The sequence below is a fragment of the Kribbella sp. VKM Ac-2571 genome, from assembly GCF_004362255.1.
In the GTDB taxonomy this organism is placed as follows: Bacteria; Actinomycetota; Actinomycetes; order Propionibacteriales; family Kribbellaceae; genus Kribbella; species Kribbella pratensis.
In genome coordinates, this window is the sequence record NZ_SNWS01000007.1 from 113,006 (window position 1) to 228,348 (window position 115,343).

Below are 115,343 nucleotides of genomic sequence, written 5' to 3' on the forward strand. Positions count from 1 at the left end.
ATCGGCACCGGTCCGAGCACGGTACGACGGTGCTCGACATCCGGGGGCCGAACGAGACGCTGACCGTGGAGATCGCGCTGCCGGGTGACTTCAATGTCGCCAATGCCCTGCTCGCCACGGCGATGCTGCGGCAGGTCGACGTACCCGCCGAGGCGATCGCGGCCGGGTTGCGGACCGCCGCCGTACCGGGGCGGATGGAGACGTTCACCCGTGCGGACGGGCTGGCGGTGATCGTGGACTACGCGCACACGCCGGACGCGGTCGGGCTGGCGTTGAGGGCCGCGCGGACTGCGACGAAGGGCCGGTTGTTCGCGGTCGTCGGCTGCGGTGGTGACCGGGACCCGGGGAAGCGGCCCGCGATGGGCGCCGAGGCGGCCAGGGCCGCGGACGTGGTGATCGTCACCGACGACAACCCGCGCAGCGAGGACCCGGCCGCGATCCGGGCCGCCGCGCTCGCGGGAGCCCGGGAGGCGGTTCCGGGCGCCGACCTGCACGAGATCGGCGACCGCCGGCAGGCGATCGCGTCCGCGATCGAGCTGGCCGGGCCGGGCGACACCGTCGTCGTCCTCGGGAAGGGTCATGAGACGGGCCAGGACGTCGGCGGTGTGATCCACCCGTTCGACGACCGTGAAACTGTGCGTGAGTTGTTGGAGGCAGACCGGTGATCCCTGTCAGTTGCGGCGAGATCGCCGACGCCGTCCGCGGTGAGCTCGTGGGCGTCGAGTCCGCGGCCCCAAGAAGTGTCATGGTGGACGGCGCGGTAACGATCGACTCACGAGCCGCTGGGCCGGGTGGACTGTTCGTCGCCCTGCCCGGCGAACGCGTGGACGGCCACGACTTCGTCGGTGCGGCGACCGCGGCCGGCGTCACCGTCTCGCTGACCACGCGGCCGATCGAGGGCAGCCCGTGCATCGTCGTCGACGACGCGCAGCGGGCGCTCGGCGACCTGGCGCGCCACGTCATCGGCAAGCTGCCCGATCTGACCGTGATCGCGCTGACCGGCTCGTCGGGCAAGACCAGCACCAAGGACCTGATCGGGCAGCTGATCCGCCCGTACGGCGAGACCGTGGTGCCGGAAGGCTCGTTCAACAACGAGATCGGGCACCCGCTGACCGCGCTGCAGGCGACCGCGACGACGAAGTACCTGATCGCCGAGATGGGTGTGCGGAGCCTGGGGGACATCACCTACCTGACCGGGATCACGCCGCCGCAGATCGGTCTGGTGCTGAACGTCGGCACCTCGCACATCGGCAAGCTCGGGTCCCAGGACAACATCGCGCTGGCGAAGGGCGAGCTGATCGAGGCCGTCAGGCCGGGCGGCACCGCGATCCTGAACGCCGACGACCACCGGGTCGCCGCGATGCGCGGCCGGACCCAGCAGCAGGTGCTGACGTTCGGCGAGGCGCCGGAGTCCGAGGTCCGGGCCACGGACGTGAAGATCGACGGCGAGGGACGGCCTGCGTTCACGCTGCAGATCGGCGATTTCAGCGCCCCGGTCCAGCTGCAGTTCATCGGTGAGCACTACGTCTCGAACGCGCTGGCCGCCGCGGCGGTCTGTGTCGCGATCGGCCTGACGCCGGAGCAGATCACCGACGGCCTGAACGCCGCGGAGCGGGTGTCCGCGGCGCGGATGGAGCTGACCGAGCGGCCGGACGGCGTCACGATCATCAACGACGCGTTCAACGCGAACCCGGAGTCGACCCGCGCGGCCCTGAAGTCCTTGGCCGCGATCGGCCGTTCTCGCGGTGCGCGGACCTGGGCGGTGCTCGGCGAGATGCTCGAGCTCGGCGACACCTCGGCCGACGAGCACGACGCGATCGGCCGGCTGGCCGTCCGGCTGGACGTGAACCGGCTGCTCGTGGTGGGCGAGGGCGCGAAACCGATCCACCTCGGCGCCTCGCTGGAAGGTTCGTGGGGCAAGGAGTCCGCGTTCGTCGAGACCATCCCCGAGGCGCTGGAGTTGCTGCGCCGAGAGCTCCGCGCGGGTGACGTCGTACTGGTGAAGTCCTCGAAGGCGGCGAAGCTGCGCAGCCTCGCCGACGCGCTGGTGGAGGACGCCCAGTGATCTCGATCCTGTTCGGCGGCGCCGTCGCGATGGTGCTGACACTGCTCGGCACCCGGTACGCGATCAAGTGGCTGGCCAGCCGCGGCTACGGCCAGGAGATCCGGGACGACGGGCTGAAGTCGCATCAGGTCAAGCGCGGTACGCCGACCATGGGCGGCACCGTGTTCATCGCCGCGACCATCGTCGGGTACTTCGCGGCGAAGTTGTTCACGATGACGCCGCCGAGCGCCTCGGCGATCCTGGTGCTGTTCCTGTTCGCCGGCATGGGCGCGGTCGGCTTCGTGGACGACTTCATCAAGATCTTCCGGCAGCGCAGCCTCGGCCTGCGCAGCAAGGCGAAACTGGCCGGCCAGACCATGGTCGCGGTGGTGTTCGCGGTGCTCGCGCTGCAGTTCCCCGACGACCGCGGGCAGCGGCCGGCGTCGCCGTTCATCTCGTTCATCCGCGACATCGGCTGGCTGGAACTGCCGGTGATCGTGGTGGTGATCTGGATCCTGCTGCTGATCGCCGGCATGTCGAACGGCGTCAACCTCGCCGACGGCCTGGACGGGCTGGCCACCGGCGCGTCGATGATGGTGTTCGGCGCCTACACGCTGATCTGCATCTGGCAGTTCGGCCAGAGCTGCCAGACCGCTCCGGGCACCAAGTGTTACGAGGTGCGAGATCCGCACGACCTCGCCGTGGTCGCCGCCTGTCTGACCGGAGCGCTGTTCGGGTTCCTGTGGTGGAACGCGTCACCGGCCAAGATTTTCATGGGCGACACCGGGTCGCTGTCCTTGGGCGGCGCGCTGGCCGGTATGGCCGTGATGACCCGGACCGAGCTGCTGGTGCTGTTGCTCGGCGGCCTGTTCGTCCTCATCACCGCGTCGGTGATCCTCCAGGTCGGCTACTTCAAGATCACCAAACGCACCGCCGGCGTCGGCAAACGGCTCTTCCGGATGGCGCCGTTGCAGCATCACTTCGAGATGCTCGGCTGGGAACAGGTGAACGTGGTGATCCGCTTCTGGATCATCCAAGGGCTGTTCGTGGTGATCGGCCTCGGGGTCTTCTACGCGGAATGGGTAACCGGATGAGCTGTGTTGAATTGCCGCGACTCCGTCGCGGCGGGTCACGGGGCTGTTGCTCCCGGTCTTCCCTCGTCGCTCTGGTCGCTTCGCTCCCGCCGCTCCTCAGTCCAGACCGGGAGGCCCCGTGACCATGGAGAACCGCACCGATGACGGCTGGGTGACGACCCGGTTCGTCGTGCTCGGCTTCGGTACGGCGGGCTACGCCTGCGCCGACTCCCTGATCCAGGCCGGCGCCGAGCACCTCGTCGTGCTCGACGACCGGGACACCGAGGCACTCCGCGAGAAGGCGCAGATCCTCGAGACGCTCGGCGCCACGATCACCCTCGGCCCGGGCAGTACGGCGGAACTCCCGAAGGACGTCGATGTCGTCGTCACGTCGCCCGGCGTACCGCCGCACGCACCGCTGCTCGCGCAGGCGGCCGAGCGGGATGTGCCGATCTGGAGCGAGATCGAGCTGGCCTGGCGACTGCGGGATCCGGCCAACGCCGCGCCGTGGCTGTGCATCACCGGCACCAACGGCAAGACCACGACCGTGCAGATGCTGACCGCGATCCTGCAGGCGGCCGGCCACCGTGCCGTTGCCGCGGGCAACGTCGGGCTTCCGTTGCTCGAGGTCGTGATGGATCCCGAGCCGTACGACGTGATCGCGGTCGAGCTCTCGTCGTACCAGCTGCACTTCACGCACTCGATGTCGGCGCACTCGGCCGCCGTGCTGAACATCGCGCCGGATCACGTCGACTGGCACGGTTCGCTCGAGGCGTACGCGCAGGACAAGGGCCGGATCTACGAGAACTGCCAGGTCGCGTGCGTGTACAACGTCGCTGATCCGGCCACCGAGCACCTGGTCGAGGAAGCCGATGTGATCGAGGGCTGCCGCGCGATCGGCTTCACCCTCGGTACGCCAGGCCTCTCGATGCTCGGCCTCGTCGACGACCTGCTCGTAGACCGCGCGTTCGTGGAGCAGCGCGCCACGTCGGCACTGGAGCTTGCGAGCTTGTCCGACATCACCCCGCCCGCGCCGCACAACGTGGCGAACGCGTTGGCGGCCGCGGCGCTCGCTCGCGCTTTCGGCGTTCCGGCGACCGCGATCCGCGACGGGCTGCGCGGGTTCCGGCCCGACAAGCACCGGATCGCGCACGTCGCGGAAGTTGCCGGGGTCAACTATGTCGACGACTCGAAGGCGACCAACCCGCATGCCGCGCAGGCGTCGTTGCTTGCCTACGAGCACGTAGTGTGGATCGCCGGCGGTCAGGCGAAGGGCGCGACGTTCGACGAGCTCGTCATCGCGGCACGCCAACGCCTGCGCGCCGTCGTACTGCTGGGACAGGACAAGGACGTGATCGCCGAAGCTCTGCAGCGACACGCACCGGATGTCCCGAGGATCGTCGTCGAGTCAACGGACACTGGAGCCATGGAGATCGTGGTGGGGGAGGCGGCGAAGCTCGCACAGGTGGGTGACACCGTGCTGCTCGCACCCGGCTGCGCATCCTGGGACATGTTCGCCAACTACGGAGCCCGCGGCGACGCCTTCGCCGAAGCAGTTCGCTCCCTGAGCAACTGATCCGGAGGTGATCGCGTGACGTCGATCGCAGATCAGCCGGACCAGAAGAAGCAGACCAGCGAGCGTGCCTGGATCGCCGCGATCAAGGACGTGCTCGATCGGCCGCTGACGTCGTACCACATCGTGCTCGGCGCGACCGGCCTGCTGCTGGTGCTCGGTCTGATGATGGTGCTGTCGGCGTCCAGCGTGCTGTCGCTGCGCGTCAACGGGAACAGCTACACGATCTTCGTCCGGCAGCTGATCTGGGTCGGTGTCGGCCTGCCGATGGCGTACGTCGCCTCGCGGATGACGCCGCGGCACTTCCGGATGCTCGCGTACGTCGCGCTGCTCGGGTCGATGTTCCTGCTGGTGCTGACCTACATCCCGGGCCTCGGTGTCGGCGTGAACGGCAACACCAACTGGCTCAACCTCGGCGGTCCGCTGCAGATCCAGCCGAGCGAGTTCGCCAAGTTGGCGATGGTGATGTGGTGCGCGGATCTCTATGCACGCAAGGAGAAGCTGCTCACCCAGTGGAAGCATCTGCTGGTCCCGATGGTGCCGGTCTGCGGTCTGGTGATCGCGCTGGTGGTCGGGCAGCACGACCTCGGTACGGCGCTGGTGCTGATGGCCGTGATGATCGGCATGATCTGGATCGTCGGGGCGCCGACCCGGCTGTTCGTCGCCACCATCGCGGTGGTCGGCACGGTCGCGGCGTACTTCGTGAACGCGGAGAAGTACCGCCTGGACCGGGTGACGTCGTTCCTGGACCCGTTCGCGAACCCGACCACCGTCGGCTGGCAGGCCTACCACTCGTTCTACGCGCTCTCGACCGGCGGCTGGTGGGGCGTCGGGATCGGCAACAGCCGGCAGAAGTGGAGCAACCTGCCGGAGGCGCACACCGACTTCATCTTCTCGGTGATCGGTGAGGAGCTCGGCCTGGTCGGGTCGCTCACCGTGCTCGCCCTGTTCCTCACCCTGGCCTACGCCGGGGTGCGGATCGCGACCCGCAACACCGAGCCGTTCGTCCGCTATGCGGCGGCCGGGATCACGATCTGGATCATGGCGCAGACGCTGGTCAACCTCGGCGCCGTGATCGGACTGCTACCCATCGTGGGTATCCCGCTCCCGCTTTTGTCGTACGGTGGTTCCGCACTGCTGCCGACGCTGATCGCGATCGGCATGCTGCTGTCCTTCGCGAAGGCCGAGCCCGGCGCGCAGGCCGCCCTGAAAGAGACCCGGCGACCTCGTTTCGGCTGGTTGCCTTCGCGGCGTACTGCGTACAAATGAAGTACAAATGAACCCGCGGGAGCGTTGAAAGCTGTGCCCAGCATTGTCCTGGCAGGTGGCGGTAGCGCCGGCCACACCTCACCCCTGATCGCCACCGCAGACGCCCTGCGCCGGATCGACCCGACGATCGAGATCATCGCCCTCGGGACCGAGCGCGGTCTCGAGACCCGCGTGATCCCCGAGGCCGGGTACCGGCTCGAGCTGATCCCGCCGGTGCCGCTGCCGCGCAAGCCCACGCCCGCGCTGTTGGCTGTTCCCGGAAAGCTGCTGTCCTCGGTGAGCGCGGCCCGGAAGGTGCTCGACGAGGCGAAGGCGGACGTGCTGGTCGGCTTCGGCGGCTACGTCTCCACCCCGGCGTACGTCGCTGCCTGGCGGCGGAAGACCCCGATCGTGGTGCACGAGGGGAACGCCGTCCCGGGAATCGCGAACAAGTTCGCCGCCCGGTACTGCACGCAGCACGTGAAGACGTCGTTCCCGGGCACCGACCTGCCGCATGCCGAGTACGTCGGCCTGCCGATCCGGCGGGCGATCTCCACGCTGGACCGGGCCGCGCTGCGCGCCGAGGCCAGGCAGTTCTTCGGCCTCGACCCGGACGCGCCGACACTGTTCGTGACCGGTGGCTCACAGGGCGCGCAGCGGATCAACGAGTCCGTCTCGGGCGCCGCCGCGGACCTGCAGGCGGCCGGTATCCAGGTGCTGCACGCGATCGGCCCGAAGAACACCCTCGAGGTGCCGCAGACCGGTCCGTTGCCGTACGTCGTACTGAACTACGTCGACCGGATGGATCTCGCGTACGCCGCCGCGGACCTGGTGGTCTGCCGCTCGGGCGCGAACACGGTCACCGAGGTGTCCGGTGTCGGCCTGCCCGCGATCTACGTCCCGCTGCCGATCGGTAACGGTGAGCAGCGGCTGAACGCGAAGCCGGTGGTCGACGTAGGTGGAGGTGTGCTGATCGACAACGCCGAGCTGACCGCGGACTGGGTGCGCGCGAACGTGCCGCAACTTCTGCTCGACCGCGAGCGTCTGACAGCCATGTCCACAGCTGCGACCGGTGTGATCCGGACCGACGCCGACGACCGATTGGCGCGGATCATCCTCGATGTGGTGAGGTCTGCGTCGTGATCGTCACCGCACCTGACACGCTGCAACCGGCCGAGAAGCTGGGCAGGGTGCACTTCGTGGGAATCGGCGGCGCCGGCATGTCCGGGATCGCCCGGATCATGGCGTCGCGCGGGATCGAGGTGTCCGGCTCGGACGCCAAGGACGGCAAGGTGCTGGGAGCGCTCCGGGCGCTCGGCGCGACCTGCTGGGTCGGCCACGCCGCCGAGCACGTGAAGGACGTCGACACCGTGGTGGTGTCGACCGCTATCCGCGAGACCAACCCAGAGGTCGTCGCCGCCCGCGCGGCCGGGATCCCGATCCTGCCGCGGGCCGCCGCGCTCGCGTCGGTGATGGTCGGCCGCCGGACGATCGCGGTCGCCGGCACGCACGGCAAGACCACGACCACCTCGATGCTGACCGTAGCGCTGCAGCACTGCGGCGCGGACCCGTCGTACGCGATCGGCGGCAACCTGAACGAGTCCGGGTCGAACGCCCACGACGGCACCGGCGACCTGTTCGTCGCCGAGGCGGACGAGTCGGACAAGTCGTTCCTGACCTACGCGCCCGAGGTGTCGATCGTCACGTCGGTCGAGCCGGACCACCTGGACAACTACGGCGACGAGGCCAGCTACCGGAAGGCGTTCGAGGAGTTCTGCGGCCGGGTGCTGCCCGGCGGGTTCATGGTGATCTGCCAGGACGACGCGGGCGCCCGCGCGCTGGCGTCGTACGCGCGGGACCGCGGGATCGACGTCCGGACGTACGGCGAGGCCCAGGACGCGGACCTGCGCGTCACCGAGATCACCGCGACCGGGGCGATTCAGTCGTTCGTGCCGGTGTACCGCGGACGCAAGCTGCCCGTCGTGAACCTGCAGCAGGCCGGTAAGCACAACGCGCTGAACGCGTCGGCGGCGTTGACCGTCGGCCTCGGGCTCGGGTTCTCCGCGGCCGACCTGGCCGAGGGACTGGCGTCGTTCACCGGCACCGGCCGGCGGTTCGAGTTCAAGGGTCTCGAGGACGGGGTGCGGGTGTTCGACTCGTACGCGCACCACCCGACCGAGCTCGCCGTCGACCTGACCGCGGCCCGCCAGGTGGCAGGGGAGGGGCGTGTGATCGCGTGTTTCCAGCCGCACCTGTTCAGCCGGACCCGGATCTTCGCCACCGAGTTCTCCGAGGCGCTGGCACTGGCCGACGAGGTCGTGGTGATGGACATCTTCGCGGCCCGCGAGGACCCGGAGCCCGGTGTCACCGGCGCCCTGATCGCGAACCATGTGCCGCTGAAGCCCGAGCAGGTGCGGTTCGAGCCGTCGTGGTCCGCCGTACCGCAACTGGTCGCGGACCTCGCCCAGGCGGGCGACCTGGTGGTGACGCTGGGCGCGGGCGACGTGACGCTGATCGGCCCGGAAGTCGTTGGTTTGCTGGCCGAACGCGCCAGTGCTCGTGAATCGGCCCGCGAGCCTTCCGAGGCAACGCCGGTACCTGTGGTGGAGTAAAAGGGTGGGGTTTGTTGAATGAGCCAGAGCGTCGATCTGGCTCGGGCACAGCAGAAGTTCGCGCGCCGGCAACGGCTGGTGCGGTGGCGGAGCTGGTTGCCCTGGGCCGTCGGCGGCGGACTGGTCGTGCTGGCCGGTCTGGTCGTCTGGCTGTTCTACTTCTCCTCCGCGTTCGCGGTCTCGGGGGTCCGGATCAGCGGTGCCGACACGGTGCCGGTGGCAACGATCGAGCAGGTCGCGGCCGCGCCGACGGGTACACCGCTGGCCAAGGTCGACCTGCGGTCGATCGCGGACCGGGTGCGGACGATCCCGGCGGTCGCGGACGCGCAGGTGACGCGGGCGTGGCCGCGCAAGATCGTGATCGTGGTCACCGAGCGGGTCCCGGTCGTGGTGGTGACCGACGGCTCGCGGTACGAGTTGGTGGACGCGACGGGTACGACGTACCGCACGGTCCCGGACCGGCCGGGCGGCCTGCCGGAGGCGAAGGTGACCGGGATCCGGCGCGACGTCACGATCCACTCGGTGGTGACGGTGTCGGCGGCCCTGCCGGACACGTTGCGGGCGCAGGTGGGCTCGATCTCGGCGGCGTCGCCGGACTCGATCACCCTCAACCTCAGCGCCGGGGTCAAGGTCGTTTGGGGTAGTTCCGATGACAGCGAGCGCAAGGCCGAGGTACTCAGCGTGCTGATGAAGCGGCAGGCGAAGGTGTACGACGTCTCGGCGCCCGATCTTCCTGTCACCAAAGGAGAAAAGCGGTGACTGATCACATCGCGGTATGGGCGGCGAGGCGCGTGGACATCGCCAGAAGCCGTCCCGTAGCGTGCGACGTAATCTAAAGTTGACATAAGTCTAAGCATCCACTTGAGGTTCAGTCTTTTCGCTGGACAACGGGAAACGAACGAGGCGAGAGGCGCGGACGTGGCGGCACCGCAGAACTACCTGGCACTCATCAAGGTCGTCGGCATCGGCGGCGGCGGCGTGAACGCCGTCAACCGGATGATCGAGCACGGGTTGAAAGGCGTGGAGTTCATCGCCATCAACACCGACGCCCAGGCGCTGCTGATGAGCGACGCGGACGTCAAGCTCGACATCGGCCGCGAGGAGACCCGCGGCCTGGGCGCCGGTGCGAACCCGGCGATCGGGCAGAAGGCCGCGGAGGACCACGCCGAGGAGATCGAGGAGGCGCTGAAGGGCGCCGACATGGTCTTCGTCACCGCCGGCGAGGGCGGCGGCACCGGCACCGGCGGCGCACCCGTGGTGGCGCGGATCGCCCGGTCGCTCGGCGCGTTGACCATAGGTGTCGTCACGCGGCCGTTCTCCTTCGAAGGAAAGCGGCGCGCGACCCAGGCCGAGGACGGCATCGCCACCCTCCGCGAAGAAGTCGACACCCTGATCGTCATCCCGAACGACCGGCTGCTGACCATCTCCGACCGCGCCGTGTCCGTGCTGGACGCGTTCAAGCAGGCCGACCAGGTGCTGCTGCAGGGTGTTTCCGGTATCACCGACCTGATCACCACGCCCGGCCTGATCAACGTGGACTTCGCCGACGTCAAGGCGGTCATGTCGAACGCCGGCTCGGCGCTGATGGGCATCGGCTCGTCGCGCGGCGAGGACCGTGCGGTCGCGGCCGCCGAGGCGGCCATCTCGTCGCCGTTGCTGGAGGCAAGTATCGAGGGTGCGCACGGCGTGCTGCTGTCGATCGCGGGCGGGTCCGATCTCGGCCTGTTCGAGATCAACGAGGCGGCCCAGCTGGTCTCGGAGTCCGCGCACTCGGACGCGAACATCATCTTCGGCGCGGTCATCGACGACGCCCTCGGTGACGAGGTGCGGGTCACGGTGATCGCGGCCGGGTTCGACGGCGGGATGCCGAAACGCCGCGAGCAGGCGATGAACCAGGCCCGCCCGCAGTCGTCCCGCCCGGCCACACAGAGCTACTCGGCGCCGATGGCAGGCGGCACGACACCACCGGCAAACCAGCAGTCCGGCCAGCCCGCCGGCCCGTCGGGCGGCCAGCCGTCGAGCGCACAGCCGGGCGGAGGACAGCAGTCCGGTGGTCAGTTCTCCGGCGGCCAGTTCTCGGGTGGTCAGACCCAGTCCGGCCAGGTGCCGGGTGGTCAGCCTTCCGCTCAAGCCGGACCGAGCCAGTCGGGTCCGACGCCCGGAGCCGGTCAGGGCGCGGGGCAGCCGCAGTCAGGTGCCGGCCAGCCGTCAGGCGTGACGCCCGGCAACCCGGCCACCCCGACCGACGACACCGTGCCGGTGCCCGCACCGACCGAGCCGCGGCCCGGCGCCGGGACGACGAACTCCGCGCGCCCGCAGGCGGGTGACGGCGTCCGCACCGTGCAGTCCGGCCAGCAGTCGGCCCAGCCGGCCCCGCACACCCCGGCCTCGCCGTCGACCCAGCACTCCTGGCCCACCCACGGCCCGAGCAACGCCGCCGGTCAGACCGGTCAGACTGGTCAGTCGGCCCAGTCTGCGCAGCCGAGCCAGCCGGTCAAGCCGAAGAAGCCGGAGCCCGAGGAAGACCTCGACATCCCCGACTTCCTCAAGTAGTCAGCCGCCCTCGCCGGGCGTCGTGGCCTGGCAAGGACGGTAGACGGACACGACCACGCCGTACCGCGATTCTCCTGGGCCCGCATCGGCGAGGTCGTCGGCCAGCTGCTGCAGCGTCGCGGCGAGTTCCTCCGCCTGCGCTGCGGTCAGCCGCAGGTTCCGCACGGTGAACATCGGGTCGGGGTCGGCGGACTCCAGATCAGCTGCGACTGCCTGCAGCGCGACGGTGTTGTTCGCCCGCGCGCCTTCGCCGGAGAAGCCGAACCGCCGCACCGACCGCCGGTAGTACTGCTCGGTCCCACCCCGCACCTGCCGCGTCTCGGCCACGTGCACCATCCCGGCGTCGCGGAGCACGCCCAGATGGTGGGCGACGTTGCCTTTCGCCGTCCCGAGCGCAACGGCCAGCTGGCTGATCGTGGCCGCCTCCTGCCCGAGTGCGAACAGCAGGCGGTGCCGGAGCGGGTGCCCGAGCGCCTTGAACTGCGCGGCGCTCGACACGTCCAGGTGATCGATGATCTCGGCCATGCATCAAGCGTCGAGAATTCTTGACGCTTTGTCAACTCGTCTGCTCTACTCCTCGTCATGCACACCGAAGAGATCAGGACCGTCATCGGCCGCCTGGGCGCGCTGGTCGCCGAGCACTACGTCTTTCCGGAGGTCGGCGCCGAGGTCGCGAACCGGCTCGCCGCAGCGACCGACGAGGGCCGATACGACGAGCTTCAGGCGCCGGAGCAGCTGGCCGAGCGGGTCACGGCCGACCTGCAGCTCGGCAACCTCGACAAGCACCTGCGGCTCAAGTTCCATCAGGACGGGCCGCCGGACGAGACCGACCCGGTGGCCGAGGAAGCACACTGGCGCCGGTTGGCCGAGCGCGACGCCGGCGGGATCGCGCGGGTCGAACGGCTGGACGGGAACGTCGGCCTGCTGGAGCTCCGGCCGTTGCTGTACGACCCGACCCATGCAGGTGCGGCCCTGACCGCCGCGATGACGCTGCTCGCGTCGGCGGACGCGCTGATCCTCGACCTGCGCCGCTGCGTGGGCGGTTCGCCCGATCAGGTCGCCTTCGTCTGCAGCCACCTGTTCGACTCCGGCGAACCGATCCATCTGCAGGACCTGGTCAAGCCGTCCGAGGGGACGCTACGACAGTTCTGGACCGTGCCGTACGTGCCGGGGCCGCGCTTCGGCGGCACCAAGCCGATCTGGGTGCTGACCAGCTCGGCGACCTTCTCCGGCGGTGAAGAGCTGGCGTACAACCTGCAGCAACTCGAGCGCGCGACGATCGTCGGCGAGCGGACGGGCGGCGGCGCGCATCCCCGGCAGGGCTTCAGACTGCATGATCAGCTGGAGGCGACCGTTCCGGTGGCGCGTTCTGTCAATCAGATCTCCGGGACCAACTGGGAAGGTACCGGCGTCGTTCCCGACGTCGACGTCCCCGCGGCCGACGCCTTCACCGAGGCCTACCGCCGCGCGACGGCTGCCGCTGGGTAACCTTCAGGCGTGTTCGGCTACGACGAGGTTCGCCAGGGTGTTCGGTTCGCGTTCACCGATCGGTTCGGCGGCGCCAGCAAACCGCCGTACGGCGAACTGAACCTGGGCAGTGCCTCGGGGCCGGACGCCGACGGGGTGATCGCGAACTTCGGGCTGATCGCGTCCGAGTTCGGGGTGCCCGCGGGGAACGTGGTGCGGGTCAGCCAGGTGCACGGCCGCGACGTGCACGTCGTACGGCCCGGCGACGAACTTCCCACTCGGCCGATGCCGAAGGCCGACGGTCTGGTGACGACGCGATCCGATGTGGTGCTGGCCGTTCGCGCGGCCGACTGCCTGCCGGTGCTGCTGTCCGGCGACGGCGTGATCGGCGCCGCGCACTCCGGCCGCAAGGGCATGTACGTCGGCATCGTCCCGGCGACCGTCGACGCGATGCGGGAACTCGGTGCGGCGACGATCACCGCCGTCCTCGGACCGTCTGCGTGCGGGAAGTGCTACGAGGTCCCCGACGATATGCGCGCCGAGGTCGCGGAGCGGGTGCCGGCGTCGTACTCCGAGACCAGTTGGGGAACGCCCGCGATCGATGTGGCCGCCGGTGTGAAGGCGCAACTGGCCGAGCTCGGCGTCGAGGTGGTCGACGCGACTGCCTGCACGATCAAGTCCGAGAACCTGTACTCGTACCGCCGCGAAGGTCCGGAGAGCGGGCGGATGGCAGGACTGATCAAGGTGGTCGCCCAGTGACCACGCGAGCCGACGAGCTCCGCGAGAACCTCGAGCAGGTGCGGGAGCGGATCGAGAAGGCCTGTCAGGCGGCCGGGAGAGCCGTGGACGAGGTCACCCTCGTGGCGATCACCAAAACCTTCCCAGTCAGCGACGTACGGGCGCTCGCGGGCCTCGGGATCCAGGACGTCGGGGAGAACCGCGAGCAGGAGTTGAAGACGAAGGCGCCGGACTGCCCGGACCTCACCTGGCACTTCGTCGGTCAGTTGCAGTCGAAGAAGTCCCGCTCGGTCGCGCGGTACGCGTCGGTCGTGCACTCGGTCGACCGGTCGTCACTCGTCGAGCCGCTGTCCAAGGCCGCGGTCGCCGAGGCGAAGACGTTGCGCTGCCTGATCCAGGTGAGCCTTGCGGCGTACGGATCCGCGGACGCGGCGACCGGCGCGAGCCGGGGCGGTGTCGCGCCGGCCGACGTACCCGAACTGGCCGCGGAGATCGCGTCGGCCGACGGCCTCGAACTCGGGGGAGTGATGGCCGTCGCGCCCCTCGGTTCGGACCCCGAGGAGGCCTTCGCCGGACTCCGTGAAGTAGCGTCGCGGCTACGCTCCGAACACCCCGGCGCCGACTGGATCTCGGCCGGGATGACCGGCGATCTGGAGGCCGCGATCAAGCACGGTGCGACACACGTGCGGCTCGGGCGCGCCTTACTCGGTACGCGTCCTCCACTCGGTTAGTGTCGACATCGAGCAGGTTTTTGCTTCCTGCTCACCGTTGTCGTCGAACCGGATCGAGGTGCTGGAGGGCCATGAGCGGCGCACTGCGCAAGATGGGTGTGTACCTCGGCTTGGTCGAGGACGGGGAGCGCTACAACGCGCGGTACGACGACACCTACGACGACGAGTACGACGAGTACGACGACGAAGCCGTCGACGGGGACTCCCACGAGACCGAGCCGGTACCCGCCGGCCGGGAGAGCCGCGAGCCTCGCACCGAGCCCCAGGGCCGCGAGGACCACAGCGGCGCCACGGTCAGCAAGTTCCCAGACCGGCGCGGTGTCGCGTCGTCCCCGGAGGTTACCGAGTTGGCCCGCATCACCACCGTGCACCCGCGCAGCTACAACGAGGCGCGCGTGATCGGTGAGCACTTCCGCGACGGTACGCCCGTCATCATGAACCTGACCGAGATGGACCACTCCGACGCCAAGCGGCTGGTGGACTTCGCGGCCGGCCTGATCTTCTGCTGCCGGGGCTCGATCGAGCGGATCACCACCAAGGTGTTCCTGGTCTGCCCGCCGAACGTGACGGTGGCTGCCGAGGAGAAGGAAAAGATCGCTGCGGACGGGTTCTACAACCAGAGCTGAGGCCGGCGCTTCCGCCGTCTTCTACACTCGTTGTCGACATGGATGCTCTCGCGCTCGTCCTCATCGTTCTGTACTGGGTCCTGCTCGCCTTCTTCCTGGTGCTGGTGGCACGGTTCGTACTCAGTCTGATCGTCATGTTCGCTCCGCAGTGGCATCCCAAGGGGCCGCTGCTGCTGTTCTTCGAGCTGATCTACTCGATCACGGACCCGTTCCTGAAGCCGCTGCGGCGGATCCTGCCCCCGATCGGGGCCGGTGGAATCCGCATCGACCTGTCGATGCTGATGCTGTTCGTCATGGTGTCGGTGGCGATGGCGATCAACTCGACGGCCCTTCGATCGTTGTGAGGGTGAGGACCGCGAAGACTGGGTAGATAGAGCCCGGATTCCGTCATAAGACAACGAAGCGATAACGTGATCTACTGAGTCGCCAAGGCGAGGGCCACGGGGACTCCGCCAAGACACAGACAAACGAGGTGAAAGATGCCGCTGACGCCGGATGACGTCCGCTCGAAGCAGTTCACGCCCGTCCGACTACGGGAGGGCTACGACGTCACAGAGGTCGACTCCTTCCTCGACGAGGTGGAAGCTGAGCTCGAGCGACTTCTCGCCGAGAACGAGGAGCTGCGGGCCAAGCTCGCGGCGGCTCAGCGCGCTGGTGCTGACCAGCAGCGCCCGGTCGACCAGACCGCCGCGCTGCCGCCAGTCGTGCAGCAGCCGAAGCCCCCGGTCGTGGTCGAGAAGCCCGAGGAGAAGCCGCCGGTGGTGGCCGCTCCGACCGCGGCCGCGGCGGCCGGCACTGTCGGTGACGCCTCTAGCTCCGCGGTGCGGCTGCTGGAGATGGCCACCAAGCACTCCGACGACCTGGTCCAGGAGGCGAAGGATACCGCCGACAAGATCATCGGCGAGGCCCGCGCCAAGGCGGAGCGCCTGGAGAACGAGGCCCGCGGCAAGGCCGACCGGATGACCGGTGAGGCCCGCGCCCGCGCCGAGAAGCTCGACGGCGAGATCGCCGAGCGCCGCGCGCAGATGCTCGGCACGCTGGAGAAGCAGAAGGGTCAGCTCGAGCGCACGATCGACGACCTGCACGCCTACGAGCGTGAGTACCGCAGCCGCCTGAAGACGTACTTCACCGAGCAGTTGAAGGCGCTCGGCAACGGCGACGACACGCTCAGCCCGCGCAACGGCTTCCGGCCGGAGGCGCGTGCGCAGGCCCACGGTCACGGCGTCTAAAAACACGTAGTCGCAGTTGTTGTTTGTTGAAGAGGCGGTGCTTTCCGGCGGCACCGCCTCTTCGCCATGTCTGGCCACCTCTGACACAGGGTCCTTCACCGGTGACTCGGAGTCAGTGCCAGACGGGCGGAACCTTCCGGGTGGTGTTCCAGCATCTGGTCGGCGGGCCGGTGATGATCAGCACACTCGCGGAGCAGTTGGGCGTGACCCAGCAGGCCGCCTCGACGTCGGTCGCCTGAGCGACCTCATCAACCGGCTCGGCGCGAGCCCGTTGTTGCGGGCTCGCGCCGTCCGGTCACCTTGTCAGGCCTTGGTCAGCCAGTAGGTGAGTTGCAGGTCCTCTTCGGTGCCTTCGGCAACGTCGACGAGCGTGTCGAGAGGCGCGGTCTGCGTGAGTTCGACGGCGAGGACCTCGCGGGCGATCTCGTCGGCGTGCTTGCCGAGGGCATCGGTCAGCTCGGCGTCGGTCGAGGTCAGCCAGACCTTGATCCGGTCCGACACCTCGAGGCCGGCAGTCTTCCGGGCCTCCTGCAGGGTGCGGACCACCTCACGCGCCAACCCGGCCTGCTTGAGCTCCGGCGTGACTTCGAGGTCGAGGGCAACGGTCTCGCCCTGCTCGTTGACCACCGACCAGCCTTCCTTCGGCCGCTCGGACACCAGTACCTCGGCCTCGCCGACCTGGACGTCTTCGCCGTCGACCACGACAGTCGCCGTACCCGACTCCTTCAATGCGGCAGCCAGCGCGCCCGCGTCGGCAGCCGCGATCGCCGCCGCCACCACCGGGGTCTGCTTGGCGAACCGCTTGCCGAGCTCCCGGAAGTTGCCCTTCGCGGAGAACTCGACCAGATCCGCGCCCGCCGAGGACAACGGTGCGACCGTGCCCACATTGAGCTCATCGGCGATCTCCCGCAGCAGCTCGGGAGAGAGGTCAGCGATCGCGGCCGACCCGACCAGTGCGCGGGCCAGCGGCTGCCGCGTCTTCACCTTCGCCTCGGCGCGGGCCGACCGGCCGAGCTCGACGACCCGGCGCGCCATCGACACGTGCTGCGCCAGTACGTCGTCGATCAGCGTCTCGTCGTACGTCGGGAAGCTCGTCAGGTGCACCGATTCGGGCAGACCGGACGTGACCGGGCGGAACACGTCCTGCCAGACCCGCTCGGTGACGAACGGCGTCAGCGGCGCCATCACCCGGGTGAGGACCTCGAGCGTCTCGTGCAAGGTGGCCAGCGCGCCGGCGTCACCGGACCAGAACCGGCGGCGCGAGCGGCGGACGTACCAGTTCGAGAGCACGTCGACGAACGAGTTGATCAGCTGACCGAGCCGCTGCGTGTCGTATGCCTCGTACGCCTCGTCGGTGTCGCGGACCAGCCGGTGCGTCTCGCTGACCAGCCAGCGGTCCAGCACCGAGCGATCCGCGACGGCCGGGGCGTCGGTGGGCGACCAGTCCGCGAGCCGCGCGTACAGCGCGTGGAACGCGACCGTGTTCCAGTAGGTGAGCAGCACCTTCCGGACGATCTCGTTCAGCACGTTCGGTCCGATGCCGCGCGCCTTCCACGGCGACCCGGACGCGGCCATGAACCAGCGCACCGCATCCGCGCTGTGGTCGTCCATCAGCGGGATCGGCTCCAGGATGTTGCCCAGATGCTTGGACATCTTCCGGCCGTCCTCGGCGAGGATGTGCCCGAGGCAGACGACGTTGCGGTACGACGACTCGTCGAACACCAGCGTGCCGACCGCCATCAGCGTGTAGAACCAGCCACGCGTCTGGTCGATCGCCTCGGAGATGAAGTCCGCCGGGTAGGTCTCCGCGAACTTCTCCTTCGACCCCTCCACCCACGGGTAGCCCCACTGCGCGAACGGCATCGAGCCCGAGTCGTACCAGGCGTCGATCACCTCCGGCACGCGGCGCGCCTCGGCACCACAGGTGGGGCAGTCGAACGTGATGTCGTCGACGTACGGCCGGTGCGGGTCGGTCGCGCTCAGGTCGCGGCCGGCCAGCTCACCGAGCTCCGCCAGCGATCCGACGCACACCTGGTGGTCCTCACCGCAGCGCCAGATCGGCAGCGGCGTACCCCAGTAGCGCGAGCGGGAGACGGCCCAGTCGATGTTGTTGCGCAGCCAGTCGCCGTACCGGCCCCACTTGACCGAGTCCGGGTACCAGTTGGTCTTCTCGTTCTCGCGGAGCAGGGCGTCCTTCACCTGGGTCGTGCGGATGTACCAGGACGGGAGCGCGTAGTACATGACTGGGGTGTGGCAGCGCCAGCAGTGCGGGTACGGGTGCTCGTACGGCACGTGCTTGAACAGCAGGCCGCGGTCCTTCAGGTCCTTGACCAGGTCCTCGTCGGCCTTCTTGAAGAACTGCCCGCCGACCAGCGGTACGTCGGCGTTGAAGTGACCGGTGGTGTCCACCGGGTTCACCACCGGCAGGTTGTACGCGCGGCCCACTGCGAGGTCATCCGCACCGAAAGCGGGGGACTGGTGCACCAGACCGGTGCCGTCCTCCGTGGTGACGTAGTCCGCCAGGACGACGTAGTGCGCCGGCTCGTCGAACGGCACGAGCTCGAACGGCCGCTGGTACGTCCACCGCTCCATCTCGCGACCGCCGTACTCACCGGTGACCGTCCAGCCCTCGCCGAGTCGGTCCAGCAGCGGCTTGGCGACAACCAGTGACTCGGTGCCGTCGGTGGCGACGACGTACTCGACCTCTGGGTGTACGGCGACTGCGGTGTTTGAAACGAGTGTCCACGGGGTCGTCGTCCAGACCAGCAGCGATGCCTGGCCGGCCAGCGGGCCGGAGGTGAGCGGGAAGCGGACGTAGACAGACGGATCGACGACGGTCTCGTACCCCTGGGCGAGCTCGTGGTCGGACAGGCCGGTGCCACAGCGCGGGCAGTACGGCGTGATCCGGTAGTCCTCGACCAGCAGGCCCTTGTCGTGGATCTGCTTGAGCGACCACCAGACCGACTGGACGTACTCCGGGTCCATCGTCTTGTACGGGTGCTCGAGGTCGACCCAGTAGCCCATGCGGGTGGTGAGCTCGTTGAACGCGTCGACGTGCCGCAGCACGGACTCGCGGCACTTGGCGTTGAACTCGGCGATGCCGTACGCCTCGATGTCGGGCTTGCCGTTGAAGCCGAGCTCCTTCTCGACCGCGACCTCGACCGGGAGGCCGTGGCAGTCCCAGCCGGCCTTGCGCTCGACCCAGAAACCCTTCATGGTCCGGTAGCGCGGGAACACGTCCTTGAAGACGCGGGCCTCGATGTGGTGGGTGCCGGGCATGCCGTTCGCGGTCGGCGGACCCTCGTAGAACGTCCACGGCTGACCGCCGACGGACTGCTCGAGGCTCTTGGCGAAGGTGTCGTGCTCGTCCCAGAGGGTGAGCACCTCGCGCTCGAGCGCGGGGAAGTCGACCTGGGCGGGAACCTGCCGCCACGGGGTACCGGGGTGATGCGCTTCCGCCATCTTCTGCGTCCTTCGTCCGTGCCTGCTGACTGGACGAGGGACGAAGTGCCGGGCCTGTCGCCTGGCTACCGCGCGGTACCACCCTCCTTGGCGACCGAAAGGTCCGGCCACCCACTTCCTTGACGACACGCTGCCGGTTCTAATAGGTCCCTGCGGACTGTTCTTCCGGCGGCTCCGGGGTGATGGCCCCATCACTGCCTTGCGGTTCGCGGTCATCAGTGTACGGCGTCGTACGAGGTGACTACGAATCGTTAATGACTGGTGTGGCGGGAGCTCCGGTACGACAATACTGCTGCAGGTTCGGCTGGGGGACGGGGATCGTTACGGACAGTGATGTCCGCAATGTGGTTGTGACGCGCGGAACATCGAGCGGACTTGAAGAACCGACTACCGTATGTCCACGGTCTGCGCGTCGGACTGGCACGCGGTGTTCGCGTGGCCTACTGTCTTGCGACCAGTCCGCTTCAGTCTCCGACGGAAGGCAGGGGGTAGCTGACATGGCTACATCGGCACGGAAGAAGTCCGCCCCCCAAAGTTCTGCCGCGGCCAAGAAGAGCGCCGCCGGCAAGCAGTCCGAACCGGTCCAGAAGACGACGGCTCGCAACGGTGCGGCGAAGACCTCGCCGGCCAAGAAGACCTCCGCGGTGAAGAAGTCGTCATCGACCACCGCGGCCAAGAAGACAGCGGCTAAGACCCCTGCCAAGAAAGCTCCGACGAAGAGGGTGGCCATGAAGACGAACGAGAACAGGACACCGGCGACGGCGCCGGCGAAGTCCGCAGCACACACGGCCGAGACCTTCAAGGTGAAGCCGGGGGAAGACCCGTGGACCGCTGCCGAGCTGGCCGAGCTGCGCGCGGAGCTGGAGGGTGAGGTCGACCACCTCAAGCAGGAGATCAAGGACGCCGAGCAGGAGATCGCGGGCCTGTTCCGCGACGGCAGCGACGGCGCCGGCAACGACCAGGCGGACGTCGGCTCCACCACCCTCGAGCGGTACCACGAGCTGACGCTGGCCAACAACGCCCGCGACATGCTGAACCAGATCGAGTTCGCGCTGACCCGGATCGACGACGGCACGTACGGCGTCTGCGACAACTGCGGCAACGCGATCGGCAAGGGTCGGCTGCAGGCGTTCCCGCGTGCGACACTGTGCGTCTCATGCAAAGAACGCCAGGAACGCCGCTGAACGACACCGCCTCGTCCCACCAACAGGGGGACGCAGCCTCACCGGAACCGGCCGAAACCCCATCGGCCGGTTCTCCGTCGTCCCCGGAGTCTGCTGCCGGCCCACCACCGGCGCGGTCGTGGAAGTGGACTGTGGTGTTCGGTGGGGTTGGGTTGCTGGTTCTGTTGCTGGATCAGGTGACCAAGGCGATTGCGCTGGCGCACTTGACGCCGGGGGAGCCGGTGAATGTGGTCGGTTCGTTGCTCAAGTTCAACCTGATCCGGAACTCGGGCGCCGCGTTCAGCCTCGGCGCCGGCTACACGCCGTACATCGCCGCGATCCAGATCACCGTGGCGCTCGGCGTGGTCTACCTGTCCCGCAAGCTGGGGTCGGCGGGCTGGGCGGTCGCGTTCGGCCTGCTCTTCGGCGGTGCGGTCGGGAACATCCTGGACCGGATCTTCCGCGAGCCGTCGCCGTTCCACGGGCACGTGGTCGACTTCCTGCAGACCCCGCACTGGGCGATCTTCAACGTCGCGGACATGGCGGTCACATCAGCCGCCGTACTGCTGGTGATCCAGACGCTCCGCGGGATCAAGCTCGACGGGACCAGGGAGCACCGGCAGTGACATCAGGGAGCTCCCGGACCGTGATGGTGCCCGACGGTCTCGCGGGCGAGCGCCTGGACGCGGCCCTGTCCCGGCTGTTCGGTGTCTCCCGGACGAAGGCCGCCGAGCTGATCGAGTCCGGCCTGGTCCAGGTCGACGGGGCCACCGCGCCGAAGTCGTCCCGGGTCGCGGCCGGGGTCCTGCTCGACGTCGAGCTGCCGGCGCCGCCGTCCGAGGTGACCGTCGTACCGGAGACCGTCGACAACCTGCGGATCGTGTACGACGACGACGAGATCGTCGTCGTGGACAAGCCGGTCGGTGTCGCCGCGCACCCGTCGCCCGGGTGGACCGGCCCGACCGTGATCGGGCACCTGGCCGGCGCCGGGTTCAACATCTCCACGAGCGGCGCGGCCGAGCGCAAGGGCATCGTGCACCGGCTGGACGTCGGCACGTCCGGGCTCATGGTGGTCGCGAAGACCGAGTACGCGTACACGGTCCTGAAGCGCGCCTTCAAGGAGCGCACGGTGAAGAAGATCTACCACGCGCTTGTGCAGGGTCATCCCGACCCGTTCACCGGTACGGTCGACGCGCCGATCGACCGGCACCCGCACCACGACTACAAGTTCGGCGTGGTGGCCGGCGGGAAGCCGAGCATCACGCACTACGAGACCCTCGAGGCGTTCCGGTACGGGACCCTCCTGGAGATCACCCTGGAGACCGGCCGCACCCACCAGATCCGCGTCCACATGTCCGCGATCGGCCACCCGTGCTGCGGCGACCTGACGTACGGCGCCGACCCGGTGCTCGCCGAACGCCTCGGCCTCACCCGCCAGTGGCTGCACGCGATGCGCCTGGGCTTCACCCACCCTGGCACAGGCGAGTACGTCGAGTTCACCTCGAAGTACCCCGACGACCTCGACCACGCGCTCGATCTGCTCGTCGACACGCATTAGCGCTGCATGCCGATCCGCCCACCGAGTCCATCCCAGCGAAGGAGTTTGCCGACGTGTCCTTCTACATTTCCGGTCTGGAGTTGAGCCGTCGGTTCTATGAAGAGGCGGTTCGGCCGATCCTGGACGCCGATTTTGCCGGCCTCCGGCACAGCGCGGCGCTGATCGGGCGAGGTTCCGAAGTGCTCGGCTTCGACGACGAGATGTCGACGGATCACAACTGCGAGGCCCGGGTCGTGCTCTTTCTGGGCGAGGCGGACCACGAGACCCACGGTGCCGCTGTCGGTGAGGCGCTGAGCAATCACCTGCCGTCGACCTTTGCTGATCGGCCGACGGCGCATGAGCTCTACACCCTGCGTGACTACGTTCGGCGAAACCTCGACTTCGATGTCGAGCGCGACATCGAGGTGGATGACTGGATCACCTTCGCGGAGCAGCGGCTGCTGATGCTGACGGCGGGGGAGGTCTATCACGACGAGGTCGGCCTGGAAGCCCTGCGCCGACGGTTTGCCTACTATCCGCATGACCTGTGGCTGTACCTTCTGCTGGCTGGCTGGTGGCGCATCCATCCCGAGGCGAACCTGGTCGGACGGACCGGATCGGTCGGCGACGAGCTCGGGTCATCGGTGATCGGCTCCGGGATCGTGCTCGACGTGATGCGCCTTTGCTTCCTGATGGAGCGTCAGTACGCACCGTATTCGAAGTGGTTGGGTACGGCATTTTCCCGCCTCACCTGCGGCCCCCAGCTCGCGCCCCTGCTCTTGGAGGTGCAGCGGGCGACGACGTGGCAGGACCGGGAGAACGCGCTGCTGCCGGTCTACGAGAAGTTGTCGGAGATGCACAATGCGCTGAGCGTTACCGATCCGGTTGCCACCGGGATCGTCCAGATGTGGGACCGACCGTTCAAGGTCCTGTGGGGAGACTTCCCGGCAGCGCTGCGCGACCGGATCGAGGACCCGGCGGTGAAAGAGCTGGCAGGACAGTGGCCGGTCGGAGGTGCCGACAAGTTTCGCGAGATGATGACGCCGCCGTCATACCGGAGCCGGTTGCGCCGGGTGTTTGAGTAGTCAGCGCATCCGCGAGAGAACCGTGACCGCAGGGTCGGTGCCCGTCGCTTGTCGGTCTGCTCGTGCGAACGCCTGGCACGCCGGCGCAGAGCTGGGGAGCCCGCGGATCGCGTCGACCAAGGGTCCGACTCGGAGAAGCTCGTGCGGGAGGACCCTGCCCAGGCCCAGGTACTCGACCAGAGCTCCGGTGCGTTTGGCGTCGGTCACTGGACCGGATACTGGCAGGACAAGCGAGGGTACGCCAGCCGCCGCGGCCTCCTTCACAGTGTTGAACCCACCGTGCGAGATCACCAGCGCAGCACGCTGAATCAACTGGAGTTGTGGAGCCTCACGACAGTGGACGACGTTGTCGGGGAGGTCACGTGGGATCGCCGAGCTCCCGGTTGCGAGCACTACCTGATGGCCTGGCAGCTCCGATGCCGCTTCTGCGACGACGTCGAACGCTTGGTCGTGCGTGCCTCCCTCGAGGCGTTCGGTGCCGAAGGCACAATAGACCAGCTTTCGCCCGGAATCGAGCTCGCCCCAGGCGAAGTCGGTCGGCGGACGCCGGCTTTCAATCAACAGACCCAACCGATGGATGCCGCGAACCCGGGTTCGCCGGAAGTCGAAGGCCGTACTGGTGAAGACGAACTCGTCAGCGTCCGGCGGACGGGGGAGCGGGTAGGGCGGCAAGCTGACGGGCGCCGGCGGACGGCCGAGCTGAACGCCGTACCTGTCCGCCAGTTGTGACATCGAGGTGGCGAAGGCTTCTTGGACGGGGAGGCGGGCGGATGCTGTGCGCGCCTGACGTCGGCTCGCGTACAAGAGCGCCGACCAAGCCAGCAGCAGCCGGGCTGAGGAAAGGCTGCTTCCCGGAACGATGCCCGAGTTGACCGGCGGCACGCGCAGGTCAACCCGGTTGGGCAGATCTGTGCACAACGCACCAGCCGGGATGCGCAGCAACCTGGCGAGCAGGGCGGCCTGCGGCACATATCGGTCGTACAGGATCGCCGGCTGATGGCTGTCGGCGACCGTGTCGCCCAAGGCGGCCCAGACCTCTGTCATCTGTTGGGCCCACTCCTCTGTGGTCCAGCCTGATGGACAAGGTAGGACCACGACCTGGAAATCGAGAGCGAGATGCCCGAGCAGCCTTGCAGCGGGAGAGTCTGCCGTGAATGTACCGGTGAAACCGACCAGCACATACCGGACTCTAACGCCGCAGGCCGTGAGTCTGGATGCCAGGTTCGTGGTCGGCACGACGTGTCCGTAGTTGAGTGGAACGATGATCCAAACGGAACCGATTGGGTTGCGCATCAGCGGGGCGGTCGCCGGATGGTCGCGATCATCGCCAGCGCGTCGCGCACGCCACTGGCCGTCGCTCGTAGCGAACGCTGGGCAAGGTAACGCGTGGCGTCCTGGCCCGGCGCTGCCAGTCGCAGCAGGTCCCGGGCGTGAGGCGGGAGTTGGTCCCACACATCGATCGGCAGTCGTCGCTTGGCCAGCCGATCGGTCGCGGCTGCCCTGAGGAACTCGATGCTCGCGACGTCTGCGGCGGCGAAGAATGAGGCGCCGGATTCCCGTCCTGCTGAAGACAATCGCATTCCGCGACGTCGCATCGCGCTGGTGATCGACAGTGCCGTGCTGGCGATGGACCGGTAAGCGATCGGGGCGATGTCATCGATCAGCGAGTAGTTGTAGCTCAGCATCGGTCGGTCCTGTTCCGATCGGTTCGCCGTACCGCGGTGGATCATGCGCTGATCCCGGATCACGACGGTGCCGGCTGGAACCGTCAGCAGTTGCGAGTCCCGCTCCGCAGACAGCCGGATCCATTCGTCAGGTGAGAGCGGCACGTCACGGAGGAACTCATGTGGATCCGGTGCGACGGCGTGCACGGCCGAATGCTGATGAGTGCCTGGCCAGACCTCGGTCGGTCCCGACTCCTCGCCGACCTCGGTGAGGAACAGGTTGCAGGTGACGTCGAAGGTGCCAACGTCACGGTGGGGAAGCTGATCGACGGAACCGGGCAGACAAATGTCCGATCCGGCGAGCCGGAGGACCCAACGACGCTGGTCACCGAGGCGTTTCCGGATGCCCTCGAGCACCGCCAGGATCGGCGGGGCGGCGATCAGATCGGCGGCGAGGAAGTCCGTAGTGGACGGGAGCAACGCGTTCCATCGGCTCTTGCCATGGTTCGCCAGATCGGAGCCTGTCATCCGGGCGCGGCGCTGTTTGGCGGCGAAGAAGCGGGTGAACGCCTCGGCCACCTGGCTGAGCCGCTCGTCGGTGACAGCCCGCTCCACAGCGCAGTACCCATCCCTGAAGAACTCGTCGACCCTTGCATCGGCTGTCGCCCGAGCGATGGAGTCGGCCGTCGTGCTAGACATGCACAGACTCCAGCAACCCGACGCCGCGTGCCATCGGCATCGCCAGAGCGCCAAGCATGACCGGACACATGAACCGCTCCAGGCCGGGCACAACAACGGTCGTGACGGCAATGCCCTGCAATGATCCGGTCCATTCGCGATGGTACGCCGTGAGACCTGCTCCATGGAGGATGCGCGTCAACTGCATGAGCTGCTCCCATGAGCTGCCGACCGCAACGTCGTGATCGAGGTGCTCGGCGTCCAGCGGCACGGTCGGCAGTTTCTCGAACGGAAGATCGAGGTGGTAGATCCGGTCCAGCACCGGCCAGGGAGCAAAAATCTCACCGCGCTCGATGCGCGACGGCTGTAGATCTTTCCACTCAGTGATGTACAGAATCTGTAGTAGCTCACTGAGTGCCCGCTCGGCCGCATAGTGTGATGAGAGAGAACTACCGCCGCCGAACTTTCCGACCCGGTCGTGACCTCCCGAGAGTGCAAAGTAGGTCGGAACGCCGAGATCTGTGGTGATGCGGAGCAGTAGCGGATCGGTGCCATCCAGCTCCGCGATCTGACGCCGGAGAGTGGCGAGGTCCTCGGGCAGCGACCGCGGGTCGACGATTGCGATCGAAACGCCGGGACTGCTCTGATCGGTGGGTGCCTGATCGGTGGCGAGGCTCAGGAGTGCGAGCGAGATCGCGTCGCGCTCGATGCACTCCAGTAGACCGTGCAGCAGTGCGTCGTCGAGCTCCATGCCGCTGGCCGATCCGGTGGTACTGGCGTACTTCACGTAGGCCCAGTACTTGTCCTGAGTGTCGCCGGCGGCTGGCCGCTCGGAGAAGACCGGGTTCGCAAATACTGCTGGGTACCACATCTCCGCATCCCCATGGATTTCTCCGAACCGGACACAGGCGAGCTGCGAATCGGCGCAATCTCGTGCCAGTCGATGAAGGTGATGTTCTAACGCGAGGGCGTCCTGCTGGACCATATCCGGAGCCGGGAACAATTGCAGGGAGTCTGTTTCGTAACGGGTCGCGGTAGCAAGCTGAAAATGCTCCAGGGCTTCGAATAGGGCACTGGCCTCGCATTGCATACCGACGCCTTTACCCGCCCCAGTGCAAACTTGGTTTCCGTCGGGGTCGTGGACATCGAGGAATGTGACGCCGAACTGGTCGGATGCGATGAACTGTGGCGTGAACCGCAACCCTAGCCGGGCTGCCTCCGCGTAGCCGTGCCGGACAGCCGCTTCCAGGTCCGCTGATCGTTCTGCTTGTGCTCTGCTGTGCGCCATACGCAACGGTCCGCCTCCGTTCAGTAATGCCGGAAGCGGTGTGCGCTGCCGACGGCGATCAGTCCAAGGGGTGCGCGGACGAGCCGGCGTACCGGCCCGCCCGCGGTCGTGCCTTAACGGGCCGAGTTGGCCGCGGTGAACCTGCTACGTAGGCGGGATTTCGCACCCGCCGCGAACGAGCCGAACAGCCGGGTCATTTCCGAATGCTCTGCCCTGGCCACCGTCTGAGCCGCGGCCAGATCGATCAGGTGTTCTTTGGTGGAGTCAGCGTCCGACGTCGGTGATTTGACGACGGCACCCCATTCCCCATATCCCATGAATGACACCTCCGTGATGTGGATGAAACGATGGGCGGCCCATCACCGAGTGACACATGAGAGTGTATGTTCAACTGCGAAGCGTGGTCAATGGGTTTCCGGCTAATTGCACGTTGTTGCAATTAAGTTGCCAATAGCAAATTGTTGGCACGGGTTGGCGGCGCTACGCAGGCGCGTTGTCGACCGGACATCGAGTCCCCTGGCCGGTTGCCGGCCAGCGACTCGAAACTGTCCGAGGGCCGGTCCAGGGTTGCCTTTGTCCACCTCGTTCACGTCCTGGGAGGTCTAGGTCGATATGGCGTCCAGCGACAGTCGGTGTGCATCTACAGATGGAGATGGGCCAGCCGGACATCGCGACCACCGACCGGGGTACGTCATCGATGTGTGGCACCAGTGGCTGCACGCGATGCGGCTGGGCTTCACCCACCCCGGCACGGGCGAGTACGTCGAGTTCACCTCGAAGTACCCCGACGACCTCGACCACGCGCTCGATCTGCTCGTCGACGCCCAGTAGCCGCGTCGAGCGGCAGAGATCCGGCCGGACCTGGCCTACGCTGAGGCATGGCCGAGTCCAAGGTCACGGGGACGGCTCGTGGACGGCTTCCGGCCGAGCTGACGAGTTTCGTCGGGCGGCGTCGCGAGCTGACTGCCACCAGGCGACTGTTGTCGAGCAGCCGGCTGCTGACCCTGACCGGTTCCGGTGGGGTCGGCAAGACCCGGCTGGCGCTCCGGATGGCCACGGAGGTACGGCGTACCTTCGCCGACGGCGTGTGGTTCGTCGAGCTTGCTGCGCTGCACGACGCCGGTCTGCTCGGGCTCACGCTGGCGAACGCGCTCGAGCTGAGTCAGGTGTCGGCGAACCCGACGGCGGATCTCGCGGAGTACTTGGAGGACAAGCACCTGCTGCTGGTGCTCGACAACTGTGAGCAGGTCGCGGAGGCATGCGCCGTGACCGTCAGCAAGCTGCTCGCGGCCGCACCCCAGCTCCGGATTCTCGCCACCAGCCGCCATGTGCTCGGAGTGGAAGGCGAGCAGGTCCTGTCGGTGCCTCCGCTGTCGACGCCACCCGAGGAGAGCCCGGCCGCCGACGCCGACCAGTACGAGTCACTGGTGCTTTTCGCGGATCGGGTCCGTGCGGTGCTGCCCGAATTCGTGATCGACGAGACCAACCGGGCTCAGGTGATCGAGGTGTGCCGGCGGCTGGACGGCGTACCGCTGGCGCTGGAGCTCGCGGCGGTCTGGATGCGGACCTTGTCGCTGTCGCAGATCATCGATCGGCTCGGGGACCGGTTCCGGCTGCTCACGAGCGGGCGTCCAGCCGGCCCGCCGAGGCAACAGGCACTGGACGCTGCCGTCGGCTGGAGCTACGACCTGTGCTCGCCGGCGGAGCGGATGCTCTGGGATCGGCTGTCCGTCTTCTCCGGCGGATTCGACCTGGAGGGCGCGGAGGAGGTCTGCTCGGGTGACGGCATCGCCCGCGACGACGTGCTCGGCCTGGTCGCCGGCCTGTTGAACAAGTCGATCATCACCCGCCGAACGGCCGGTGCGCACGCGACCGCCTGGTACGAGATGCTCACGACGATCAGCCAGTACGGCGGCCTGCGGCTGGCCGACCGGGCTCGCGAATACCAGTTGCGGCATCGCGATCACTACCGGGCTCTGGCCGCGCGATGGGCGACAGACTGCTTCAGCCCGCGGCAGAGCGACTGGTACCTGCGGATGCGTCGCGAGCACGACAACGTGCGGGCCGCGCTGGACTTCTGCCTGGCCGAGCCGGGCGAGGGCTCGTCCGCATTGGAGATCGCGGCCCCGATCTGGAACTTCTGGTTCGCCGGCTTCCTGCGCGAGGGCCACCGCTATCTGGCCCGCGCTCTCGATGCCGCGCCGGAGCAGACACCGGTCCGGGCGCTGGGGTTGTGGGCGGGCAGCTACCTCGCGATGTTCCTCGGCGAGGCGGAGCAGCTCGGTCGGTTGCTGACCGAGTGCGAGCAGCTCGCCGAGCGGTACGACGACCATCGTTTGCGGGCCCGGATCGCGGAGGTGTCGGGGCACGCGGCGATCTATCAGGGTGATCTGGCCGGAGCCATTGATCGCTTGGAGCCCGCACTGGCCGGCTATCGCGCCGTGGAGGACGCGCTCGGTGAGTTCGATGTCCTGATCCTGTTGTCCGCGGCAACGTTCTTCCTGGGGGATCCGCGGGTGGCTGAGTTCAGCCAGGCGGCGTACGACCTGGCCGAGGCCCATGGCGCCGAGTCGTCGAAGGCGTACGCGCTGTGGAGCGTCGGGATCGTGCAATGGCGCGATCACGACCAGATCGCGGCGGCGACGCGGTCGCTGCGGGACGCGATCCGGTTGTGGCAGCCGCTCAACGACCGCACCGGGATCGGCTTCTGCGTGCAGGCGCTGTCCTGGTGCGGCGGGTCCGCGGCGCCGGACGAGAACGCGGCTCGCCTGATGGGGGCCTCGCGGGCCGTGTGGCGGTCCAGCGGTGCGCATGTCGACGAGACCACGCCGTACAGCCAGTTCGACGACCGGACCGAGTCGCGGATCCGGAGCACGATCGGCGACGCCGCGTTCGACAGTGCGTTCGCGCGCGGCGCGGCGTACTCCTTCGAGCAGGCTGTGGCGCTGGCGCTGGGGGAGGAGGCCGAGCCCGCCCGGACTGCGAAGCCGGGGATGGCAGGACGGCTGACGCCCCGCGAGTACGAGATCGCGGGGCTGATCGGCGAGGGGCTGAGCAACCGGGAGATCGCCGCTCGCCTGGTCATCTCCCAGCGCACCGCCGAGACCCACGTCGAGCACATTCTCAGCAAGCTCGGCTTCACCTCCCGCGCGCAGGTCGGGCGCTGGCTCGCCGATCACCCCGACCGGTAGAGCGCTCTCTCCGTACCGAAATACGTAGGTGTCCCGATGCTTTCGGTGCCCGGTCTGGCAATCCTTGCTGACAACGTTGCCCCCTCACACCGTTGCCGAGGTCCTGGATGTCTGCCGAGACGAGTCGCCCACCGCTGAACTGGTGGCGAAGCGCCGTGGTCTACCAGGTCTACGTGCGCAGTTTCGCGGACTCCGACGGTGACGGAATCGGCGACCTGGACGGCGTCCGGTCCCGGTTGCCGTACCTGCGCAGCCTCGGCGTCGACGGGCTGTGGCTGACCCCCTTCTACCCGTCACCGCTGCACGACTACGGGTACGACGTCTCGGACTATCGCGGCGTCCACCCGGACTACGGAACGCTGGACTCCTTCGACCGGCTGGTCCGCGACGCCCATCGCCTCGACCTCAAGGTCATCGTCGACGTCGTCCCGAACCACTGCTCGATCGAGCACCCCTGGTTCCGGGCGGCGCTCGCGGCCGGACCCGGGAGCCCGGAGCGGGACCGCTTTCACTTTGCCGAAGGCAGGAATGAGCACAGCGCGGACGGCCAGGGCGACGAGCCGCCGAACAACTGGCGGTCGATCTTCGGCGGTTCCGCGTGGCAGCGGGTCCCCGACGGCCAGTGGTACCTGCACACGTTCTCCGCCGAGCAGCCCGACTTCAACTGGCGGCACCCCGAGGTCTCGTCGTACTTCGAGGAGGTACTGCGCTTCTGGCTCGACCGGGGCGTCGACGGGCTGCGGATCGACGTGGCGCACGGGCTGCACAAGGCCGAAGGGCTGCCGGACCACGAGCACGCGGATCACGACGAGCTCACCGGTGACCCGATCAACCCGCATGCCTGGAACCAGCCCGAGGTGCACGATGTCTGGCGCGGCTGGCGAGCCGTCGCGGAGGAGTACACCCAGCGGACCGGCCGCGAACGGGTCCTGGTCGGTGAGGTCGGCGTGCTCGACACCCACCAGCTCGCGCAGTACCAGCGTCCGGACGAGCTGCATCAGACCTTCTTCTTCGAGTTCCTGCGCGCCGCTTGGGACGAGCCTTCGCTGTACGGCGTGATCGAGCGGGGCCTGCGGACGATCGCCGGGTCCGGATCCTCCGTCGCCTGGGTGCTGAACAACCACGACATGCCGCGGTCGGTCACCCGGTATGCCGGAGGTGCACCGGGCGCCGGACCCGGCGATCTGGACCTCGGGCTGGACCGGGCCCGAGCCGCCGCGTTGCTGATGCTCGCGCTGCCGGGATCGGCGTACCTCTATCAAGGAGAGGAGCTGGGGCTGCCGGAGGTCACGGACCTGCCGGACCATGTGCTGACCGACCCGATGTTCCACCGCACAGGCGGCGTACGGCGCGGGCGGGACGGGTGCCGGGTCCCGCTGCCGTGGACCGCGGACCACGATGTGTTCGGCTTCTCGCCGGACGGTTCGGCCGGTACGACGTGGTTGCCGCAGCCCGGCTGGTTCGCGGAGCACGCGGTGGACCGGATGCTCGATCGCGGCGACTCGATGCTGCACCTGTACCGGGAGGCGCTCGCTCTGCGCCGACGCCTCCCCGCACTCCGGTCGGACGACTTCCGGTGGCTTCCGACCGAGCCCGGCGTACTGGCGTTCACCCGGGGCGACGGCTTCGCCTGCGTCGTGAACTGCTCGCCCAAGCCCGTCTGCAACCCGGTCGACGGCCCCCTGCTTCTCGCCAGCGACGCCGCTGTGCTCGATGGTGCCGGCGAGAAGCTCCCTCCCAACACCGCCGCCTGGGTCCTGCTCGAGGCGGCGGCCCCCTGAACCGGCTGACCTGGCGTCCTTGAGACCCCTGCTCGACGCCAGGTCGGCCGCTCCACCCCTGTCGCACGCCGCTTCGGGGCGCCCGGATAGCGGGCGGTGCAGGGCTCGCCGGTGAGCCGATTCAGAACTGTCCCCGGGCCCGCATAGGCTGTGCTGGTCCACCTGAATCGCGCCCTGGGAGGTCTGCGTCGATATGGCGTCCAGCGACAGTTTTGTGCATCTCCACGTGCACACGGAGTACTCGATGCTGGACGGCGCCGCGCGGATCGACGAGTTGTTCAAAACCGCCCAGGAGATGGGCATGCCGGCGATCGCGACCACGGACCACGGGTACGTGTTCGGCGCCTACGAGTTCTGGAAGACCGCGAAGAAGTACGACGTCAAGCCGATCATCGGCGTCGAGGCCTATCTGACGCCGCACACGCACCGCAGCGAGCGGAAGCGGGTCAAGTGGGGCGACGCGAACTCCGGCCGTGACGACGTGTCCGGCTCGGGTGCCTACACCCACATGACGCTGCTGGCGAAGAACACCTCCGGCATGCACAACCTGTTCAAGATGAGCTCGTTGGCCAGCCTCGAGGGCTACTACTTCAAGCCCCGGATGGACCGCGAGCTGCTGAACACCTACGGCCAGGGCCTGATCGCGACCACCGGCTGCCCGTCCGGCGAGGTGCAGACCCGGCTCCGGCTGGGGCAGTACAAGGAGGCCGTCGAGGCCGCCGCGGAGTTCCGCGACATCTTCGGCCGGGAGAACTACTACTGCGAGCTGATGGACCACGGCCTCGGCATCGAGCGGGACATCCAGAAGGACCTGCTCAAGCTGGCCCGGGAGCTCGACCTGCCGCTGGTCGCCACCAACGACCTGCACTACACCAAGCCCGAGGACGCCACCGCGCACGCCGCGCTGCTGTGCGTGCAGTCCGGCTCGACGCTGTCCGACCCGAACCGGTTCAAGTTCGACGCGAACGAGTTCTACGTCAAGACCGCGGCCGAGATGCGCGAGGTGTGGAAGGAGCTGCCCGAGGCGTGTGACAACACGCTGCTGATCGCCGAGCAGTGCGACGTCAGCTTCACCGAGGGCGAAGGCCGGTTCATGCCGCGGTTCCCGTGCCCCGAGGGCCACAACGAGGAGTCGTGGTTCGTCGCCGAGGTGGAGACCGGCCTGCACCGGCGGTACCCGGCCGGCATCCCGGATCAGGTCCGCAAGCAGGCGGAGTACGAGATCGAGGTCATCACCTCGAAGGGGTACGCCGGCTACTTCCTGGTCGTCGCGGACTTCATCAACTGGGCGAAGGAGAACGGCATCCGGGTCGGCCCGGGCCGTGGTTCCGGCGCGGGCTCGATGTGCGCGTACGCGATGAAGATCACCGACCTGGACCCGCTCCAGCACGGCCTGATCTTCGAGCGCTTCCTGAACCCGGAGCGGATGTCGATGCCCGACTTCGACATCGACTTCGACGACCGCCGCCGCCCCGAGGTGATCCGCTACGTCACCGAGAAGTACGGCGACGACCGGGTCGCGATGATCGTCACCTACGGCACCATCAAGGCCAAGCAGGCGATCAAGGACGCCGGCCGGGTGCTGGACTACCCGTTCGCGATGGGCGACCGGATCACCAAGGCGATGCCCCCGTCGGTGATGGGCAAGGACATCCCGCTGTCGGGCATCTTCGACCCGCAGCACAAGCGGTACTCCGAGGCGAACGAGTTCCGCCAGCTGTACGAGGCCGACCAGGACGTCCGCAAGATCGTCGACACCGCCCGCGGCCTGGAGAACCTGAAGCGCCAGTGGGGTGTGCACGCGGCCGGCGTGATCATGTCCAGCGAGCCGCTGATCGAGCTGATCCCGATCATGCGCCGCGAGCAGGACGGCCAGGTCATCACCCAGTTCGACTACCCGAGCTGCGAGACGCTCGGCCTGGTCAAGATGGACTTCCTGGGCCTGCGGAACCTGACGATCATGGACGACGCGGTCAAGAACGTCGAGGCGAGCCGCGGCATCACGCTCGACCTCGACGAGCTGGCCAAGACCCTCGACGACAAACCGACGTACGACCTGCTGGCCCGCGGTGACACGCTCGGGGTGTTCCAGTTCGACGGCGGCCCGATGCGGGCGCTGCTGCGGCTGATGCGGCCGGACAACTTCGAGGACATCTCCGCGGTCGGCGCGCTCTACCGCCCCGGTCCGATGGGTGCGAACAGCCACACCAACTACGCCCTGCGCAAGAACAAGCAGCAGGAGATCAGCTACCCGCACGACGAGCTCGCGGTCGCGCTGGAACCGATCCTGGGGACGACCTACGGTCTGATCGTCTACCAGGAGCAGGTGATGGCGATCGCCCAGCAGCTCGCCGGCTACACGCTCGGCAAAGCGGACCTGCTCCGCCGGGCGATGGGCAAGAAGAAGCGCGAGGTGCTCGACGCGGAGTACGTCGGCTTCTCCGAGGGCATGAAGGCGAACGGCTTCTCCGAGCAGTCGATCAAGGCGCTCTGGGACGTGCTGGTCCCGTTCTCCGACTACGCGTTCAACAAGGCGCACTCCGCGGCGTACGGTCTGGTCTCGTACTGGACGGCGTACCTGAAGGCGAACTATCCGGCGGAGTACATGGCCGCCGTCCTGACGTCCGTGAAGGACGACAAGGACAAGATGGCCATCTACCTGAACGAGTGCCGCCGGATGGGCATCAAGGTGCTGCCGCCGGACGTCAACGAGTCCGACTCGAACTTCACCCCGGTCGGCACCGACATCCGCTTCGGCCTGTCCGCGATCCGCAACGTCGGCGTCAACGTGGTCGCCGAGATCGTCGCGGCCCGCGAGGAGAAGGGCCGGTTCACCGACTTCGTCGACTTCATCGACAAGGTGCCGCTGCCGGTCTGCAACAAGCGCGTGATCGAGTCGCTGGCCAAGGCCGGCTCGTTCGACTCGATGAGCCACGCCCGGCGGGCGATCGTCGCGGTGCACGAGCAGGCCGTCGACGAGGCCATCGACCTGAAGCGGAACGAGGCGCACGGCCAGTTCGACCTGTTCTCGATGGGTGACGACGACGCGGACGAGGGCGAGGGCAACAGCCGCCTGACCGTGACCGTCCCGGAGATCGAGGAGTGGGACAAGGCCACCAAGCTGGCGCACGAGCGCGACATGCTCGGGCTGTACGTGTCCGACCACCCGCTGTTCGGCGTCGAGCACGTGCTCACCAACGGCAGCGACTGCACGATCGGTCAGCTGCTCGCCGACGAGGAGCGGCCGGACGGCAGCCGGGTGACGATCGGCGGCCTGGTGACCGCGGTCCAGCGGAAGGTGAACAAGCGCGGCGACATCTACGCGATCGTCACCATCGAGGACCTCGAAGGTTCCATCGAGGTGATGATGTTCTCCTCGGCGTACCAGCTGCACGCGCACCTGCTCACCAACGACGCGATCATCCTGATGAAGGGCCGGGTACGCCGCCGCGAGGACCGGCTCGAACTGAGCGGCGACGAGGTCGTCGTCCCCGACCTCACCGAGGGCCCGAGCGGCCCGGTCGTCCTCACGATGCCGGTCAACCGCTGCACCCCACCGGTCGTCGACCAGCTGAAGGACATCCTGACCTCTCACCCCGGCATGACCGAGGTCCACCTTCGCCTGCAGGCCCGACAGAAAACCACGGTCATGCGCATCGGCGACCGCTTCCGGGTAACCCCCACCTCATCCCTCATGGCCGACCTGAAAGCCCTCCTGGGCCCCTCCTGCCTGGCCAGCTGATCGATTGTGGAATCCATGCGTCACACTGGCGTCGTGAGTCAACCGGACCCGTCCCAGTCGTCGCCGTACTTGGCCCCGCCGTCGTTGAACCCGTTCGGGGGATCGGCGGTGGAGGAGGCCCGGTTGCCGTGGGCCAAGGCGGTTCTGGTGACTGTGGTGGTGTTCCTGGTCGCGGGAGTGGTGGCCGGGTGGGGGTGGCAGCAGTTCTCGCCGTTGGCGCAGTACACCGTGGACGAGCGGGGCGGTGCACTCGGCGAGGAGCAGATGACCCGGATCTTCGGGCCGGACGGGACGTTCACCGCGATCGGGTTCGTGGCGGCTGTGGTGCTCGGCGCCGCGCTGTTCTGGTGGCTGCGCAACTACGGGCCGTGGTCCGTTGCGATCGTCACGCTCGGCGCGTGTCTTGGTGCCGGCGTGTCGTGGGGTGTCGGCATGCTGCTTGGGCACGACCCGCTCGAGCCGCGGCTGCGGGCCGCCCACCCGGGTGACCTCGTCGCGGCCCCACTGGAACTGCACACCTGGACTCCGGCGGCCTCCTGGCTGGTCGGCGCCGCGCTGGCCTGCGCGATCATCGCGGCCACCACCTGGCGCGCGGATCCGGTTGCAACCACTTCGCAACCTGCTGCGTCCGACTCTGGACCGCCGGTCCACTAGCCTTTGCAGGTCCGGCGGTGAGGCCACCGGAGCCAGCGAGGGAGCATATGTCCGACCAGAACCAACCACCCACCTACCCAGGTGCCGGCGGTCAGCAGCCGCAGTACGGTCCGCCGCAGGGTCAGAACCCGCAGGGGCAGAACCTCTGGCCGCAGCAGGGCCAGCAGGGCTCGCACCCGGGTCAGCAGGGTTACCCGCAGCAGGGCCAGCAGTACGGTGGTCCACAGCAGGGCGGCCCGCAGTACGGCGGTCCGCAAGGCCCTCAAGGTCCCCAGCACGGTGCGCCGTACGGCCAGGGTGGTTACGGCCAGCCGGGTCAGCCGAGTCAGCCGGGTCAGGCGTCGTACGAGCAGATGCATGTCGGCGGGCAGCCGCCGCAAGGCCCCGGGTTCGGCGGGCCGCCGCAGTGGCAGCCGGAGCCGAAGAAGAAGCGCGGCAAGCTGATCCCGATCGTCGCCGCACTGGCGATGGTGCTGGTGGTCGCGGGCGGCGGGATCTTTGCCTACGGCAAGCTCGGCGGCGGCGGTAAGCAGCCGTCCGACGTGCTGCCGGGCACCGCGGTCGGGTACGTCCGGGTGGATCTGAACCCGTCTGCCGGTCAGAAGGTCGCGGCTCTCCGGTTCATGATGAAGTTCCCGTCGGTGAAGAACAACCTCGGCCTCACCAGCGACCAGGACGACCTGAAGCAGAAGCTGTTCGAGCAGATCAAGAAGTCCGCGGGCGACGACCTCGCCGACGTCGACTACGCCAAGGACATCAAACCGTGGCTGGGTGACCGCGCCGGTTTCGCCGCGCTGCCGCCGGCCGAAGGCAAGGACGACCCGGTTCCGGTGGTCGCGGTTCAGGTCAAGGACCAGGACGCCGCGACCAAGGGCATGGACAAGCTGCTGGCGAACGAGGACAAGAAGCCCGGTCGCGCGTTCAGCAACGGCTACATGCTGCTGTCCGAGGACCAGGCGACCGTCGACTCGGCGATCGCCGCGGCGAAGGACAACCCGTTGAGCAAGAACGCCAAGTTCAGCGCGGACATGGACAAGCTCGGCGAGCAGGGCTTCATCTCGGGCTGGGCGGACGCCAAGGGCCTGGCCTCGATCAGCGGCAAGGTCGACTCCGGTCAGCTGTCTGGCCTCGATGACGCCAGCGCCGCGGTGGCGCTGCGGTTCGACGCGTCGTACGTCGAGCTCAAGGGCATCGCGCACGGCGACAAGAGCGTCAAGGTCGGTGCTGCCGACGCCGGCGACCTGGTCACGAAGCTGCCGGACAGTACGGCGGGCGCGATCGCGATCTCCGGTGGCGAGAACCTGATCGACACCGCCTGGGCGCAGGTGCAGAAGGCGGGCGGCGACAAGCTCCAGCCGATGATCGACGAGATCGCCGAGCAGACCGGTCTGAAGCTGCCGGACGACCTGAAGAGCCTCGCGGGCAAGAACCTGTCGGTCTCGATCGACAAGGACACCGCGAACGGCCCGAAGGTCGCGGCCCGGATGGAGACCGACCCGGCGAAGGCCGAGCCGGTGGTGCAGAAGCTGACCACGCTGCTGCGGGAGCGTTCGTCGGCCAACGTCCCGATCGAGACCGCGAAGGACGACGACACGCTCGTCGTCTCGACCAGCAAGGACTACGCCGAGCAGGTGCTCAAGGGCGGCAATCTCGGTCAGACCGAGAACTTCAAGCAGGCGCTGCCCGACACCAAGGGCGCGGTGATGATCGGGTACGTCGACTTCGAGGCGGCCGGCTCGGTCAGCGACCGGTTCTCCGACGACAAGGACCTGGCCGCGCTCCGCTCGGCCGGCATCGTCACCCGCTCCACCGGCGACGGCGAGGCGGAGATCAGCCTGCGAGTAGTCGCGAAGTAGTCACCCAGTAAGCACGCTGTGCAAGAAGCCCCGGCCCGCCTGACCACGGGAGGTCCGGGGCTTCTTGGACGGCGGGGGAGTGGGGACAGGCGGCGGGGAGTGGGGACAGACGCTGGTGACTGGGGACAGGAAATACCAGGTTCCGACCCACGAGTACCTGTCGCATGACCCCGGAGCGGGCTGATCACCAGCCACACATCGGGCAGGACAGCCGGATATCCCCTCGCACACCAGCAAGAACCCTCAACACGAGGGGGTTCTCTCTTGCTCGGACCGGGGGGAGGTGTGGTTGAGGCAGAGCTGGAGAACGACCTGCGCGAGATTTCTCGCCGGGTGATGTCGAAAACCGCGGATCGGGTTCTACCTCCTCAGTGAAAGCACCTCTTCACGAAGAAGGAGAATCAGGATGAACCACATCAGCGGGATCATGGCCGTCGGCGTTCCGGTGACCGATCAGGACCGGGCGGTGGCGTTCTACACCGAGACCCTGGGGTTCGAGGTGCGGATCGATGCGCCGCTGCCGCAGTTCGGTGGCCGGTGGATCACGGTCGCGCCGGCGGGCTCGGCCGGCTCGACGGGGAGTATCGCGCTGGTGCCGGCGAGTGAGGGCAACCCGGCCGGCGTCGACACCGGCATCCGGATGGCCAGCCCGGACGCGAACGCGGCCCACGAGCACTTCCTCGGCGCCGGCGTCGACACCGACGAACTGCTCGAGTGGCCGGGCGTCCCGCCGATGTTCAGCCTCCGCGACCCCGACGGGAACCGCCTCTACATCTCCCAGGCCTGACTCAGACGAGGACGTGTCCGCCGTCCACGCTGACGATCGAGCCGGTCGCGTACGGCTGGTTCATCAGGTAGACGTAGGCGGCGGCGATGTCCTCGGGCTCACCGACGCGGCCGACCGGGAGCTGCTGGGCGGTCTCGTCGTAGTCGAGGGCGCCGCGCCACAACGGCGTACGGACGACACCGGGTTTGACGGCGTTGACGCGCAACGGGGCGAGCTCGACCGCGAGGGCGCGGACGAGGGAGTCCATCGCGCCGCAGATACTCGCGGCGACCGACCAGCCGGGGCCGGGCCGGTCCGCGGCGGCGCCGGTCGTGAGTACGACGGAACCGCCTGGGCGAAGCTTCGGTACGGCGGCACTCACGGCACCGAGCGCGCCGAAGTACCGCAGCTCGAAAGCGGAACGCGCCTGGGCGAGGTCCATCGTGCCGACCTCGAGCAACGTCAACGCCTCGCCGGCCGTGAAGACGAGATGGTCGAACGGATCCAGCCCGGCGAAGAACGCCGCCACGGCCGCGGAGTCGGTGAGGTCGACGGCGGCGCCGGTGGCCGAGCCGGGGAAGGTCGCCAGCGCCTTCCGCACCGACTCCGAGTTGCTGGAGGCAACGATCACGGTCGCGCCCTGGGCTGCGGCGAGTCGAGCGGTCGCGAGTCCGATCCCCGACGTACCACCGAGGACGACGACGCGTTGGTCCTGCAGAGTCACGGAACTGCCTTTCGTGGTTGGGATTTCGCTTCCCACGATGCGGCCGTCCGGGGACCGCGTCCAAGACCTGTTCCGGTCGCTGTAATACCCTGAAGGTATTATGGATCTCGATCTCCGCAAACTCCGGTACTTCGTGGCCGTGGCCGAGGAACTGCACTTCGGACGCGCGGCCGAGCGGCTGCACATCGCGCAGCCCGTGCTGTCCCGGCAGATCCGCGCACTCGAGGACGAGGTCCGGGCCCAGTTGTTCGTGCGCACCAAACGAACCACCGAGCTGACGGCGGCCGGTCGCCAACTGCTCGACGACGCCCGTCCGCTGCTGGCAGCCGCCGACGCGACCCGGCGCAGGGTGGCGCTCGCCGCGCGCGGTTCGAAGACGTTCACGATCGGCTTCATGCCGGGGCTCACCGTGACCGAAGCGGTCCGCGCATTCGGTATGACGCACCCCGACCTCGAGATCGAGCTGATCCGGACCACGTGGGACGACCAGGTCGACGTACTGCACGACGGGCGCGTCGACGTGAGCATCGTCCGGCTGCCGATCGATCAGGCCGGGCTGACCGTTCGCCCGCTGTTCGAGGAGCCACGGGTCGCCACGCTGCCGGCCGATCATCGCCTGGCCGGCAAGCCCGTCATCGACATCACCGACCTCGCCGGCGAGCACCTGCTGCAGGACCCCGACGCCGTACCGGAATGGCGTGACATCGCCGTCGAGCTCCGCACTCGTACGGCGAAGCCGGTCCCCGTCCTGCGCAGCGTCGAGGAGAAACTCGAACACGTCGCCGCGGGCCACGGCATCTCGATCGTCCCGCTGTCCGTAGCCGCCTTCTACCAGCGCCCCGACATCGTCACGGTCCCCGTCGACAACCTCGCCCCGAACACGGTCTGCCTCGCGTGGATCGCCACTAGGCGCTCCCGTTTCATCCAGGACTTCGCCACCCTGGCCACCTCGGTGAGCTGGACGCCTTGATCAGCGTCGGACCCGGTAGCGCAGGTGGGTTGCTTGCGGAGTGTCGATTACCCGGACGATCTCGAGCTCGACGCGTTCGGGGAGTACGTCGAACAGTCGTAGGCCGCTGCCGAACAGGACCGGCACCTGGCTGAGCTGCAGCTCGTCGAGGACCCCGGCCGCCAGCGCCAGTTGTGCGGTGACCGCGCCGTGGACCAGCACGTCCTTGTCGCCGGCCGCGGCCTTGGCCTGCGCCATCGCGGTCTCGATGTCGTCGACGACGTGGACGTTCTCGTAGTCGACCGGTGACGGGTCGCGGCTGAGGACGAAGATCGGTACGCCGTGGTGGTTGCCGCCGTAGTAGTCGACCTGCTCCGCCGTACGACGGCCGACCAGGACCGCGCCCGTGGAATGCATCTCGTCCCAGATCTCACCGGGCTCACCGTCCGGGCGGTCCACCTCGCCGTCCGCGTTCAGGTACCACTCGTGCAACCGCATGAAGTCGTCGCCGCCGGGGTTGCCGGGCCGGTCGTCCGGCCCGGCGATGTAGCCGTCGGCGGACATCGACATCAACAGCACAGATGAGGACATGAGCTTTCTCCCTCGCTCCAGTGGCGCGGTCTGTCCGCGCGTCTGTCTTCGCGTCGAAGACTCCAGGCGAGATTCGACATCACTGCGCGGCCAATGTCTCCAGTACACCGTCGCCGTACTTGGTCAGCTTGTTCTCGCCGATGCCGCTGATCGTGCCCAGCTCGGCCAATGACGACGGCTGGTCGGTCGCGATCTGCCGCAGCGTCGCGTCGTGGAAGATGACGTACGCCGGGACGCCCTGCTCCTTGGCCACGGCCGCCCGCCACGCGCGCAACCGCTCGAACACCGGCGCCGCCTCCGGTGGCAGATCGGCCGCCGCCTTCTTCCCGCCCGACGACCTACCCGACGACCTACTGGACGACCGGACCCGTTCGGGCTCGCGGCGCATCATCACCTCGCGCCGCTTGCCGAGCACCTCGCCGCTCTCCTCGGTCAGCACGAGCGTGCCGTAGTCGCCCTCGACGGCGAGCAACCGCAGCGCGAGCAGCTGCCGGATCACGCCGCGCCACTCGGCGTCCTTCAGCTCGGTGCCGATCCCGAACACCGTCAGCTGGTCGTGCCGGAACTGCTTGACCTTCTCGGTCTGCTTGCCGAGCAGGATGTCGATCAGCTGCCCGGCCCCGAACTTCTGCCCGCGCTCGTGCTGCAGCCGGTACACCGTGGACAGCAGCTTCTGCGCCGCGATCGTCCCGTCCCAGGACTCCGGCGGCATCAGGCAGGTGTCGCAGTTCCCGCAGGTGTCGCCCTGCTGACCGAAGTACGCCAGGAGCTGCGACCGCCGGCAGTGCACGGTCTCGCACAACGCCAGCATTGCGTCGAGATGCGAACTCAGCCGCCGACGGTGCGCGAGGTCACCCTCGGACGTGTCGATCATCTTCCGCTGCTGTACGACGTCCTGCAGCCCGTAGGCCAGCCACGCGGTCGAGGGCAGCCCGTCGCGGCCCGCGCGACCGGTCTCCTGGTAGTACCCCTCGACCGACTTCGGCAGATCGAGATGCGCGACGAACCGGACGTCCGGCTTGTCGATCCCCATCCCGAACGCGATCGTCGCCACCACGACCAGCCCGTCCTCGCGCAGGAACCGCGCCTGGTTCGTCGCTCGGGTCCTGCTGTCCAGGCCGGCGTGGTACGGCACGGCCTCGATCCCGTTCTGGGTCAGGAAGGCCGCGGTCTTCTCGACGCTGTTGCGGGACAGGCAGTACACGATGCCCGCGTCGCCGGCGTGCTCGGTGCGGAGCAGGTCGAGCAGCTGCCGCTGCGGGTTGTCCTTCGGGACGATCCGGTACTGGATGTTCGGCCGGTCGAAGCTCGCGACGAAATGCTTCGCCTCATCGAGCTTCAGCCGGGTCGCGATCTCCTGATGGGTCGCCTCGGTTGCCGTCGCGGTCAACGCGATCCGCGGTACGTCGGGCCAGCGCTCGTGCAGCTCGGACAGCATGAGGTAGTCGGGCCGGAAGTCGTGGCCCCATTGCGACACGCAGTGCGCCTCGTCGATCGCGAACAACGCGATCTTGCCCTGGTCGAGCAGCCGCACGGTCGCCTCGACCCGCAACCGCTCGGGTGCCAGGTACAGCAGGTCGAGCTCTCCGGCCAGGAACGCCTGCTCGACCTCACGCCGCTGCTCGAAGTCCTGCGTGGAGTTCAGGAATCCCGCCCGTACGCCGAGCGCCGTCAGCGCGTCCACCTGGTCCTGCATCAACGCGATCAGCGGCGAGATCACCACGCCGACGCCGGACCGGACCAGCGACGGGATCTGGTAGCACAGCGACTTGCCGCCGCCGGTCGGCATCAGCACCAGGGCGTCACCGCCCGCGACGACGGTGTCGATGATGTCGGCCTGCTCACCGCGGAAGGATTCGTACCCGAACACCCGCCGGAGGACCTGAAGGGCTTCGGAATCGGGCAGCTCGGTCGTCTCGCTCACCTCGGGGAGTTTAGTGAGATCGCGCCGGCGATGCTGGGGCGATCGCCGGACCCTGTGGATTACGGGTGAAATCGGCCGGCAGGGCCGGGAGTTCCTCGGTCATCCACTGCCGCGGCGAGCAGCCCGCGATCGCCCGGAACTCGCGGGTCAGATGCGACTGGTCGGCGTACCCGGCGGCGGCCGACAGCTCGGACAGCCGGGTGCGCGGGTGCCGGCGCAGGTAGCTGGTGACGCGCTCGAAGCGCAGCACCCGGGACGTGACCTTGGGCGGCAGGCCGAACTCGGACGCGAACCGGTCGGTGAGGTGTCGCCGGCTCCAACCGACCTCGGTCGCCAGCTCCTGTACGCCGATTGCGCCCCTCGATGCGCACAGACGCTGCCACGCCCAATCGAGCTCCGGATGAATCGCACCGCGCGGGCGCGCACCGAGCCGCCGGAGCAACATGTCCTCGAGCACGTCGAACCGGGTCGACCAGCTCGTCTCCGTACGCAGCTGCTCGGTCAGCTCGCGGGCTGGTCGCCCGAGCACCTCGTCGAGTCCTACGACCTCCGACGCGAGCTGAGCCGGTGGCAGCCCGAACAGCACGCGTGCGGCCGCGGGAGCGAGTGAGAGCTGCACACCGGCCCGGCTGGGCGTCTGACCGATCTGCACGGCGGTGGAGTGCAGCCCGCCGATCATCGCGTCGTACTTCTCCACCGGACCGCCCGGCCACGCGACGCCCAGCGGCTCGTCGAGCGTGACGACGAGTGTCAGGTAGCGCGAGGGCAGACCACGGTGCAGGTCCGGGGGATCTGCGTCGTACGCATAGCCGATGACGTCACCGACGTACGGGCGCAGCGCAGCGTGCAACGGACGCGTGCGGTGCGACATGCCGGCCATGGATCCAGACTAGAGCTGTCCATGGACACAACCGGGTCTCCAGGATCCGGGACCCGCGTACCGCCATCCGGACGAGCGTGGCAGTATCGGCAGGTACGTACACGTAGCGAGGAGAATGTCGTCGTGCCTGCTCTCAGGTCCCGCACTGTCACCCACGGCCGCAACATGGCGGGCGCCCGCGCGCTCATGCAGGCCTCCGGGGTAGCCCGGGAGGACTTCGGGAAGCCGATCATCGCGGTGGCGAACAGCTTCACCGAGTTCGTCCCCGGCCACACGCACCTCGCGCCGGTCGGCCGGATCGTGTCCGAGGCGATCCACGCGGCCGGCGGGATCGCCCGCGAGTTCAACACGATCGCGGTCGACGACGGGATCGCGATGGGCCACGGCGGCATGCTCTACAGCCTGCCGTCCCGGGACCTGATCGCGGACTCCGTCGAGTACATGGTCGAGGCGCACTGCGCGGACGCGCTGGTGTGCATCTCGAACTGCGACAAGATCACGCCCGGCATGCTGATGGCGGCGCTCCGGCTGAACATCCCGACCGTGTTCGTCTCCGGCGGCCCGATGGAGGCCGGCCGGGCGACGCTCGTGGACGGCACGGTCCGCAAGCTCGACCTGATCGACGCGATGTCCGAAGCCGTCAACGAGAACGTCTCCGACGCCGACATCCTGCGGATCGAGGAGAACGCCTGCCCGACCTGCGGTTCCTGTTCCGGCATGTTCACCGCGAACTCGATGAACTGCCTGACCGAGGCGATCGGCCTCTCGCTGCCGGGCAACGGCTCCGTGCTGGCCACCCACACCGCCCGCAAGGCGCTGTACGAGAAGGCCGGCGAGACCGTCGTACGGATCACCAAGCGGTACTACGACAACGACGACGCCACCGTGCTGCCGCGGAACGTCGCCTCCAAGGAAGCGTTCGGGAACGCGATGGCCCTGGACATCGCGATGGGCGGATCGACCAACACGATCCTGCACCTGCTCGCGGCCGCCCAGGAGGCAGAGGTCGACTTCGACCTGGACGACATCAACGCGGTCTCGCGGAAGGTCCCGTGCCTGGCGAAGGTCGCGCCGAACGTCGCGCCGCAGGGCACGTACTACATGGAGGACGTGCACCGCGCCGGCGGCATCCCCGCCATCCTCGGTGAGCTGCACCGCGCCGGCCTGCTGAACGAGAACATCCACACCGTGCACAGCGACTCGATCGACGAGTGGCTGAAGACGTGGGACCTGCGCGGCGGATCGCCGTCGCCGGAGGCCGTCGAGCTGTGGCACGCGGCGCCGGGCTGCAAGCGGTCCGCGACCGCGTTCTCGCAGTCGGAGCGGTGGGAGACGCTGGACGACGACGCGGCGAACGGCTGCATCCGGGATCTGGAGCACGCGTACTCCAAGGACGGCGGTCTCGGCGTCCTGAAGGGCAACCTGGCTGTCGACGGCTGCGTCGTGAAGACCGCCGGCGTGGACGAGTCGATCTGGACCTTCGAGGGTCCCGCGGTGGTGTGTGAGTCGCAGGAGGAGGCCGTCGAGAAGATCCTGGCCAAGCAGATCCAGCCGGGCGACGTCGTCGTGATCCGCTACGAGGGCCCGAAGGGCGGTCCGGGCATGCAGGAGATGCTGTACCCGACGTCGTTCCTCAAGGGCCGTGGTCTCGGCAAGGTCTGCGCGCTCGTCACCGACGGCCGCTTCTCCGGCGGTACGTCGGGACTCTCGATCGGGCACGTGTCACCCGAGGCGGCGTCCGGCGGGACGATCGCGCTGGTCCAGGACGGCGACCGGATCAAGATCGACATCCCGAACCGCTCGATCGAGCTGCTGGTCGACGACGACGAACTGGCCGCGCGCGAGGCGGCACTCGGCGGTGTCTACGCCCCGAAGAACCGCGACCGCAAGGTGACAACCGCCCTGCGCGCCTACGCCGCCATGGCCACCAGCGCCGACAAGGGCGCCGTGCGGGACGTCAGCAAGCTCGGCTAGAACTCGAGGTCGAACGCGAGGTTGATCGCCTCGGCCAGGGCGGGTTCCTGGTCGGGGTGGAGGTAGCCGATCAGGCGCCCGAGCTGCGACTTCGGGATGGTCTGGATGTTGTCGCAGGAGATCGCGCTGGGGTGATCGAGGCCGTTGTCAGGGCCGACCAGGACCTCGGTGGACAGGCCGCGGATCGTGCTCGTGATCGGGGCGACCGTCACGTTGGTGAGGCGCGGGCGGATCAGTTCACGGGTCAGCACGACGACCGGCCGGGGCTTGTCGAGCCGGGCGATGTGCAGTGGACGCACGACGTCGTACTCAGTCGAGGTCGCTGAGCACGGTGCCCGCGGCCGCGGAGGCGAGGCCGTCGAGGTCGGCGTACTCACCGTCCTCAGTGTTGTGCTCAGCCAGAATGGCGAGATCGCGGGCGGCCAACTCGCGGCGTCGCTCACGCACCATCGCCCGGGCGACCACAGAGGCGCGGCTCGTCGCCTTGTCGGTTGCGACGAGCTCATCCATGAAGTCGACCAACTCGTCCGGCAACCGAACAGTGATCTGCTTGCTCATACCATTACCATACCGCTCTGGGATTCAGATCGGTAGCGTCGTCTGCGCGGCCAAGGTTGTCCACAGCCGCTCGGCCGCGTCCCGGTCCTGCGCCGCGGGGGAGGGATCGGTACGTCGTTCGCGCGAGTAGTAGTACCCCGATTCGTTCGCGACCTCCGGTGAGGTGGCCAGCCAGAGCAGCGTCTCGGCGCCCTGCTCCGGGGTCCGCGCGAACGGCTTGGTCATCGCCATCATCAGCTTCATCAGCCGGCCGTTGTTGGTGTTGAACCCGGTCGCGACCAGCCCTGGCTCGAACGTGTACGTGTGGATCTCCGGCATCCGCCGCGCCAACTCTGCGCTCAGCAGGATCAGTGCGAGCTTGGTCTCGCCGTACCGCCGCAGCGAACCGCCGGCCAGCCGCGCCGACCCCGAGTAGAAGCGCTCACCGCTCAGGTCGTCGAAGTCGATCCGTTTCGCCTTCTCGTGCTCGTCCGACGCGGTGCCGATCACCCGGGCCCCGACGGCCAGCCGATCGGCAAGCAGCCGCGTGATCAGGTACGGCGCGACCACGTTCAAGGCCCACGTCAGCTCGATGCCCTCGGCGGACACCTGATGCGTCCCGAACATCGCGCCGGCGTTGTTCACCAGTACGTCGATCAGCGGCGCCCGCTCCGCGACGTCCGCCGCCATCTCGCGGATCGACGCCTGCGACGTCAGATCGGCCTCGAACACGTCCGTCCCACCCAGTTCGCCGGCGACCCGCTCCGCCTTCCCGCGATCTCGAGCCACCAGCCCGACCCGGGCGCCGCGCTCCACCAAGCCCCGAGCTCCCGCCAACCCGATTCCGTTGGTACCGCCCGTAATCAGCACATACATAGGCTCCCCCCTCCTCGTTCGCAGTCTAGTGACGCCGGTGTCAGTTCGATCTGTCTCGAGGTCAGTTGGGGGAAAGGGCGGACCAGGCGATGAGGTCGGTGGCGGGGAGGGAGGGGAGGGCCGCGATTGCGGAGAGTTCGGTGTCGATGAGGGCGATCAGCTGGACGAGGCGGGTGGTGACATCGGTGGCTTCGAGGAGCTTCTGGCGGTCGGGGGTCATGAGTTTCATCGCGGCCGACATCAGGTACGACAGGGTGCCGGGGTCGTCGGGGAGGTCGCCGAGGTGCAGGCCGGGGCGGCTGATCTCGCTGACCGCCTCGGCGTACTTGCGGAACCTCTCGAGCGCGATGGTCGCCGTACCCAGCGGGTCGTCGCCCAGGTCGTCGGGTAGCCACTCCACATCCGCGACCAAGTAGTCGCCGCCGCCGTCGAGCTCGCTCACCTTGAACCGGCGGTTGCCGGTGAGCGTCACCTCGACCGGTCCGTCGTCGTCCGCGTCCAGCGAGATCTCGGAGATCGTCGCCGCGCAGCCGGTCCCGTACAACGACCGGAACACCCGCTCGCCCAGCTCGTACCCGTCCCGGACCGCGAGCGCGCCGCAGACCAGTTCGCCGCCGTTCTCGACCAGATCCCGGACCACCGCACGGCCCTGGACATCGGTCACCGGAATCGAGACCACCAGGCCGGGAAAGATCACCGTGTCGACAGTGAGCAACGGCAGGCGGGAGTCCATGCCAATGAGCCTAGTGGACGAACCCCGTGATCACGGCCGGTGACAGTGCGGGTACGGCGTCGCTTACGGGCCGACCTGTGGATATGGCGCGGGGCTGCCCGGGCCGCGCCACTAGACTGGCGCCATGATTCGCCGCGTCGACCTGCGGGGCCGAGTGGCGGCCGGAGAGGTCTTCGACCTCCAAGCCGAAGTGAATGCCCTCGTTCCCCGAGCCGTGTTCGACGTCGAGAAGGCTCTCGACGTCGTCCGACCCATCTGCCTGGACGTCCGCCATCGCGGCCTCCAGGCGATCAGGGAGTACGGCGAGAAGTTCGACCATGTGCGCGTCGAGGACATCCGGGTCCCGGCCGAGGCGCTGAAGACCGCGCTCGAGGAGCTCGACCCGGAGGTGCGCAGCGCCTTCGAGGAGTCGATCCGCCGGGTCCGCGAGGTCAGCCAGGACGAGCTCACCGCCGACATCGCCTCCGAGCCGGCGCCGGGCGGGCGGGTGACCCAGCGGTTCGTCCCGGTCCAGCGCGTGGGGCTCTATGTCCCGGGTGGCCGTGCGCCGCTCGCGTCGAGTGTGCTGATGAACGTCGTTCCGGCTCAGGTGGCCGGCGTACCGTCGCTTGCTGTTGCCTCACCGCCGCAGAAGGAGTTCGGCGGCCTGCCGCACCCGACGGTGCTCGCGGTCTGTGCGCTTCTTGGGATCGACGAGGTGTACGCGATGGGCGGCGCGCAGGCGATCGCCGGGTTCGCATACGGCTTCGACGGCTGCAAGAAGGTCAACCTGATCACGGGCCCTGGCAACATCTACGTGGTCGCCGCCAAGCGGTTCCTGCTGGGTGAGGTCGGTATCGACTCCGAGGCCGGCCCGACCGAGATCGCGGTCCTCGCCGACGACACCGCCGACCCCAAGCACGTTGCCGCCGACCTGATCAGCCAGGCCGAGCACGACCCGATGGCCGCCAGTGTCCTGGTCACGCCGAGCGAGTCGCTGGTCGCTACGGTCGAGGCCGAGCTCCTGATCCAGGTCCCGAAGACCAAGCACCAGGACCGCGTGACGGAGGCGCTGAAGGGGCAGCAGTCGGCTGTGGTGCTCGTCGACGACCTCGACCAGGGCACTGCGGTCGTGGACGCGTACGCCGCCGAGCACCTGGAGATCCAGACCGCGGACGCCGAGGAGCGGGCCGGCCTGATCACCAACGCCGGCGCGATCTTCGTCGGCAGCTGGTCGCCGGTGTCGCTCGGCGACTACTGCGCCGGCTCGAACCACGTCCTTCCGACGGCCGGTTGCGCCTGCCACTCGTCCGGTCTCTCCGTGCGCAGCTTCCTCAAGGCGGTCCACATGATCAACTACTCGCGCGACGCACTGCACGACGTGGCCAGTCACGTCGTCACGCTGGCGCACGCCGAGGACCTGCCTGCCCACGGCGCCGCGGTGTCCGTGCGCTTCCCAGGGGAGCGGTGATGGGCCGATTCGACGGGCTGCCGATCCGCGAGGAGCTGAAGAGCTTCGAGCCGTACGGCGCCCCGCAGCTCGACGTCCCTGTGCTCCTGAACGTCAACGAGAACCCGTACCCGGCCAGCGAAGCGACGGTGGCAGACATCGCCGCGGCGGTCACCGAGGCCGCCCGTGGCATGAACCGCTACCCGGACCGCGAGTTCATCGGCCTCCGTGCGGATCTCGCGGCGTACCTGGCGCGTGAGTCCGGCGCGCACCTCGAGCCGGAGCAGCTCTGGGCGGCGAACGGGTCCAACGAGGTGATGCTGCACATCCTGCAGGCCTTCGGCGGTCCTGGTCGTACGGCGCTCTCGTTCGCGCCGACGTACTCGATGTATCCGGAGTACGCGCGGGACACGAACACCGCCTGGGTCACCGGCCGCCGCGCCGAGGACTTCACGCTGGACAAGAGCAAGGCGCTCGCGGCGATCTCCCGGCACCGACCTTCGGTGGTGCTGCTCGCCTCGCCGAACAACCCGACCGGGACGGCGCTGCCGATCGACGTGACCGAGGCGATCGTCGCGCAGGCCGCCGCACAGGGTGCAGTGGTCGTGGTCGACGAGGCGTACGCCGAGTTCCGCCGCACCGGCACGCCCAGTGCGGTCAGCTTGTTGCCGTCGTACCCGAATCTCGCGGTCGCGCGGACGATGTCGAAGGCGTTCGCGATGGCGGGCGGGCGGGTCGGATATCTTGCCGCGAGCAAGCAGTTCGTGGACGCGTTGCGGATCGTTCGGTTGCCGTACCACCTGTCCGCGGTGACCCAGGCGGTCGCGCGGGCGGCGTTGCGGCACTCCGACGAGTTGCTCGGCCGGGTCGAGCAACTGCGGGTGGAGCGGGACGAGACCGTCGACTGGCTGCGGTCGCTGGGGTTGCGGGCGGTCGACTCGGACGCGAACTTCGTCCTGTTCGGTACGTTCGCGGATCGGCACGCGGTCTGGCAGGCGTTGCTGGACGACGGCGTACTGATCCGGGAAACCGGTCCGAACGGCTGGCTGCGGGTCTCGATCGGCACCGGCGACGAGATGGCCGCGTTCCGCGCTTCGCTGGAGCGCATCCTCAAGACTGACGTAGGAAGGCTGACATGAGTCGGACTGCCCGGATCGACCGGGAGACGAGCGAGTCCAAGGTCCTCGTCGAGCTGAACCTCGACGGCGAAGGCCGGGCCGACATCTCGACAGGCGTCGGGTTCTACGACCACATGCTCAACGCGCTGGCCAAGCACGCGCTGCTCGACCTGCACGTGAACACGGTCGGCGACCTGGAGATCGACGCGCACCACACGGTCGAGGACACCGCGATCGGGATCGGTCAGGCGCTGCGTGAGGCGCTCGGCGACAAGCGCGGGATCCGCCGGTTCGGCGACGCGACCGTGCCGCTCGACGAGGCGCTCGTGCACTGCACGGTCGACCTGTCCGGGCGTCCGTACTGCGTGCACACCGGCGAGCCGGACGGTCAGGTGTACGCGATCATCGGCGGCGACTACGCCGGTTCGCTGACCCAGCACGTGTTCGAGACGCTCGCGTTCAACGCCGCGATCTGCGTCCACATCCGGGTACTGTCCGGCCGCGACCCGCACCACATCGTCGAGGCGCAGTTCAAGGCGTTCGCCCGGGCTCTCCGTGCCGCCGCCGAGCTGGACCCGCGGCAGCCCGGCATCCCGTCCACCAAGGGCGCCCTGTGAAGGCGGCACTGTGAGCAAGAAAGTCGTCCTACTCGACTACGGTTCCGGCAACATCCGGTCGGGGGAGCGGGCGCTGCAACGCGTCGGCGCCGACGTCACGGTGACCGCCGACTTCGACGCGGCCTGCAACGCGGACGGTCTGCTCGTTCCGGGTGTGGGTGCCTTCGAGGCCTGTATGACGGGCCTGAAGGCGGTCCGCGGCGATATCGCGGTCGACCGCCGGCTGACCGGCGGCCGTCCGGTGCTCGGGATCTGCGTCGGCATGCAGATCCTGTTCGCCCGCGGTATCGAGCACGGTGTCGAGACCGAGGGCTGCGAGCAGTGGCCCGGCACCGTCGAACGCCTGCAGCCGAAGGACGACCAGCCGGTCCCGCACATGGGCTGGAACACCGTCGACGTACCGTCCGGCACGAAGCTGTTCGACGGCATCGAGAAGGAACGGTTCTACTTCGTCCATTCGTACGGCGTTCGCGAGTGGCAGCTGCTGGACGCCCGCGAGCCGGTCGCGCCGCTCGTGACGTGGACGACGTACGGCGCTGATCGTTTCGTCGCCGCCGTCGAGAACGGCCCGCTGTCCGCCACCCAGTTCCATCCGGAGAAGTCCGGTGACGCCGGCGCGACGCTGCTCGAGAACTGGGTGCGGTCCTTGTAAGCCGGAAGGTGTCTGGGGTTCCTGCGCCTACTGCGCGGCACTCGTCGGGCACCTCGCCGCGCTGGAGCGAAGGGAACGATGAAACCACATCGAACCCTCCGCTCCAGCACGCCGAGACACTCCGCCGAGCACCTGCTCGCTACGGCGCAGGAACCCCAGAAACCTTCTGACACTCGTTCGGTTGCCGTTCGGTTGTTGTTTACCGTACGTTCACTGGTCACCACTGCTTGTCGTCGAGCGAGGAGACCGCCCATGTCCGAAGCGCAGTCCAGTTCCCTGTCCAGGCGTCAGTTCGTCGGCCGCGCGGCGGCCGCCGGGGTCGCGGTCACGGTGGCCGGCTCGGTCGACGCGCTCTACACGGCACAGCCCGCGCTCGGCACGTCCGGCCCGAAGATCGGCTACGGACCGCTGATCGAGGACCCGGACGGGATGCTCGACCTGCCGCGCGGGTTCAGCTACAAGATCCTGTCCCGCGAGGGCACCGTCCGTCCGGACGGGCTGCCGATCCCGAGCCGGTTCGACGGTATGGGCGTGTTCCCGGACCGCGACGGCGGCTCCCGCCTGGTCCGCAACCACGAGTGCAGCCCGACGTCGAAGATCAAGGTCGTCGCCCCGGCCGAGCGGACCTACGACCCGGCTGCGGCCGGCGGCACCAGCACGCTGGTGGTCGACCGGCAGAACGGCGCCAAGAAGGAGTTCGTCAGCCTCGGCGGTACGGCGATCAACTGCTCCGGCGGCCACACGCCCTGGCGCACCTGGCTGACCTGCGAGGAGACCGAGCTCAAGGCCGGACAGAGCGGGTACACCAAGGACCACGGCTTCATCTTCGAGGTCGACCCGTACGACGACCGCCGCAACGTCGACCCTCATCCGCTGACCGCGATGGGCCGTTTCCAGCACGAGGCCGTCGCGATCGACCCGCGGACCGGGATCGTCTACGAGACCGAGGACGCCTTCGTCGCGCCGCTCGGCTGCTTCTACCGGTTCCTGCCGAACCGTCCCCGCGGCGGCTGGGGCTCGCTGCGGGCCGGTGGTGAACTGCAGGCGATGCACATCCCGGGCTTGCCGGACCTGTCGGTGGTGCAGGAGGCCGGCGCCGAGTTCCACGACGTGCAGTGGGTGACGGTTCCGGATCCGCTGGCGAAGACCGAATCGGTCCGGGCGCAGGACTACGCCAAGCCGATCACCGGCGGCTACAAGCTCGAGGGCTGCTGGTGGGGTGACCTGGACCGCTGCGTGTACTTCGTGTCGTCGTTCGCCCGGACCGAGCTCGGTCCGAAGGTCGACCACGACGGCCAGGTCTGGCGGCTCGACCCGCGGAAGCGGACGCTCCGCCTCGAGGTGATCTTCACCCGCCCGAAGCCCGGCTCCGACGACCCCGAGTTCGATGCCCCCGACAACATCACGATGTCGCCGTACGGCGGGCTGATGATGTGCGAGGACGGCCTCGGCGAGCAGCACATCCTCGGCACCACGGAGGACGGCCAGGTCTTCAAGTTCGCCCGCAACCGCGTCAACAACGGCACCCCGGAAAAGCCGGAGTACGGCGAACTCTCCGGCGTCGGCTTCTCCGCCGACGGCCGCACGATGTTCTTCAACGTCTACACACCGGGCATCACGTACGCGATCACCGGCCCCTGGCGCCGTAGGCGTTAGGCGATCGCGCCCGGGAAGGGGAGCGGGGTACCGCCCCAGGTGAGTTGGCTGGTCGCGTAGCCGAGCAGGGTCTCGATCGCGAACGTTCGTACCGCGGGTTGTTCGGCGGCCTCGACGAGGTCGCCGTACACCGCGGCGATCCGGCGCTCGATCAGCAGCACCAGAGCAGTTGCCGTGGCGGTGTTGCTCACGACCTGGGGGAGGTCGTACGCCGGTTCGGCCGCGACCGGGGTCTCGCCGGCGGCGACCAGCAACGCGCTCAGGTGGTCGCGGTTGTTGCGGTGAACCTCGAATGTGTCGGTCGCATCCCGCAACCTGGCCCCGCTGAGCTTCCCCCCGGCCACGCCCACGCCGTACAGCGCGGCATGCTCACCAGCAAGCGCAGCCTGCAGGGCTTCCGTCTGGTTCATGGGGCGCCCTTCTTCTTGGGTGTGAGGGTCGAGGACAGCTGGGTCTCGGACGCGGCGATTTCGGCGAGCAGGCGGGCGGGGGTGCCGGACAGCTTGGCTGCGGCTGCCGCGTGGGCGACGGCGGCGGCCCTCTCCTGATTGGCGATGGCGGCCAGCGCGGCCTGCGCACTCGCCGGGACCGCGGACCTGGTCGCCTGGGCTGCGACGCCCTGGGTCTCCTTGAGCTTCGCCAAGTGGCTCACGTGGTACTTCGCGCCCGCGGCGAGCTGCGCCCGCAAGGCCGGGAACTTTCGGCTCGCGGTTGCGTAGAGCTGGGACAATTGAGTCACCTGGGTCGCCGCAGTACTGAGCGCCGCGACGACTGCCGGGTCGACGGTCGGTGTCTCCCCGGTCGGCCCCGGTGACGTCGGCGTGCCGTTCACGGCGCCGTTCGTTCCCGGCGTACCGGCCCCGGAGGCGTCGTCCTTGCAACCGGCCAGCGCGACCGCGCCCGGGACGAGGGCGGCGGTGACGAAGACGGTACGTCGGCTGAGGCGGCGTTCAGGCACGGCGGAACGATACCCGGTGAGGCGCCCACGACCGGTTCCGGAGAGCCGATGACCGGGATCGAAGCACCGGGCGGATATGGTGGGCTACTGCTCTCGGCCGAACCGCCGGGAGCCGAACGGGTGCACAACTGGAGAGAGGCAGGTCAACCTGTGAGCCGAAAGCCGGGCCCCACGAGCCACACGGACACCACGAGCCTCGAGAATTTCCTGCGGCCGATCGTCGAGCAGTTCGGCTGCGACCTGGAGGCCGCGGACATCACGCCGGCCGGGCGCCGCCGCCTGCTGCGCGTCCTGGTCGACCGCGACGGCGGCATCAGCCTGGACGACATCGCCGAAGTGACCCGGGCCATCTCCAAGGCGCTCGACGCCGACGACATCATGGGCGAGGGCGCCTACACGCTGGAGGTCTCCAGCCCCGGCGTCGACCGGCCGCTCACCCTGCCCCGGCACTGGCGCCGCAACATCAGCCGGCTGGTCGCGGTCACGCTGACCGACGACACGAAGCTGACCGGCCGCATCAAGTCCGCCTCCGAGGAGGCGGCCGAACTGGACGTCGACGGCACGCGGCAGAGCGTCGCGTACGCCGACGTGGCCAAGGCCAAGATCCAGATCGAGTTCAACCGGACCGCCGGCAACGACGAAACAGAAACACCTGCCGACGGCACGGTGGAGGAGAACTGACATGGACATCGACATGGCCGTGCTGCGGTCGCTGGAACGGGAGAAGGACATCTCCCTGGACGTGGTCGTCGAGGCGATCGAGCAGGCGCTGCTGGTCGCGTACCACCGCACCGAGGGCGCGCAGCAGCACGCCCGCGCCGAGCTGGACCGCAAGACCGGGCACGTGACCGTCTTCGCCCGCGAGCTGGCCGAGGACGGCACCCTGGCCCGGGAGTACGACGACACCCCCGCCGACTTCGGCCGGATCGCCGCCACCACGGCCAAGCAGATCATCCTGCAGCGGCTGCGCGACGCCGAGGACGAGGTGCGGTACGGCGAGTTCTCCGGCAAGGAGGGCGACATCGTGTCCGGTGTCGTCCAGCAGGGCCGCGACCCGCGGTCGGTGATGGTCGACCTCGGCAAGATCGAGGCCGTGCTGCCGGCGCCCGAGCAGGTGCCGGGGGAGAAGTACGAGCACGGCTCCCGCCTGCGGGTGTACGTCGTCGGCGTCCGGAAGGGCTTCAAGGGACCGCAGATCACGGTCAGCCGTACCCACCCGAACCTGGTGAAGAAGCTGTTCGCGCTGGAGGTCCCGGAGATCGCCGACGGCACCGTTGAGATCACCGCGATTGCCCGCGAGGCGGGGCACCGCACCAAGATCGCCGTACGGACCCTGAACCCGTCGGTGAACGGCAAGGGCGCGTGCATCGGGCCGATGGGTCAGCGGGTGCGCAACATCATGCACGAGCTGCACGGCGAGAAGATCGACATCATCGACCACAGCGACGATCCGGCGACCTTCGTCGGGAATGCGCTGTCCCCGGCGCAGGTTACGTCTGTCGAGGTGGTGGACGCCGCGGCCCGTGCCGCGCGCGTCGTCGTACCCGACTACCAGCTCTCGCTGGCGATCGGCAAGGAAGGGCAGAACGCCCGCCTCGCCGCCCGGCTCACCGGCTGGCGGATCGACATCCGGCCGGATACCGATGTGACTGGTGAGAGCGAGAAGGTAGACTGATCTCTCGGTCGGTCGACTGAGTCGTCACCACACCCCGAGGAACTGTGACAGAAACTGCAGACGCGCGCCCTGAGAAGGTCCGGGAGCGCACCTGTATCGGGTGCCGGAGGCGGTGCAGTCCGACTGATCTGCTGCGGATGACGGTGTCCGAAGGACTTGTCCTTCCGGATCCCGATCGTCGGGCACCCGGCCGCGGGGCGCATCTGCACCCGGCGATCGAGTGCTTCGAGTCGGCCGTCCGGCGCAAGGCGTTCCCGCGGGCCTTCAAGGTCCAGGGTCCGCTCGACGTGACCGGGCTGCGGGAGTACGTCGCGCAGCGTGATAAGCAAGAAGCAGTGCAAAAGGCGGCCACCCGGCCGTCCGCGGCGGTCCGACCGGACCGTCGTGACCGACATGAAGGCGGGTCATCGACTCATGACCACTCGATGAGTGTCGAACGATGAGTGCAATGCGATGAGCATGTACGTCAACTAACGGTCCGCGCCCCAGGCTCGGACCAGAGGGAGAGTAGTGGCAAAGGTCCGGGTCTACGAGCTCGCAAAAGAGCTCGGAGTTACCAGCAAGGTCGTTCTGACCAGGCTGAACGACATGGGAGAGTTCGTCCGATCGGCGTCCTCGACAATCGAGGCACCCGTCGTCCGACGGTTGGCGGAAGAGTTCGAGAAGAACCCGCCGAAGAAGCGCGCGGCCAAGAAGGCCGCCGCCAGCACGTCTGCCGCGCCGCAGGCGACCGCACCGGTCGCACCGGCGCCCAAGCCGGCCCAGCCGGCTGCCCCGAAGGCTCCGGCCGAGCGCACCGCGCCGGCCGCTGAGGTGCGCACCGAGGCGGCTCCGGTTGCCGAGGCCCCGGCGGCTGCGGCCCCCGCGGCCGAGTCGGCGCCGGTGAAGTCGACCCCGGGAATCAAGCCGGGTCCGCGTCCGGGCCCGAAGCCGGGTCCGCGCCAGGAGTCCGCTCCGGCCGAGCCGGCTGCGCCTGCTCCGGTCGAGTCGGCTCCGGTCGAGTCCGCTCCGGCGGCGAGGACGGAGTCCCCGGCAGCGCCGGCGTTCGAGGCTCCGGCCGCGAAGGCGGCTCCGGAGACCCGTGGCCCGTCGGCTCCGTCGAGTCCGTCCGCTGGGCCGCGTCGTACCGGTGGCGAGTCCGCGGCCCGTCCGGGTCCGCGTCCGGCACCGGGTGCGAGCCCGCGTCCGGGCGGTCAGGGCGGCGGCCAGGGTGCTGGTCCGCGTCCGGGTGGCCAGGGTGGCCCCGGTGCAGGTCCGCGTCCGGGTGCGCCCCGTCCGGGTGCCCCGCGTCCCGGTGCGCCCCGTCAGGGCGGCCAGGGTGGCGGCGGTCCGCGTCCGGGTGCGCCGCGTCCGGGCAACAACCCGTTCAGCTCGACCCAGGGCATGCAGCGCGGTGGCGCCCGCCCCGGCCAGGGTGGCGGCGGTGGCGACCGGCAGGCTCCGAGCCCGGCCGGGATGGCTCCGCGTCCGCCGCAGGGTCGCAGTGGCGGCGGCGAGCGCGGCGGTAGCGACCGTCCGCGTTCCGGCGGTGTTCCGGGCGCCCCGCGTCCGAACCCGGCGATGATGCCGAAGTCCTCGGCCGGTACGTTCACCGGTCGTCCCGGCGGCGGTTCCGGCGGTCCCGGTGGCGGCGGTGGCGGTGGCCGTGGTCGTCCTGGCGGCGGTCCGGGTGCCGGTCCGCGCGGCGGTGGCGGCGGCGCCGGTGGCGGCTTCCGTCCCGGTGGCGGCGGTCCGAGCGGCCCGCCCGGTGGCGGCGGTGGCCGTCCGGGTCCGGGCAACCGCGGTCGTGGCGGGACGCAGGGTGCCTTCGGGCGTCCGGGCGGTCCGGCGCGTCGTGGCCGCAAGTCGAAGCGGGCCAAGCGCCAGGAATTCGACAACATGCAGGCTCCGGCCGTCGGCGGCGTGCGCGTCAAGCACGGTGACGGCGAGGTCGTGAAGCTGCCGCGTGGCGCGTCGCTGACGGACTTCGCCGAGAAGGTCGGAGTCGACCCGGCGTCGCTGGTCCAGGTGCTGTTCCACCTCGGTGAGATGGTGACCGCGACCCAGTCGGTGAACGAGGAGACGCTCGAGCTGCTCGGTACCGAGCTGAACTACGACGTCCAGATCGTCTCGCCGGAGGACGAGGACCGCGAGCTGCTGCAGTCGTTCGACATCGACTTCGGCAACGACGAGGGCGACGACAGCGACCTGGCTCCGCGGCCGCCGGTGGTGACCGTCATGGGTCACGTCGACCACGGTAAGACGAAGCTGCTGGACGCGATCCGGATGGCGAACGTCGTGGCCGACGAGGCCGGCGGTATCACCCAGCACATCGGTGCGTACCAGGTGACCACCGAGGTCGACGGCCAGGAGCGGGCGATCACCTTCGTCGACACCCCGGGTCACGAGGCGTTCACCGCCATGCGTGCCCGTGGTGCGCAGGCCACCGACATCGTCATCCTGGTGGTCGCGGCCGACGACGGCGTGATGCCGCAGACGATCGAGGCGCTGAACCACGCCCGTGCGGCGGGTGTCCCGATCGTGGTCGCGGTGAACAAGATCGACGTCCCGGCGGCGGACCCGACCAAGGTGCGCGGTCAGCTGACCGAGTACGGCCTGGTCCCCGAGGAGTACGGCGGCGACACCATGTTCGTCGACGTCTCGGCCAAGTCCCGGATCAACATCGACGGCCTGCTCGAGGGCGTCGTACTGACCGCGGACGCGGCGCTGGATCTGCGGGCCAACCCGAAGATGCACGCCGAGGGCATCGCGATCGAGGCGAACCTCGACAAGGGCCGTGGTCCGGTGGCGACCGTGCTGGTGCAGCGCGGCACGCTCCGGGTCGGCGACTCGATGGTGGTCGGTCCGGCGTACGGCCGGGTCCGGGCCATGCTCGACGAGCACGGCAACACCGTCGAGGAGGCGACCCCGTCGCGTCCGGTCCTGGTGCTCGGTCTGACCGCCGTGCCAGGTGCGGGTGACAAGTTCCTGGTCGTCGACGACGACCGCCGGGCCCGGCAGATCGCCGAGCGGCGTGAAGCCCGGGCTCGTGCGGCGGCGAACGCCAAGCGTCGCGTCCGCCGTACCCTCGAGGACTTCATGGCCTCGATGGAGAAGGGCGAGGCCCAGGAGCTGCTGCTGATCCTCAAGGGCGACGTGTCCGGTTCGGTCGAGGCGCTGGAAGACGCGCTGGTCCGGATCGAGGTCGGCGACGAGGTCAACCTGCGGATCATCGACCGCGGTGTCGGTGCGATCAACGAGAACGACGTCAACCTGGCCATCGCGTCGAACGCCGTCATCATCGGCTTCAACGTGCGGCCGGCGGGCAAGGCCGGGGACCTGGCCGAGCGCGAAGGCGTGGATGTCCGGTACTACTCGGTCATCTACTCGGCGATCGACGACATCGAGGCTGCCCTGAAGGGCATGCTCAAGCCGATCTACGAGGAGGTCACCCTCGGCCAGGCCGAGATCCGGGAGATCTTCCGCTCCTCGAAGGTGGGCAACATCGCCGGTTGCTGGGTGACCAGCGGCCTGCTCAGGAGGAACGCGAAGGTCCGGTTGATCCGGGACGGCGCGGTGGTCGTCGACAACACCGAGCTGTCGTCGCTGAAGAGGTTCAAGGACGACGCGTCCGAGGTCCGCGAGGGCTTCGAGTGCGGTCTGACCATCAACAACTTCAACGACATCAAGATCGGCGACGTCGTCGAGGCGTTCGAGCTGCGCGAGAAGCCGCGGAGCTGACAGCAGGCGGGCCACTGATCGCAGAGGCAGCGGAGTACCGTCCGGAGAGGCGCTGGTCGCCTCTCCGGACGTTGTTCATGAATGAAGGGGTGAGCCCTGATGGGTGAAGCAAGGGCGAAGCAGTTGGCCGACCGGATCCAGGTGCTCGTCGCGGAGCTGCTGGAGCGCCGGGTCAAGGACCCGCGGCTCGGATTCGTCACGGTCACCGACGCCCGGCTGACCGGCGATCTGCGCGAGGCCAGCGTCTTCTACACGGTGTACGGCGACGAGCAGGCGCGCGCGAGCACGGCGGCCGCGCTGGAGTCGTCGAAGGGCCTGATCCGCAGCGAGGTCGGCAAGGCGCTCGGCCTGCGGCACACCCCGAGCGTGGCCTTCTTCCTGGACGCCGTGCCGGAGACCGCGGGGCACATCGAGGAGCTGCTCGAGAAGGCCCGGACGGCCGACGCCGAGGTGGCCAAGGCCGCGGCGGGCGCGAAGCCGGCCGGCGACGCGGATCCGTACAAGCACAAGGACGACGACGAGGACGAGCAGGACTGAGTGGGACTTGGATACGTCGTTGAGCCTTGACTTCACGCCGGCGTCCGACGGGATCGTGGTCGTCGACAAGCCTGCCGGCCTGACCTCGCACACCGTCGTCGCCCGGATCCGCCGGCTGGCGGGCACCCGGAAGGTCGGCCACGCCGGCACGCTGGACCCGATGGCGACCGGCGTCCTGGTGGTCGGCCTGAACCGGGCGACGCGGCTGCTCGGCCACTTACAGCTGGCCGACAAGTCGTACGACGCGACGATCCGGCTGGGCGCGACCACGACGACCGACGACGCCGAGGGCGAGATCATGTCCACGGCTCCCGTCGACGGCATCACCGCCGAGGCGATCTCGGCGGCCGTCGAGGGGTTCCGCGGGGAGATCTCGCAGATCCCGTCGAAGGTGTCGGCGATCAAGGTCGACGGCCGGCGTGCGTACGAACGGGTGCGAGCGGGCGAAGAGGTCGCGCTCAAGGCCCGGGCGGTGACCGTGTCGCGCTACGACGTCCTCGACGTCCGGCCCGACGCCGACGGGATCTCGGTCGACATCTCGGTCGACTGCTCCACCGGCACCTACATCCGGGCGCTGGCCCGCGACCTCGGCGCCGAGCTCGGCGTCGGTGGTCACCTGACGGCGCTGCGCCGTACCCGGGTCGGGTCCTTCGACCTCACCACGGCGCACACTCTGGAGTCGCTCGCCGAGTCCTTCGACTGGCTCCCGATCGCGGACGTTGCCGCCGGCACCTTCCCGCGGTACGACGCCGACGACGCTCAGGCAACCGCGATCCGCACCGGCCGCCCACTGCCCGGCATCGAACTGTCCGCCGGCCAGACCGCGATGTTCGGCCCGGACGGCACCTTCCTGGCGCTCTACGAACCGCACGGCCCCATCGCCAAACCCACCGCGGTCTTCGTCAGCTGATTTCTGTCGGTGGCCCGACATACCGTCCGGTGGCATGAGATACGGGTTTGTGATGGCGTACGGCGATGCTCGGACCGTGGCTGAGCTTGCGCCGATCGCCGAGGCGCACGGCTGGGACGGGTTCTTCGTGTGGGAGTCGATCTGGGGTATCGACGCCTGGGTCATGCTCGGCGCCGCGGCGATGACGACCGAGCGGATCAGGCTCGGGACGATGCTCACGCCGCTGCCGCGCCGAAAACCGTGGGACGTGGCGGGACAGGTCTCGACCGTCGACAACCTCAGCGGCGGCAGGGTGATCCTCTCGGTCGGGCTGGGCGTGACTGGAGACGACCGGTTCTGGCTGTTCGAGGACGATCCCGGGCGGAAGGTCCGCGCGGAGCTCATGGACGAGTCGCTGGAGCTGCTGCCGCATCTGTGGCGCGACCAACCGTTCGAGTACTCCGGCAAGCACTACCAGTCGCGCAAGATCGCCGAGCTGATGCCACCGGCGCCACCGCCGCCTGTGCAGCAGCCGCGGGTTCCGACCTGGGTCGTGGGCGGTTGGCCACGCCCGAAGTCGATGCGCCGCGCGGCACTGCAGGACGGCTGGCTCCCGGCGTACGTCGGCGACGGTGAAGTGACGACTGAGGTCGTGGCCGCGGGCGTCGACTGGATTCGCAAGGAGCGCGAGGCACAGGGCCTGACGATGGACGGGTACGACGTGGTCGCGGAAGGCACGACCCACGCCGACGACACCTTGGCAGCCGACACGGTCCGTCCGTGGGCCGAGGCGGGCGCGACCTGGTGGATCGACGCGGACTGGTCCTCGATGGATCCGGTCGCCGTCCGCCAGGCTGCCGAGCGTCGCCTGAAAGCCGGTCCGCCCCGCGCCGATTGATCTGCCCGTACGCTGGAGTGGTGCGTTCTCGTCCGACGTTGGAATGGTCCCCGAGCCCCGAGGTGCTGGCGTTGGAGCCGGGCGCGACGGACCTCGGCCCGGTCGCGCAGACCGTGGCCGCCGGGGGCGTCGTCGTACTGAGCGGCGCCGGCATCTCGACCGAGTCGGGGATCCCGGACTACCGCGGCGAGACCGGCAGCCTGCGGACGCACACCCCGATGACGTACGGCGACTTCACCGCGAGCGAGGCCGCCCGCCAGCGGTACTGGGCACGCAGCCACCTGGGCTGGCGCACCATCGCCCGAGCCGCCCCGAACCAAGGCCATCGCGCCGTCGCCGCCCTCCAGGCCCGCGGCCACCTGAGCGGCATCATCACGCAGAACGTCGACGGCCTGCACCAGGCGGCCGGCGCCCGCGACGTGATCGAACTGCACGGCAACCTCGATCGGGTGATCTGCCTCGGCTGCGGTACGACGTCCGCCCGTGAGGTCCTGGACCGCCGCCTCCGCGCCGCCAACCAGGCGTTCACGGCCGAGGCGACCCGCATCAATCCGGACGGCGACGTCGAACTCCCCGAGGACGTCGTCCGCACGTTCACCGTCGTTCCGTGCACGGTGTGCGGCGGCGTGCTCAAACCTGACGTGGTGTTCTTCGGCGAGAACGTCCCGAGGAGCCGCGTCGAGCGCTGCTACCGGCTGATCGACGACGCGAACGCCGTCCTCGTCCTCGGCTCGTCCCTCACCGTGATGTCCGGGTTCCGCTTCGTCCGGCACGCGGCCAAGGCCGGTACTCCGGTGTTGATCGTCAACCAGGGCCTGACCCGCGGCGACCCGTACGCGACGTACCGCGTCGATCTTCCGCTCGGACCGGCGCTCACGGCGCTGACGGAACTGCTGGAGGAAGCCAGCGGGCCGAGCCACGCGTGAGGTGGCCCGGCCCGTGGTCCGCAGTACGGATTGGAAAGGGTCAGCGTTGCGCGCTGGTCCGTACGCGGTTCAGGGAGGCCTCGAGGGCCTTGGGGGAGACAGCCGCCTGGAGCGAGGCGGCCTGGGGTGATGCGGCGGCCTGCTTCGCCAGCGAGCAGGCCCGGGCGGCCCACGCGGCCTGCTCGGCGGCGGTGACGACCGGCTGCGCGCCGGTCAGCGTCTTGTAGGTGAGCGCGGCCATGCCGGCCTCACCCTCGAAGCGCGGGTGGTAGTTCAGTGCCCGCAGCAGGTTGATGTCCTTGCCCTGGATCCACGCCTGGCCGTCCGGGGCGCACGCGTCGTGCCCGGTGGACGGCCCGAAGGTGTCGACGTACGTCGCTCCGCCGGCCTCGGCTGCCCCGGCGACGGCCGCGTTCAGCTCCTGCTCGATCGAGTACAGGTACGCGTAGTCGCCGTCGGCGAACGGGAGGATCGACGGGCAGGTCCCGTGCTCCGGCGCGATCTTCGGGTAGCCGACCAGCACGATGGTGGCCTGCGGCGACCTTGCCCGGATGCCCTGGACGACGATCGCGATCCTGGTCTGCGTCTGGGCGATCTTCGCCTTCAGTGTGTCCACGCCGTCGACCGTGAAGTGCGCCTTGCACGGCGCTCCGGTCGGGTCGGAGGCGCGCAGCCCGGGGCAGGTGCCGATGATGTCGCCGAAGACGCCGAAGTCGTTACCGCCGATCCCGAGCGTCACCAGGTCGGTGTCCGGCGTCAGCGCGTCGAACTGCGGCGCGGCGGTGCCGAGGATCGTGCTCTGCGGCTGGGTCATGTTCGTGGTGTCCGCCCCGCCGCAGCTCACGTCGGTGAACCGGTGGACGCCGAGCGCCCCGGCCAGCAGTTTCGGATAGTTGCTGTACGAGCGGGCGCATCCGAGCGACAACAGGTCGGCCAAGGGGACGAACGGCGCGGACGTGTACGAGTCGCCGAGCGCGACGTACCGCTCGAAGCCGATGGATGTCGTGGAGCTCGGTGCAGCGGTGGCGGCAGCGGCTGGCAGGCCGGCCACCAGAGCGAGTGCAGCGCAGACAGCAACCAGACGGCGTAGCTTCACGAGACCTCCCCAGGCTCATCCAGTGCGCGGCCCACCATAAGTTGAGTCACCGCACGATTACAAGGGGTGATCGTGGACCTGGTGGACGCAAGGGAGGCGGGGCATGGAATCCTGCTGCCATGCGTGTCTGGCACGGATTGGATGAGGTGAGCCCGGACTTCGGGCCGACCGTCGTCACCATCGGCAACTTCGACGGCGTGCACCGCGGTCACCAGGAGGTGCTCGCGCACGCCCGCGCGCGGGCGGCCGAGCTGGGTGGTCTGCCGGTGGTGGCGATGACCTTCGACCCGCACCCGATGCGGGTCCTGCGGCCCGACCACGCGCCGCTGCAGCTCAGTGGTCCCGCCCGGCGTGCCGAGCTGCTCGGCGAGGCCGGCGCGGACGCGGTGCTGATCCTCCCGTTCACCAAGGAGGTGTCGCACTGGTCGCCGGAGGAGTTCATCGAGCGCACGCTGGTGAACGCGCTGCACGCGAAGGCGATCGTGGTCGGTGAGAACTTCCGCTTCGGCCACAAGGCAGCCGGTCACGTCGACACGCTCGTCCAGGCGGGAACGCAGTACGGCTTCCAGGTCGAGGGGCTGAGCCTCGCGGGGGACGAGCAGCCCTGGTCGTCGACGTACGTGCGGCAGCGGCTCGCCGACGGCGACGTGGAGGCCGCCGCGGAGGCGCTCGGCCGCCCGCTGCGGGTCACCGGCGTGGTCGTCGAGGGCGACAAGCGCGGCCGCGAGCTCGGTTACCCGACCGCGAACATCCCCGCCGACCCGGGCGCAGCGGTCCCGCAGGACGGCGTGTACGCCGGGTGGCTCACCGTGCTGACACCGGCACCGGGTGGCCCGGCGTACCCGGATCCGCTGCCCGCGGCGATCAGCGTCGGCAGCAACCCGACCTTCGACGGTGTGGACCGCCGGGTGGAGTCGTACGTGCTGGACCGCGACGACCTCGAGCTGTACGGCGCCACGGTCGCGATCGATTTCGTCGGCCGGCTGCGCGGTACGCAGATCCGGTTCGACAGCATCGACGAGCTGCTCGTGCAGATGAAGGCCGACGTCGACGGGGCGCGACGCTTGCTCAGCGCCGATTAGGCACCGGCAGGGCTGATTAGGGGGCCAGTCCACGGACTGATACGCTGGCTGCTGCCGTCTGAACGGCCGCGGATCGAGAGTGCTCGGGTGAAGAATGCCCCGGTGCGCCGCGCAACGGAAATCGAGAGGACTCCTGTGTCATCTGTTGATGCCGCAACGAAGAAGAAGATCATGGGCGAGTACGCCCTGACCGAGGGCGACACCGGGTCTCCCGAGGTCCAGGTTGCGCTCCTGACGCACCGCATCGCTCACCTCACCGAGCACCTGAAGGAGCACAAGCACGACCACCACAGCCGTCGTGGCCTGCTGCTCCTGGTCGGTCAGCGCCGCCGGCTGCTGAACTACCTGGCGAAGAAGGACATCAACCGCTACCGGTCCCTGATCGAGCGGCTCGGCCTTCGCCGATGACTTCGCGAGGAGCGGCCCCCGAGACTCGGGTGGCCGCTCCTGGCGTATCCACGCCCAGGCGTGGCACAACTGAATATCGAATCACGTAAGACGTACGAGGCGACGCGAAGCGCGTGGCGGGACCACGACCGGTCCTCGGTAGTGGCTTTCGGGTACACGGCGACAGCTGAATACCCGCGGGCCTCGATCGAAGACCGGCATCCCGGAAGCTCGCGCCTCGCAGTCGTCACACTGTGAGAGAGGGGTATCCCGTGTCGGGATCCACACGTGCGCCCATGGAGGGCGCCGAATTCGCTGAGGCCGTCATCGACAACGGCAGCTTCGGCACCCGTACCATCCGCTTCGAGACGGGCCGTCTGGCCCAGCAGGCCGCGGGCTCCGCGGCTGCCTACCTCGACGGCGACACGATGGTGCTGTCGGCCACCACGGCCAGCAAGAAGCCCAAGGACCAGTTCGACTTCTTCCCGTTGACGGTGGACGTCGAGGAGCGGATGTACGCCGCGGGCCGCATCCCGGGCTCGTTCTTCCGCCGGGAGGGCCGTCCTTCCGAGGAGGCCATCCTGACCTGCCGGCTGATCGACCGCCCGCTGCGGCCGTCGTTCGTGTCCGGCCTGCGCAACGAGATCCAGGTCGTCATCACGGTCCTGGCGCTGAACCCGGACAAGCTGTACGACGTGCTCGCGATCAACGCGGCGTCGATGTCCACCCAGATCGCCGGGCTGCCGTTCTCGGGCCCGATCGGCGCCACCCGCGTCGCGCTGATCGGCACCCAGTGGGTCGCCTTCCCGACGCACACCGAACTCGAGGACGCCGTCTTCGACATGGTGGTCGCCGGTCGTGTCACCGAGTCCGGTGACGTCGCGATCATGATGGTCGAGGCCGAGTCGACCCCGACCACGTTCGACAAGGTCGCGGCCGGGGCGCAGGCGCCGACCGAGGAGATCGTCGCCGAGGGCCTCGAGGCATCCAAGGCGTTCATCAAGACGCTGGTCGACGCGCAGTCCGAGCTGGCGGCCAAGGCCGCGAAGCCGACCGGCGAGTTCCCGGTCTTCCCGGACTACCAGGACGACGCGTTCGCCGCGGTCGAGGCTGCCGCGAGCGAGGAGCTCGCGCAGGCGCTGACGATCGCCGGCAAGCACGAGCGTGAGGACGCCACCGACGCCGTCAAGGCCGCCACGGTGGACAAGCTGGCCGCCGACTTCGAAGGCCGCGAGAAGGAGCTGTCCGCAGCCTTCCGCTCGCTGACCAAGAAGCTGGTCCGGCAGCGGGTGCTGAAGGAGAAGGTCCGCATCGACGGCCGCGGGCTGGCCGACATCCGGCCGCTGAAGGCCCAGGTCGGCGTGCTCCCGCGGGTGCACGGTTCGGCGCTGTTCGAGCGCGGCGAGACCCAGATCATGGGTGTCACCACGCTGAACATGCTCCGGATGGAGCAGCAGCTGGACACGCTCTCCCCGGAGACCCGCAAGCGGTACATGCACAACTACAACTTCCCGCCGTACTCGACCGGTGAGACCGGCCGGGTCGGTTCGCCGAAGCGCCGCGAGATCGGTCACGGCGCGCTGGCCGAGCGGGCCCTGGTGCCGGTGCTGCCGTCGCGCGAGGACTTCCCGTACGCGCTGCGCCAGGTGTCCGAGGCGCTCGGCTCGAACGGGTCCACCTCGATGGGTTCGGTCTGCGCCTCGACGCTGTCGCTGCTGAACGCCGGTGTGCCGCTGAAGGCCCCGGTCGCCGGTATCGCGATGGGCCTGATCTCCGGTGAGATCGACGGCGAGACGCAGTACGTCGCGCTCACCGACATCCTGGGCGCGGAGGACGCGTTCGGCGACATGGACTTCAAGGTCGCCGGTACGAAGGACTTCGTCACCGCCCTGCAGCTGGACACCAAGCTGGACGGCATCCCGGCCAGCGTGCTGGGTGGCGCGCTGACCCAGGCCAAGGACGCCCGCCTGACGATCCTGGACGTGATGGCCAAGGCCATCGACGCGCCGGGTGAGATGAGCGAGTTCGCGCCGCGGGTCATCTCGGTGAAGGTCCCGGTCGACAAGATCGGCGAGGTCATCGGCCCGAAGGGCAAGATGATCAACCAGATCACCGAGGACACCGGCGCCGACATCTCGATCGAGGACGACGGCACCGTGTACATCGGCGCGACCGACGGCCCGTCGGCGGAGGCGGCCCGGGCCGCGATCAACGCGATCGCGAACCCGACCATGCCGGAGAAGGGCGAGCGCTACCTGGGCACGGTCGTGAAGACGACCAACTTCGGTGCGTTCATCAGCCTGCTGCCGGGCAAGGACGGCCTGCTGCACATCAGCAAGCTGCGTCCGCTGGCCGGCGGCAAGCGCGTCGAGGCCGTCGAGGACGTGCTCTCGGTCGGTCAGAAGCTGCAGGTCGAGATCGCCGAGATCGACGATCGCGGCAAGCTCTCGCTGATCCCGGTCATCGAGGGCTCGGACGACAAGGCCGACGAGAAGGCGGCTGACTCCGCCGAGTGAGCCGAGCCATCACCAGCACGCTGCTGAGCCCGGAGGCGGGCGGTCCGGTCAAACGGACCGTCCTGCCCTCCGGGCTTCGCGTGCTCTCCCAGTCGGTGCCGGGCTTCCGCTCGGTCACGTTCGGTCTCTGGGTCGGCGTCGGCTCCCGCGACGAGCCGGAGCAGCTGGCCGGTGCGACGCATTTCCTCGAACACCTGCTGTTCAAGGGCACCGAGCGCCGCGACGCGCTGGAGATCTCCGCCGCGATCGACGCGGTCGGCGGCGAGATGAACGCGTTCACCGGCAAGGAGTACACCTGCTACTACGCGCGGGTGCTGGACTCCGACCTGCCGCTCGCGGTCGACGTCATCTGCGACATGATCACCTCCGCCACGCTCACCGGTGCCGACGTGGAGAGTGAGCGCGACGTCATCGACGAAGAGATCGCGATGCACGCCGACGAGACGTCGGACCACATCCACGACCTGTTCGCCGAACAGCTCTGGGGCAGGTCCCCGCTCGGTCGCTCGATCACCGGTACGCCGGAATCGGTCGCCGGGCTGTCCCGCCAGCAGGTCGTCGGCTGGTACCGGCGCCGCTACAAGCCCTCCAACATCGTCGTCTCGGTGGCCGGCAACGTCGACCACGCCGACGTGGTTCGCCTGGTCCGCAAGGCGTTCGAGCGTCATTGGGTGACGGCCGAGGCCGAGCCGGCCGCTGTACGACGTGGTTCCGGCAAGACCGTTCCGACGTACGGCGGGGTGCGGGTGCACCACCGTGACGTTGAGCAGGCGCACCTGGTGCTCGGGATGCCTGGGCTGGTCCGGAGCGACGAGCGCCGCTACATCGCCGGCGTACTGCACGGCATCGTCGGCGGCGGGATGTCGTCGCGGTTGTTCCAGGAGGTGCGGGAGAAGCGCGGACTGGCGTATTCGGTGTTCACGTTCGGTTCGGCGTACGCCGACTCGGGCATGGTCGGCGTGTACGCGGGCTGTCTGCCGAAGAAGGCTCCTGAGGTCCTGGACGTGATCCGCGGCGAGCTGGACTCGATTGCCCGCGGCAACATCACGCCCGACGAACTGCTCCGCGGCAAGGGCCAGATGCGCGGCTCGGTCGTGATGGGCCTCGAGGACACCGGCGCCAAGATGACCCGGATCGCGAAGGCCGAACTCGTGTACGGCGAACTCCCCACCGTGGACGAGATCCTGCACCGCATCGACTCGGTCACTCTCGACGACGTGACCGCCCTGGCGGCCGACCTCTACGCCGGCACCCCCGCCCTCACCGTGATGGGTCCCTTCAAGGAAGACACCACCGCCTTCACGCTCTGAGCGACGCCGTCGCCGCCAGAGTCCGAGGGACTCGCTGCGACACAGGTTTCCGACGGTCTTGAGATGGCATGCTGTTGCCGTGTATCCAGAGATTCCTGACCGGCTCGGGACGGTCGACGCAGCTTCTTGTAAGGCTGCGCGGTCCGTATCCGGGCACGCCGGAATCTCCGGACCAGCCAGAGACGGCCTGCAGCGCTCAGTCACCGGCTTCGTTCCTGTGACGCGCACGCAATGGATCTCGATCCTGGAAGATGCATCTGCTTGCGCTTCAGGCCGATATGACGGATGCGGCAGCCGCCGTCCTTCGCCTGCGCAGCGAGTCTGGTCGGCTGATCGGACGGAACCTTCCGGCGCTGCTACGCCGACTGAAAGCGGCCGTGGAGAGTGTTGTCTCCGAGGCTGATGAGGTCGCCCGATTCCGTCCACCGCGTACGAGTCTCCCCGACTGGTCGTCCGTGAGGGCGCTCGCGGACGCTGCGTTGTGCGCGGGTGAGTTGATTTTCGCCTGTGTGGCGCAGGGCTGGGCCGAGTCGCCGTGGTCTGCGGCGAGCGAGCATCTGATGGCCGGTCGATCCGCTGCCCTGGAGTTGGAGGCTGTCGTCGCGACGGTGCATCCCAGCCAGCCTCACGAGGACCCTTATCTGCGAGCGCTCGGGTTCTCCGAGAATCAGTTGCAGCGGGGAGCAGGCGTCAGTTGGAGGGCTCGCCTGCTCGCCGCCTGGATGAGCGATGCCGTGAGCCTCGACCGCCGGATGCGTCGGATGATGAGGCACCTCCTGGATGACTCGCTGCCTTTGACGATCAAGCTGCGCCTCCACCTCGCCACCTTGGCGATGTCCGATCGGCCGCTGCTGGCGCACCGCGCGACGATTGAGGCGCGTGAGCTGGTGACATCGCTACTGATGACGGATCGCGAACAGACGTGCTCGGTGATCGCCAAAGGCGCTGATCGTGAACCGGAGATGTTGTTTCTGCATCGCAGCCATGTCGAGTACGTCGCCGCGTACAGCCGGGCGTCGCATCCGGACGGGCGTGCGCGTGCAGCCATGGACCTCTATCGGAGCGTGCTCGAGGGCGACCTCAAACGCACCTCCGTGACGGTGCTGGAACTGTTGGGCCGAAGAGTTCCGGACTCGCCTTCGCTCTCGGCGATCAGGGGCCTGCTGGAATCCGAGGAGCAGCCGATCTGCGCCCTCCTTGCCTCGACGATCCGGCCCGGGTGGCGCAATGCGAACGCTCATGAAGAGTTTCGCTGGGATCCCATCGGCAACACAATGCTCCTCCGTGGACAGGCAGCCGATGTGGATGAGGTCATCCTAGAAGCTCTCCGGGCTCGCGAAATCTGCCGTGCTTTCGAGCATGGAGTTGCTGTTGCCTACGCACATAACCTCTCGCTGGTCAGCTGGAGCGCGGCCAAGCCGAGCTACGTCAGTCGCGACCAGTCTGTTCTCGACACAGCGGGATCGCTGGGAGTGCCGGTCGTCGATATCTCGCGCGAGGGCACGACCGTGCGGCTGGATGTTCCGGATCTGACGATTCTCGTGCTGCGAGACGTATGTCGCGTGATTCTGTACGGAGCTGCCGCGGATCCTCAGGTCGAACGGTGGGAGGTATGGCAGACATCCTCCGACTTGCCGCCGCTGATTGTGGACTGTGCTGGAACGGCGGCTGGGTCGGCACTCGCAGAGCGGGCGGGCGCGGACACCGATCCGATGCCGTTCGCCGCGCTTGCGATGCTTGCGAACGCGATGTCGTGTGGCGGCGAGCGATCGGAGGCGGCATCAGCCTTGGTCCTGACGCTCGCGGCCGCTCACGTCTTGGATGAACGAGACCGTCTGGCAGCGAACCTCGCTCGCGGCGAGGAATCTGCTGAGGCGGAGCTCTTGAACATCGTCGGACTCGTCAGCCAGGGGCTCCGAGCAGCAGCTCAACTGCTCGAGGATCCTGGGCGGTCCGAACTCCTTAGCTTTGCCCGCGCGCTCGCAGAGGAGTGTGATCGGTCGGCGAACGTGTCCTCCGCCGACCTAGTCCATGCATTCGCCCCAGCATCGCAGATGCTGCGCTCCACGCGCCGCCTCGTGTGCCGTGGATTGGGCCGCCAGCGGATCTCAACAGGCGCGATCCCGCGTAGCAGCGGCCGGCGTACCAGCGCGGCTCTGTGCTGGCCGAGTGATTGCGACTCGGGCCGGATGCAGCGGGCGTTCAGGCTGTTCTTGGCAGTGGAGGCGGATCGGGGTCGGACCAAGCAGGACGCGTGGCCGCCGGACGGCCGTTGATGAGGCGGATCGAGATCCGACCTCGGTGGACGTTGTTGTGGTCGCGCTTGCAAAGGAGCGCAAGGTTGTCGAGTGAGGTGGGGCCTCCGTCGGCCCAGTGGACGATGTGGTGGGCCTCGCAGATCGCGGGTGAGGCGCTGCAGACGATGCAGCCTTTGTCTCGGGCGTTCAGGGCCTGGCGGATGGCGCGGGTTACGAAGCGGTGCTCGGTGCCGACGTCGAGAGGTTCGGAGTGCGAGCCGAGGACCAATGGGATCACACCAGCGTCGCAGGCGAGTCGTCGTACGGCGGCTGCCGAGAGCGTGTCGCCGTGGACGAGATCACCGAGTCCGGCACCGTCCTTGAGATCCTCGAGGTCGATCGTCACGGTGATGTGCGGCTTGATGTCGCCGTGACCAGGCACGGCGGATCCGGTGCCTGCCGCGGCGGTCAGGACACCGGTCAACGCGTCGGCCTGCCGCTTGCTCCGGGGACGCGGATCGCGTTGGCCGTCTGCGGTCTTGTGCGGTTTGGCGCCGGCGAAGATGAGCGTCTCGAGGAGCTCGGCGTTCTCATCCGCGAGATAGCCGCCGAAGGTCACGCCGCGATGAGCCTTCTTCAGCCACAGCGCCTCGCGCATGGACATGTCGTCGTCGGGCTCCGGGCCGTCCGGGTCGAGCCGTTCATGCATCTCGTTCCCGAGTTTGCGCAGGTCAGCCGGTGGCAGGAGATTGGCTGCCTCGACCATCGCCTCCTCGGCGACCAGCAGGTCTGCGACCGGCACCTTTGCCGACGCCGGCACCTTCTCCAGTGTGGACACGATTGTCTCTGCCTGTTCGACGCTCAACAGCGTGCGTGGACTGGCGTCGTACGAGTCGCCTTCCGCCAGGCGCCCGGTGCCGAGAGCAGCGTCGACCGCCGGATACTTGTGCAGGGCGCTCGCCAGGCGGAGATCTCGCCGTACATCCGCGGGGTCGAGCCGATAGCGAACCGAGAGCAGTTGCGCGGTGTCGCGCGCGCCGACCTCCTTGGCGTACCCGCTCGCGTCGAGGCCGGCGGACAGGTGGAGGCGGCGCACCTGCAGACGGTTGATCTCGGCCTGCACGTCGTCGAGAGCGGCCAGCTTCTCGCTGTCGCTCATCGACCAGACTGGCCGCTCGTCCAGGACTCTCATGCCGGCGACTCTAGACCTGACCCCGGACAGTTTTCGAACGAAAAGCCCTTGTTTTCAAGGGATCCAGGCATTGGCAGCTTGCTGCCGTTATCCACAGCGGAGAGGTCACGGCCAGATCAGCAGAACTCGGGGTAGGTTGAAGCCAAGACGTCATACGTGCTTCACGGTCTGTATGGCTAGCTGATTTCCAGCAGGGTGAGGAAGGCGGATGCGGCGGGAGAGCGGCCGGCCGCGCTCCAGACGACGTACTCGATGCGGCCTGGTGCATCGGTGATCTCGACCCTGGCGACGCCGGTCAGTTGTGGTGCGTAGGTCGAGGCGAACAGGGCGACGGCGAGCCGTTCGCTGACGAGCCGTGCCATCAGCTCGGCGGTGCTCACCTCGAAGGCGACGTCGCGGACGAGTCCCGCGGCCTCGAAAGCCTGGTCGCTCTGCAGACGACCGGCTGTCCGGGGCGGCAGGTCCACGAACACCTCACTCGCGAGCCGTTGCAGCGTCACCGACGACTCGGCCGCGAGCGCGTGATCGGGCGGAACCACCGCGACCAGCCGGTCCCGGGCAAGTTCACGCGTCTCCACGCCCTGGGGCCGAGCGGTGGTGGGCAGCCCGAGGAAAGCAACGTCGAGGATTCCTTCCTTGACCTGGTCGGCCAGCTTCTCGCTCGCACCGACGCGCAACGAGATCCGTACGTCGGGATACTGACGCCGGAAATCCCGCAGCGCTGCTGGAATGTCGACCGCGGCGACGGTCGGGATCAGGCCGACGGCGAGCCGTCCGCGGACCAGACCGACCGCGGCGGCGGCCTCTGCGGCGGCGCGCTCGGCGGCGTCCAGGCATTGACGGGCCGCCGGCAGGAACGCCGTACCGGCCGGTGTCAGGCGCACACGTCGGCTGGTGCGGTCGAACAGACGTGCGCCCAGTTCTCGTTCCAGGCGGGCGATCTGGTGGCTCAGCGCGGACTGCACGACCAGGCAGCGTTCGGCGGCGCGGGTGAAGTTGTTCGTCTCGGCGACCGCGACGACGTACCGGAGTTGCTGGAGTTCCATGGAACTATCTTGAATCACGATCGATGGCGTGACGAACATGTGTTGGACTCATTGATCCCCCGGCCGGAAACTGCCAGGGTGACCACTCAACCTGTCCTCACGCAGCAGCGGGCCTCGACGACGCGTTCGTGGCTGGGGGTCGCCGCGATCACCGCCAGCCTGTTCGTCTTCCTGACCACCGAACTGATGCCCGTCGGCCTCCTCACCCCGCTGAGTACCAGCCTGGGCGTCCCGGTCGGGGTCGCCGGCCTGATGATGACGTTGTACGGCGTCTCGGCCGGTCTCGGCGTACCGTTCATCGTCGCGTGGAGCCGGCGGGTCAATCGCCGCGTCCTGCTGTCCGTCCTGTTGTCGGTGCTGACCGTGGGCAACCTGGTGACCGCGATCGCGCCGAACTTCGGTTTGATGCTGGCCACCCGGCTGTCCATGGGGTTCGCCAGCGGGGTGTTCTGGGCGATCGGCGTCAGCATGGCGATGCGCCTGGTGGCCGAGCGCGACGCGAGCAAGGCGGCCGCGGTCGTCATGTCCGGCATCTCGGTCGCGGCGGTCGTCGGCATCCCGCTCGGGATCTTCCTCGAGAGCCGGACCGACTGGCGCACCACCTTCCTGATCTGGTCGGGGCTGAGCCTGCTCGTCCTGGTCGCGGTCGTCGTCGCGATTCCCTCGTTGCCGTCCGACAACGCGGTGCCCGTGCGGGCAGTGTTCGCGCTCCCGGTCAGCAACGCGCGGCTCCGGGTGGTGATGCTGATGGTGATGCTGTTCGTCCTCGGGCACTTCGGCGCCTACACCTTCGTCCGGCCCTTCCTGGAAGGCGAGTCGTCCGCGTCGCCGGCGTTCATCACCGCCCTGCTGATGGCCTACGGCGCGGCCGGGGCAGCCGGCAACTTCATCGGCGGACGGGTGGTGTCCTGGGACAGCCGCGCCGGCTTCATGGTCGGCTGCGCCGGTGTGGCCGCGGCTCTGCTGCTGTTGCTGGCCGTCGGTCATTCGCCGGTCGGTCAGGTCGTCTCGCTGGTGCTCTGGGGTACGTCGTTCGGCGTGGTCCAGTTGTGCCAGGTGAACCTCACGCAGGCCGCCGCTCCCGAGACCTTCGAGGCAGCCATGTCGCTCAACACGATGGCGTACAACACCTCGATCGCCCTCGGCGCCCTCTTTGGCGGCCTGTTCGCGGACCACGCGGGCGTGAACAGCGTCGTCTACTTCGGCATCACGCTCGTCGCCGCGTCGCTCCTGCTCACCCGCGTCACCGGCCGCCCGAGAGTCTGATCGGTAGGGTCTGGTAGCCGCGCAGGACCAGCCGGTCGCGCCGGGTCGGTTCGCCGTTCGGTGTGATCGTGAAGGAGCGCAGGCGGTCGAAGGCGACGGTGGCCTCGAGCCGTGCGAGGCTGTTGCCGAGGCAGATGTGCGCGCCGGCGCCGAAGCTCAACGGCTTGTTGCCGGGGCGCAGTGGGTCGAACCTGTCGGGGTCCGGGAAGCGCTCGGGGTCACGATTCGCCGCACCCAGCAAGAGCACGAGATTGCTCCCTGCTGGGATCGGCGTGCCCGCGATCTCCGAGCGTTCCCGGGCGACGCGGGTCGTCACCTGCACGGGGGAGTCGTAACGCAGTACCTCTTCGACGAATGCTGCGTCCGTTGGCAGGTCGGGCTGTCGGAGCAGGATAGCCAGGCCGTTGCCCAGCAGATCCGTGGTGGTCTCGAAACCGGCCACCAGCAACAGGATCAGGTTGGCGAGCAGCTCCTCGTCCGACAGGCGCTGGCGGGCGGCGACCAGTGCGGCGACCAGGCCGTCGGGCGGCGGGTCCTGGATCAGGTAAGCGAAGTATTCACCCAGCTCTCGGGCCGCCGTGTCAGCAGCAGCGTCCGACGCGTCGGTGAGCTCCAGCGCCGCTGTGAGATCCGACGCGAGTGGGCGGAACCGATGCCGGTCGTCCGTCGGTACGCCGAGCAGCTCGCAGATGACTGTGACCGGGAGCTGGAACGCGAACCTGTCCATGAAGTCGACCTCGGCCGCAAGTCCGTTGAGCAGCTCGTCGACCGCGGCCTCGATGGCAGGCTGCAGCCCCGCGACCCGGCGAGGTGTGAAGACCTGCGAGAGCAGTGACCGCATCCGCCCGTGGTCCGGTGGATTCGCGCGCAGGATCGATCGCTGCATCAGTTCGAGAGACGGTTGGCTCGACGGCTCGGCCGGGATCTCGAACACCGGGTTGCGCAGGACTTCGTTCACGGCGGCGTACCCGACGACCAGGAAGATGTCGTCGGTCACCGGGAGCAGCGGGCCGAGGCGATGCGCGGCGGCGTACAGCGGGAACGGATCCGCCCGCCCCGCAGGCGACATCAGGGCCTGGAGGATCTCGGCGGGGGTCATGCGCGGCGTCCCAGCAAGAGGTAGCCGATCGCGTACGCCGTCGCGCCTGCGACCTCGAAGATCTGGATCAGCCCGAAGCGCGGACCGGACGTGAAGATGAACAGGCCGCCGAGGGTGTAAGCCAGAGCGCCGGCGCCGAGGAGTACGCCGGCCAGACGCAGCCCTCGCCGGCTCAGCGTCCGCCCGAGCCAGACGTAGCCGAGCGGGAAAATCAGTAGCGCCGGGAACACGATCAGGGCGGCCGGAGTGCTCAGGTCGGCCGGCTCGTGCACCATGCTCGGCGCGTACTCCGCGCGCACCGGGTTGTGCGATCCGTCGAAGACGATCAACGCGAACCAGAACAGCGTCCCGGCCAGTGCGGCGTACCAGGAGCGGAGCTCGCGGCGTTGGTTGCTCAGCGCAATCATGCTGGCCAGGCTGACGACCTGCAGGCCGAGGCCGAGGGCCTGGACGTCGTGGGTGAGTCCGTACCGCTCGCCGACCGCCGCGATGCTCCAGCCGTCGCGGGCGGGATGCAGCAGGGTGCCGAGCCAGAACAGCGGCCCGCCGCTGAAGGCGGTCCAGCGGGCGGTGGTGCGCAACTGCCGGCCCAGGCCGGTCGGCGCGGGGAGGGTCTCGGTCATGGCGGTCTGCTTTCGCTAGAGTGTCCCACTAGCGAATCACTAGAGGCCTGCTCTAGTCAACTGCTATGCTTTCCGTCCATGGCACGACGAGCGGAGCAGACCCAGGCCAACCGGCAGCGGATGCGGACGGCGGCGCAGACGCTGTTCACGACCCGGGGGTACGCCGCGACGTCGATGCAGGCGATCGCCGACGAGGCCGGGATGGCGGTGCAGACGCTGTACTTCACGTTCCGCACCAAGCGGGCGCTGCTCGGCGAACTCCTCGACGTGGCGGCGGCCGGCGACGACGAGCCGGTGCCGAATCTGGAGCGTCCGCAGGTGCTGGCGGCGATCGACGACCCCGATCCGGTGGCGCAGTTGCGCACGCTGGCCCGACTCGCCCGCGAGGTCTACGAGCGGATCGCGCCGATTCTCCAGGTCGTCGCGCACGCGGCCACCGCTGATCCGGAGATCCATGAGCTCTGGGAGACCAACAACGCCCAGCGTGCTGTCGTGATGGAGCGGATGACCGCAGCACTCGCCGCCAAGACCGCCCTCCGCGAAGGCCTGGACACGGCGATGGCGACCGACATCATGCTCGCCCTGCTGAGCCCTGAGCTGTACCACCTGCTGACGGCCCGCCGCGGCTGGGACCCGTCCCGCTGGGAGAGCTGGACGGCGGACGCCCTGGTGACGCAGCTCCTCCCACCGCGATAGATTGAACCGAAGACGTCATACGTGATCTGCCACTGGATCCCTGGATGCACAGGTCAGGCCTGCTTGCTGGGATGACACGCACTTTGCGGGCGACGCGATCCGCGCCGGAACACCGGCGCGGCTCCGGCCTGCCTTGCGAGGATCATCGTGCTCGACGCGTTCCGTACTGCCCGTGAATCGTTGACCGACGCCATCCGGATCACCCCGGGATGGCTCACGACGTACTCCGTTCTCCAACTACTGCTGGCGATTCTGCCCGGTGCGCAGGTCGTGCTCATCCGCGAGTTGGTCGACAGCGGTGACGTCTGGCGTCCCTTGCTCGGGCTGACCGTGGTCGTCGGGTCGATGTATCCGCTGACCCAGGTGTCGAACGGCGTCGGCCAGCGGATGATGCTGCGTCTCCGGCTCGAGCTGCGGATCGAGCTTGCTCGCGTCGCCGCCCGGCTGAGCCCGAGCCGGCTGGCCGAGCCCGCGACGGTTCGCGATCTGGAGGCGAGTCAGACGGCGACGCACCAGATGAGTGATGTGGCGGGCAAGCCGGTGCAGTTGCTCAGCGCGGCGGTGACATCCCTCGTACTGTGCGTCGCGATCGCGTCGATCAACCTCGTTTCCGGGCTGCTGGTGCTTGCTGCGTTGGCGCCGACCGTTCTCGCGTTCACGTTGATCTCGCGGATGGAGGCGCAGGGGTGGCCGCGGGTCGCCGAGCACGAACGCAGGGCGGCGTACGCGACCGAGCAACTCATCCAGCAACGCCCCGGGACCGAGCTGGCAGTGCTGGGATCGGGGTGGAAGGTGGCCGACCTCATCGCTGGTAGTCGTGCGAAGGCGACCTGGGTCCTCGACCGGATGATCCGTACGGCGTTGTTGTACGAGCTGGGTGCGGCGCTGGTCACTGTGCTGCTCTTCGGGGGTGCGTTGGTTGCTTTGGTGCGCGGCGGTGCGACTGGGGGAGCGGCCGCTGCGGCGGTGGCCGGCACCATCACCGGGCTGAACGCGATTCGCCAGTGTGGCTACGCGTTCGGCAGCATCGTCACCGCGGCCCCGCAGGCGGCGATCTACCGCAGGTTCGTGCGGAGCGTGCCTGCCGGCCCTCGCCGTGCGGTGGTCCGGCAAGTCGATTCCGTTGCCTTGGACAACGTCACGTTCGGTTACCCCGGCGCTGCCGAGCCGACCCTTTGCACTGTGTCCATCGAAGCTCGCCGAGGCGAAATGATCGCGCTGGTCGGTGTGAACGGGGCGGGCAAGTCGACGGCGATCAACTTGCTGGTCGGTGCGTTGACCCCCGACAGCGGGCGAGTGCTGATCGACGGAGCAGACGCCGGCGCCCTCGCCGAGGACGAGCGGCTCGCGCACTTCGGCCTGCTGGTGCAGGAGTTCGGACGCTTCGAGTTCGCGCTCCGGGACGCAGTCGGCCTCGGCGCGCCGGACGTCGTCACGGACCAGGCCATCCGGGACGCGCTGGCCGGCACCTTCGCCGCCGACCTCCCACTCGACACCCAACTCGGGCAGCAATGGGGTGGCACCGGCATCTCCGGCGGCCAGTGGCAACGGCTCGCACTGGCGCGGATCCGGCTGCGCGACGCCGGCGTCTGGATCCTCGACGAGCCGACCTCCGCGATCGACGCCGAGGCGGAGCACGAGATCTTCACCGACCTACGCCGTACCAGCGCCGACCGCATCACGATCGTCGTCTCCCACCGAGCCTGGACCCTCCGCGAGATGGACCGCATCTACGTCATGGACAACGGCACAGTCGCCCAGCAAGGCACGTACGACGAACTGATGAACGACCCAACCACCCGATTTGCCCGCCTCTTCGCCACCCAGGACCTCACCCATACCCGGTGAATGCCCCGTGCGGATGGCGGGTTGTTTGGCGGCTGGCCTGATGTAACCCGGCAGTCGTCGCACAAGCCAGCGGGTGGACCGGCGGGTGTTGTTGACTTGGGAGGTGAGTGGGCTCTGGCGGTTTGCGGGCGTGGCCCGGGCGGCGGGGCGCGGGCTGGTGGTGCTCACGGTGGGGATGGTGGTGTTGGCGGCTGGGGCGCCGGTGGGGACTGCGGTGGCGCTGGGGCAGGTTGTTGCGGGGGTTGCCCGGGGGGATCGGGCTCACGCGGTGGGGTGGGCTGTGGTGGTCGGTGCGTGTTTGTTGCTGCAGTGGCTTGGTGGGGCGTTGCGGCGGGCGGCGGCTACTGCGTTGGGGGAGCGGGTCGACGCGCGGCTGCAGCACGAGTTGATGCGGGCTGTGGCGGCGCCTAGCGGCGTGCGGCACTTGGAGGATCCTGCGACGGCGGCGCTGGTGGAGGTCGGGCGTGACACCTTGCGGGCGGACTGGGCGCGGCCGGGGCGGCTCGCGAGCACGATCGGCGGCCTGGCCACCGGGCGGATCATTCTGCTGGCCTCGGGCGTCATCCTCGCCGGATTCCGTTGGTGGCTCGGCGTGGGTTTGCTCGTGGCCGGCGTCTGGGCGGCGTACGAGGACCGGGTCGCGTCCCGCACCGAGGCGGGGCACCACTACGGCGCGACGGAGTCGGCCCGCCGGATGCGGTACTTCAACGACTTGGGAACCACCCCGCCGGCCGCCAAGGAGATCCGCCTGTTCGGACTGCCGGAGTTCGTCGTCGGTCGCCATGGCGAGACCTGGGCCGCGACGATGCAGCGGATCCTGACCCCGGCAGGCCGTCGTCCGCTGATTGCGACTGCGTTCCTGGGCGTTGTCGTGCTCGGCGGCATCCTGCTCGTGGTCCGCGAGGCGATGACAGGGCGCCTCGCCGCCGGCCCGACGGCGACGTACGTCCAGACGTTCCTGATCGCGTTGGGGGGCATCCAGCAGTCGTCCTGGTCCGGCCTGCAGACGGAGCTCGCCCTCGCGACCCTCGGTCGGTACGACGAGGCGGTGCGCGCAATCGCACCGAGGGCCGCACTCGCTGATGGATCGCAGCCGGCCACCGGCATGCCGGGACGCGAGATCGCCTTCCGCAACGTGTCTTTCGGCTATCCGGGCACGAGCCGTCGGGTATTGAGGGACCTCGACCTGGTCATTCCGGCCGGGCAATCGCTCGCAGTCGTCGGCGCGAACGGTGCCGGCAAGACCAGCCTCGTCAAGCTGCTCTGCGGGCTGTACGAACCGAACGAGGGCTCAGTCCTGATCGACGGCGTCGAGCTGCAGGACCTCGACACGGAGGACTGGCGACGCAGACTGGCGGTCGTGTTCCAGCAGCCCGTGCGGCTGCCGATGTCGGCGTACGCCAATGTCCGGTTCGGTCGCGGTGACGCAGACATCGAGGTCGCAGTCGAGCGGGCCGGAGCGAAGAGCATCGTCGAGGCGCTGCCGAACGGCGCGGAGACGGTGCTCTCCGCGGAGTTCGACGGCGGTGTCGAGCTGTCCGGTGGCGAGTGGCAACGGCTCGGCCTCGCGAGAGCGCTGTACGCCGTCCAACAGGGTGCATCCGTACTGGTACTGGACGAACCGGCCGCGCACCTGGACGCACGCTCCGAAGCCGAGCTCTACCGGCGTTTCCTCGACCTGACCGCCGGGCTGACCACGATCCTCATCTCGCACCGCTTCTCCACCGTCCGCCAGGCCTCGTCCATCGTCGTACTCGACGAAGGCAGGGTGATCGAGCAGGGATCGCACGACGAGCTGATCCAACGAGACGGTACGTACGCCCACCTGTTCCGCCTTCAGGCGGCTCGCTTCGAGGGAGGCCCGGAATGAAGTCATGGGTCGCCACGGCGCGGCTGCTGATCGGACTCGGTTGGGAGATCGGCCCTGGCCTGTTCACGCTCTACACAGTCGTCGCGATGTCGAGTTTCATCAGTCCGCTGCTCGTCGCGCTCGGCGTACGGCCACTGGTCGACGGTGTGGTGTCCGGCGAACCGCGACAGATAGTTGCCGGAGGCATCGCGGTCGCCGTCGCAGTGACCTTCGTACTGGTGGCCCCGATCGGGTATCGCTGGGCAACGATCCGGATGCGCGAGCGCTCCAGCTTCGTTGCCGAGCGCAGGGTACTGAGGCTGGCCGCCGGTGCACCGCAGATCCAACACTTCGAGCGACCCGAGTTCCTGGACCGGCTGCAGACACTGCGGCGGGAGGCACCGGACCTCGCGGACAGCGTCACGATGCCGTTCATCGGCCTGTTCGTCGTGGCCCAACTGGTGATCAGCACTGTCCTGCTGGCAGACCTGAAGCCAGTGCTCGTGGTGCTGCCGCTGGTAGCGATTCCCTCGCTGTGGTTGAGCCGCCGGGCCGAAAGGATTCGCCGACGGTCGGAGCTGGAGGCCGCCCCGCAACGGCGGCTCGCACAACAGCTGTTCATGCTGTCGGTCGCCCCGACCTCGGCACAGGAACTACACGTCGCCTCAATGGGCGACGAGCTGTTGAGACACCACCGCGAAGCAGCCGACAAGGCCACCTCAATCGCCCACCAGGCGCTCTTCCGCTCGGTCCTGCTCGGGTCCGTCGGTTGGGCGGTCTTCCCGCTCGCGTACGTCGCCGCAATGGTGCTGATCCTTCACGAGCCGACCATCACCCCGGGTGACGTGGCCTTGGCGCTCGCACTGGCCGGCGCCGTGGTGAGCGCGGCGAACCGCGTCCTCGACCTCGCCGGCACCGTACTGCGCGTGCGCACAACGGCCGAGCACTACCTCTGGCTTGCGCAGCAGGCCGAAATGGAACCAGGCACCGCACCGACGCCGGATCGTCTGACGCACGGCATCGAGCTGAAGCAGGTCACCTTCGGCTACGGCACAGATCGCCTCGCCCTTCCCGGGACCGACTTGTTCCTCCCCGCCGGCCGCACGGTCGCCATCGTCGGCGAGAACGGCGCGGGCAAGTCGACCCTGGTCAAGCTCCTGACCGGTATGTACCGGCCCGCCTCGGGTGCGGTGCTGGTCGACGGTGTGGATCTCGCCACAATGGACCTCGAGGAGTACCGGCAGAAGGTCAGCGCCGGTTTCCAGGACTTCGTCAGATACCAGCTGACGGTCGGCGATGCCGTCGCGGTCGGCGGCTTGTTCGAGCCGCCGGACCAGGTGCGAACTGCCCTCACCAAAGCGGACGCGAGCTTCGTGGACACGTTGCCGCAGGGTCTCGACACCCAGCTCGGTACGTCGTGGGTCGACGGCGTCGAACTCTCCGGCGGGCAATGGCAGAAGCTGGCGATCGCCCGCGCGCTCGTCCGCCCGGCGCCGTTGCTGATGATCATGGACGAGCCGAGCGCGTCGCTGGACCCGCAGACCGAGGCTGCCGTGTTCGACCGGTTGGCCGCCGAGGCACGGGCGGGACGTGCCGACGGGCGGGTCACGTTGCTCATCTCACATCGCTTCTCGACCGTGCGCTCGGCGGACCTGATCGTGGTACTGGAGAACGGGCTCGTGACCGAGCGCGGTACCCATGACGAACTGATGACAACGGGCGGCACCTACGCCGAGCTCTACAGTCTGCAAGCGGCCGGTTACCGCTGACAAGTGCTCGGAGTGCGCAACTGTGCGCAGAGCTGGGTTTTTGCCGAGATCTGACCTGTCATCAGATGACTCTGCCGAACTGATCTGATTAAGTGGGGCCTCGCTCCATGAGTGAGGGTTGGTCATCTGAGGTCTTGGCAAAGTAACGCCTGAGTTACACGCCGCCGCTTTGCGCCTGACAACGTTGACATGTGCAGTTTCGACCAGCCACCATGACGCTTGATCCGCCCGCCTAGCGGCCCTCCCGCCGAGGAAGTTGGTTTGACCGTGCGACGTCTGACTGGGTTAGTGGGGGTGGCACTCGGCTTATCGCTGGTGCTCGCCTCGTGTGGCGACGGCAAGAGCAGTGGCTCCGGCGGCGGCTCCGGCAGCAAGAGCGAGGTCATCGCGATCGCTGCCGATCCGCTGGAGTACATCAACCCGCTGAACGAGAACGGCAGTCCGGGCATCCAGGTCGCGATGGCGATGTTCGCCCCGCTGGTGACCACGGACCCGGAGACCGGCAAGCTGCAGAACGTGATGGCCGACTCGGTCACGCCGGACAAGACCAGCCAGACCTGGACGATCAAGCTGAAGGCCGGCAACACCTTCCAGAACGGCCAGCCGCTGACCGCGAAGGACTACGTGGACAGCTGGAACATGACCGCGATGGGCTCGAACGCCTGGAAGAACAACGGCTTCTTCTCCAAGGTCGACGGGTACGACGCCCTGAACCCGCCGACCCCGGACGGCGCCACGCCGAAGCCGACCGCGGTGAAGACGCTGAGCGGCCTGAAGCAGATCGACGACCTGACCTTCTCGGTCAAGCTGAAGGTGCCGTTCTCGCAGTTCGGCCTGACGCTGCAGTACCTCGGCCTCGCGCCGCTGCCGGAAGAGGTGCGGAAGAACCCGGACGCGTACAAGCGCAAGCCGATCGGCAACGGCCCGTTCAAGCTCGCCGCCGACTGGAACGCCGGTGACGACATCAAGCTGGCCAAGTGGGACGGCTACAAGGGCCCGCTGGTACCGCAGGCCGACCAGATCACGTACCGGTTCATCGCGAACGCGGACACGGCGTACAACGAGTTCCTGGCCGGCAACGTGGACTTCGTCGACGTGCCGTCGACCAAGGTGAAGAGCTTCAAGACCGACGCCCCGGACCAGTGGGTGACGAGCATCAGCTCCGGCGCCAACTACCTGGTGATCCCGGCCTGGGACGCCCGGTTCAAGAACCCGAAGCTGCGGCACGCGTTCTCGATGGCGATCGACCGGAAGGCCTTCGCGGACCTGGTCGGCCTGTCCGAGCCGGCCAAGGGTCTGGTCGCGCCGGACATGGCCGGCTATCGCGACAACGCCTGCAAGTACTGCGATTTCGACGCCGCCAAGGCCAAGCAGCTGCTGCAGGAGGCCGGCGGTTTCTCCGGCCCGCTGAACATCAACTACAACACCTCGTCGGCGACCGGCCAGATCTTCGCCGAAGCGATCGGCAACATGCTCCGGCAGAACCTCGGCGTGACCGTCAAGTACACCGGTAAGCAGGGTTCGGAGATCACCGAGCTGGCGGACTCCCACAAGCTCGACGGTCTGCGGTTCTCCGGCTGGGGTCACGACTACCCGTCGATCGAGGACTACCTGACGCCGATGTTCAAGTCCAACGGTGACGCGAACTTCGCCCACTACGCCAACCCGGCGCTGGACGCCGTACTGGCCAAGGGTGACGCCGAACCGGACCCGGAGAAGGCGATCAAGCTCTACCAGCAGGCCGAGGACATCGCGCTCGAGGACATGCCGCTGATCCCGCTCTACACGAAGTCGAACGCGTACCTGCACTCGGCGAAGATCGAGCCGCGGGTCTCGAAGTACGTCGGCGTCTCGGCGCTCTGGGCCACGTTCAAATGAGCACCGCCAAGTGATCCGTTTCGTCCTGCGCCGTGCACTGGCGGCGGTACCGATCGGTGTGCTGGTGACGCTGGGGGTCTTCGCGCTCGTGTTCGCGATGCCCGGGGACCCCCTGCGGGAGCTGGCCGGCGACAAACCGATCCCCGCCGCGGTGCTCGCCGCCAAGCGCGCGCAGTACCACCTGGACGACCCCTTCATCGTCCAGTACCTGCTGAGCATGAAGGACATCCTCACCGGGCACTTCGGTACGACGTTCGCGGGTGCGGATATCGCCGACCAGCTCCGGCTGCGGATCCCGGTGACGCTGAAGCTGACGCTGCTGGCGAACGCCGTGCAGTGGACGCTCGGACTGTTCTTCGGCATCTACGCCGGCTTCAAGCGCAACGGCTGGGTCGACCGGTCGTTGCTGCTGGCAACACTCGTGCTGCTCGCGGTGCCCGGACTGGTGGCGTACTTCGCCGCGCAGTACCTGTTCGGGGTCGAGCTGAAGTGGTTCCCCGTGTCCGGCGTGCTGGAAGGGTTCCCACACGCGTACCTGCTGCCCGCGCTGGTGATCGGCGTCCTCGGGTTCGCCGGCCTGGCCCGGCTGCTGCGGACGTCGATCGTGGAGACGGTGAACGCCGACTTCGTGAAGACCGCGCGGGCCAAGGGACTCGGCGAGCAGCGGGTGCTGTGGCGACACATCCTGCCGAACGCGCTGCTGCCGGTGGTCACGTTCATCGGGCTCGACCTGGCCGGCATGTTCGGCGGCGCGATCATCACCGAGAGCATCTTCAACTTGCCGGGACTCGGCCAGTTCATGTTCCAGGCGATCAAGCTGAAGGAGGGCGGGGTCGTGGTGCTGCTGTCCACGCTCGCGTTCATCTCGTTCATCCTGATCAACCTGCTGATCGACCTCCTGTACGGCGTCCTGGATCCGAGGGTGCGCAATGTTTGAGGTAAGCCATGTCTGAACAGATCTCCGCGGCGGTCGGCGCCGAGGCGCAGGAACTCGGCGACGGCCGCACCCTGTCCAACCGCGAGCTGCTCCGCGCCCTGCTGCGCAAGCCGCAGTTCATCGTCTGCAGCCTGCTGCTGCTCGGGTTCTTCACGATGGCGGCGGTGCCGAAGCTGTTCACGTCCGCCGACCCGCGGTTCTGCGAACTGGCCAAGAGCCGGCAGGGCCGCAGCTCGGGGCACCCTTTCGGGTTCGACATCCAGGGCTGCGACTACTTCGCCAATGTCATCTACGGCGCGCGGCCGTCGGTGCTGGTCAGCATCTGCGCGAGCTTCGGCGTGTTCGTGCTGGCCGGCTCGCTCGGCCTGCTGGCGGGGTACTTCCCGGGTTTCGTGGACGGCCTGATCTCGCGGACCGCCGACGTACTGTTCTCGATCCCCGGCATCGTGGTGCTGATCGTGATCCTGAACTCGGTCGCGAACCGGAGCATCTGGATCATCGTCGGCGTCATCCTGCTGATCGGCTGGCCGGGCGGGATGCGGCTGATGCGGGCCACCGTCTTCTCGGTCCGCAATCGCGAGTACGTTCTCGCGGCCCGATCGATCGGCGTACCGCCGGTGCGGATCCTGCGCAAACACGTGTTCCCGAACGCGATGGCGCCGTTGCTGGCGATGACCACGCTCGGCATCGGCGGCATGGTCGGGCTCGAGGCCGCGCTGACGTTCCTCGGGGTCGGGTTGCAGCCGCCGTCGATCTCGTGGGGGTCGCAGTTCGGCGTCGCGGCGTCGTACCGGGACACGCCGCACCTGTTCATCTGGCCGGCGTTGTTCATCTCCACGATGACGATCTCGTTCATGATCATCGGCGACTCCATCCGGGACGCCCTCGACCCGAAACTCATGCGATGACTGCAACTGGCGAAGTACTGCTCAAGGTCGACAACCTGTCGGTCGAGTTCGATACGCCGCGCGGGCGGGTGCGGGCCGTGGACGGGGTGTCCTGGCAGGTGCGGGCGGGGGAGATGCTGGCGATCCTGGGCGAGTCCGGGTCCGGGAAGAGCGTCTCGACGCAGGCGCTGACCGGGATCCTGGAGATGCCGCCGGGCCGGATCGTGTCCGGTACGGCGGAGTACCGCGGAACGGACCTGATCCGGATGACCACCAAGGAACGCCGCAAGATCGTCGGCGACCGGATCACGATGGTGTTCCAGGACTCGCTGTCGGCGCTGAACCCGGTGCAGTCGGTCGGGACCCAGATCGCCGAGTGCTACCGGGTGCACCGCGGGATGTCGAAGCGGGACGCGATGAAGAAGGCCGCGGAGATGCTCGACCAGGTGCGGATCCCGGCCGCGGCGAAGCGGGTCGGCGACTACCCGCACGAGTTCTCCGGCGGGATGCGGCAGCGCGTGATGCTGGCGATGGCGCTCGCGCTGGACCCCGACGTACTGATCGCCGACGAGCCGACGACGGCGCTCGACGTGACCGTGCAGGCACAGATCCTGGAACTGATCGCCGAGCTGCAGGCCGAGCGGGACATGGGCGTGGTGCTGATCACGCACGACCTCGGCGTCGTCTCGGACGTCGCCGACAACGTCGTGGTGATGTACGCCGGCCACGTGGTCGAGCGGGCCGCGACGGCGGAGGCTCTCGAAAACCCCGTACACCCTTATACCGAAGGGCTCCTGGGCTCGATGCCGTCGGCCGACCTCAAAGGCCGGGAGCTGCCGACGATCCCTGGGACGCCGCCGTCGCTGCACGCGATCCCGTCCGGCTGCGCGTTCCGGACCAGGTGCCCGATCGCGGTCGACGACTGCGCGGCCGAGGTGCCGCCGTTGCTGACCGTCGCGCCGGGGCGTGATGCCGCGTGCATCCGGCGTACGACGCTGGCCGAGAGGGAGGCGGTCTGATGGCCGAGGAGTTGCTGGTGGCCAAGAACGTCGTGAAGCACTACGACATCAGCCCTGCGCTGAGCTTCGGCGCCAAGACCATCGTCCGCGCGGTCGACGGCGTCGACCTGACGCTGCGCAAGGGCGAGTCGCTCGGCATCGTCGGCGAGTCCGGCTGCGGGAAGTCGACGCTGGTCCGGCTGCTCGCCGCGCTGGAGAAGCCGACGTCGGGTCAGATCGAGTACGGCGGTGTGGACGTCAGCAAGCTCCGGGGCCGCGAGTTGCGGCGCTGGCGACGCAACGTCCAGGTCGTGTTCCAGGACCCGTACTCCAGCCTGAACCCGCGGATGCGGGTCGGTGAGATCGTGGGCGAGCCGTTCGAGGTGCACCCGGACGTCGGCAAGGGCAGTAAGGGTCTGGACATCCGGACCCGGGTCCGCGAACTGCTCGAGCTGGTCGGTCTGCGGCCCGAGGACGAGACCAAGTTCCCGCACCAGTTCTCCGGCGGGCAGCGACAGCGGATCGGGATCGCGCGGGCGATCGCGCTCAACCCCGACGTACTGCTCTGCGACGAGCCCGTCTCGGCGCTCGACCTCTCGGTGCAGGCGCAGGTGGTGAACCTGTTGATGCGGCTGCAGCGCGAGCTCGGCCTGAGCATCATCTTCGTCGCCCACGACCTGTCCGTGGTCCGGCACGTCTCCGACCGGGTCGCGGTCATGTACCTCGGGAAGGTCGCCGAGCTGGGCGAGCACCAGCACGTGTACGACGTACCCGCGCATCCGTACACGCAGGCGCTGCTGTCCGCCGAGCCCGGTCTGGCGCGGCAGGGCCGGCGGCGGATCGTGCTGGCCGGTGACCCGCCGTCGCCGGTCATGCCCCCTTCGGGTTGCCGGTTCCACACGCGTTGCCTGCGGGCGGAGGCCAAGTGCAGCACCGACGTACCGGAGCTCCGGGAGATCAAGTCCGGCCAGACGGTCTCGTGCCATTTCGCGGAGGATGCGCAGGCCGCCTACTCCACGGCCTGAGGGATAGCTGTCGGGTGATGGCCTAGGGTTGCGGCCGTGAGTACGGTTTCCTCGGCAGGCAGACGGTTCGTCCTGCTTGCCGGGGTGATCGTCGTGGCCGGCGGGCTGGCGGCGTGGTGGATTCTCACCGCTGGCCGGGCCGCCAACGAGGGGTTCGACATCACCGACGAGGGCTACTACCTGCTCTCGTACCGGTGGTGGGACAGCAACCCGTTGGCGTTGACCGGTGTGCAGTATCTGTACGGCCCGGTCTTCGAGTGGTTCGGGTACGACATCGTGAAACTCCGGTTCTTCCGGCTGTTCACGGTGGTCGCCGTACATCTCCTCTTCGGCTACAGCTTCATGCGCTGGCTGCGTGGGCGACGGCCGGGGCTGCCACCGACCCGGCTGTGGGAGGCCGCGGGTACGGCGGTCATTCTCGCCGCGGGCGGGATGTGTTACAGCTGGCTGCCGCAGTCGCCCGGATACAACGATGTGGTGCTGCTCGGCGCGCTGACGCTGGTGTCCTGCGTGCTGTGGATGGGGGCCGCGGTCGATCGCGGTACGCCGGTCCCGTCCTGGATCTTCGTCGTCGCCGGACTGGTGATCGCCATGATGGTGCTGGCCAAGTGGACGTCGGTCGTGGTGATCGGACTGATCGTGATCACCGCGGTGGTCGTACTGGCCGGCCAGGGCGGGCGAGCCGTTGCCCGCGGCATCCTTTTCGCGCTCGGCGGTCTGGCCCTCGTGGCGCTCGTCGTACAGCTCTTCGTGGTCAGGCTGAACGTGGCGGTGCCGGGGATCCTGGACGTCAACAAGTTCATCGCCGGTACGTCGTACTCACCGGCCGAGCTGCTGCAGCTCTACTGGTCGAGCACGATCAAACTGATCGGTCGGACACTGAGCGCGCACGGCCTGCTCCTCCTGGCGACCGCCGTGGCGGTGATCGCCCGCTGGCGCCGGCTCAGGATCGCCGCCGCGATCTTCGCCCTGGCGGCACTGGTCCTTTCCGTACGCCGGGTGATCGTCGACGACGGCGCCGTCGGCGGCTCGCAACACATCCTGATGTACGCCGAGACGCTGCTGGCCGCCGTACTGGTCGCCGTTGTGGCCGCTGCCGGTGCCGTGATCGCGGGCCGGTTCGGGCTCACACCCCGCTCCCGGCTGAGCCGCGAGAACACGCGGACCTGGGTGATCCTCACGCTGCTCGTGCTGCTGCCGCTCGTGCAGGCGTTCGGCACGAACACCCCGCTGTTCACGATCGGCTTCAACGCGTTCGCCGCCTGGGCCGCGGTCATGATCGCGGTCCTGACCGGCATCTGGGCGGTACCGATCGTGGCGCGGGTGACCGTCGGACTGGTGCTGGTCGGGTCCCTGGTCGCGACGTCGACGATCGCGTACACCGGCCTGTTCCGGTACCCGTACCGCTCTGTCGGCCACTCGCAGCTGACCGCGGCCTCGACGATCCCCGCGGTGGACGGCCTGTACCTGTCGCCGCCGGCTGAGGAGAACTTCAGCCGCCTGGCCGCCGATCTCCGCCCGTACACCGATCCGCCCGGCCGGCCGATGCTCGCGTTCGACAAGATGGCCGGCCTGGTGCTGATGCTCGGCGGCCGACCGCTCGGCGAGGCGTGGATCGCGCCGAAGGAGCGTGCGCGGACCGCCGCCGGTATCGAGGAGGTCTGCCGGAAGGAGCGCCCGTCCAGGCCGCCGCTCGTCATTCTGAACCGCGAGATCTCCGACGTCGAGATCAACGCCCTGCGCGCCTGCGGGCTGGACTTTCACGCGGACTACGAACAACTTGCGCCGGCGCCGAAGACGATCGGTCTGCAGGTGTGGATACCGAAGGCCGAGCGGGCCGGCCACGCGGCCGGATGAGATCCTGGTGCCTTCGGTGCCGTGGGTTCGGACAGGAAGGTTGCGCATGATCAAGGTCGGTGTCCTGGGGGCCAAGGGCAGGATGGGCGCTCAGACGTGCCTCGCGGTCGAGGAGGCGGCCGACTGCGAGCTGGTCGCGCAGCTCGACCAGGGCGACGCGCTCGACGCGCTGACCGGGGCCGGCGCCGAGGTCGTCGTCGACTTCACCCGTCCCGAGGTCGTGATGGACAACCTGGCCTGGTGCATCGAGCACGGCATCCACGCGGTCGTCGGCACCACCGGCTTCGACGACGAGCGGCTCGCCACCCTTCGCGGTCTTTTGGAGAAGGCCCCGGAGACCGGCGTCCTGATCGCGCCGAACTTCTCGATCGGCGCCGTGCTGATGATGCAGTTCGCCGCGAAGGCCGCGCCGTACTACGAGTCCGTCGAGATCGTGGAGCTGCACCACCCGGACAAGGTGGACGCTCCGTCCGGCACGGCCCGGCGTACGGCGGAACTGATCGCGGACGCCCGCCGGGAGGCCGGCTCCGGCCCGATCCCGGATGCCACCACGACGGCGCTCGACGGCGCCCGCGGCGCGGACGTCGAGGGGATCCGGGTGCACGGCGTCCGGCTGCGCGGCCTGATCGCGCACCAGGAGGTGCTGTTCGGCGACGAGGGCGAGACGCTGACGATCCGGCACGACTCGATGGCCCGGGTCTCGTTCATGGCCGGCGTCCTGCTCGGCGTACGGCGGATCGGCGGCGCGCCCGGTCTGACCGTCGGGCTCGAGCACTTCATGGACCTTTCCTGAAATGAAGGCCAAGCAGACCGCGATCCTGCTGGCGGTCGTGTTCGTCGCGTACGCCGTCCTGATCGGCTGGCGGGGCGTTCTGCTGATCAAGGTCGGTACGCCGGTGCCGGTCGTGCTCGGGCTCGCGGTCCTGATCATCCCGCTGATCGGTGCGTATCTGGTCTGGCGCGAGATCCAGTTCGGCCGCCGGACCGAGGTGCTGGCGCGTGAGCTGGAGGCGGCCGGCGGTCTGCCGGTCGATGATCTGCCGCGCCGGCCGTCCGGCCGGGTGGACCGGGCAGCGGCGGACGAAGCCTTCGGGCGGTACAAGGCAGAGGCGGAAGCGGCCCCCGACGACTGGCGGGTGTGGTTCCGGCTGTCGACGGCGTACGACGCTGCAGGGGACCGGAAACGGGCCCGCGAGGCCATGCGAACGGCCATCGCGCACCACGGCCGGACCGCATGAGTTCGGGGGCAGTTCCCCGGGATAACTGACAACTGGGTGTGCAACGCGATACTTTCGCAGGTACGTGGCAGCCGCCACGTAAAGGTCGGAGACTGGGTGGGGCCGTCCTGTGCCATCAGACGGATCTCGCCGCGGCACGGGCGACGTACAGGGGGCTGGGTTCGGCGGGCTACTGCGCCGGCACCGACGGGAGGCGGGGCTGTCGCAGGAAGGGCTGGCCGAACGAGCCGGTCTCAGCGTCGACGCGATCGCGGCGTTGGAGCGAGGACGTCGGCGTGCGCCGCGGGCGCAGACGCTGCGCCTGCTCGCGGACGCGCTGAAGCTCGGTGAGCCGGAGCGGGCCCTGCTGGCCGCTGCGGCCCGCAAGGAAGCCGGCTCCGTACGGCTGCCGATGCGGCAACCACCCGCGCCGGCCAACGAGCTGATCGGGCGGACGACCGAGCTGACCGCGACGACGCGCCTGCTCGGGCAGCGATTGACTCGGTTGCTGACCTTGACCGGACCAGGTGGTGTCGGCAAGACCCGCCTCACCTTGGCACTCGCCGCCGACGTGGCGGACAAGTTCCCCGACGGCGTCTGCTGGGTGCCGCTCGCGTCGGTCACCGACTCCGCCGCGGTCGCTCTCGCCGTCGCCGCGTCCATCGGCATGCATCGGCAGGAAAGTCCGCGGCTGGTCGAGGACATCGCCGAGCAGATCGGCCGGAGCACCATGCTGCTGGTGTTCGACAACTGCTCGCACCAGGTCGCAACGGTCGGGCAGGTCTGCTCGATCTTGCTCGAGTCCTGCCCCAACCTGTCGATCCTCGCGTCCAGCCGGGAGCTGCTGCGGCTGGAGGGAGAGAGCGTGTACGTCGTACCGGCCCTGTCCCTGCCGCACGACGAGGACCGGTTGACGTCGTCGGAAGCGGTGCGGCTGTTCGTCGAACGCGCCATCGCCCGCGGCTACGACCCGGCCGGCGAGCTCGACCAGGTCGCGCGCGTGGTACGCCGGCTGGAGGGGATGCCGCTCGCGATCGAGCTGGCCGCGGCGCGGACGAACGTGATGACGATCGAGGAACTGGCGAGCGAGCTCGAGACGTCGTTCGGCATCCTGGCCGGCGGTCCACGCACCGCGTCACCTCGCCAGCAGTCGATGTACGGCGCGATCGAGTGGAGCCATGCACTGCTCAGCGAGGCCGAGCGGGACATGTTCGCCCGGCTGTCGGTGTTCGCCGGCGGCTGGACGCTGGGCGCGGCGGCAGCGGTCATGCCCGGTGGTGCGACCAGGGTCGAGGCTCTCGACGTCATCGGGCGGCTGGCCGACAAGTCGCTGATCCGGGTGACCAGGCGCGACGGTGTCGCGCGGTACTACATGCTCGGCGTGATCCGGGAGTTCGCGGCCGATCGCCTGCGGGCCGCCGGACAGACCGACGACGCCGCCGCGCGGCATGCGCAGTACTACGTCGGCCTGGCCGAGGAATCGGAGAGCCGGCTGCGTGGACCGGAGCAGGGGGCGTGGCTCGACCGGTTGGACGGTGAGCTCGCGAACCTGCGGTCCGCGATGGGGTGGGCGCTGCGGACCAGCTCGATCGACGAGGCGTTGCGGCTGGCCGGTGGGCTGTGGCTGTTCTGCTACCTCCGCGGGCACTACGCCGAGGGCAGCCAGTGGCTCGAGCGTGCCCTGCAACTCGGCGAATCGCTGCCGCCCGAACGGATCGCGGAGCTCGCGCCGGTGCGTGCGAAGGCCAACCTGGGCGCCGGGACACTGGCGTTCCTCCAGTGCGAGTACAACGCCGCGACCGAGCGACTGAACTCCGCCTTGCGGCAGTACAAGGAGCTCGGCGACACGTCCGGCACTGCGTTGGTGCTGCAACGACTCGGCGGTGTCGCACGCGAACGGGGCGACTACGAAGCGGCGGAGGACCTGCACTGCGAGAGCTACGACCTGTACGAGAGTCTCGGCGACCGGGTCGGAATGGCCTGGGCGCACAATTTCCTCGGCTTCGTGGCCTGGCTCCGCGGCGACCTCGAGACCGGCGCGCGCCGGTGCCGACGAGCCCGCGACAGTTTCCGGGCCATCGGTGACGGCGAAGGACTCGCCTGGTCGCTGATCAGCCTCGGCGCCATCGCGCAGTACGGCGGCGAACTGGCCGAGGCCGAGGATCTGCTGCAGGAGAGCCTCGCGCTGTCGCAACGGCTCGGTTATCGCGAAGGAGCCGCCTGGTCGCTGAACCAGCTCGGTATCGTCGAACGCCGGCGTGGCCTGACCGACCGCGCCGTACACCTGCTCGACGAAAGCCTGGCCGAGCATCGTGATCTGGGAGACCGGTGGCGGTCGGCCAGTGTGCTGGAGGAGCTGGCCGCCGTGGCACAGCAACGCGAGCGCAGCGAGTACGCCGCATTCCTGCTCGGTGCCGCCGACGGGGTCCGCGAAGTCATCGGGGCGCCGGTGCCGGAGATCGAGAAGGCCGGTTGCGAGGCCACCCGAGCCGCGGTCGAAGCGTCGCTCGAGCGGCGGGCCTTCCGGGCGGCTTGGTCGGCCGGCCGCGCGGCGCCACTGGCCGCGGTCGCGGACGGTTACCCGCCGCCGGAGTCCAGCTCCGGAGCCGCATCGGCGGAGCGGACGCGCGATCCGTTCTGAACCAGGCGTGCCTCGCGGAGCACCACGACCTGGGGGATCGACGATGCCCCGCGAGGGATCTGAGGGCGCGGATCCAGATTCGTGGCCCGGCCGGCTGTGTCCTCTGTCTGACCCCCCAGGCAGTCCCCCCACCTCACAGCCGGCCGAAGCCACGTCCGCGATGGTCGCCGGTCGTCGGGCCCTCCCAGTCGACGATCGGTTCCTCCGCGCTACCTCAAGACTGACGTGATCACACTGTGTCGCACAGGGACGGAACCCTGACATCGCCCTGACAAATTTGTCCTGACAACGAAATCCCCGGCCGGATTTCGCCGACCGTGACCGCCACCTGCCGGTCCGTAGGGGAAATGCAGTCCGCTGTCAAACGCTCGTCACGGCAGATAGCCGGAAACAGCTTTTGTGAATCCGGCGACCTTTCGTAAAGGAGCACCGGCGCCTTCGTCGAGACCGGGCTCCTCGGCCACTGGTGCGGGGATGCCTTCGCCGACGCAGCTGACGTCCTTGGCCGGCGCGATCCCGGTGGTGAGGAACGTGTTCACGATCCGGTCGGCGCAGCGGTTCACACCGCCGTAGATGCCGTGGTCGCCTTCGCGCGTGACGGTCAGCAGTCGCGAACCGGCGTACCGGCTGTGGGCCGCCGCGGCGAGGCTGTAGCTGGTCGCCGGATCGTGCACGGACTGCACCATCAGCGTTGTGGGCAAGCCTTTGCCGGTCGGTGTCGGCATGGTGAGGTTCGGGCGGTCCCAGTAGAAGCAGGGGTTCTCCGACATCGTCCAGCCGACCAGCGGGAAGTGCGGACCGAGGCGGGCGGCGAGCTGTTCGCCGTACTCGCGGCCTTGCGGCCAGGCCGTGTCGTTGCAGGTGATCGCGGTGAATGTCGCGTCCTCGGCGTCGTCCTCACCGAGCATCCGGAGGCCGACGGGGGACCGTCCGGCGCGCTCGACGAGTTGCTGCTGGCGGGCCTTCGAGAGCCCGTCGACCTTGCGTTGCGCGGCCCGCGGACCGCCCTTTGCCTGCGCCGCGGAAAGGTCATGGAGAAATAGCAGATCGGCCGCGAGGGAATGGAAGTCGAGCTTCGAGTACATATCCCCGGTCACCATCAGGTCCAGGGTGTTCTCGTCGTACCTGACATTGACCGCGCCGTCCAGGAACTCCTCGGTCGCGGGCTGCTCCTTGAGGGTCCGTCGTAACCGTTCGTACAGGCGGATGATCGCACCCGGTGACGAGCCGAGGTGCAGTTGGTCGTCGTACTTGGCCGCCCAGGGCGCGAAGTCCTCGCGGAACCGGCGCTCGAACGCCTGCGGCTGGCTGATGAACGTGTCCAGCCAGCCCTTGGTGAAGTCGGTGTTCGAGTCCAGCACGAAGCGTCCGACGTGCTCGGGGAAGTAGGTCTGGTAGTACGCCCCGAGCCAGGTGCCGCCGGAGTACCCGACGTAGTCGATCTTGTCGAAGCCGAGCAGCCGCCGGATCAGGTCCATGTCCTGCACCGTCTGCGCGGTGGTGATGTAGGGGAGCAGACCGCGGGACTGCTGGTCGCAGTACGTCTGTGCCATCTCCGAGGCCTCGGCGATCAGGTCGCGGGTCGCGGGAGCGCGGTCGCGCGCGTCCATCGTGAAGCCGGGGGCGCCGTCGCAGCTCACGTTCGAGCTGCCGCCGGTGCCGCGCGGGTCGAAGCCGACCGCGAGGTGATCCTTGGCGAGCGGTCCCTGGCTCGCGAGGTACGGCGCCATTCCGAGGCCGGCGCCGCCGGGTCCGCCGGGGTTGCCGAAGACGACCCGGCTCGCTTTGCCTTTGGCTGGCGCCACCTTGCTGACCGCGATCTGCAGGTCGTTCCCGGCGTACTGATTGGCCCAGTCGCGCGGGACGGTGATCTTCGCGCAGTACGTGCGGAGTTCGGCGTCGCCGCACTCCAACCAGCGCGGCTTCTGCTCAAGGTACTTGGCTGCCACCTGATGTGGCTTGTCGACAACGGTCGCCTCTTGCGTCGAGGCGGTCGCACCGGAACCGGGAACGACGAGAACGGCTGCAGCGGACAGGCCCAGGCCGACGGCCAGGGTGAGGTACTTCATGCAGACTCCAGCGGATGGCCAAGCGTGATCGGTCCGTGACAATCTGTCATGCCCACCACCGCCCGTCGAGCACCACCCCCGGCCCGTCGCCGATCACCGATGTGCTACCACCCGTCACCCCCCAAACCGGTTTGGGGAGGTGCTGCGCCGGGATTGGGGAGTGCTGCTGCCTGTTTCGGGGTGGTGAGGCTCCCCAAACCGGTTTGGGGAGGTGCTGCGCCGGGATTGGGGAGTGCTGCTGCCTGTTTCGGGGTGGTGAGGCTCCCCAAACCAGTTTGGGGCGCTAGTGCGTCATGTAGCGCGCGGTGACGGAATGGCGCGGTACGGCGGTACGGCGGTGTGGTCGGCGTATTGGGGTGGTTCAGGCCTCGCTGGGGTCGGTGTGGAGGCGGATCTGTTTGATGCGGACAGACTCGTCGCCGTAGAGGTCGAGTTCGCGGTGGGCGCCGTCGGGGGCCCAGCCGGCTTCGGTGTAGAAGGCGCGGAGTACGTCGTCGGTGGAGTTGACCCAGACGGTGACCCGGCGGAAGCCGTCGGCGCGGACCGTGTCGACGACGGCGTTCAGGAGCCGGGAACCGTGGCCGGCGCGGGTCGCCTCCGGGTTGACCGCCAGCTCGGCGATCAACGCGTCATGCTGCGGGTCGGCGTCCGGGTCGTCGGACGGCGTGATGGCCGCGAAGCCGACCAGCGTGCGACCGGCCAGCGCGACCATGACCCGGTTTCGCGCCTCGCCCGGAGCGAGCAGCGCGGCCCGCCACTGGGCCGCGAACTGCGCGGGGTTGAGATCGGCGAGGACATCGGCCGGCAGCAGCCCGGCGTACGCCGTACGCCAGGCCGCGACCTGGATCTCGCCGATCTCTCCTGCCTCCGCGGGCAGTGCGAGCCGCACGCTCGTTTCAGCTACCGGAGTGTCACCGGACAGATCCGAGAGGTTGGCCGGTTCCGGTACGCCGAAGTCACTCATGCTTCCGCCTCGCTGCGCTCGACTCCAGCATGAGTGACAGGTCAGCTCTGCTTTTTGTTCGCTCGCTGCGCTCGCTCATGACCGCAATCCTCGCAAGTCAGTACACGAGCTTGCGCAGCAGGGTCTCGGCCGGGCCGCGGTAGGAACGCCGGCTCATCGCGTAAGCACCGGCGACCGAGAGGACCCAGACACCGATCGCGACCAGCGCCGCGGTGTACGCCGTGCTCCCGAACCGCAGGTCCAGCGTGAACGGGGCCAGCAGGATCATCCACGAGACCGACTGGAACAGGTATCCGGACAGCGACCGCTGGCCGAGTGCGGAGATCGCACGGACCGGCAGCGACAGCTTACGGATTCGCAGGACGATCAGGCCGAACAGAGCGACGTACCCAGGTCCGCCGAACATGCCGGACACGTGGGACAGCAGGCTCAGCGCGTCCACCGCACTCTCGTCGACGTGCATCCAGCCGGCTCCGACCAGTGCGAGCGGCAGGCCGCCCAGGACGGTGAGGCCGAGACCGCCGACGGCCACCCGGGTGAGCAGGGTCTTGTGGGCGCCCGGGTTCTCCAGGATCTGCTTGCGGGCGGCCCAGATGCCGAGCCAGACAATGATGATGAACGGGAGGACGCTGGCGGCGTGCAGCGGGTACTCGTGCAGCCGGTCGACCAGGCTGCCCAGGTAGGACGAGGCGGCCAGCGACGGGTTCGGGGAGTTCGTCAGCGCGTGCGCGGGGCCGGAGCTGTTGACGATCGCGAGCGCGGCCTTGGCCCCGACGAACAGGACCTCGACGGCCATGAACACCCAGAGCGCGAGGACGATCCGGTGGAACTTGTCGCCGCGGTTGAGCAGGAACAGCGTGCAGATGATGCCGACGATGCCGTAAGCGCCGAGGAAGTCGCCGAAGTACAGCAGTGTGGCGTGGACGACGCCGAAGCCGATCAGCCAGGCGTTGCGCTTGAGCAGGATCCGCCGGACGGCGCCGGTGGTGGCGCCCGAGGACCGCTGCCGCCGGGCCAGCTGCACGAGGCCGTAGCCGAACATCACCGCGAACACCGGGTACGCCCGGGCGTCGACGAAGGTGAGTTTGAGGAAGTTCAGGATGCGCTCGAAGCCGTGCGGCGCGCTCTCCACGCCGGGCTGGCCCGCGAACGCGAAGTTGGCGCTGTTGGCCAGGCCGATCAGGAGCAGCATCGCGCCGCGGATCAGGTCGGGCGCGAGCGCGCGCTCCCGGCCGGTGACCGGTCCGCGATGATCGACGGCCGGGAGGGTGGTTGTGGTCACGGGATCCTCCGAAAATTGTGCAAGGGTTGCGCTGTTGACTCAATCCTCGCGACCCCGGCCGGACCTCCCCAGTGCGTCAAACCCACCCCCCGGGTGGGTCCAGCACCACCTTTGTGACACTTGTTGTTGATTCTGAGAAAAAGTGTCACATATGCTGTCGATATGGACTTCCAGGCGACCATCGACGCCGACGGCCGGATCGAGCCGCGGGACGCGATGCCGGACGGGTACCGCAAGACCCTGATCCGGCAGATCGCGCAGCACGCGCACTCCGAGATCATCGGCATGCAGCCGGAGGGCAACTGGATCAGTCGCGCGCCGTCGCTGCGCCGCAAGGCGATCCTGATGGCGAAGGTGCAGGACGAGGCCGGCCACGGTCTCTACCTGTACGCCGCCGCGGAGACCCTCGGCGTGGATCGCGCGGACCTGCTCGACCTGCTGCACAGCGGGAAGCAGAAGTACTCCAGCATCTTCAACTACCCGACCCTGACCTGGGCCGACATCGGTGCGATCGGCTGGCTGGTCGACGGCGCGGCGATCGTCAACCAGGTCCCGCTCTGCCGCTGCTCCTACGGGCCGTACGCGCGGGCGATGGTGCGGGTCTGCAAGGAGGAGTCGTTCCATCAGCGGCAGGGGTTCGAGATCCTGTACACGTTGTCGAAGGGCACCGAGGCGCAGAAGGCGATGGCGCAGGACGCCTTGAACCGCTGGTGGTGGCCGTCGCTGATGATGTTCGGCCCGCCGGACGCGGCGTCGACGCATTCGGAGCAGTCGATGGCGTGGGGGATCAAGCGGCACAGCAACGACGAGCTGCGGCAGCGGTTCGTGGACATGACCGTGCCGCAGGCCGACGTACTCGGGCTCCGTGTCCCTGATGACGGACTGGTGTACGAGGACGGGCACTACCGGTTCACCGAGCCCGACTACACCGAGCTGTACGACGTGGTGAAGGGCAACGGTCCGTGCAACCAGCAGCGGCTGTCGCATCGCGTGAAGGCGCACGAGGACGGCGCCTGGGTCCGCGAGGCTGCCGCTGCTTATGCGGCCAAGAAGGCGGTGAAGGCTGCATGAACGAGCGGAGCGAGTTCATCATCAAGCACAGCGTCGAGCCGCTCTACGAGGTGTTCGTGCGGTCGCGTCGTGGGTTGTCGCACACGCATGTGGGCAGCTTGCATGCGCCGGACGCGACGATGGCGTTGCGGAACGCGCGGGACGTGTACACCCGCCGCCAGGAAGGCGTGTCGATCTGGGTGGTGCGGGCGTCGGACATCACCGCGTCCTCGCCGGACGAGAAGGACGAGTTCTTCGACCCGGCCGGCGACAAGGTGTACCGGCATCCGACGTTCTACGAGGTGCCGGAAGGTGTCGAGCACCTGTGAACGACCTGCTCGAATACACGCTTCGCCTCGGCGACGACGCGCTGATCGCGGCGCAGCGCACCGGCGAGTGGATCGCGGCCGCTCCGCAGCTCGAGGAGGACGTTGCACTCGGCAACATCGCGCTCGACCAGTTGGGGCAGGCGCGTTCGCTGCTGCAGTACGCCGGCTCGCTGGACGGTCGCACCGAGGACGAGCTCGCGTACTTCCGGGACGAGCGCGAGTTCCGGAACCTGCAGTTGTGCGAGCTGCCGAACGGCGACTTCGCGTTCGCGATGGCACGGTTGCTGTACTTCGCGACGTACCAGCATCTGCTGTACGACGAGTTGCGGTCATGTGCTGACGAGACGCTGGCCGGTGTGGCGGGGAAGGCGGTCAAGGAGGTCGCGTACCACGTCGACCATGCGACGCAGTGGGTGCTGCGCCTGGGCGACGGGACCGAGGAGAGCCACCGGCGGATGCAGGCTGCGCTGGACGCGCTGTGGCCCTACACCGCTGAGATGTTCGCATCGGACGACGTCGTACGGCGGCTGTCGGTCGCTGTCGATCCGTCCACGCTGGCGGAGGAGTGGACCCGGCGCGTGACTGCGGTCATCGACGAGTCGACGTGTGATCGGCCCACGTCGTCGTACCAGCACTCCGGCGGTCGTTCGGGTCGTCATACCGAGCACATGGGCTATCTGCTGGCCGAGCTGCAGCACGTGGCGCGTTCGCATCCGGGTGCGACATGGTGACCGACGCCGCGATCCTCGAAGCAGTAGGTGAGGTTGTAGATCCCGAGGTGCCGGTGCTCACGATCGCAGACCTCGGCGTGCTGCGCGGTGTGCGGCACGAGGGCGACGAGGTCGTCGTCACGATCACCCCGACGTACTCCGGCTGTCCCGCCATGGACCTGATCCGCCACGAGGTCGAGCTGACCCTTCAGGCGCTGCAGGTCGACGGGCGGGTCGAGACCGTGCTGTCGCCGGCGTGGACGACCGACTGGATGAGCGCCGCGGGGAAGGCCAAGCTGACCGAGTACGGCATCGCCCCGCCGACCGGTCGCCGTGCTGCTGGCGGACCGGTGACGCTGGCGCTGACCGTGCGTTGCCCGTTGTGCGGTTCACCTGACACGACCGAGCTCAGCCGCTTCGGCTCGACCTCCTGCAAGTCGCTCTGGCGCTGCAACTCCTGCCGCGAACCCTTCGATCACTTCAAGGCGATCTAGATGACGACTATCGCCCCTCGCCGGCGCGCAACGTTCCACTCGCTGAAGGTCGCCGCGATCGAGCCCGTCACCGACGACGCGGTCGCGATCACCTTCGCCGTGCCGCCGGAGCTTGCGGACGAGTACGAGTTCGTCGCCGGCCAGCACCTCACGATCCGCCGTACCGGAGAAGAGGTACGCCGCAGCTACTCGATCTGCTCGGCCGCGGGATCAGGCGTGCTGCGGATCGGCGTGAAGCGCCTCCCCGGCGGCGAGTTCTCGTCGTACGCCGCCAAGGACCTGAAGGTCGGCGACGAACTCGAGGTGATGACCCCGCTCGGCCGCTTCGGTACGACGTTCGACGCCGCCAACGCCAAGCACTACGCGTTCGTTGCCGCGGGCAGCGGAATCACGCCCGTACTCTCGCTGGTCGCGACGGTCCTCGCGATCGAACCCGACAGCCGGGTGACCTTGCTGTACGGCAACCGGACCACGGGTTCGGTGATGTTCGTCGACGAGTTGGCCGACCTGAAGGACCGGTACGCCGAGCGGCTGCACCTCGTGCACGTGTTGTCGCGCGAGACGACCGAGGTGGAGCTCTTCAGCGGCCGCATCGACGCGGACCGTCTGCGGCGCATGTTCGCGACGATCCTCCCGCTGGACTCCGTCGACGAGTGGTTCCTCTGCGGCCCGTACGCGATGGTCGTCGGCGCGCAGGACCTCCTGCTGTCCGAGGGTGTCGCGCGCGAACACGTCCACGCCGAGCTCTTCCATGTCGGCGACGAGGCTCCGAAGGCGCCGATCGAGGAGACGGCCGTCGACGAGGACGCGGCCCAGGTGACGGTGATCCTGGACGGCCGCCGGTCGACGTTCGCGCTGGGGGAGCACTCGAAGGCGGTGCTGGACGCGACCCTCGCCGTACGGTCCGATGCTCCGTTCGCGTGCAAGGGCGGCGTGTGCGGCACGTGCCGCGCCAAGGTCCTCGACGGCAGCGTCCGCATGGACACGAACTGGGCGCTGGAACCCGACGAGCTCCGCGCGGGCTACGTCCTCACCTGCCAGTCCCACCCCACGAGCCCCGCCGTGACCCTCGACTTCGACGCCTGACCCCGCGACCTGGTTCACTCCGGCGCATGACCGATCTGATTCGCGCGCCAGAGCCGATCACGACCGAGGAGCGTGACTTCATCGCCAGGGTCGAGAACACGATGCGGCCGGCGTTTCTCGACGCGATCGCTCGCGAGTACGCGCCACGCGAAGGACCGGTGGCTGGGATCGCGGAGCGGATGTCCGCCGCGGCTCCTGGACATCGCCTGCAGACGGCCGTCGAGGCGAACATGGACGCGAGCCGTCACTTCGACGCGTTGCCGGCCGAGGAGCGGTCCGCGGCCGCTCAGCAGGCTGCGCTGGTCACCGCAAGGACGATCGACGCGAGGCTGACCGTGCAGGCCGCCGACGGGCGGTTGGGTGAGCTGGCCGGCAAGGGCGCGGACCGCCTGCTCCGGGGAGAGTACGAGAAAGTCGCACACGAGGCCGGTGGCCAGGCCGGCATGGTCCTGGGCGGCGCGATCAACCGCGCGCGCTACCTGCAGGTAGCCGAGATCCAGCGCCAGGCCGGCGCGGGCGTGACGCCACCCGCTGCGGGGTCCCGGCACACGTCCGGCACAGTCGACGCCGTAGCCGCGAAGCCGCCCGACCGCGCCAAGGACACCCGCCACCAACCGCACGTGCGCGGCTGACGGGCAACCGGCCATCACGCCGGCCTTCGACGCCTGACTCCTCGCCCCATTTGCCTGGCCGACCCATCAGGTCGGGGGTTCCTCATCCTGGTTGAGGGTGAGGAACCCCCGATATCCCTGGTGGGCCAGCCAAATGCGGGTGGGCGGGGTGAGGTCAGTCGGTGCCGGACTCCATGGCGGCGCGGTCGAGGAGTTCGTCCTCCTCGGTGGCCTCGCCGCGGGAGGCGATGGCTTCGGCGCCGCCCGTCGGGAGTTCGCCGATCAGTTCGGTGGACGACGCGAGCGCGGGGTTGGACGAGCCGAACATCCCGAGACCGGCGTACTGCTCCAGCTTCGCGCGCGAGTCCGCGATGTCCAGGTTCCGCATGGTCAGCTGGCCGATCCGGTCGACCGGGCCGAACGCCGAGTCCTCGATCCGCTCCATCGACAGCTTGTCCGGGTGGTAGCTGAGTGCGGGGCCGGTGGTGTCGATGATCGAGTAGTCCTCGCCGCGCCGGAGCCGGAGCGTGACCTCGCCGGTCACCGCGGTACCGACCCACCGCTGCAGTCCTTCCCGGACCATCAGCGCCTGGGGGTCGAGCCATCGGCCTTCGTACATCAGCCGCCCGAGCTTGCGGCCTTCGTTGTGGTAGCTCGCGATCGTGTCCTCGTTGTGGATCGCGTTCACCAGCCGCTCGTACGCCGCGTGCAGCAGCGCCATCCCGGGCGCCTCGTAGATGCCCCGGCTCTTCGCCTCGATGACGCGGTTCTCGATCTGGTCCGACATGCCGAGCCCGTGCCGGCCGCCGATCGCGTTGGCCTCCAGGACCAGGTCGACCGCCGTACCGAACTCCTTGCCGTTGATCGTCACCGGCCGGCCCTGCACGAAGCCGATCGTGACGTCCTCGGCGGGGATCTCGACCGTCGGGTCCCAGTGCGCGACGCCCATGATCGGGTCGACCGTCTCCACCCCGGTGTCGAGGTGCTCGAGGGTCTTCGCCTCGTGGGTGGCGCCCCAGATGTTCGCGTCGGTGGAGTAGGCCTTCTCGGTGCTGTCGCGGTACGGCAGGCCGTGCGCGACCAGCCACTCGGACATTTCCTTCCGGCCGCCGAGCTCGTGCACGAACTGCGCGTCCAGCCACGGCTTGTAGATCCGCAGCTGCGGGTTCGCGAGCAGGCCGTAGCGGTAGAACCGCTCGATGTCGTTGCCCTTGAAGGTCGAGCCGTCGCCCCAGATCTGGACGTCGTCGTCGAGCATCGCCTTGACCAGCATCGTGCCGGTCACCGCCCGGCCGATCGGGGTGGTGTTGAAGTACGTCCGCCCGCCGGACCGGATGTGGAACGCGCCGCAGGCCAGCGCCGCGAGCCCTTCCTCGACGAGCGCCGCACGGCAGTCCACGAGCCGGGTGATCTCGGCCCCGTACGCCGTCGCGCGGCCGGGGACCGACCCGATGTCGGGCTCGTCGTACTGCCCGAGATCAGCGGTGTACGTGCACGGGATCGCACCCTTGTCCCGCATCCACGCAACCGCAACCGACGTGTCGAGACCACCCGAGAAGGCAATCCCGACCCGCTCACCGACCGGTAAAGAAGTAAGCACCTTGGACACAGGAAAAGTATGCACCACTCTGAATGATTATGCAAAGCCATCGAGCGCGCCCCGCCCACCACCGCGCCGACCATGAGCCCGCCCACCACCGGGGTGGGAGTGCGGTCCGTCCATCGCCGGGTGGCGTGTGGGTCCGCGCACCGCGTCGGCGTGGGGCCGCCCACCGCGGGTGGGGTGTGGGGCCGCCCACCGGCGGGTGGGGTGTGGGTCCGCGCGCCGCGTCGGCGTGGGGCCGTCCACCACCGCGTCGGGCGTGGGCCGGCTCGCTGCGCGTCGAGCGTGGGCTTGCCTCCCAGCGCCGAGTGGGGTGGGGTCGACCTCCCTGCAGCCCCGCCGAGCGGAGTGAGGCGGGAGGTTGTCTGCGTGGCTGGTGGGAGCGGTGGGGCTGATGGGGGAGGATGTGGGGGAGTGAGTGGAGGGGTGAGGCGCGGGATGATGGGGCGGTCGCATGCTTTGTCGGGGTGGTGTGCCGGGTTGGCGGTGGCGCCGCTGGTCGGGATGACCTCGGTGGCGGAAGTGGTGCCGTTCGCGGCGGCGACCGCCGGGTACGCGCTGGTGCCGGACCTGGACCATCCGGGGGCGAGCGCATCGCGCCTGCTCGGTCCGGTGACCCGGCTGGTGTCGGCGGCGGTACGGGCGTTCTCCGGCGTCCTCTACAACGTGACGAAAGGCCCGCGCGACGAGGAGAGTACCGGCAAACACCGGCACGCGACGCATACGCTCGTCGCCGCGATCCTCCTGGGGATGCTCGCCGCAAGCCTCGGCGACCGCGGCAAATGGGCAGTGCTGGCTGTCGCGGTGACCGGCCTCGTCCTGGCCGCCGACGCGCTCGGGGACTGGATCGTCCTTGCCGTCCTCGCCGCAGCCGGCTGGTCGATTATCGGCACCGGCGACGCGCTACCCGGCACAGCCGCAGCCGATGCTCTGCAGGCCGGCCTCAGCCAGATCGGCGGCTGGATCGGCGCCGCGGTGGCCGTCGGCATGTTCGTTCACTGCCTAGGGGACAGCCTGACCCGCTCCGGCTGCCCATGGCTCTGGCCGCTCCCCATCCGGGGCGAGACCTGGTACGAGATCCGCCTTCCGAAGCCACTCCGCTTCAGCACCGGCAAGTGGTTCGAGCACGTGGTGATCGTGCCGGTGCTCACCCTCGGCGGCGTACTACTTCTCCCCGGTGGTCTCCAAGCGCTGCAGCAACTGTTCGACGCGACCTCGATCTGGCTCGCCGGTCAGTCCTGAAGCCGGTCAGTCCTGAAGGCGGCCGGTCAGGTACGACGGAATGCCGCCGGACTCGAGCGCCGCCGCGAACCGCCGCTGGTTGCGCTCGCCCGGCCAGGCCTCCCAGAAGAACAGTGGCAGAGCGATGACCGCCCCGAGCAGCACGACCCAGAAGCTCTCGGCGACGAACGACAGCGCGACGGAGATCAGGAACACGGACTCGCAGATCGCGAACCGGGTGAAGGTCGACGTGGTGAAACGCCGCCACGAGTCTGCCTGGACCTCGGCGGCGGGGCGGTTCGAGTACTCCAGTGGGGGAGCGCGGAAGCCGACCAGTTCGCAGATGGAGTACGCGCCGACCGCGGCGGCGAGCACCACCAGCATCGGCCAGCTCTGCGGGAAGTCGCCGATCCCGTCGGTGGCGAGGACGAACCACAGGGCGAGCGTCATGACCGGGATCACCCCGGCCATCGACGCGCACACCATGATCAGGCTCTGGCGGGCCGCCGGCGCGGCAGGAGTGGCAGATGGTGTCGACACGCCGATGAGACTAAAGCATCGGATCATTCACACACTGCATCGATCTGACTACCAAGAGTATTTGCAGAAGTTTTTCCGGATTTTTTTGGTGGAAGCTGTAACGACTACCGAGCGGGGCCCGATAGGACGAGTGAGCCTGGTGGCTGCCCGGACCCCCGAGCGGACAGCCACCAGGCCTACCCATTTCTTCAGGGTTCGGGAGCGGTAATCTGAGGCCCATGTCCTCGCCAGCATCCACGCCTTCGTCAACGCCGCCGTTCGGCCGTTTGACGACCGCGATGATCACCCCGTTCCGGCCTGACGGCTCCCTCGACCTGGACGCAGCCCAGAAGGTCGCGACGTACCTCGTCGACGGCGGTAACGACGCCCTGGTGCTGAACGGGACCACCGGCGAGGCGCCGACCACGTCCGACCAGGAGAAGGTCCGGATCATCGAGGCGGTCCGTGAGGCCGTCGGTGACCGCGCCAAGCTCGTCGCCGGTGTCGGGACCAACGACACCGCGCACACGATCGAGTGCGCCAAGCAGGCCGAGGCCGCCGGCGCGGACGGGCTGCTGGTCGTCACGCCGTACTACAACAAGCCTCCGCAGGAAGGGCTGCGCGCGCACTTCACCGCGGTCGCCGACGCCACCGGCCTGCCGAACATGCTGTACGACATCCCCGGCCGGGCCGGCGTGGAGATCAGGTCCGAGACCTTGATCACGCTCGCCGAGCACCCGCGGATCGTCGCGGTGAAGGACGCCAAGGGCGACATCGCCGGGACCACCAAGGTGCTGGCGAACACCGATCTGTTCTACTACTGCGGTGCCGACGAGCTGAACCTCGCCTCCTTGGCGATCGGCGCGGTCGGCATCGCGAGTGTCGTGGCGCACGTGGCAAGCCGGGAGTACCGGCAGCTGATCGACGCCGTGGTGGCCGGCGACCTCGCAGGAGCACAGGAAATTGATCGACGGCTGGTGCCCGCCGTCGAGACGATCATGACCAGGACCCAGGGCGCCATCATGGTGAAGGCCGCGCTCAAGCTGGCCGGCGTCATCGAGCATGCGACCCTCCGGTTGCCGCTGGTTGAGGCGACCGCCGAGCAAGTGGACTGGCTCACCACCGACCTCAAGACGGCAGGACTGATTGCATGAGCCATCCCCATCCAGATCTCTCCGCGCCCGGACCTCTCGCTCCGGGCGCTTTGCGGGTCATCCCGCTCGGCGGCCTCGGCGAGGTCGGCCGGAACATGACGGTGTTCGAGTACGACGGCAAGTTGCTGATCGTGGACTGCGGCGTACTCTTCCCCGACGAGAACCAGCCCGGCGTGGACCTGATCCTGCCGGACTTCGAGCCGATCCGGGACCGGCTGGACGACGTCGTCGCGGTCGTCCTGACGCACGGCCACGAGGACCACATCGGCGGGTTGCCCTACCTGCTGCGTGAGCGGGGCGACATCCCGGTCGTCGGGTCGCAGCTCACGCTCGCGCTGCTCGAGGGCAAGCTGAAGGAGCACCGGCACCGCAACGTGCCGCAGCAGACCGTGGTCGAGGGCGAGAAGCTCCAGATCGGGCCGTTCGTCTGCGAGTTCGTCGCGGTCAACCACTCGATCCCGGACGCGCTCGCGGTCGCGATCAAGACGCCGGCCGGCGTGGTGCTGCACACCGGTGACTTCAAGATGGACCAGCTGCCGCTGGACAACCGGATCACCGACCTGCGAGCGTTCGCGCGGCTCGGCGAGGAGGGCGTCGACCTGTTCATGGTCGACTCCACCAACTCCGAGGTGCCCGGCTTCACCACCCACGAGCGCGACATCGCGCCGGTCCTGGACCGGGTCTTCACCAAGGCGAAGAACCAGCGCATCATCGTCGCCTGTTTCGCCTCGCACGTGCACCGCGTGCAGCAGGTGATGGACGCCGCGGTGAAGCATCACCGCAAGGTCGCGTACGTCGGCCGCTCGATGGTCCGCAACATGGGCGTGGCCCGGGACCTCGGCTTCCTGAACGTACCCGGCGACACGCTGATCGACATGCGTGACCTGGACAACTACCCGCCGGAGCAGGTGGTGCTGGTGTCGACCGGTTCGCAGGGCGAGCCGATGTCGGCGCTGTCCCGGATCGCCGCCAACGACCACAACGTCGTACACCTGCAGCCGGGTGACACCGTCGTACTGGCGTCTTCCCTGATCCCGGGCAACGAGAACTCGGTGTACCGGGTGATCAACGGCCTGATCCGGCACGGTGCGAACGTGATCCACAAGGGCAACGCGCTGGTGCACGTGTCCGGTCACGCGAGCGCGGGCGAGCTGCTGTACTGCTACAACATCGTGAAGCCGCGCAACGTGATGCCGGTGCACGGCGAGGTCCGGCACCTGCACGCGAACGCGGACCTGGCGGTCCAGACCGGCGTACCGCGGGAGAACGTGGTGGTCGTCGAGGACGGCGTGGTGGTCGACCTGATCGACCGCAAGGCCGTGGTCGCCGGCAAGGTGGACTGCGGGTACGTGTTCGTCGACGGCTCGACCGTCGGTGACATCACCGAGACCTCGCTGAAGGACCGCCGGATCCTCGGCGACGAGGGCTTCATCTCGGTGATCGCGGTCATGGACTCGGTGACCGGCAAGCTGACCGCCGGCCCGGAGATCCAGGCCCGCGGGTTCGCCGAGGACGACACCGTGTTCGACGACCTGAAGCCGAAGATCGAGGCGGAGATCGAGAAGGCGATCGGCAGCGGGCTGGACGACATGTATCAGCTGCAGCAGGTGATCCGCCGGGTGGTCGGCAAGTGGGTCAGCGACACCCACCGCCGTCGGCCCATGATCATTCCTGTCGTGGTCGAAAGCTAGTCACCCGGTGTAACCTCTGCGCGACGACGAAAGGGTGGGCCGGCGATGAGTGTCAGCGGGGTGAACGGGACGGGCCAGCGCCGGCCCACGATGAAGGAGGTCGCCGCCCGGGCCGGGGTCGCGTTGAAGACCGTGTCCCGGGTGGTGAACGAGGAACCGAACGTCAGCCCGGAGCTGACCGCCAAGGGCCAGGCCGCGATCAAGGAGCTCAACTACACCCCGAACGAGTCCGCCCGGATGCTGCGCCGCGGCAAGACCGGGACGATCGCGGTGGTGATCCGCGACATCGGCGATCCGTTCTTCGCCTCACTCGGGCGCGCGGTCGAGCTCTGGGCCCGCTCGTCCGGTTCGGTCGTGATGATCGGCCTGACCGACGAGGACCCGGAGCGCGAGCGGGAGGTCTGCCTGGAGTTCGTGGCCCGGCGGCCGGACGCGCTGATAATGGCGCCGATCGGGGAGACCCAGGAGTACCTCGCGCCGCACGTCGACGCCGGGATGGCGGTCGTCACGATCGACCGTCCCGCGCACGGGATCGAGGCGGACGCCGTCCTCGCGGACAACGCCGGCGGGATCGACCAGGCGATCGACCACCTGGTCCGGCAGGGTCACCGCCGGATCGCGTACCTCGGTGACGACGAGCGGATCTTCACCGCCCGCGAGCGGGTGGTGGCCTACCGGGCGGCGATGGCCCGGCACGGGATCGTCGTCGACGAGGACCTGGTGCACCTGTCCGAGCCGACCACCGAGGGCATCGGCATCACGCTCTCGGCCGTCCTCGACCGCTCCGAGCCGGCCACGGCGTTGCTGTCGGCAAACAACATGACCACCGCGGAGGTGCTGCGAGGTCTCGCGGGCCGGCGCGACCAGGTAGCGCTGGTGTCCTTCGACGACCTGGCGCTCGGGGACCTGCTCAGCCCCGGCCTGACCGCGGTCGCGCAGTCGGCCGACGTGATGGCTCGTACGGCGATCCAGCTGATGACCGAGCGCCTCCCGGAGCCACACCGCCCCGGCCGGACCGTCCGCGTCCCGGTGAAACTGACGATCCGCGGCTCAGGCGAGATCCCGCCTGCCCGCTGACGGTCCGCCTGCTGACCCGCCCGTTGACCGCAGTTCGGCGGCCAGGGGGCAGTCGAACGGGTCGCGGGCGCGGAGGCCGACGTTGTTCAGGTAGTCCACGACGACCCGGTACGACGTGAACAGGCCGACCTCGGCGTACGCGATGCCGTGCTGCTCGCAGTACTCGCGGACGATCGGCCGCACCCGCCGCAGCGTCGGTCGCGGCATGCTCGGGAACAGATGGTGTTCGATCTGGTAGTTCAGCCCGCCCATCGCGAAGTCGGTGAGGAGGCCGCCGCGGATGTTGCGCGACGTCAGGACCTGGCGGCGGAGGAAGTCGAGTTTCATGCCGGCCGGCACGATCGGCATGCCCTTGTGGTTCGGGGCGAACGCGGCGCCGAGGAAGACCCCGAACACGGCGAGCTGCAGACCGAGGAACGCGGTGGCCTTTCCGGGCGGCAGCAGGAAGTAGAGCGCAGCGACGTACACCGCGATGCGCGACGCGACGACGGCAGCGTCGATCCGGTCCGCGCGGCTCGCGCCGCGGCGGAGGAGGTGCGTCAGGCTGGACGCGTGCAGGCCGACGCCTTCGAGGGTGAGGAGCGGAAAGAACAGCCAACCCTGACGTGCGGCGAACCAGCGGCCCACCGGTCCGCGTTCGACGACGGCGTCGGGCGTGAAGGCGAGCACCTTGAGCTGTACGTCGGGATCGCGGTCCGCCTGGTTGGGAGCGGCGTGATGCTTGTTGTGCTTGCTGCGCCACCAGCTGACGCTCATCCCGAGGATGCAGCCGGCGAGGATCCGCGCGGTCCAGTCGTTGCGGGCGTTGGAGTGGAAGATCTGCCGATGGGCGCTGTCGTGGCTGAGGAACGCCACCTGCACCAGCACGAGCGCCAGCGCACCGGCGAGCCAGAGCTGGTGCCACGAGTTGCCGAGCAGGACCATGCACGCGACGACCGCGAGCAGGGCACCCAGGACGATGCTCATCCGGGTGACGTAGTAGCCCTGCCGCCGCCTGAGCAGACCGCGGTCGCGAACGGTCTGCAGGAGATCGGTGTAGAGGCTGACGTATTGCTGCTGGGCACTCACCTCGGTCAGCCTAGTGACCTCGCGCAACGTCACCTGTGCGGACACATGACCCGACGAGGTCGGGTCGGCAAAGTCCTACCGCCCGTACTGCGAGGCCAGCGGGCAGTCGAACGGGTCCCGGGCGCGCAGACCGACGTTGTTCAGGTAGCCGACGACGATCTTGTACGACGTGAACAGGCCGACCTCGGTGTACTTCACTCCGTGCAGTTCGCAGTACTCGCGGACGATCGGCTGGACCTTGCGCAGCGTCGGCCGCGGCATGCTCGGGAACAGGTGGTGCTCGATCTGGTAGTTCAGCCCGCCCATCGCGAAGTCGGTGAACAGACCGCCGCGGATGTTGCGCGACATCAGCACCTGGCGGCGGAGGAAATCGAGCTTCATCGTCTTGGGGACGAGCGGCATGCCTTTGTGGTTCGGGGCGAACGAACCGCCGAGGCAGACGCCGAAGACGGCGAGCTGCAGCCCGAGGAACGCTCCGGCCTTGCCGATCGGCAGCACGAGGAACAACACGGTCAGATACCCGGCGAGCCGGGTGACCACGATCGCGGCCTCGATGCGCTCGACCGTGCTCGCTCCGCGCCGGAACAGGTGCTGGATGCTCGAGACGTAGAGGCTCAGGCCTTCCAGGGTCAGCAAGGGGAAGAAGAGCCAGCCTTGGCGGCGGGTCAGCCAGGCCTGGAAGCCCTTGCGTCTGCCGACGTGCTCAGGGGTGAAGGCGACGACCCCGATGTCGATGTCCGGGTCCTTCCCCAGCTGGTTCGGCGCGCCGTGGTGGCGGCTGTGCTTCGACTTCCACCACGCGGCGCTCATCCCGACTAGACCACCGGCCAGCAGGCGGGCGGTCCAGTCGTTCCAGGCGGCAGAGTCGAAGACCTGCCGGTGCGCGCTGTCGTGGCTGAGGAAGGCGACCTGCGTGAGTACCAGCGCCAGTGCACCTGCCATCAGCAGCTGCAACCAGGAGTTGCCGAGCAGTCCGACGCCGACCCAGACACCGGCGAAGGCAGCCAGCACCAGGCCGATCCGGGTGAAGTAGTACCCACGACGCCGCCGGAGCAGTCCGAGTTCGCGGACGGTCCGGAGCAGGTCGGTGTAGAGGTGGGTGTACTTGTTCTGAGCCCGCAAGGGGTCATGGTCTTCGGCAAGAAGCTGCGACATGGGAACGCCCCATTCCAGTAGTGCATCGGCCGATGCGCTACCAGGTCTGGGGCAGCGTCACAAGGAGGTGCTGAGGCCTTCAACGGAACCACGCCAGGTAGCCGCACGCAAGGCGGTGGCCGAGGCTCGGGGGTGATTTGAGGCTCAGTTCGCCCGGCTGTCACCTGACTGTCATCCGCGAGGCGCACCTTCGGGTCATGAAACTGAGTCGCCGCCAACTCCTTGCCGCGTCCACGGTCGCCGGCGCGTCCCTCGCCGTACCTGGTGTCGCCGTCGCGGCCCCGAACCTTGTCCGTCGTGATCGGGCCGCTCTGCCGTCCGGTATCGCGAGCGCCGACGTGACGCCGAGCTCGGCTGTCGTCTGGTCGCGCGCCGACCGCCCCGGCCGACTGGTCGTCCAGCTGACCAGCCATGGCCGCTTCGACAAGGCCATCTGCCTGCGCGGCCCGAAGACGGACGCCGCGGACGACTTCACCGCTCGGCTGCCGCTGCGCGGCCTGCGCCCGGGCCAGCGCTACGACTACCGCCTCGGCTTCGAGGACTCCGATGGCCGGATCGGCGAGACGCTGGACGGTTCGTTCAGTACGCCGGGCCGCAACCGGCCGGTGTCCTTCGTGTTCACCGGCGACACCGCGGGCCAGGGGTACGGCATCAACCCCGAGCTCGGCGGGATGATCGCCTACAAGTCGATGCACGAGACCCGGCCGGACTTCTTCCTGCACTCCGGCGACAACATCTACGCCGACGGCCCGATCCAGGCCGAGCTGCAAGTTGCCGACGGCACCGTGTGGAAGAACGTGGTGACCGAGGAGGTGTCGAAGGTCGCCGAGACGCTGGCCGAGTACCGCGGCCGGTACAAGTACAACCTGCTCGACGAGAACGTGCGCTCGCTGTACGCCGACGTACCGCTGGTCGCGCAGTGGGACGACCACGAGACGCTGAACAACTGGTACCCGGGGGAGATCCTCACCGACGAGCGGTACGCCGAGAAGCGGGTCGACGTCCTCGCGGCGCGGGCGAAGAAGGCGTTCCTCGAGTACCTGCCGATGGAGCACGTCACCGGGCGGGACCGGATCTACCGCAAGGTGAGCCATGGCCCGCTGCTCGACGTGTTCTGCCTGGACATGCGCACGTTCCGCGGCGCGAACCCGGTGCCGTCGACGGTCGGGCCGGTGGCGATGCTCGGTGCCGAGCAGGCCGCCTGGCTGGTGCGTGAGGTCGCGGCGTCGCGGGCGACCTGGAAGGTGATCGCCAGCGACATGCCGCTCGGCGTGCTGGTTCCGGACGGCAACCTGATCGAGGCGGTCGCGAACGGTCTGCCGGGGGCGCCCGGCGGTCGTGAGCACGAGATCGCCTGGGTGCTCAGCCAGTTCAAGAAGCGCAAGGTCCGCAACGCGATCTGGCTGACCGCCGACGTGCACTACGCCGCGGCGCACCACTACGACCCGTCGCGGGCAGCGTTCACCGACTTCGACCCGTTCTGGGAGATCGTGGCCGGGCCGATCAACGCCGGCACCTTCGGCCCGAACGCGCTGGACAGCACGTTCGGGCCCGAGGTGGTGTGGTCGAAGGCGGCCGACTTCCCGAGCCAGTCGCCGGCGTCCGGCAACCAGTTCTTCGGGCACACGCGGATCGACCCGCGGACCGGCGTGTTCACGGTCTCGCTGCGGAACCTGTTCGGCACCGTGCTCTGGAGCAAGGACCTCACTCCGGCCCATCCGTGAAGACGTCAGGTTAGGTTTGGCCCCATGACAGTATCGATGCCGCGACTCCGTCGCGGCGGGTCATGGGGCTGTGACTCCCGGCCTTCCCTCGTCGCTCCGGTCGCTTCGCTCCCTCCACTCCTCAGTCCAGGCCGGGAGGCCCCATGACCTGTCCGGAGAGCCGCCGCGACGATGTGGTCGAGACGTTGCACGGGCACCAGATCGCTGACCCGTACCGCTGGCTGGAAGACCCTGACTCGGCCGATACCCAGGACTGGGTCAACCGGCAGAACGAGTACACGGAGGCTGAGCTGGCCGGGTACTCGGAGCGTGACTGGTTCCAGGCCACCATGTCCGCGATCCTCGCGCGCCCACGCGCCGGCGTACCGGTCAAGAAGGCGGGCTGGTACTTCGTCGGGCGCAACGACGGCACGCAGGCACAGGACGTGATCTACGTTGCCGATTCGCTCGACGAGCTGCTGTCCCGCGGCCGCGTGCTGATCGACCCGAACACCCTCTCCGAGGACGGCACCGACTCGCTGGGGTCCTTTACCGTCAGCCCTGACGGGAAGTACTTCGCGTACGGCATCAACGAGAGCGGCAGCGACTGGACGACGTTCCGGCTGCTCGACATCGCCACTGGTACGCCGGTCGACGATGTCGTGTCGGAAGCCAAGTTCAGCGAGGCGACGTGGCTTCCGGACAGTTCGGCGTACCTCTATCTGCACTACCCGGCGAGCGGGCGCAGTGAGGGGACCGGGACGGCGTCGCTGTCGGGTGGGCGGCTGATGCTGCACAGGGTCGGCACGCCGCAGTCCGAGGACGAGCTGGTGCTGAGCTTCCCGGGCCAGGACCAGTACTTCATCACACCCGAGGTGTCCGACGACGACCGCTACCTCCTGGTCCACATCACCGAGGGGACCGACCCGAGCACGCGGCTCTGGGTGTACCCGATCAGCTCGGACGGGCTGGGCGAGCCGGTGAAGGTCGTCGACGAGTTCATCGACGAGATCGCCTTCGTACGGATGTCCGGCGACCAGTTGGTACTGCGCACCGACCGGGACGCGTCCCGGGGCC

99 protein-coding genes and 1 pseudogene (2 of these 100 running past the window's edge) are annotated in these 115,343 nt (G+C 68.6%); 73 read left to right on the plus strand and 27 right to left on the minus strand.

Going from position 1 to position 115,343, the window contains the following annotated elements:
- From EV651_RS17230 to ftsZ, 9 genes and pseudogenes are all read left to right on the plus strand, one after another.
- Window positions 1-665: the 3' portion of a UDP-N-acetylmuramoyl-L-alanyl-D-glutamate--2,6-diaminopimelate ligase gene (locus EV651_RS17230; RefSeq protein WP_238156977.1), read on the plus strand. The gene continues 877 nt to the left of window position 1, outside the view; the window shows 665 of its 1,542 coding nt (coding positions 878-1,542); its start codon lies off the left edge, out of view; its stop codon occupies window positions 663-665.
- On the plus strand, window positions 662-2,065 hold the full coding sequence (murF, locus tag EV651_RS17235) for a UDP-N-acetylmuramoyl-tripeptide--D-alanyl-D-alanine ligase (RefSeq protein ID WP_133786214.1): 1,404 nt from the start codon (window positions 662-664) through the stop codon (window positions 2,063-2,065). Before EV651_RS17230 ends, murF begins: the two co-directional genes overlap by 4 nt.
- Window positions 2,062-3,138 (plus strand): phospho-N-acetylmuramoyl-pentapeptide-transferase, encoded by a 1,077-nt coding sequence (gene mraY, locus EV651_RS17240; protein WP_133786215.1) that lies wholly within the window; start codon window positions 2,062-2,064, stop codon window positions 3,136-3,138. The genes murF and mraY overlap by 4 nt, the downstream gene beginning before the upstream one ends.
- 124 nt (window positions 3,139-3,262) lie before the next feature.
- Window positions 3,263-4,693 carry a UDP-N-acetylmuramoyl-L-alanine--D-glutamate ligase gene (gene murD, locus EV651_RS17245; protein WP_238157020.1) on the plus strand — a complete coding sequence of 477 codons (1,431 nt, stop codon included), beginning with the start codon at window positions 3,263-3,265 and terminating at the stop codon, window positions 4,691-4,693.
- 15 nt (window positions 4,694-4,708) lie between these two features.
- Window positions 4,709-5,959 carry a putative lipid II flippase FtsW gene (gene ftsW, locus EV651_RS17250; protein WP_133786217.1) on the plus strand — a complete coding sequence of 417 codons (1,251 nt, stop codon included), beginning with the start codon at window positions 4,709-4,711 and terminating at the stop codon, window positions 5,957-5,959.
- Window positions 5,960-5,992: 33 nt separating this feature from the next.
- A complete protein-coding gene (murG, locus tag EV651_RS17255; protein ID WP_133786218.1) occupies window positions 5,993-7,081 on the plus strand; it encodes an undecaprenyldiphospho-muramoylpentapeptide beta-N-acetylglucosaminyltransferase in 1,089 nt (362 codons plus the stop codon).
- Window positions 7,078-8,550 (plus strand): UDP-N-acetylmuramate--L-alanine ligase, encoded by a 1,473-nt coding sequence (gene murC, locus EV651_RS17260; protein ID WP_133786219.1) that lies wholly within the window; start codon window positions 7,078-7,080, stop codon window positions 8,548-8,550. Before murG ends, murC begins: the two co-directional genes overlap by 4 nt.
- 18 nt (window positions 8,551-8,568) lie before the next feature.
- Window positions 8,569-9,309: a cell division protein FtsQ/DivIB gene (locus tag EV651_RS17265; protein WP_133786220.1), complete on the plus strand. Its 741-nt coding sequence runs from the start codon at window positions 8,569-8,571 to the stop codon at window positions 9,307-9,309.
- Between the two features lie 159 nt (window positions 9,310-9,468).
- A pseudogene (ftsZ, locus tag EV651_RS43090) lies at window positions 9,469-10,480 on the plus strand (cell division protein FtsZ); the annotation flags it as partial.
- A gap of 623 nt (window positions 10,481-11,103) precedes the next feature.
- Here the strand turns inward: ftsZ and EV651_RS17275 are convergent.
- Window positions 11,104-11,628 carry a transcriptional regulator gene (locus EV651_RS17275; RefSeq protein ID WP_133786222.1) on the minus strand — a complete coding sequence of 175 codons (525 nt, stop codon included), beginning with the start codon at window positions 11,626-11,628 and terminating at the stop codon, window positions 11,104-11,106.
- 57 nt (window positions 11,629-11,685) lie between these two features.
- On the opposite strand from EV651_RS17275, the gene EV651_RS17280 reads away from it, so the two are divergent.
- The 7 genes from EV651_RS17280 (at window position 11,686) to EV651_RS17310 (ending at window position 16,133) form a co-directional block, all read left to right on the plus strand.
- The gene (locus EV651_RS17280; RefSeq protein ID WP_133786223.1) at window positions 11,686-12,591 is read left to right on the plus strand and encodes a S41 family peptidase; all 906 of its coding nucleotides are present in this window, start codon (window positions 11,686-11,688) and stop codon (window positions 12,589-12,591) included.
- A gap of 9 nt (window positions 12,592-12,600) precedes the next feature.
- Window positions 12,601-13,329, plus strand: a complete 729-nt coding sequence (gene pgeF, locus EV651_RS17285; protein ID WP_133786224.1) for a peptidoglycan editing factor PgeF — start codon at window positions 12,601-12,603, stop codon at window positions 13,327-13,329.
- Window positions 13,326-14,039, plus strand: coding sequence for a YggS family pyridoxal phosphate-dependent enzyme (locus EV651_RS17290; RefSeq protein ID WP_133786225.1), 714 nt, complete (start codon window positions 13,326-13,328; stop codon window positions 14,037-14,039). The genes pgeF and EV651_RS17290 overlap by 4 nt, the downstream gene beginning before the upstream one ends.
- A 71-nt stretch (window positions 14,040-14,110) precedes the next feature.
- Complete coding sequence (locus EV651_RS17295; protein ID WP_133786226.1) at window positions 14,111-14,665, plus strand: cell division protein SepF; 555 nt, start codon at window positions 14,111-14,113, stop codon at window positions 14,663-14,665.
- 38 nt (window positions 14,666-14,703) lie between these two features.
- Window positions 14,704-15,009 (plus strand): YggT family protein, encoded by a 306-nt coding sequence (locus EV651_RS17300; RefSeq protein ID WP_130379857.1) that lies wholly within the window; start codon window positions 14,704-14,706, stop codon window positions 15,007-15,009.
- A 135-nt stretch (window positions 15,010-15,144) separates the two neighbouring features.
- Window positions 15,145-15,894 carry a DivIVA domain-containing protein gene (locus EV651_RS17305; RefSeq protein ID WP_130379855.1) on the plus strand — a complete coding sequence of 250 codons (750 nt, stop codon included), beginning with the start codon at window positions 15,145-15,147 and terminating at the stop codon, window positions 15,892-15,894.
- Window positions 15,895-15,995: 101 nt separating this feature from the next.
- A complete protein-coding gene (locus EV651_RS17310) occupies window positions 15,996-16,133 on the plus strand; it encodes a helix-turn-helix transcriptional regulator (RefSeq protein WP_133786227.1) in 138 nt (45 codons plus the stop codon).
- A 64-nt stretch (window positions 16,134-16,197) separates the two neighbouring features.
- On the opposite strand, the gene ileS is transcribed toward EV651_RS17310, so the two are convergent.
- Window positions 16,198-19,356, minus strand: a complete 3,159-nt coding sequence (gene ileS, locus EV651_RS17315; protein WP_133786228.1) for an isoleucine--tRNA ligase — start codon at window positions 19,354-19,356, stop codon at window positions 16,198-16,200.
- Between the two features lie 497 nt (window positions 19,357-19,853).
- Between ileS and EV651_RS17320 the strand changes: the two genes are divergently transcribed.
- The 4 genes from EV651_RS17320 to EV651_RS17335 all read left to right on the plus strand — a co-directional run bounded on the left by EV651_RS17320 (window position 19,854) and on the right by EV651_RS17335 (window position 23,141).
- Window positions 19,854-20,540 carry a TraR/DksA family transcriptional regulator gene (locus EV651_RS17320; RefSeq protein WP_166658636.1) on the plus strand — a complete coding sequence of 229 codons (687 nt, stop codon included), beginning with the start codon at window positions 19,854-19,856 and terminating at the stop codon, window positions 20,538-20,540.
- Window positions 20,513-21,145, plus strand: coding sequence for a signal peptidase II (lspA, locus tag EV651_RS17325; protein ID WP_133786230.1), 633 nt, complete (start codon window positions 20,513-20,515; stop codon window positions 21,143-21,145). Before EV651_RS17320 ends, lspA begins: the two co-directional genes overlap by 28 nt.
- 23 nt (window positions 21,146-21,168) lie before the next feature.
- Entirely contained in the window at window positions 21,169-22,077 is a 909-nt protein-coding gene (locus EV651_RS17330; RefSeq protein WP_133786433.1) for an RluA family pseudouridine synthase, read from the plus strand.
- A gap of 80 nt (window positions 22,078-22,157) precedes the next feature.
- The gene (locus tag EV651_RS17335; RefSeq protein WP_202870368.1) at window positions 22,158-23,141 is read left to right on the plus strand and encodes a DUF4037 domain-containing protein; all 984 of its coding nucleotides are present in this window, start codon (window positions 22,158-22,160) and stop codon (window positions 23,139-23,141) included.
- Here EV651_RS17335 and EV651_RS17340 read toward each other — a convergent pair whose 3' ends face one another.
- From EV651_RS17340 to EV651_RS17350, 3 genes are all read right to left on the minus strand, one after another.
- On the minus strand, window positions 23,142-24,320 hold the full coding sequence (locus tag EV651_RS17340) for a glycosyltransferase (RefSeq protein ID WP_238156980.1): 1,179 nt from the start codon (window positions 24,318-24,320) through the stop codon (window positions 23,142-23,144).
- A 113-nt stretch (window positions 24,321-24,433) separates the two neighbouring features.
- On the minus strand, window positions 24,434-25,504 hold the full coding sequence (locus EV651_RS17345; protein ID WP_166658638.1) for a phytanoyl-CoA dioxygenase family protein: 1,071 nt from the start codon (window positions 25,502-25,504) through the stop codon (window positions 24,434-24,436).
- On the minus strand, window positions 25,497-26,771 hold the full coding sequence (locus EV651_RS17350; RefSeq protein WP_133786233.1) for a YcaO-like family protein: 1,275 nt from the start codon (window positions 26,769-26,771) through the stop codon (window positions 25,497-25,499). Before EV651_RS17350 ends, EV651_RS17345 begins: the two co-directional genes overlap by 8 nt.
- 699 nt (window positions 26,772-27,470) lie before the next feature.
- On the opposite strand from EV651_RS17350, the gene EV651_RS17355 reads away from it, so the two are divergent.
- The 7 genes from EV651_RS17355 to EV651_RS17385 all read left to right on the plus strand — a co-directional run bounded on the left by EV651_RS17355 (window position 27,471) and on the right by EV651_RS17385 (window position 38,782).
- Window positions 27,471-27,602: a hypothetical protein gene (locus EV651_RS17355; RefSeq protein ID WP_370352836.1), complete on the plus strand. Its 132-nt coding sequence runs from the start codon at window positions 27,471-27,473 to the stop codon at window positions 27,600-27,602.
- A gap of 47 nt (window positions 27,603-27,649) precedes the next feature.
- Complete coding sequence (locus EV651_RS17360; RefSeq protein ID WP_133786234.1) at window positions 27,650-29,962, plus strand: LuxR C-terminal-related transcriptional regulator; 2,313 nt, start codon at window positions 27,650-27,652, stop codon at window positions 29,960-29,962.
- A 107-nt stretch (window positions 29,963-30,069) separates the two neighbouring features.
- Window positions 30,070-31,743 carry a glycoside hydrolase family 13 protein gene (locus EV651_RS17365; protein ID WP_133786235.1) on the plus strand — a complete coding sequence of 558 codons (1,674 nt, stop codon included), beginning with the start codon at window positions 30,070-30,072 and terminating at the stop codon, window positions 31,741-31,743.
- A gap of 193 nt (window positions 31,744-31,936) precedes the next feature.
- The gene (gene dnaE / locus EV651_RS17370; RefSeq protein ID WP_133786236.1) at window positions 31,937-35,485 is read left to right on the plus strand and encodes a DNA polymerase III subunit alpha; all 3,549 of its coding nucleotides are present in this window, start codon (window positions 31,937-31,939) and stop codon (window positions 35,483-35,485) included.
- Between the two features lie 33 nt (window positions 35,486-35,518).
- On the plus strand, window positions 35,519-36,139 hold the full coding sequence (locus EV651_RS17375) for a hypothetical protein (protein ID WP_238156982.1): 621 nt from the start codon (window positions 35,519-35,521) through the stop codon (window positions 36,137-36,139).
- 47 nt (window positions 36,140-36,186) lie between these two features.
- Window positions 36,187-37,995: a DUF3352 domain-containing protein gene (locus tag EV651_RS17380; RefSeq protein ID WP_133786237.1), complete on the plus strand. Its 1,809-nt coding sequence runs from the start codon at window positions 36,187-36,189 to the stop codon at window positions 37,993-37,995.
- Window positions 37,996-38,401: 406 nt separating this feature from the next.
- Window positions 38,402-38,782: a VOC family protein gene (locus EV651_RS17385; RefSeq protein WP_133786238.1), complete on the plus strand. Its 381-nt coding sequence runs from the start codon at window positions 38,402-38,404 to the stop codon at window positions 38,780-38,782.
- A 1-nt stretch (window position 38,783) separates the two neighbouring features.
- On the opposite strand, the gene EV651_RS17390 is transcribed toward EV651_RS17385, so the two are convergent.
- Window positions 38,784-39,485, minus strand: a complete 702-nt coding sequence (locus EV651_RS17390) for an SDR family oxidoreductase (RefSeq protein WP_133786239.1) — start codon at window positions 39,483-39,485, stop codon at window positions 38,784-38,786.
- Between the two features lie 100 nt (window positions 39,486-39,585).
- Here EV651_RS17390 and EV651_RS17395 point away from each other — a divergent pair, with 100 nt between their 5' ends.
- Window positions 39,586-40,455 (plus strand): LysR family transcriptional regulator, encoded by an 870-nt coding sequence (locus EV651_RS17395; RefSeq protein WP_133786240.1) that lies wholly within the window; start codon window positions 39,586-39,588, stop codon window positions 40,453-40,455.
- Here EV651_RS17395 and EV651_RS17400 read toward each other — a convergent pair whose 3' ends face one another.
- The 3 genes from EV651_RS17400 to EV651_RS17410 form a co-directional block, all read right to left on the minus strand.
- Entirely contained in the window at window positions 40,456-41,025 is a 570-nt protein-coding gene (locus EV651_RS17400; RefSeq protein WP_133786241.1) for a dihydrofolate reductase family protein, read from the minus strand.
- 79 nt (window positions 41,026-41,104) lie between these two features.
- Window positions 41,105-42,949 carry a DNA helicase RecQ gene (gene recQ, locus EV651_RS17405; protein ID WP_133786242.1) on the minus strand — a complete coding sequence of 615 codons (1,845 nt, stop codon included), beginning with the start codon at window positions 42,947-42,949 and terminating at the stop codon, window positions 41,105-41,107.
- Between the two features lie 10 nt (window positions 42,950-42,959).
- Window positions 42,960-43,829: a helix-turn-helix domain-containing protein gene (locus EV651_RS17410; protein ID WP_133786243.1), complete on the minus strand. Its 870-nt coding sequence runs from the start codon at window positions 43,827-43,829 to the stop codon at window positions 42,960-42,962.
- Between the two features lie 123 nt (window positions 43,830-43,952).
- Here EV651_RS17410 and ilvD point away from each other — a divergent pair, with 123 nt between their 5' ends.
- Window positions 43,953-45,803, plus strand: a complete 1,851-nt coding sequence (gene ilvD, locus EV651_RS17415) for a dihydroxy-acid dehydratase (RefSeq protein ID WP_133786244.1) — start codon at window positions 43,953-43,955, stop codon at window positions 45,801-45,803.
- Here ilvD and EV651_RS17420 read toward each other — a convergent pair.
- The 4 genes from EV651_RS17420 to EV651_RS17435 form a co-directional block, all read right to left on the minus strand.
- The gene (locus EV651_RS17420; protein WP_130379809.1) at window positions 45,800-46,102 is read right to left on the minus strand and encodes a type II toxin-antitoxin system PemK/MazF family toxin; all 303 of its coding nucleotides are present in this window, start codon (window positions 46,100-46,102) and stop codon (window positions 45,800-45,802) included. The genes ilvD and EV651_RS17420 overlap by 4 nt on opposite strands.
- 10 nt (window positions 46,103-46,112) lie before the next feature.
- On the minus strand, window positions 46,113-46,361 hold the full coding sequence (locus EV651_RS17425) for a ribbon-helix-helix domain-containing protein (RefSeq protein WP_133786245.1): 249 nt from the start codon (window positions 46,359-46,361) through the stop codon (window positions 46,113-46,115).
- A gap of 24 nt (window positions 46,362-46,385) precedes the next feature.
- Window positions 46,386-47,216, minus strand: a complete 831-nt coding sequence (locus EV651_RS17430; protein WP_133786246.1) for an SDR family NAD(P)-dependent oxidoreductase — start codon at window positions 47,214-47,216, stop codon at window positions 46,386-46,388.
- Between the two features lie 61 nt (window positions 47,217-47,277).
- A complete protein-coding gene (locus EV651_RS17435) occupies window positions 47,278-47,949 on the minus strand; it encodes an LON peptidase substrate-binding domain-containing protein (protein ID WP_133786247.1) in 672 nt (223 codons plus the stop codon).
- Between the two features lie 124 nt (window positions 47,950-48,073).
- Here EV651_RS17435 and hisD point away from each other — a divergent pair, with 124 nt between their 5' ends.
- From hisD to EV651_RS17460, 5 genes are all read left to right on the plus strand, one after another.
- On the plus strand, window positions 48,074-49,399 hold the full coding sequence (gene hisD / locus EV651_RS17440) for a histidinol dehydrogenase (RefSeq protein WP_133786248.1): 1,326 nt from the start codon (window positions 48,074-48,076) through the stop codon (window positions 49,397-49,399).
- Window positions 49,399-50,517, plus strand: a complete 1,119-nt coding sequence (locus EV651_RS17445; protein WP_133786249.1) for a histidinol-phosphate transaminase — start codon at window positions 49,399-49,401, stop codon at window positions 50,515-50,517. Before hisD ends, EV651_RS17445 begins: the two co-directional genes overlap by 1 nt.
- Window positions 50,514-51,113, plus strand: a complete 600-nt coding sequence (hisB, locus tag EV651_RS17450; protein ID WP_133786250.1) for an imidazoleglycerol-phosphate dehydratase HisB — start codon at window positions 50,514-50,516, stop codon at window positions 51,111-51,113. The genes EV651_RS17445 and hisB overlap by 4 nt, the downstream gene beginning before the upstream one ends.
- Before the next feature lie 10 nt (window positions 51,114-51,123).
- Window positions 51,124-51,765: an imidazole glycerol phosphate synthase subunit HisH gene (gene hisH, locus EV651_RS17455; RefSeq protein ID WP_133786251.1), complete on the plus strand. Its 642-nt coding sequence runs from the start codon at window positions 51,124-51,126 to the stop codon at window positions 51,763-51,765.
- Window positions 51,766-52,017: 252 nt separating this feature from the next.
- Window positions 52,018-53,421 (plus strand): alkaline phosphatase PhoX, encoded by a 1,404-nt coding sequence (locus tag EV651_RS17460; protein WP_133786252.1) that lies wholly within the window; start codon window positions 52,018-52,020, stop codon window positions 53,419-53,421.
- Here EV651_RS17460 and EV651_RS17465 read toward each other — a convergent pair.
- Together EV651_RS17465 and EV651_RS17470 are read right to left on the minus strand one after the other, a co-directional pair.
- The gene (locus tag EV651_RS17465; protein WP_133786253.1) at window positions 53,418-53,831 is read right to left on the minus strand and encodes a ferritin-like domain-containing protein; all 414 of its coding nucleotides are present in this window, start codon (window positions 53,829-53,831) and stop codon (window positions 53,418-53,420) included. The two genes, EV651_RS17460 and EV651_RS17465, sit on opposite strands and share 4 nt — an antisense overlap.
- Window positions 53,828-54,379 (minus strand): cell division protein FtsK, encoded by a 552-nt coding sequence (locus EV651_RS17470; protein ID WP_133786254.1) that lies wholly within the window; start codon window positions 54,377-54,379, stop codon window positions 53,828-53,830. The genes EV651_RS17465 and EV651_RS17470 overlap by 4 nt, the downstream gene beginning before the upstream one ends.
- A 150-nt stretch (window positions 54,380-54,529) precedes the next feature.
- Between EV651_RS17470 and rimP the strand changes: the two genes are divergently transcribed.
- The 8 genes from rimP (at window position 54,530) to EV651_RS17510 (ending at window position 63,024) form a co-directional block, all read left to right on the plus strand.
- Window positions 54,530-55,060 carry a ribosome maturation factor RimP gene (gene rimP / locus EV651_RS17475; RefSeq protein ID WP_238156983.1) on the plus strand — a complete coding sequence of 177 codons (531 nt, stop codon included), beginning with the start codon at window positions 54,530-54,532 and terminating at the stop codon, window positions 55,058-55,060.
- A 1-nt stretch (window position 55,061) separates the two neighbouring features.
- Window positions 55,062-56,054 (plus strand): transcription termination factor NusA, encoded by a 993-nt coding sequence (nusA, locus tag EV651_RS17480; protein ID WP_133786256.1) that lies wholly within the window; start codon window positions 55,062-55,064, stop codon window positions 56,052-56,054.
- A gap of 44 nt (window positions 56,055-56,098) precedes the next feature.
- Window positions 56,099-56,497, plus strand: coding sequence for a YlxR family protein (locus EV651_RS17485; protein WP_133786257.1), 399 nt, complete (start codon window positions 56,099-56,101; stop codon window positions 56,495-56,497).
- A gap of 67 nt (window positions 56,498-56,564) precedes the next feature.
- Complete coding sequence (gene infB / locus EV651_RS17490) at window positions 56,565-59,774, plus strand: translation initiation factor IF-2 (protein ID WP_133786258.1); 3,210 nt, start codon at window positions 56,565-56,567, stop codon at window positions 59,772-59,774.
- Between the two features lie 99 nt (window positions 59,775-59,873).
- Window positions 59,874-60,311: a 30S ribosome-binding factor RbfA gene (rbfA, locus tag EV651_RS17495; protein ID WP_202870369.1), complete on the plus strand. Its 438-nt coding sequence runs from the start codon at window positions 59,874-59,876 to the stop codon at window positions 60,309-60,311.
- A gap of 19 nt (window positions 60,312-60,330) precedes the next feature.
- Window positions 60,331-61,221, plus strand: coding sequence for a tRNA pseudouridine(55) synthase TruB (gene truB / locus EV651_RS17500; protein WP_133786260.1), 891 nt, complete (start codon window positions 60,331-60,333; stop codon window positions 61,219-61,221).
- A gap of 34 nt (window positions 61,222-61,255) precedes the next feature.
- Window positions 61,256-62,098: an LLM class flavin-dependent oxidoreductase gene (locus EV651_RS17505; RefSeq protein WP_133786261.1), complete on the plus strand. Its 843-nt coding sequence runs from the start codon at window positions 61,256-61,258 to the stop codon at window positions 62,096-62,098.
- 20 nt (window positions 62,099-62,118) lie between these two features.
- Window positions 62,119-63,024: an NAD-dependent protein deacetylase gene (locus EV651_RS17510; protein WP_202870370.1), complete on the plus strand. Its 906-nt coding sequence runs from the start codon at window positions 62,119-62,121 to the stop codon at window positions 63,022-63,024.
- Window positions 63,025-63,064: 40 nt separating this feature from the next.
- Here the strand turns inward: EV651_RS17510 and EV651_RS17515 are convergent, their stop codons facing one another.
- Entirely contained in the window at window positions 63,065-64,120 is a 1,056-nt protein-coding gene (locus EV651_RS17515) for an SGNH/GDSL hydrolase family protein (protein WP_133786262.1), read from the minus strand.
- Between the two features lie 119 nt (window positions 64,121-64,239).
- Between EV651_RS17515 and EV651_RS17520 the strand changes: the two genes are divergently transcribed.
- The 5 genes from EV651_RS17520 (at window position 64,240) to EV651_RS17540 (ending at window position 71,691) form a co-directional block, all read left to right on the plus strand.
- Window positions 64,240-65,202: a bifunctional riboflavin kinase/FAD synthetase gene (locus EV651_RS17520; protein ID WP_133786263.1), complete on the plus strand. Its 963-nt coding sequence runs from the start codon at window positions 64,240-64,242 to the stop codon at window positions 65,200-65,202.
- 135 nt (window positions 65,203-65,337) lie between these two features.
- Window positions 65,338-65,610 carry a 30S ribosomal protein S15 gene (gene rpsO / locus EV651_RS17525; RefSeq protein WP_130379758.1) on the plus strand — a complete coding sequence of 91 codons (273 nt, stop codon included), beginning with the start codon at window positions 65,338-65,340 and terminating at the stop codon, window positions 65,608-65,610.
- 275 nt (window positions 65,611-65,885) lie between these two features.
- A complete protein-coding gene (locus EV651_RS17530; RefSeq protein WP_133786264.1) occupies window positions 65,886-68,105 on the plus strand; it encodes a polyribonucleotide nucleotidyltransferase in 2,220 nt (739 codons plus the stop codon).
- The gene (locus EV651_RS17535; protein ID WP_133786265.1) at window positions 68,102-69,415 is read left to right on the plus strand and encodes a pitrilysin family protein; all 1,314 of its coding nucleotides are present in this window, start codon (window positions 68,102-68,104) and stop codon (window positions 69,413-69,415) included. Before EV651_RS17530 ends, EV651_RS17535 begins: the two co-directional genes overlap by 4 nt.
- A gap of 251 nt (window positions 69,416-69,666) precedes the next feature.
- Complete coding sequence (locus EV651_RS17540; protein WP_133786266.1) at window positions 69,667-71,691, plus strand: hypothetical protein; 2,025 nt, start codon at window positions 69,667-69,669, stop codon at window positions 71,689-71,691.
- Here the strand turns inward: EV651_RS17540 and EV651_RS17545 are convergent.
- Window positions 71,618-72,844 carry an HNH endonuclease signature motif containing protein gene (locus EV651_RS17545; protein WP_133786267.1) on the minus strand — a complete coding sequence of 409 codons (1,227 nt, stop codon included), beginning with the start codon at window positions 72,842-72,844 and terminating at the stop codon, window positions 71,618-71,620. The genes EV651_RS17540 and EV651_RS17545 overlap by 74 nt on opposite strands.
- 176 nt (window positions 72,845-73,020) lie before the next feature.
- A complete protein-coding gene (locus EV651_RS17550; protein WP_238156987.1) occupies window positions 73,021-73,890 on the minus strand; it encodes a LysR family transcriptional regulator in 870 nt (289 codons plus the stop codon).
- 78 nt (window positions 73,891-73,968) lie between these two features.
- On the opposite strand from EV651_RS17550, the gene EV651_RS17555 reads away from it, so the two are divergent.
- Window positions 73,969-75,156, plus strand: coding sequence for an MFS transporter (locus EV651_RS17555; protein WP_133786269.1), 1,188 nt, complete (start codon window positions 73,969-73,971; stop codon window positions 75,154-75,156).
- Here EV651_RS17555 and EV651_RS17560 read toward each other — a convergent pair.
- Complete coding sequence (locus EV651_RS17560; protein ID WP_133786270.1) at window positions 75,134-76,255, minus strand: cytochrome P450; 1,122 nt, start codon at window positions 76,253-76,255, stop codon at window positions 75,134-75,136. The two genes, EV651_RS17555 and EV651_RS17560, sit on opposite strands and share 23 nt — an antisense overlap.
- Entirely contained in the window at window positions 76,252-76,878 is a 627-nt protein-coding gene (locus tag EV651_RS17565; protein ID WP_133786271.1) for a hypothetical protein, read from the minus strand. Before EV651_RS17565 ends, EV651_RS17560 begins: the two co-directional genes overlap by 4 nt.
- A gap of 78 nt (window positions 76,879-76,956) precedes the next feature.
- Between EV651_RS17565 and EV651_RS17570 the strand changes: the two genes are divergently transcribed.
- The 13 genes from EV651_RS17570 to EV651_RS17630 all read left to right on the plus strand — a co-directional run bounded on the left by EV651_RS17570 (window position 76,957) and on the right by EV651_RS17630 (window position 94,480).
- Window positions 76,957-77,574, plus strand: coding sequence for a TetR/AcrR family transcriptional regulator (locus EV651_RS17570; RefSeq protein WP_202870371.1), 618 nt, complete (start codon window positions 76,957-76,959; stop codon window positions 77,572-77,574).
- A 147-nt stretch (window positions 77,575-77,721) separates the two neighbouring features.
- Entirely contained in the window at window positions 77,722-79,422 is a 1,701-nt protein-coding gene (locus tag EV651_RS43095; RefSeq protein WP_305000123.1) for an ABC transporter ATP-binding protein, read from the plus strand.
- Between the two features lie 103 nt (window positions 79,423-79,525).
- A complete protein-coding gene (locus EV651_RS17580; protein WP_166658639.1) occupies window positions 79,526-81,292 on the plus strand; it encodes an ABC transporter ATP-binding protein in 1,767 nt (588 codons plus the stop codon).
- Window positions 81,289-83,040: an ABC transporter ATP-binding protein gene (locus EV651_RS17585; protein ID WP_133786274.1), complete on the plus strand. Its 1,752-nt coding sequence runs from the start codon at window positions 81,289-81,291 to the stop codon at window positions 83,038-83,040. The genes EV651_RS17580 and EV651_RS17585 overlap by 4 nt, the downstream gene beginning before the upstream one ends.
- A 294-nt stretch (window positions 83,041-83,334) precedes the next feature.
- Window positions 83,335-84,918 (plus strand): ABC transporter substrate-binding protein, encoded by a 1,584-nt coding sequence (locus EV651_RS17590; protein WP_238156988.1) that lies wholly within the window; start codon window positions 83,335-83,337, stop codon window positions 84,916-84,918.
- A 10-nt stretch (window positions 84,919-84,928) separates the two neighbouring features.
- Complete coding sequence (locus EV651_RS17595) at window positions 84,929-85,855, plus strand: ABC transporter permease (RefSeq protein WP_133786276.1); 927 nt, start codon at window positions 84,929-84,931, stop codon at window positions 85,853-85,855.
- Between the two features lie 8 nt (window positions 85,856-85,863).
- Window positions 85,864-86,763: an ABC transporter permease gene (locus EV651_RS17600; RefSeq protein ID WP_131341838.1), complete on the plus strand. Its 900-nt coding sequence runs from the start codon at window positions 85,864-85,866 to the stop codon at window positions 86,761-86,763.
- The gene (locus EV651_RS17605) at window positions 86,760-87,761 is read left to right on the plus strand and encodes an ABC transporter ATP-binding protein (protein WP_133786277.1); all 1,002 of its coding nucleotides are present in this window, start codon (window positions 86,760-86,762) and stop codon (window positions 87,759-87,761) included. The genes EV651_RS17600 and EV651_RS17605 overlap by 4 nt, the downstream gene beginning before the upstream one ends.
- Window positions 87,761-88,765 carry an ABC transporter ATP-binding protein gene (locus EV651_RS17610; RefSeq protein ID WP_133786278.1) on the plus strand — a complete coding sequence of 335 codons (1,005 nt, stop codon included), beginning with the start codon at window positions 87,761-87,763 and terminating at the stop codon, window positions 88,763-88,765. The genes EV651_RS17605 and EV651_RS17610 overlap by 1 nt, the downstream gene beginning before the upstream one ends.
- A 36-nt stretch (window positions 88,766-88,801) precedes the next feature.
- A complete protein-coding gene (locus tag EV651_RS17615) occupies window positions 88,802-90,622 on the plus strand; it encodes a hypothetical protein (RefSeq protein ID WP_133786279.1) in 1,821 nt (606 codons plus the stop codon).
- A gap of 46 nt (window positions 90,623-90,668) precedes the next feature.
- Window positions 90,669-91,415: a 4-hydroxy-tetrahydrodipicolinate reductase gene (dapB, locus tag EV651_RS17620; RefSeq protein WP_202870372.1), complete on the plus strand. Its 747-nt coding sequence runs from the start codon at window positions 90,669-90,671 to the stop codon at window positions 91,413-91,415.
- A 1-nt stretch (window position 91,416) separates the two neighbouring features.
- Window positions 91,417-91,860 carry a hypothetical protein gene (locus EV651_RS17625; RefSeq protein WP_133786281.1) on the plus strand — a complete coding sequence of 148 codons (444 nt, stop codon included), beginning with the start codon at window positions 91,417-91,419 and terminating at the stop codon, window positions 91,858-91,860.
- Between the two features lie 109 nt (window positions 91,861-91,969).
- Window positions 91,970-94,480 carry a tetratricopeptide repeat protein gene (locus tag EV651_RS17630; protein ID WP_133786282.1) on the plus strand — a complete coding sequence of 837 codons (2,511 nt, stop codon included), beginning with the start codon at window positions 91,970-91,972 and terminating at the stop codon, window positions 94,478-94,480.
- A 371-nt stretch (window positions 94,481-94,851) separates the two neighbouring features.
- On the opposite strand, the gene EV651_RS17635 is transcribed toward EV651_RS17630, so the two are convergent.
- The 3 genes from EV651_RS17635 to EV651_RS17645 form a co-directional block, all read right to left on the minus strand.
- A complete protein-coding gene (locus EV651_RS17635) occupies window positions 94,852-96,549 on the minus strand; it encodes an alpha/beta hydrolase (RefSeq protein ID WP_133786283.1) in 1,698 nt (565 codons plus the stop codon).
- 361 nt (window positions 96,550-96,910) lie between these two features.
- The gene (locus tag EV651_RS17640; RefSeq protein ID WP_133786284.1) at window positions 96,911-97,513 is read right to left on the minus strand and encodes a GNAT family N-acetyltransferase; all 603 of its coding nucleotides are present in this window, start codon (window positions 97,511-97,513) and stop codon (window positions 96,911-96,913) included.
- A gap of 97 nt (window positions 97,514-97,610) precedes the next feature.
- Window positions 97,611-98,795, minus strand: a complete 1,185-nt coding sequence (locus EV651_RS17645; RefSeq protein WP_238156990.1) for a DUF418 domain-containing protein — start codon at window positions 98,793-98,795, stop codon at window positions 97,611-97,613.
- 162 nt (window positions 98,796-98,957) lie between these two features.
- On the opposite strand from EV651_RS17645, the gene paaA reads away from it, so the two are divergent.
- From paaA to EV651_RS17675, 6 genes are read left to right on the plus strand one after another with little or no spacing between them, the layout of a single operon-like run.
- A complete protein-coding gene (gene paaA / locus EV651_RS17650; protein WP_133786285.1) occupies window positions 98,958-99,866 on the plus strand; it encodes a 1,2-phenylacetyl-CoA epoxidase subunit PaaA in 909 nt (302 codons plus the stop codon).
- The gene (gene paaB, locus EV651_RS17655) at window positions 99,863-100,174 is read left to right on the plus strand and encodes a 1,2-phenylacetyl-CoA epoxidase subunit PaaB (RefSeq protein WP_133786286.1); all 312 of its coding nucleotides are present in this window, start codon (window positions 99,863-99,865) and stop codon (window positions 100,172-100,174) included. Before paaA ends, paaB begins: the two co-directional genes overlap by 4 nt.
- Window positions 100,171-100,905, plus strand: a complete 735-nt coding sequence (gene paaC / locus EV651_RS17660) for a 1,2-phenylacetyl-CoA epoxidase subunit PaaC (RefSeq protein ID WP_133786287.1) — start codon at window positions 100,171-100,173, stop codon at window positions 100,903-100,905. The genes paaB and paaC overlap by 4 nt, the downstream gene beginning before the upstream one ends.
- On the plus strand, window positions 100,899-101,378 hold the full coding sequence (gene paaD / locus EV651_RS17665) for a 1,2-phenylacetyl-CoA epoxidase subunit PaaD (protein WP_133786288.1): 480 nt from the start codon (window positions 100,899-100,901) through the stop codon (window positions 101,376-101,378). Before paaC ends, paaD begins: the two co-directional genes overlap by 7 nt.
- Window positions 101,379-102,464, plus strand: coding sequence for a 1,2-phenylacetyl-CoA epoxidase subunit PaaE (gene paaE, locus EV651_RS17670; RefSeq protein ID WP_133786289.1), 1,086 nt, complete (start codon window positions 101,379-101,381; stop codon window positions 102,462-102,464). It begins immediately after the preceding gene.
- Between the two features lie 26 nt (window positions 102,465-102,490).
- A complete protein-coding gene (locus EV651_RS17675; RefSeq protein ID WP_133786290.1) occupies window positions 102,491-103,096 on the plus strand; it encodes a hypothetical protein in 606 nt (201 codons plus the stop codon).
- A gap of 154 nt (window positions 103,097-103,250) precedes the next feature.
- On the opposite strand, the gene argG is transcribed toward EV651_RS17675, so the two are convergent.
- Window positions 103,251-104,684, minus strand: coding sequence for an argininosuccinate synthase (gene argG / locus EV651_RS17680; protein WP_133786291.1), 1,434 nt, complete (start codon window positions 104,682-104,684; stop codon window positions 103,251-103,253).
- A 435-nt stretch (window positions 104,685-105,119) separates the two neighbouring features.
- Here argG and EV651_RS17685 point away from each other — a divergent pair, with 435 nt between their 5' ends.
- Window positions 105,120-105,920: a metal-dependent hydrolase gene (locus tag EV651_RS17685; RefSeq protein ID WP_133786438.1), complete on the plus strand. Its 801-nt coding sequence runs from the start codon at window positions 105,120-105,122 to the stop codon at window positions 105,918-105,920.
- Window positions 105,921-105,926: 6 nt separating this feature from the next.
- Here EV651_RS17685 and EV651_RS17690 read toward each other — a convergent pair whose 3' ends face one another.
- On the minus strand, window positions 105,927-106,439 hold the full coding sequence (locus tag EV651_RS17690) for a hypothetical protein (RefSeq protein ID WP_133786292.1): 513 nt from the start codon (window positions 106,437-106,439) through the stop codon (window positions 105,927-105,929).
- 218 nt (window positions 106,440-106,657) lie between these two features.
- On the opposite strand from EV651_RS17690, the gene dapA reads away from it, so the two are divergent.
- From dapA to EV651_RS17705, 3 genes are read left to right on the plus strand one after another with little or no spacing between them, the layout of a single operon-like run.
- On the plus strand, window positions 106,658-107,572 hold the full coding sequence (gene dapA / locus EV651_RS17695; RefSeq protein WP_133786293.1) for a 4-hydroxy-tetrahydrodipicolinate synthase: 915 nt from the start codon (window positions 106,658-106,660) through the stop codon (window positions 107,570-107,572).
- On the plus strand, window positions 107,569-109,263 hold the full coding sequence (locus tag EV651_RS17700; RefSeq protein ID WP_133786294.1) for a ribonuclease J: 1,695 nt from the start codon (window positions 107,569-107,571) through the stop codon (window positions 109,261-109,263). Before dapA ends, EV651_RS17700 begins: the two co-directional genes overlap by 4 nt.
- Window positions 109,264-109,308: 45 nt before the next feature.
- Window positions 109,309-110,340, plus strand: a complete 1,032-nt coding sequence (locus tag EV651_RS17705; protein ID WP_133786295.1) for a LacI family DNA-binding transcriptional regulator — start codon at window positions 109,309-109,311, stop codon at window positions 110,338-110,340.
- Here the strand turns inward: EV651_RS17705 and EV651_RS17710 are convergent.
- Window positions 110,314-111,408 carry an acyl-CoA desaturase gene (locus EV651_RS17710; RefSeq protein WP_238156992.1) on the minus strand — a complete coding sequence of 365 codons (1,095 nt, stop codon included), beginning with the start codon at window positions 111,406-111,408 and terminating at the stop codon, window positions 110,314-110,316. The two genes, EV651_RS17705 and EV651_RS17710, sit on opposite strands and share 27 nt — an antisense overlap.
- Before the next feature lie 75 nt (window positions 111,409-111,483).
- Window positions 111,484-112,563: an acyl-CoA desaturase gene (locus EV651_RS17715; protein WP_133786297.1), complete on the minus strand. Its 1,080-nt coding sequence runs from the start codon at window positions 112,561-112,563 to the stop codon at window positions 111,484-111,486.
- A 197-nt stretch (window positions 112,564-112,760) separates the two neighbouring features.
- On the opposite strand from EV651_RS17715, the gene EV651_RS17720 reads away from it, so the two are divergent.
- Both EV651_RS17720 and EV651_RS17725 read left to right on the plus strand, forming a co-directional pair.
- A complete protein-coding gene (locus tag EV651_RS17720) occupies window positions 112,761-114,287 on the plus strand; it encodes an alkaline phosphatase (protein WP_133786298.1) in 1,527 nt (508 codons plus the stop codon).
- Window positions 114,288-114,430: 143 nt separating this feature from the next.
- Window positions 114,431-115,343 carry the start of a prolyl oligopeptidase family protein gene (locus tag EV651_RS17725; RefSeq protein WP_133786299.1) on the plus strand. 1,145 nt of this gene lie beyond the right edge of the window, so 913 of the gene's 2,058 nt are visible here — the first part of the coding sequence; its start codon is at window positions 114,431-114,433; its stop codon lies beyond the right edge, outside the window.

Bases quoted from the DNA above. Each gene is read 5' to 3' on its own strand.
- murD (WP_238157020.1), top strand. From the start codon at position 3,263: ATGGAGAACCGCACCGATGACGGCTGGGTGACGACCCGGTTCGTCGTG.
- EV651_RS17265 (WP_133786220.1), top strand. From the start codon at position 8,569: ATGAGCCAGAGCGTCGATCTGGCTCGGGCACAGCAGAAGTTCGCGCGC.
- EV651_RS17275 (WP_133786222.1), bottom strand. From the start codon at position 11,628: ATGGCCGAGATCATCGATCACCTGGACGTGTCGAGCGCCGCGCAGTTC.
- EV651_RS17280 (WP_133786223.1), top strand. From the start codon at position 11,686: ATGCACACCGAAGAGATCAGGACCGTCATCGGCCGCCTGGGCGCGCTG.
- EV651_RS17295 (WP_133786226.1), top strand. From the start codon at position 14,111: ATGAGCGGCGCACTGCGCAAGATGGGTGTGTACCTCGGCTTGGTCGAG.
- EV651_RS17300 (WP_130379857.1), top strand. From the start codon at position 14,704: ATGGATGCTCTCGCGCTCGTCCTCATCGTTCTGTACTGGGTCCTGCTC.
- EV651_RS17305 (WP_130379855.1), top strand. From the start codon at position 15,145: ATGCCGCTGACGCCGGATGACGTCCGCTCGAAGCAGTTCACGCCCGTC.
- ileS (WP_133786228.1), bottom strand. From the start codon at position 19,356: ATGGCGGAAGCGCATCACCCCGGTACCCCGTGGCGGCAGGTTCCCGCC.
- EV651_RS17320 (WP_166658636.1), top strand. From the start codon at position 19,854: ATGGCTACATCGGCACGGAAGAAGTCCGCCCCCCAAAGTTCTGCCGCG.
- lspA (WP_133786230.1), top strand. From the start codon at position 20,513: ATGCAAAGAACGCCAGGAACGCCGCTGAACGACACCGCCTCGTCCCAC.
- EV651_RS17330 (WP_133786433.1), top strand. From the start codon at position 21,169: ATGGTGCCCGACGGTCTCGCGGGCGAGCGCCTGGACGCGGCCCTGTCC.
- EV651_RS17345 (WP_166658638.1), bottom strand. From the start codon at position 25,504: ATGTCTAGCACGACGGCCGACTCCATCGCTCGGGCGACAGCCGATGCA.
- EV651_RS17350 (WP_133786233.1), bottom strand. From the start codon at position 26,771: ATGGCGCACAGCAGAGCACAAGCAGAACGATCAGCGGACCTGGAAGCG.
- EV651_RS17360 (WP_133786234.1), top strand. From the start codon at position 27,650: ATGGCCGAGTCCAAGGTCACGGGGACGGCTCGTGGACGGCTTCCGGCC.
- EV651_RS17365 (WP_133786235.1), top strand. From the start codon at position 30,070: ATGTCTGCCGAGACGAGTCGCCCACCGCTGAACTGGTGGCGAAGCGCC.
- dnaE (WP_133786236.1), top strand. From the start codon at position 31,937: ATGGCGTCCAGCGACAGTTTTGTGCATCTCCACGTGCACACGGAGTAC.
- EV651_RS17380 (WP_133786237.1), top strand. From the start codon at position 36,187: ATGTCCGACCAGAACCAACCACCCACCTACCCAGGTGCCGGCGGTCAG.
- EV651_RS17385 (WP_133786238.1), top strand. From the start codon at position 38,402: ATGAACCACATCAGCGGGATCATGGCCGTCGGCGTTCCGGTGACCGAT.
- EV651_RS17395 (WP_133786240.1), top strand. From the start codon at position 39,586: ATGGATCTCGATCTCCGCAAACTCCGGTACTTCGTGGCCGTGGCCGAG.
- EV651_RS17400 (WP_133786241.1), bottom strand. From the start codon at position 41,025: ATGTCCTCATCTGTGCTGTTGATGTCGATGTCCGCCGACGGCTACATC.
- EV651_RS17410 (WP_133786243.1), bottom strand. From the start codon at position 43,829: ATGGCCGGCATGTCGCACCGCACGCGTCCGTTGCACGCTGCGCTGCGC.
- EV651_RS17425 (WP_133786245.1), bottom strand. From the start codon at position 46,361: ATGAGCAAGCAGATCACTGTTCGGTTGCCGGACGAGTTGGTCGACTTC.
- EV651_RS17430 (WP_133786246.1), bottom strand. From the start codon at position 47,216: ATGTATGTGCTGATTACGGGCGGTACCAACGGAATCGGGTTGGCGGGA.
- EV651_RS17435 (WP_133786247.1), bottom strand. From the start codon at position 47,949: ATGGACTCCCGCCTGCCGTTGCTCACTGTCGACACGGTGATCTTTCCC.
- hisD (WP_133786248.1), top strand. From the start codon at position 48,074: ATGATTCGCCGCGTCGACCTGCGGGGCCGAGTGGCGGCCGGAGAGGTC.
- EV651_RS17445 (WP_133786249.1), top strand. From the start codon at position 49,399: ATGGGCCGATTCGACGGGCTGCCGATCCGCGAGGAGCTGAAGAGCTTC.
- hisB (WP_133786250.1), top strand. From the start codon at position 50,514: ATGAGTCGGACTGCCCGGATCGACCGGGAGACGAGCGAGTCCAAGGTC.
- EV651_RS17460 (WP_133786252.1), top strand. From the start codon at position 52,018: ATGTCCGAAGCGCAGTCCAGTTCCCTGTCCAGGCGTCAGTTCGTCGGC.
- EV651_RS17465 (WP_133786253.1), bottom strand. From the start codon at position 53,831: ATGAACCAGACGGAAGCCCTGCAGGCTGCGCTTGCTGGTGAGCATGCC.
- nusA (WP_133786256.1), top strand. From the start codon at position 55,062: ATGGACATCGACATGGCCGTGCTGCGGTCGCTGGAACGGGAGAAGGAC.
- rbfA (WP_202870369.1), top strand. From the start codon at position 59,874: ATGGGTGAAGCAAGGGCGAAGCAGTTGGCCGACCGGATCCAGGTGCTC.
- EV651_RS17505 (WP_133786261.1), top strand. From the start codon at position 61,256: ATGAGATACGGGTTTGTGATGGCGTACGGCGATGCTCGGACCGTGGCT.
- EV651_RS17520 (WP_133786263.1), top strand. From the start codon at position 64,240: ATGCGTGTCTGGCACGGATTGGATGAGGTGAGCCCGGACTTCGGGCCG.
- EV651_RS17530 (WP_133786264.1), top strand. From the start codon at position 65,886: ATGGAGGGCGCCGAATTCGCTGAGGCCGTCATCGACAACGGCAGCTTC.
- EV651_RS17540 (WP_133786266.1), top strand. From the start codon at position 69,667: ATGCATCTGCTTGCGCTTCAGGCCGATATGACGGATGCGGCAGCCGCC.
- EV651_RS17545 (WP_133786267.1), bottom strand. From the start codon at position 72,844: ATGAGAGTCCTGGACGAGCGGCCAGTCTGGTCGATGAGCGACAGCGAG.
- EV651_RS17550 (WP_238156987.1), bottom strand. From the start codon at position 73,890: ATGGAACTCCAGCAACTCCGGTACGTCGTCGCGGTCGCCGAGACGAAC.
- EV651_RS17560 (WP_133786270.1), bottom strand. From the start codon at position 76,255: ATGACCCCCGCCGAGATCCTCCAGGCCCTGATGTCGCCTGCGGGGCGG.
- EV651_RS17565 (WP_133786271.1), bottom strand. From the start codon at position 76,878: ATGACCGAGACCCTCCCCGCGCCGACCGGCCTGGGCCGGCAGTTGCGC.
- EV651_RS17570 (WP_202870371.1), top strand. From the start codon at position 76,957: ATGGCACGACGAGCGGAGCAGACCCAGGCCAACCGGCAGCGGATGCGG.
- EV651_RS17585 (WP_133786274.1), top strand. From the start codon at position 81,289: ATGAAGTCATGGGTCGCCACGGCGCGGCTGCTGATCGGACTCGGTTGG.
- EV651_RS17600 (WP_131341838.1), top strand. From the start codon at position 85,864: ATGTCTGAACAGATCTCCGCGGCGGTCGGCGCCGAGGCGCAGGAACTC.
- EV651_RS17605 (WP_133786277.1), top strand. From the start codon at position 86,760: ATGACTGCAACTGGCGAAGTACTGCTCAAGGTCGACAACCTGTCGGTC.
- EV651_RS17610 (WP_133786278.1), top strand. From the start codon at position 87,761: ATGGCCGAGGAGTTGCTGGTGGCCAAGAACGTCGTGAAGCACTACGAC.
- dapB (WP_202870372.1), top strand. From the start codon at position 90,669: ATGATCAAGGTCGGTGTCCTGGGGGCCAAGGGCAGGATGGGCGCTCAG.
- EV651_RS17625 (WP_133786281.1), top strand. From the start codon at position 91,417: ATGAAGGCCAAGCAGACCGCGATCCTGCTGGCGGTCGTGTTCGTCGCG.
- EV651_RS17635 (WP_133786283.1), bottom strand. From the start codon at position 96,549: ATGAAGTACCTCACCCTGGCCGTCGGCCTGGGCCTGTCCGCTGCAGCC.
- EV651_RS17640 (WP_133786284.1), bottom strand. From the start codon at position 97,513: ATGAGTGACTTCGGCGTACCGGAACCGGCCAACCTCTCGGATCTGTCC.
- paaA (WP_133786285.1), top strand. From the start codon at position 98,958: ATGGACTTCCAGGCGACCATCGACGCCGACGGCCGGATCGAGCCGCGG.
- paaB (WP_133786286.1), top strand. From the start codon at position 99,863: ATGAACGAGCGGAGCGAGTTCATCATCAAGCACAGCGTCGAGCCGCTC.
- paaD (WP_133786288.1), top strand. From the start codon at position 100,899: ATGGTGACCGACGCCGCGATCCTCGAAGCAGTAGGTGAGGTTGTAGAT.
- paaE (WP_133786289.1), top strand. From the start codon at position 101,379: ATGACGACTATCGCCCCTCGCCGGCGCGCAACGTTCCACTCGCTGAAG.
- EV651_RS17675 (WP_133786290.1), top strand. From the start codon at position 102,491: ATGACCGATCTGATTCGCGCGCCAGAGCCGATCACGACCGAGGAGCGT.
- EV651_RS17685 (WP_133786438.1), top strand. From the start codon at position 105,120: ATGGGGCGGTCGCATGCTTTGTCGGGGTGGTGTGCCGGGTTGGCGGTG.
- dapA (WP_133786293.1), top strand. From the start codon at position 106,658: ATGTCCTCGCCAGCATCCACGCCTTCGTCAACGCCGCCGTTCGGCCGT.
- EV651_RS17700 (WP_133786294.1), top strand. From the start codon at position 107,569: ATGAGCCATCCCCATCCAGATCTCTCCGCGCCCGGACCTCTCGCTCCG.
- EV651_RS17705 (WP_133786295.1), top strand. From the start codon at position 109,309: ATGAGTGTCAGCGGGGTGAACGGGACGGGCCAGCGCCGGCCCACGATG.
- EV651_RS17715 (WP_133786297.1), bottom strand. From the start codon at position 112,563: ATGTCGCAGCTTCTTGCCGAAGACCATGACCCCTTGCGGGCTCAGAAC.
- EV651_RS17720 (WP_133786298.1), top strand. From the start codon at position 112,761: ATGAAACTGAGTCGCCGCCAACTCCTTGCCGCGTCCACGGTCGCCGGC.